General features: G+C 58.8%; 105 protein-coding genes and 4 pseudogenes (2 of these 109 cut by a window edge). 50 read left to right on the forward strand and 59 right to left on the reverse strand.

The genetic code is table 11. The features are described from left to right. The 8 genes and pseudogenes from EDF75_RS14210 to EDF75_RS14250 form a co-directional block, all read right to left on the reverse strand. Nucleotides 1–337, reverse strand: partial view of an amino acid ABC transporter ATP-binding protein gene (locus tag EDF75_RS14210; protein WP_041145377.1) — the beginning only. Its footprint begins 443 nt before the window's first position; only the first 337 of its 780 coding nucleotides appear in the window; its start codon is at nt 335–337; the stop codon falls past the left edge of the window. Continuing rightward, on the reverse strand, nt 321–1247 hold the full coding sequence (locus tag EDF75_RS14215) for an amino acid ABC transporter permease (RefSeq protein ID WP_076947231.1): 927 nt from the start codon (nt 1245–1247) through the stop codon (nt 321–323). The genes EDF75_RS14210 and EDF75_RS14215 overlap by 17 nt, the downstream gene beginning before the upstream one ends. A gap of 9 nt (nt 1248–1256) precedes the next feature. Continuing rightward, nucleotides 1257–1766, reverse strand: a complete 510-nt coding sequence (locus EDF75_RS14220; protein WP_133599882.1) for a GNAT family N-acetyltransferase — start codon at nt 1764–1766, stop codon at nt 1257–1259. Between the two features lie 11 nt (nt 1767–1777). After that, nucleotides 1778–4043: pseudogene (locus tag EDF75_RS27370) on the reverse strand (NtaA/DmoA family FMN-dependent monooxygenase). Between the two features lie 31 nt (nt 4044–4074). Next, on the reverse strand, nt 4075–5196 hold the full coding sequence (locus EDF75_RS14235) for a M20 peptidase aminoacylase family protein (RefSeq protein ID WP_133599885.1): 1122 nt from the start codon (nt 5194–5196) through the stop codon (nt 4075–4077). Beyond that, nucleotides 5193–6194: an MsnO8 family LLM class oxidoreductase gene (locus EDF75_RS14240; protein WP_133599886.1), complete on the reverse strand. Its 1002-nt coding sequence runs from the start codon at nt 6192–6194 to the stop codon at nt 5193–5195. The genes EDF75_RS14235 and EDF75_RS14240 overlap by 4 nt, the downstream gene beginning before the upstream one ends. Nucleotides 6195–6299: 105 nt before the next feature. Continuing rightward, a complete protein-coding gene (locus EDF75_RS14245) occupies nt 6300–6845 on the reverse strand; it encodes a P-loop NTPase family protein (RefSeq protein WP_133599887.1) in 546 nt (181 codons plus the stop codon). A 112-nt stretch (nt 6846–6957) separates the two neighbouring features. Further along, nucleotides 6958–7356, reverse strand: a complete 399-nt coding sequence (locus EDF75_RS14250; protein WP_133599888.1) for a (R)-mandelonitrile lyase — start codon at nt 7354–7356, stop codon at nt 6958–6960. A 109-nt stretch (nt 7357–7465) separates the two neighbouring features. On the opposite strand from EDF75_RS14250, the gene EDF75_RS14255 reads away from it, so the two are divergent. Continuing rightward, a complete protein-coding gene (locus EDF75_RS14255; RefSeq protein WP_133599889.1) occupies nt 7466–8353 on the forward strand; it encodes a LysR family transcriptional regulator in 888 nt (295 codons plus the stop codon). Between the two features lie 189 nt (nt 8354–8542). Further along, entirely contained in the window at nt 8543–10006 is a 1464-nt protein-coding gene (gene ansP, locus EDF75_RS14260) for an L-asparagine permease (protein WP_133599890.1), read from the forward strand. Nucleotides 10007–10063: 57 nt separating this feature from the next. On the opposite strand, the gene EDF75_RS14265 is transcribed toward ansP, so the two are convergent. Both EDF75_RS14265 and yncE read right to left on the reverse strand, forming a co-directional pair. Next, nucleotides 10064–10285, reverse strand: a complete 222-nt coding sequence (locus tag EDF75_RS14265; protein WP_041145366.1) for a YgdI/YgdR family lipoprotein — start codon at nt 10283–10285, stop codon at nt 10064–10066. Between the two features lie 142 nt (nt 10286–10427). Beyond that, nucleotides 10428–11489, reverse strand: coding sequence for a 7-bladed beta-propeller protein YncE (gene yncE, locus EDF75_RS14270; RefSeq protein WP_133599891.1), 1062 nt, complete (start codon nt 11487–11489; stop codon nt 10428–10430). Nucleotides 11490–11749: 260 nt separating this feature from the next. Between yncE and pqqU the strand changes: the two genes are divergently transcribed. Together pqqU and rihA (EDF75_RS14280) are read left to right on the forward strand one after the other, a co-directional pair. Then, the gene (pqqU, locus tag EDF75_RS14275) at nt 11750–13861 is read left to right on the forward strand and encodes a TonB-dependent receptor PqqU (protein ID WP_166646181.1); all 2112 of its coding nucleotides are present in this window, start codon (nt 11750–11752) and stop codon (nt 13859–13861) included. Nucleotides 13862–14121: 260 nt separating this feature from the next. Continuing rightward, a pseudogene (gene rihA / locus EDF75_RS14280) lies at nt 14122–15052 on the forward strand (pyrimidine-specific ribonucleoside hydrolase RihA). A 138-nt stretch (nt 15053–15190) separates the two neighbouring features. Here rihA (EDF75_RS14280) and EDF75_RS14285 read toward each other — a convergent pair. Continuing rightward, complete coding sequence (locus tag EDF75_RS14285) at nt 15191–15691, reverse strand: Imm70 family immunity protein (RefSeq protein ID WP_133599892.1); 501 nt, start codon at nt 15689–15691, stop codon at nt 15191–15193. A 298-nt stretch (nt 15692–15989) separates the two neighbouring features. Between EDF75_RS14285 and rihA (EDF75_RS14290) the strand changes: the two genes are divergently transcribed. Beyond that, nucleotides 15990–16925 carry a pyrimidine-specific ribonucleoside hydrolase RihA gene (rihA, locus tag EDF75_RS14290; RefSeq protein WP_133599893.1) on the forward strand — a complete coding sequence of 312 codons (936 nt, stop codon included), beginning with the start codon at nt 15990–15992 and terminating at the stop codon, nt 16923–16925. A 496-nt stretch (nt 16926–17421) separates the two neighbouring features. Here rihA (EDF75_RS14290) and EDF75_RS14295 read toward each other — a convergent pair whose 3' ends face one another. Further along, a complete protein-coding gene (locus EDF75_RS14295) occupies nt 17422–17757 on the reverse strand; it encodes a hypothetical protein (RefSeq protein WP_133599894.1) in 336 nt (111 codons plus the stop codon). A gap of 849 nt (nt 17758–18606) precedes the next feature. Between EDF75_RS14295 and EDF75_RS27640 the strand changes: the two are divergent. Further along, a pseudogene (locus EDF75_RS27640) lies at nt 18607–18681 on the forward strand (hypothetical protein); the annotation flags it as partial. A gap of 415 nt (nt 18682–19096) precedes the next feature. Here EDF75_RS27640 and EDF75_RS27645 read toward each other — a convergent pair. The 6 genes and pseudogenes from EDF75_RS27645 to EDF75_RS14320 form a co-directional block, all read right to left on the reverse strand. Further along, a pseudogene (locus tag EDF75_RS27645) lies at nt 19097–19159 on the reverse strand (hypothetical protein); the annotation flags it as partial. A 158-nt stretch (nt 19160–19317) separates the two neighbouring features. After that, complete coding sequence (locus EDF75_RS14300; RefSeq protein WP_133599895.1) at nt 19318–19716, reverse strand: hypothetical protein; 399 nt, start codon at nt 19714–19716, stop codon at nt 19318–19320. Beyond that, nucleotides 19713–20030, reverse strand: a complete 318-nt coding sequence (locus tag EDF75_RS14305; protein WP_133599896.1) for a hypothetical protein — start codon at nt 20028–20030, stop codon at nt 19713–19715. The genes EDF75_RS14300 and EDF75_RS14305 overlap by 4 nt, the downstream gene beginning before the upstream one ends. Then, on the reverse strand, nt 20027–20236 hold the full coding sequence (locus EDF75_RS14310; RefSeq protein ID WP_133599897.1) for a hypothetical protein: 210 nt from the start codon (nt 20234–20236) through the stop codon (nt 20027–20029). Before EDF75_RS14310 ends, EDF75_RS14305 begins: the two co-directional genes overlap by 4 nt. 221 nt (nt 20237–20457) lie before the next feature. Further along, entirely contained in the window at nt 20458–21495 is a 1038-nt protein-coding gene (locus tag EDF75_RS14315; RefSeq protein ID WP_095097561.1) for an NADP-dependent oxidoreductase, read from the reverse strand. A gap of 64 nt (nt 21496–21559) precedes the next feature. Then, nucleotides 21560–22135, reverse strand: a complete 576-nt coding sequence (locus EDF75_RS14320) for a helix-turn-helix domain-containing protein (RefSeq protein ID WP_045855240.1) — start codon at nt 22133–22135, stop codon at nt 21560–21562. A gap of 204 nt (nt 22136–22339) precedes the next feature. Here EDF75_RS14320 and EDF75_RS14325 point away from each other — a divergent pair, with 204 nt between their 5' ends. Both EDF75_RS14325 and EDF75_RS14330 read left to right on the forward strand, forming a co-directional pair. After that, entirely contained in the window at nt 22340–22858 is a 519-nt protein-coding gene (locus EDF75_RS14325) for a GNAT family N-acetyltransferase (RefSeq protein WP_133599898.1), read from the forward strand. Next, nucleotides 22855–23304 carry a DMT family transporter gene (locus tag EDF75_RS14330; RefSeq protein ID WP_133599899.1) on the forward strand — a complete coding sequence of 150 codons (450 nt, stop codon included), beginning with the start codon at nt 22855–22857 and terminating at the stop codon, nt 23302–23304. Before EDF75_RS14325 ends, EDF75_RS14330 begins: the two co-directional genes overlap by 4 nt. An 8-nt stretch (nt 23305–23312) precedes the next feature. Here the strand turns inward: EDF75_RS14330 and EDF75_RS14335 are convergent, their stop codons facing one another. Together EDF75_RS14335 and EDF75_RS14340 are read right to left on the reverse strand one after the other, a co-directional pair. Beyond that, entirely contained in the window at nt 23313–23546 is a 234-nt protein-coding gene (locus tag EDF75_RS14335) for a YdcY family protein (RefSeq protein WP_133599900.1), read from the reverse strand. Between the two features lie 17 nt (nt 23547–23563). Then, entirely contained in the window at nt 23564–25165 is a 1602-nt protein-coding gene (locus tag EDF75_RS14340; protein WP_133599901.1) for an ABC transporter substrate-binding protein, read from the reverse strand. Between the two features lie 269 nt (nt 25166–25434). On the opposite strand from EDF75_RS14340, the gene EDF75_RS14345 reads away from it, so the two are divergent. Then, nucleotides 25435–26868, forward strand: a complete 1434-nt coding sequence (locus EDF75_RS14345) for an aldehyde dehydrogenase (RefSeq protein ID WP_133599902.1) — start codon at nt 25435–25437, stop codon at nt 26866–26868. 28 nt (nt 26869–26896) lie between these two features. Here EDF75_RS14345 and EDF75_RS14350 read toward each other — a convergent pair whose 3' ends face one another. Together EDF75_RS14350 and EDF75_RS14355 are read right to left on the reverse strand one after the other, a co-directional pair. After that, a complete protein-coding gene (locus tag EDF75_RS14350; RefSeq protein WP_133599903.1) occupies nt 26897–27646 on the reverse strand; it encodes an alpha/beta fold hydrolase in 750 nt (249 codons plus the stop codon). Between the two features lie 72 nt (nt 27647–27718). After that, on the reverse strand, nt 27719–27892 hold the full coding sequence (locus EDF75_RS14355) for a GhoT/OrtT family toxin (protein WP_071844920.1): 174 nt from the start codon (nt 27890–27892) through the stop codon (nt 27719–27721). A gap of 191 nt (nt 27893–28083) precedes the next feature. On the opposite strand from EDF75_RS14355, the gene yncL reads away from it, so the two are divergent. After that, nucleotides 28084–28179: a stress response membrane protein YncL gene (yncL, locus tag EDF75_RS14360; protein WP_071844919.1), complete on the forward strand. Its 96-nt coding sequence runs from the start codon at nt 28084–28086 to the stop codon at nt 28177–28179. Nucleotides 28180–28230: 51 nt separating this feature from the next. Here yncL and EDF75_RS14365 read toward each other — a convergent pair whose 3' ends face one another. Further along, a complete protein-coding gene (locus tag EDF75_RS14365; RefSeq protein ID WP_438826566.1) occupies nt 28231–28599 on the reverse strand; it encodes a hypothetical protein in 369 nt (122 codons plus the stop codon). A 542-nt stretch (nt 28600–29141) separates the two neighbouring features. Here EDF75_RS14365 and EDF75_RS27100 point away from each other — a divergent pair. Both EDF75_RS27100 and EDF75_RS14370 read left to right on the forward strand, forming a co-directional pair. Continuing rightward, a complete protein-coding gene (locus EDF75_RS27100; protein ID WP_095097533.1) occupies nt 29142–29264 on the forward strand; it encodes a small membrane protein in 123 nt (40 codons plus the stop codon). A gap of 599 nt (nt 29265–29863) precedes the next feature. Next, nucleotides 29864–30538 (forward strand): hypothetical protein, encoded by a 675-nt coding sequence (locus tag EDF75_RS14370; protein WP_133599904.1) that lies wholly within the window; start codon nt 29864–29866, stop codon nt 30536–30538. A 55-nt stretch (nt 30539–30593) separates the two neighbouring features. On the opposite strand, the gene patD is transcribed toward EDF75_RS14370, so the two are convergent. The 6 genes from patD to EDF75_RS14400 all read right to left on the reverse strand — a co-directional run bounded on the left by patD (nt 30594) and on the right by EDF75_RS14400 (nt 37662). Continuing rightward, nucleotides 30594–32018 (reverse strand): aminobutyraldehyde dehydrogenase, encoded by a 1425-nt coding sequence (gene patD, locus EDF75_RS14375; protein ID WP_133599905.1) that lies wholly within the window; start codon nt 32016–32018, stop codon nt 30594–30596. 22 nt (nt 32019–32040) lie between these two features. Continuing rightward, entirely contained in the window at nt 32041–32847 is an 807-nt protein-coding gene (locus tag EDF75_RS14380) for an ABC transporter permease (RefSeq protein ID WP_133599906.1), read from the reverse strand. After that, the gene (locus EDF75_RS14385; protein WP_041145352.1) at nt 32837–33766 is read right to left on the reverse strand and encodes an ABC transporter permease; all 930 of its coding nucleotides are present in this window, start codon (nt 33764–33766) and stop codon (nt 32837–32839) included. Before EDF75_RS14385 ends, EDF75_RS14380 begins: the two co-directional genes overlap by 11 nt. Nucleotide 33767: 1 nt before the next feature. Then, nucleotides 33768–34781 (reverse strand): ABC transporter ATP-binding protein, encoded by a 1014-nt coding sequence (locus tag EDF75_RS14390; RefSeq protein ID WP_133599907.1) that lies wholly within the window; start codon nt 34779–34781, stop codon nt 33768–33770. Between the two features lie 17 nt (nt 34782–34798). Then, on the reverse strand, nt 34799–35944 hold the full coding sequence (ydcS, locus tag EDF75_RS14395) for a putative ABC transporter substrate-binding protein YdcS (protein ID WP_133599908.1): 1146 nt from the start codon (nt 35942–35944) through the stop codon (nt 34799–34801). A 299-nt stretch (nt 35945–36243) separates the two neighbouring features. Then, on the reverse strand, nt 36244–37662 hold the full coding sequence (locus tag EDF75_RS14400) for an aminotransferase-like domain-containing protein (RefSeq protein ID WP_132510554.1): 1419 nt from the start codon (nt 37660–37662) through the stop codon (nt 36244–36246). A 310-nt stretch (nt 37663–37972) separates the two neighbouring features. On the opposite strand from EDF75_RS14400, the gene EDF75_RS14405 reads away from it, so the two are divergent. The 11 genes from EDF75_RS14405 to EDF75_RS14455 all read left to right on the forward strand — a co-directional run bounded on the left by EDF75_RS14405 (nt 37973) and on the right by EDF75_RS14455 (nt 49449). After that, nucleotides 37973–39448: an MFS transporter gene (locus tag EDF75_RS14405; protein WP_133599909.1), complete on the forward strand. Its 1476-nt coding sequence runs from the start codon at nt 37973–37975 to the stop codon at nt 39446–39448. After that, nucleotides 39445–40974, forward strand: coding sequence for an FGGY family carbohydrate kinase (locus EDF75_RS14410; RefSeq protein WP_133599910.1), 1530 nt, complete (start codon nt 39445–39447; stop codon nt 40972–40974). Before EDF75_RS14405 ends, EDF75_RS14410 begins: the two co-directional genes overlap by 4 nt. 8 nt (nt 40975–40982) lie before the next feature. Next, nucleotides 40983–42662 (forward strand): glycerol-3-phosphate dehydrogenase/oxidase, encoded by a 1680-nt coding sequence (locus EDF75_RS14415; protein WP_133599911.1) that lies wholly within the window; start codon nt 40983–40985, stop codon nt 42660–42662. Further along, nucleotides 42659–44221 (forward strand): FAD-binding oxidoreductase, encoded by a 1563-nt coding sequence (locus EDF75_RS14420; protein WP_133599912.1) that lies wholly within the window; start codon nt 42659–42661, stop codon nt 44219–44221. The genes EDF75_RS14415 and EDF75_RS14420 overlap by 4 nt, the downstream gene beginning before the upstream one ends. After that, a complete protein-coding gene (locus tag EDF75_RS14425) occupies nt 44218–44793 on the forward strand; it encodes a glycerol-3-phosphate responsive antiterminator (protein ID WP_133599913.1) in 576 nt (191 codons plus the stop codon). Before EDF75_RS14420 ends, EDF75_RS14425 begins: the two co-directional genes overlap by 4 nt. A gap of 18 nt (nt 44794–44811) precedes the next feature. Next, nucleotides 44812–45126 carry a putative quinol monooxygenase gene (locus EDF75_RS14430; protein WP_133599914.1) on the forward strand — a complete coding sequence of 105 codons (315 nt, stop codon included), beginning with the start codon at nt 44812–44814 and terminating at the stop codon, nt 45124–45126. 9 nt (nt 45127–45135) lie between these two features. Then, nucleotides 45136–46302: an iron-containing alcohol dehydrogenase gene (locus EDF75_RS14435; protein WP_133599915.1), complete on the forward strand. Its 1167-nt coding sequence runs from the start codon at nt 45136–45138 to the stop codon at nt 46300–46302. A gap of 218 nt (nt 46303–46520) precedes the next feature. Then, nucleotides 46521–47918 (forward strand): cytochrome ubiquinol oxidase subunit I, encoded by a 1398-nt coding sequence (locus EDF75_RS14440; RefSeq protein ID WP_133599916.1) that lies wholly within the window; start codon nt 46521–46523, stop codon nt 47916–47918. Next, nucleotides 47918–48928 carry a cytochrome d ubiquinol oxidase subunit II gene (gene cydB, locus EDF75_RS14445; protein ID WP_133599917.1) on the forward strand — a complete coding sequence of 337 codons (1011 nt, stop codon included), beginning with the start codon at nt 47918–47920 and terminating at the stop codon, nt 48926–48928. The genes EDF75_RS14440 and cydB overlap by 1 nt, the downstream gene beginning before the upstream one ends. Next, nucleotides 48928–49053 (forward strand): DUF2474 domain-containing protein, encoded by a 126-nt coding sequence (locus EDF75_RS14450; protein ID WP_072051800.1) that lies wholly within the window; start codon nt 48928–48930, stop codon nt 49051–49053. Before cydB ends, EDF75_RS14450 begins: the two co-directional genes overlap by 1 nt. Before the next feature lie 162 nt (nt 49054–49215). Continuing rightward, on the forward strand, nt 49216–49449 hold the full coding sequence (locus EDF75_RS14455; protein WP_133599918.1) for a DUF2554 family protein: 234 nt from the start codon (nt 49216–49218) through the stop codon (nt 49447–49449). A gap of 12 nt (nt 49450–49461) precedes the next feature. On the opposite strand, the gene EDF75_RS14460 is transcribed toward EDF75_RS14455, so the two are convergent. Then, nucleotides 49462–51426 (reverse strand): peptidase U32 family protein, encoded by a 1965-nt coding sequence (locus tag EDF75_RS14460; protein ID WP_133599919.1) that lies wholly within the window; start codon nt 51424–51426, stop codon nt 49462–49464. 235 nt (nt 51427–51661) lie between these two features. After that, nucleotides 51662–52210, reverse strand: a complete 549-nt coding sequence (locus tag EDF75_RS14465) for a helix-turn-helix domain-containing protein (RefSeq protein ID WP_133599920.1) — start codon at nt 52208–52210, stop codon at nt 51662–51664. A 259-nt stretch (nt 52211–52469) separates the two neighbouring features. Here EDF75_RS14465 and EDF75_RS14470 point away from each other — a divergent pair, with 259 nt between their 5' ends. Beyond that, on the forward strand, nt 52470–53636 hold the full coding sequence (locus EDF75_RS14470; protein ID WP_133599921.1) for a benzoate/H(+) symporter BenE family transporter: 1167 nt from the start codon (nt 52470–52472) through the stop codon (nt 53634–53636). On the opposite strand, the gene EDF75_RS14475 is transcribed toward EDF75_RS14470, so the two are convergent. Continuing rightward, a complete protein-coding gene (locus EDF75_RS14475) occupies nt 53613–54482 on the reverse strand; it encodes a helix-turn-helix domain-containing protein (protein ID WP_133600010.1) in 870 nt (289 codons plus the stop codon). The two genes, EDF75_RS14470 and EDF75_RS14475, sit on opposite strands and share 24 nt — an antisense overlap. 182 nt (nt 54483–54664) lie before the next feature. Between EDF75_RS14475 and EDF75_RS14480 the strand changes: the two genes are divergently transcribed. Further along, a complete protein-coding gene (locus EDF75_RS14480; protein WP_133599922.1) occupies nt 54665–55561 on the forward strand; it encodes a DMT family transporter in 897 nt (298 codons plus the stop codon). A gap of 85 nt (nt 55562–55646) precedes the next feature. Here EDF75_RS14480 and EDF75_RS14485 read toward each other — a convergent pair whose 3' ends face one another. Together EDF75_RS14485 and EDF75_RS14490 are read right to left on the reverse strand one after the other, a co-directional pair. Continuing rightward, nucleotides 55647–56315, reverse strand: a complete 669-nt coding sequence (locus EDF75_RS14485; protein ID WP_133599923.1) for a DUF3313 domain-containing protein — start codon at nt 56313–56315, stop codon at nt 55647–55649. Nucleotides 56316–56449: 134 nt separating this feature from the next. After that, the gene (locus tag EDF75_RS14490; RefSeq protein ID WP_133599924.1) at nt 56450–58042 is read right to left on the reverse strand and encodes an ABC transporter substrate-binding protein; all 1593 of its coding nucleotides are present in this window, start codon (nt 58040–58042) and stop codon (nt 56450–56452) included. Between the two features lie 112 nt (nt 58043–58154). On the opposite strand from EDF75_RS14490, the gene pepT reads away from it, so the two are divergent. After that, nucleotides 58155–59384 (forward strand): peptidase T, encoded by a 1230-nt coding sequence (gene pepT, locus EDF75_RS14495; protein WP_133599925.1) that lies wholly within the window; start codon nt 58155–58157, stop codon nt 59382–59384. On the opposite strand, the gene tehB is transcribed toward pepT, so the two are convergent. Continuing rightward, entirely contained in the window at nt 59381–59977 is a 597-nt protein-coding gene (gene tehB, locus EDF75_RS14500; protein ID WP_133599926.1) for a tellurite resistance methyltransferase TehB, read from the reverse strand. The genes pepT and tehB overlap by 4 nt on opposite strands. Nucleotides 59978–59979: 2 nt before the next feature. After that, nucleotides 59980–60978: a dicarboxylate transporter/tellurite-resistance protein TehA gene (gene tehA, locus EDF75_RS14505; protein ID WP_133599927.1), complete on the reverse strand. Its 999-nt coding sequence runs from the start codon at nt 60976–60978 to the stop codon at nt 59980–59982. 111 nt (nt 60979–61089) lie between these two features. Here tehA and ydcK point away from each other — a divergent pair, with 111 nt between their 5' ends. After that, nucleotides 61090–62076, forward strand: coding sequence for a YdcK family protein (gene ydcK / locus EDF75_RS14510; RefSeq protein WP_133599928.1), 987 nt, complete (start codon nt 61090–61092; stop codon nt 62074–62076). Between the two features lies 1 nt (nt 62077). Here ydcK and rimL read toward each other — a convergent pair whose 3' ends face one another. The 5 genes from rimL to ycaC all read right to left on the reverse strand — a co-directional run bounded on the left by rimL (nt 62078) and on the right by ycaC (nt 67281). Beyond that, the gene (rimL, locus tag EDF75_RS14515) at nt 62078–62650 is read right to left on the reverse strand and encodes a 50S ribosomal protein L7/L12-serine acetyltransferase (protein ID WP_133599929.1); all 573 of its coding nucleotides are present in this window, start codon (nt 62648–62650) and stop codon (nt 62078–62080) included. 63 nt (nt 62651–62713) lie between these two features. Beyond that, nucleotides 62714–64369, reverse strand: coding sequence for a glucan biosynthesis protein D (locus tag EDF75_RS14520; protein ID WP_133599930.1), 1656 nt, complete (start codon nt 64367–64369; stop codon nt 62714–62716). A 189-nt stretch (nt 64370–64558) separates the two neighbouring features. Next, nucleotides 64559–65332 (reverse strand): transporter substrate-binding domain-containing protein, encoded by a 774-nt coding sequence (locus tag EDF75_RS14525; protein ID WP_133599931.1) that lies wholly within the window; start codon nt 65330–65332, stop codon nt 64559–64561. Nucleotides 65333–65343: 11 nt separating this feature from the next. Next, entirely contained in the window at nt 65344–66513 is a 1170-nt protein-coding gene (locus EDF75_RS14530) for a pyridoxal phosphate-dependent aminotransferase (RefSeq protein ID WP_133599932.1), read from the reverse strand. Between the two features lie 144 nt (nt 66514–66657). Continuing rightward, a complete protein-coding gene (gene ycaC, locus EDF75_RS14535; RefSeq protein ID WP_041145330.1) occupies nt 66658–67281 on the reverse strand; it encodes an isochorismate family cysteine hydrolase YcaC in 624 nt (207 codons plus the stop codon). 189 nt (nt 67282–67470) lie between these two features. Between ycaC and EDF75_RS14540 the strand changes: the two genes are divergently transcribed. Further along, the gene (locus tag EDF75_RS14540) at nt 67471–68367 is read left to right on the forward strand and encodes a LysR family transcriptional regulator (RefSeq protein WP_133599933.1); all 897 of its coding nucleotides are present in this window, start codon (nt 67471–67473) and stop codon (nt 68365–68367) included. On the opposite strand, the gene EDF75_RS14545 is transcribed toward EDF75_RS14540, so the two are convergent. Together EDF75_RS14545 and hglS are read right to left on the reverse strand one after the other, a co-directional pair. Then, nucleotides 68306–69814: a carboxylesterase/lipase family protein gene (locus EDF75_RS14545; RefSeq protein WP_133599934.1), complete on the reverse strand. Its 1509-nt coding sequence runs from the start codon at nt 69812–69814 to the stop codon at nt 68306–68308. The two genes, EDF75_RS14540 and EDF75_RS14545, sit on opposite strands and share 62 nt — an antisense overlap. A gap of 42 nt (nt 69815–69856) precedes the next feature. Beyond that, nucleotides 69857–71200 (reverse strand): 2-oxoadipate dioxygenase/decarboxylase HglS, encoded by a 1344-nt coding sequence (hglS, locus tag EDF75_RS14550; protein WP_133599935.1) that lies wholly within the window; start codon nt 71198–71200, stop codon nt 69857–69859. A 242-nt stretch (nt 71201–71442) separates the two neighbouring features. On the opposite strand from hglS, the gene pcaH reads away from it, so the two are divergent. The 4 genes from pcaH (at nt 71443) to EDF75_RS14575 (ending at nt 76630) form a co-directional block, all read left to right on the forward strand. Further along, nucleotides 71443–72183, forward strand: coding sequence for a protocatechuate 3,4-dioxygenase subunit beta (pcaH, locus tag EDF75_RS14555; protein ID WP_133599936.1), 741 nt, complete (start codon nt 71443–71445; stop codon nt 72181–72183). Further along, the gene (pcaG, locus tag EDF75_RS14560) at nt 72180–72800 is read left to right on the forward strand and encodes a protocatechuate 3,4-dioxygenase subunit alpha (protein ID WP_133599937.1); all 621 of its coding nucleotides are present in this window, start codon (nt 72180–72182) and stop codon (nt 72798–72800) included. Before pcaH ends, pcaG begins: the two co-directional genes overlap by 4 nt. Nucleotides 72801–72970: 170 nt before the next feature. Beyond that, entirely contained in the window at nt 72971–73894 is a 924-nt protein-coding gene (locus EDF75_RS14565) for a LysR substrate-binding domain-containing protein (protein ID WP_041145324.1), read from the forward strand. 363 nt (nt 73895–74257) lie between these two features. After that, on the forward strand, nt 74258–76630 hold the full coding sequence (locus EDF75_RS14575) for a membrane-bound PQQ-dependent dehydrogenase, glucose/quinate/shikimate family (RefSeq protein ID WP_133599938.1): 2373 nt from the start codon (nt 74258–74260) through the stop codon (nt 76628–76630). A 76-nt stretch (nt 76631–76706) separates the two neighbouring features. On the opposite strand, the gene EDF75_RS14580 is transcribed toward EDF75_RS14575, so the two are convergent. From EDF75_RS14580 to cybB, 4 genes are all read right to left on the reverse strand, one after another. Beyond that, entirely contained in the window at nt 76707–77825 is a 1119-nt protein-coding gene (locus EDF75_RS14580; protein ID WP_041145321.1) for an S-(hydroxymethyl)glutathione dehydrogenase/class III alcohol dehydrogenase, read from the reverse strand. A gap of 24 nt (nt 77826–77849) precedes the next feature. Beyond that, nucleotides 77850–78125, reverse strand: a complete 276-nt coding sequence (locus EDF75_RS14585) for a metal/formaldehyde-sensitive transcriptional repressor (RefSeq protein WP_041147608.1) — start codon at nt 78123–78125, stop codon at nt 77850–77852. Between the two features lie 104 nt (nt 78126–78229). Further along, complete coding sequence (locus EDF75_RS14590) at nt 78230–78703, reverse strand: GNAT family N-acetyltransferase (protein WP_133599939.1); 474 nt, start codon at nt 78701–78703, stop codon at nt 78230–78232. Nucleotides 78704–78811: 108 nt separating this feature from the next. Beyond that, a complete protein-coding gene (cybB, locus tag EDF75_RS14595) occupies nt 78812–79339 on the reverse strand; it encodes a cytochrome b561 (protein WP_045855179.1) in 528 nt (175 codons plus the stop codon). Nucleotides 79340–79776: 437 nt separating this feature from the next. Here cybB and EDF75_RS14600 point away from each other — a divergent pair, with 437 nt between their 5' ends. Both EDF75_RS14600 and EDF75_RS14605 read left to right on the forward strand, forming a co-directional pair. Further along, entirely contained in the window at nt 79777–80172 is a 396-nt protein-coding gene (locus tag EDF75_RS14600; protein ID WP_133599940.1) for a hypothetical protein, read from the forward strand. A gap of 235 nt (nt 80173–80407) precedes the next feature. After that, complete coding sequence (locus EDF75_RS14605; protein WP_133599941.1) at nt 80408–80839, forward strand: hypothetical protein; 432 nt, start codon at nt 80408–80410, stop codon at nt 80837–80839. Nucleotides 80840–80939: 100 nt separating this feature from the next. Here EDF75_RS14605 and EDF75_RS14610 read toward each other — a convergent pair whose 3' ends face one another. Continuing rightward, entirely contained in the window at nt 80940–81533 is a 594-nt protein-coding gene (locus tag EDF75_RS14610) for a TetR/AcrR family transcriptional regulator (RefSeq protein WP_133599942.1), read from the reverse strand. A 141-nt stretch (nt 81534–81674) separates the two neighbouring features. Here EDF75_RS14610 and EDF75_RS14615 point away from each other — a divergent pair, with 141 nt between their 5' ends. The 3 genes from EDF75_RS14615 to EDF75_RS14625 are packed head-to-tail and all read left to right on the forward strand — an operon-like array spanning nt 81675 to nt 84550. Further along, complete coding sequence (locus tag EDF75_RS14615) at nt 81675–82730, forward strand: sugar phosphate isomerase/epimerase family protein (RefSeq protein ID WP_133599943.1); 1056 nt, start codon at nt 81675–81677, stop codon at nt 82728–82730. A gap of 25 nt (nt 82731–82755) precedes the next feature. Next, on the forward strand, nt 82756–83652 hold the full coding sequence (locus EDF75_RS14620) for an alpha/beta fold hydrolase (RefSeq protein ID WP_133599944.1): 897 nt from the start codon (nt 82756–82758) through the stop codon (nt 83650–83652). Beyond that, nucleotides 83642–84550, forward strand: coding sequence for an alpha/beta hydrolase (locus EDF75_RS14625; RefSeq protein WP_133599945.1), 909 nt, complete (start codon nt 83642–83644; stop codon nt 84548–84550). Before EDF75_RS14620 ends, EDF75_RS14625 begins: the two co-directional genes overlap by 11 nt. Nucleotides 84551–84806: 256 nt before the next feature. Here EDF75_RS14625 and EDF75_RS14630 read toward each other — a convergent pair whose 3' ends face one another. Continuing rightward, nucleotides 84807–85313 carry a GNAT family N-acetyltransferase gene (locus tag EDF75_RS14630; RefSeq protein ID WP_133599946.1) on the reverse strand — a complete coding sequence of 169 codons (507 nt, stop codon included), beginning with the start codon at nt 85311–85313 and terminating at the stop codon, nt 84807–84809. 149 nt (nt 85314–85462) lie between these two features. Beyond that, nucleotides 85463–86008, reverse strand: a complete 546-nt coding sequence (locus EDF75_RS14635) for a cysteine hydrolase family protein (RefSeq protein WP_133599947.1) — start codon at nt 86006–86008, stop codon at nt 85463–85465. 897 nt (nt 86009–86905) lie between these two features. Between EDF75_RS14635 and EDF75_RS14645 the strand changes: the two genes are divergently transcribed. The 6 genes from EDF75_RS14645 (at nt 86906) to gap (ending at nt 94711) form a co-directional block, all read left to right on the forward strand. Beyond that, a complete protein-coding gene (locus EDF75_RS14645) occupies nt 86906–88624 on the forward strand; it encodes a hypothetical protein (protein WP_133599948.1) in 1719 nt (572 codons plus the stop codon). A gap of 5 nt (nt 88625–88629) precedes the next feature. Continuing rightward, complete coding sequence (locus EDF75_RS27105; RefSeq protein ID WP_166646182.1) at nt 88630–88788, forward strand: hypothetical protein; 159 nt, start codon at nt 88630–88632, stop codon at nt 88786–88788. 88 nt (nt 88789–88876) lie between these two features. Continuing rightward, complete coding sequence (locus EDF75_RS14650; protein ID WP_133599949.1) at nt 88877–90757, forward strand: hypothetical protein; 1881 nt, start codon at nt 88877–88879, stop codon at nt 90755–90757. 295 nt (nt 90758–91052) lie between these two features. Beyond that, on the forward strand, nt 91053–91625 hold the full coding sequence (locus EDF75_RS14655; RefSeq protein ID WP_133599950.1) for a hypothetical protein: 573 nt from the start codon (nt 91053–91055) through the stop codon (nt 91623–91625). Nucleotides 91626–91804: 179 nt separating this feature from the next. Continuing rightward, the gene (locus tag EDF75_RS14660) at nt 91805–93376 is read left to right on the forward strand and encodes a sensor domain-containing diguanylate cyclase (protein ID WP_133599951.1); all 1572 of its coding nucleotides are present in this window, start codon (nt 91805–91807) and stop codon (nt 93374–93376) included. 336 nt (nt 93377–93712) lie between these two features. Then, nucleotides 93713–94711 (forward strand): type I glyceraldehyde-3-phosphate dehydrogenase, encoded by a 999-nt coding sequence (gap, locus tag EDF75_RS14665; RefSeq protein WP_045855160.1) that lies wholly within the window; start codon nt 93713–93715, stop codon nt 94709–94711. 51 nt (nt 94712–94762) lie between these two features. Here the strand turns inward: gap and aldA are convergent, their stop codons facing one another. From aldA to EDF75_RS14705, 8 genes are all read right to left on the reverse strand, one after another. Further along, complete coding sequence (gene aldA, locus EDF75_RS14670; RefSeq protein WP_133599952.1) at nt 94763–96202, reverse strand: aldehyde dehydrogenase; 1440 nt, start codon at nt 96200–96202, stop codon at nt 94763–94765. A 201-nt stretch (nt 96203–96403) separates the two neighbouring features. Continuing rightward, nucleotides 96404–97207 carry a YdcF family protein gene (locus tag EDF75_RS14675; RefSeq protein WP_133599953.1) on the reverse strand — a complete coding sequence of 268 codons (804 nt, stop codon included), beginning with the start codon at nt 97205–97207 and terminating at the stop codon, nt 96404–96406. Between the two features lie 77 nt (nt 97208–97284). Then, nucleotides 97285–98721 (reverse strand): amino acid permease, encoded by a 1437-nt coding sequence (locus EDF75_RS14680; protein ID WP_133599954.1) that lies wholly within the window; start codon nt 98719–98721, stop codon nt 97285–97287. A gap of 10 nt (nt 98722–98731) precedes the next feature. Then, nucleotides 98732–99727 carry a succinylglutamate desuccinylase gene (astE, locus tag EDF75_RS14685; protein WP_133600011.1) on the reverse strand — a complete coding sequence of 332 codons (996 nt, stop codon included), beginning with the start codon at nt 99725–99727 and terminating at the stop codon, nt 98732–98734. 10 nt (nt 99728–99737) lie between these two features. After that, a complete protein-coding gene (astB, locus tag EDF75_RS14690) occupies nt 99738–101078 on the reverse strand; it encodes an N-succinylarginine dihydrolase (protein ID WP_133599955.1) in 1341 nt (446 codons plus the stop codon). A gap of 22 nt (nt 101079–101100) precedes the next feature. Further along, the gene (gene astD, locus EDF75_RS14695) at nt 101101–102567 is read right to left on the reverse strand and encodes a succinylglutamate-semialdehyde dehydrogenase (protein ID WP_133599956.1); all 1467 of its coding nucleotides are present in this window, start codon (nt 102565–102567) and stop codon (nt 101101–101103) included. Further along, a complete protein-coding gene (astA, locus tag EDF75_RS14700; protein ID WP_166646191.1) occupies nt 102558–103580 on the reverse strand; it encodes an arginine N-succinyltransferase in 1023 nt (340 codons plus the stop codon). The genes astD and astA overlap by 10 nt, the downstream gene beginning before the upstream one ends. A gap of 18 nt (nt 103581–103598) precedes the next feature. Beyond that, the gene (locus EDF75_RS14705; RefSeq protein WP_133599958.1) at nt 103599–104804 is read right to left on the reverse strand and encodes a bifunctional succinylornithine transaminase/acetylornithine transaminase; all 1206 of its coding nucleotides are present in this window, start codon (nt 104802–104804) and stop codon (nt 103599–103601) included. 234 nt (nt 104805–105038) lie between these two features. Between EDF75_RS14705 and EDF75_RS27505 the strand changes: the two genes are divergently transcribed. From EDF75_RS27505 to EDF75_RS14735, 7 genes are all read left to right on the forward strand, one after another. Next, a complete protein-coding gene (locus EDF75_RS27505; RefSeq protein WP_306463078.1) occupies nt 105039–105125 on the forward strand; it encodes a hypothetical protein in 87 nt (28 codons plus the stop codon). 206 nt (nt 105126–105331) lie between these two features. Further along, nucleotides 105332–106606 (forward strand): Glu/Leu/Phe/Val family dehydrogenase, encoded by a 1275-nt coding sequence (locus EDF75_RS14710; RefSeq protein WP_041145285.1) that lies wholly within the window; start codon nt 105332–105334, stop codon nt 106604–106606. Nucleotides 106607–106781: 175 nt separating this feature from the next. Further along, nucleotides 106782–107213, forward strand: a complete 432-nt coding sequence (locus tag EDF75_RS14715) for a MarR family winged helix-turn-helix transcriptional regulator (RefSeq protein WP_041145284.1) — start codon at nt 106782–106784, stop codon at nt 107211–107213. Further along, a complete protein-coding gene (locus EDF75_RS14720; protein WP_133599959.1) occupies nt 107213–108865 on the forward strand; it encodes an MFS transporter in 1653 nt (550 codons plus the stop codon). The genes EDF75_RS14715 and EDF75_RS14720 overlap by 1 nt, the downstream gene beginning before the upstream one ends. Nucleotides 108866–108893: 28 nt before the next feature. After that, nucleotides 108894–109979: an HlyD family secretion protein gene (locus EDF75_RS14725; RefSeq protein WP_133599960.1), complete on the forward strand. Its 1086-nt coding sequence runs from the start codon at nt 108894–108896 to the stop codon at nt 109977–109979. After that, nucleotides 109976–111361, forward strand: coding sequence for an efflux transporter outer membrane subunit (locus EDF75_RS14730; RefSeq protein WP_133599961.1), 1386 nt, complete (start codon nt 109976–109978; stop codon nt 111359–111361). The genes EDF75_RS14725 and EDF75_RS14730 overlap by 4 nt, the downstream gene beginning before the upstream one ends. A 15-nt stretch (nt 111362–111376) precedes the next feature. Further along, nucleotides 111377–112036 carry an O-methyltransferase gene (locus EDF75_RS14735; protein WP_133599962.1) on the forward strand — a complete coding sequence of 220 codons (660 nt, stop codon included), beginning with the start codon at nt 111377–111379 and terminating at the stop codon, nt 112034–112036. Nucleotides 112037–112707: 671 nt separating this feature from the next. Here EDF75_RS14735 and hrpA read toward each other — a convergent pair. Then, nucleotides 112708–114851, reverse strand: the 3' portion of a protein-coding gene (gene hrpA / locus EDF75_RS14740) for an ATP-dependent RNA helicase HrpA (RefSeq protein WP_133599963.1). 1759 nt of this gene lie beyond the right edge of the window; only the last 2144 of its 3903 coding nucleotides appear in the window; its start codon lies off the right edge, out of view; it ends in the stop codon at nt 112708–112710.

Raw genomic sequence — 114851 nt, forward strand, 5'->3', positions numbered from 1 at the left:
CCAGCACCGTCAGGTGCGGGAACAGGTTGAAGTTTTGAAAAACGTAGCCGACGTTCACGCGCTGGCGGAGGATCTCTTTTTCCTTCAGCTCGTACAGCCTGTCGCCCTGACGGCGATAGCCGATATAGTCGCCATCGATTTGGATAAAGCCCTCGTCAACGCGCTCGAGGTGGTTAATGGCCCGCAGCAGGGTGGATTTCCCCGAGCCGGAAGGCCCGAGGATCACCGTTACCGTGCCGGGCTCTATCTCCAGGGAGACATCGTCCAGCGCCTTATGGCGGCCAAAATATTTGCTGACGCCGGTGATCGAGATATGGCCGTTATGAGAGTTGGGCATGGACGGGCTCCTGCGGCTGCGGTGAACGAGAGGCTTCGGCAACGCGAGTGCGGCGCGGGCTGTTTACCGCCGAGCGGCGCTCGCTGCGCGCCAGCGCGCGTTCAACCAGATATTGGATAAGCGACAGTACGCTGGTGATCGCCAGGTACCACACCGCGCCGACCATCAGCAGGGGGATCACTTCCTGGGTGCGGTTGTAAATCATCTGGATGGTGTAAAACAGCTCCGGCATCGCCAGGACGTAGACCATCGCCGTCCCCTTGGCGAGGCTGATAATTTCATTGAAGCCGGAGGGTAAAATGGTGCGCAGCGCCTGCGGCAGAATAATGCGCAGCGTACGCCGCCACGCCGGCAGGCCGAGCGCCGCCGCCGCTTCATACTGACCGTGATCGACGCCGAGGAAGCCGCCGCGAATAATTTCCGCGGTGTAGGCGCTCTGCACCAGCGTCAGCCCGACTACCGCGGTGGAGAACTGCCCCAGCACGTTGATGGTTTGATAGCTGCCCCAGCTGATGCTGGTAAAGGGAATACCGAGCGACAGCGTGTCGTACAGATAGGAGAAGTTGTAGAGAATAATCAGCACCACGATCAGCGGCAGCGAGCGGAACAGCCAGATATATCCCCAGGAAAGGCTGCTCAGCAGCCACGAGGAGGAGAGTCTGGCCAGCGCCAGCAGGCCGCCAAAGATCACGCTCAGCACGGTGCCAAGCAGGGTCAGCAGCAGCGTTTGCCCAAGCCCTTCGAGGATAACCGGGTCAAAGAACCAGCGCGCGAAGACCGCCCACTCCCAGCGGGGGTTAAAGGCCACCGACTGCACGACGACGGCCAGCACCAGCAGCGCCAGCACCGCGCCGACGGCGCGCAGCGGATAGCGCGCCGGGATAACTTTTATCGTTTCAGATGTTTTCATCGTTGCTCCTCAGGCGCTCTGGCCTAGCGCGCTAACCGCCAGCGCTTTGCTAAACCGCAGTCGTCCATCATAGGGCGGCTGGCTGTACTCTTCCGGGTTGCGTTCGAGGTCAAACTGCGGCTCATAGCCCTGGCTGAGATAGAGCTTCACCGCCTCCGGCTGGCGAAAGCCGGTGGTCAGGTAGATATGGCTGTAGCCCGCCAGCACCGCCCGACGCTCCAGCTCCTGCACCACCTTCGCCGCCAGCCCCTGCTGGCGCAGCGCGTGATGGGTCCAGATGCGCTTAATTTCGGCGGTATTGGCGTCCTTCGGCTTGTAGGCACCTGTCGCGATAATCTCCCCCTCGCGCTCGAGTACGATAAACAGCCCCTGCGGCGCCAGATACCATTCGGTTAGCTCAACTTCGGCATCGCGGGAAAAATAGTCCCCGTAGCGCGAAGCGTACTCGGCAAACAGGCCGTCAATAACCGGCTGCAGCTCGGGGGCTTCGGGTGAAACATCGCGGAATACGTCGCTCATACTGACTCCTGTTAATCGCCCAGTCCGGCCGGATTAATCTCTGACTGTGGGATGCTCTCGACGCCTTCCCCCCAGCGGTTAAGCACTTTGGCGTAGTCGCCGCTGTGGATGGCGCCGTTCAGCGCCGTCTGCACCGGGGTGACCAGGCCGCTGCCCTTTTTCACCGTCACGGCGATATGGGCCGCCTTCGGCCAGCCGCCGTCAACGCTGCCCACCAGCCTGGTTTTGCCGGTAAGCGCCGCTTTCCATGCGCCAATCACGTTGGGGCCAAAGAAGGCGTCGGCGCGGCCGGACTGGATCGCCAGAGTCTGAGCGGCGTCATCTTTGGTATAGACCGGGGTAAAAGGCTTCAGCCCCTTCTTGAGGTTTTCCGCGTTCCACGCCAGCAGAATGGCCTCCTGGTTGGTGCCGGAGCCGACGATAATGCGCAGGCCGGCAATATCCTCCGCCCGGTCAATTTTACTCAGCGGGCTGCTGCTTTTGACGTAGAAACCCAGCGAATCCTTGCGGTAGGTGGCGAAATCAAACTTCTCTTTGCGCTCTTTGGTCACCGTAATATTGCTGATCGCGGCATCATATTTGCCGGAGACCACGCCGAGGGGCCAGTCCTCCCACGAGGTCGGGACCACGTTCAGCTGCAGGCCGAGGCTATCGGCCACCAGGCGGGCGATATCCACCTCGCTGCCGAGCAGGGTTTTGTTATCGTCAGAAAAGACGGTGAGCGGCGGCGAGTTCAGCGCCGCCACCGCGACGGTGAATTTTCCCGGTACCGCGAGGTGCAGATCCTTCGGCAGTTGGGCAATCGCCTGCGGATTTTTTGCCGTATGCACCGGCGCTTTGTTGGCTTCAAGACTGACCCCGGTGCCGTTGATATTGACGCTCTGCGCCCACGACGAAGCGCTTGCGGCCAGGGCGAGCGCGAGAATAAGTGACTTTTTCTGCATAGCGGGTGTTCTCTTATTATTGTTGTTGGAATTGATTGACCGGCTCGGCCAGCCCTAAGCTTGCGCGCAGGGTGGTGCCGGGATACGCCTCGCGGAACAGCCCCCGCTGCTGCAGAACCGGCACGACCTGGTCAACAAAGCGCGGGAAGGTGTCCGGCGTGCCGCCCTGGATAATAAAACCGTCGGCGGCGCGCTGTTCAAACCACTGCTGCAGACCGTCGGCGACCTGCTGCGGCGTTCCGGAAAAGCGCGGACGCGGGCTGGCGGCTTCCAGCGCCACCTGGCGCAGAGTCAGGCCGCGCTCGCGGGCGCTGCGCTTAATCTCATCCGTGGTGCTGCGGAAGCTGTTTTGCCCGAGATCGCCAATATCCGGGAACGGCGCATCAAGCGGATACTGCGCAAAGTCGTGATGCTCGAAATAGCGTCCGAGGTAGTTAAGGGCATCCTCAATCGATACCAGCGCGGCGGTGGTCTGATACTGCTGCTCCACGTCTTCGGCGCTGTCGCCCACGATGACGCTGACGCCCTGGAAAATATGCAATTCGTCTTCCTGACGACCGTACGCCGCGAGCTGGCCTTTAACATCGCGATAAAACGCCTGCGCCTCCTCAAGAGATTCCTGATGGGTAAAAATGGCGTCGGCATGGCTCGCCGCCAGCTTTTTACCATCATCAGAAGCGCCTGCCTGAAATATAATAGGGCGCCCCTGCGGCGTGCGGGCAATATTCAGCGGACCGGCAACCTTAAAAAAGTCGCCATGATGATCGAGGGCATGCAGCTTATTTTTATCAAAGAACTGGCCGCTGGCCTTATTACGCACGAAGGCGTCCTCTTCCCATGAATCCCACAGCCCTTTAACCACCTTTAGATATTCATCCGCGATGCGATAGCGCAGCGCATGGTCGGGGTGTTGAGCGCGGGAGAAGTTTTTTGCCGAGCCCTCCAGCGGCGAGGTGACAACGTTCCAGCCCGCCCGGCCCTGGCTGAGATGGTCGAGGCTGGCGAACTGGCGCGCGGTGGTAAAGGGCTCGCTGTAGGAGGTGGATAGCGTGCCCACCAGGCCGAGGTTGCGGGTCACCGCCGCCAGCGTGGAGAGCACCGTCAGCGGCTCAAAGCGGTTTAAAAAGTGCGGAATGGATTTCTCATTAATATACAGGCCATCGGCGACAAATATAAAGTCGAGCTTACCCTCTTCCGCTTTTAACGCCGTTTGCTTAACAAACTCAAAATTAATGCTGGCATCCGCCTGCGCTAACGGGTGACGCCAGGCGGACATATTTCCCGAGGCGCCGTGTAATATGGTGCCAAGACGCAGCTGTCGTTTTTCAGACATAGTTCACCCTTCCCTTGCCGGTAATTAAAATCTAAATTTGCTGTAAAGCCCGTTCCGCCAGGGTCGCAAAATAGCGCGCCGCCGGGGCGATTAAATTCTCATCCGGATTAAATCCGGGATGGTGAAGACCGAATTCGCTGGCGCTGCCGATGCTGACAAAGGCGCCGGGGATATGCTGCAGGTAGACGGCAAAATCTTCCCCGCCCATATGCAGGTCCGCGTGATGGGTACGGTAGCCGACGTCGTCGGCAACCTCACTGGCAAACGCCGCCCAGCGCTCGTCGTTAACCAGCGCCGTCGGCCCGGAGTACCAAAAAACGTCGATCTGCGCGCCGAAGGCGCTGGCAAAACCGGCGGCGATTTCGCTTACCCGCGCCTTCACCCGCTGCTGCACTTCGCTGCTGTGGGTGCGCAGCGTCCCTTCCAGCTCCACGCTCTCCGGCAGAACGTTCCAGGTGTTGCCGCCCTGGATCCGCGTCACGCTCAGCACCACCGAATCGAGGGTATTAACCTCCCGGCTGGCAACGCTCTGCAGCAGGGTGACCAGCTGGCTGGCAAGCAGGATGGCATCTTTGCCTTCGTGGGGCCGCGCGGCGTGCGCGCCTTTGCCGGTGACCTTAAAGACGAAGCGATCGACGTTGGCATAAAAGGCGCCGCCGCGGGTGGCGAACTCTCCTACCGGCAGCCCCGGTTCATTATGCATCCCGAAAATGGCCGCCACCCCTTCCAGAGCGCCGGCGCGGATCAGCGTTTTGGCACCGCCAAAGCTCTCTTCCGCCGGCTGGAACAGGATCCGCACCCGGCCCGGCAGCTGCGCTTCGCGCTCTTTGAGCAGCAGCGCGGCCCCCAGCATCACGCTGGTATGGATGTCGTGGCCGCAGGCGTGCATCACGCCTTCGTTTTGCGACCGATACGCGAGGCCGGTCGCTTCTTCAATCGGCAGCGCGTCAATATCCGCCCGCAGGGCTATGAGCTTTTCGCCGCTGCCTACCTCAACCACCAGGCCGGTTTTCAGCTCGTAGGGCAGCAGGCGCAGGCCGCCGCTTTGCAGCCAGTCGCGGATGCGCGCGGTGGTGGCCACCTCCTGCAGGGAGAGCTCAGGGTACTGGTGCAGCTCGCGCCGCCAGCGGATCAGCTGTTCAGCAAAGCTCATGGAAGCACCTCCGCGCCCTGATGGGCCTGAGCCAGCAGGCGCAATGAATTCAGCCGGGCCTCACCTTCGGTGACCGGCGTATCGATGATGAATTCGTCGATTCCCCACTCCGCGTGCAGCTCGTCCAGCTGCGCTTTGACCTCATCGGCGGTACCGGCCAGCAGCGACGATTCGCGGCGGGCGATGCGCGTCGGGGCGCTGCCCGCCTGGCGGGCAAAGGCGATGCCCTGGGCCTCGCTGCCGACGGTCACCCGCTGGCCGTTTTCCAGCTCGACGCCCCAGATCTCAACCTGTTTCGCCAGTTCGCTCGCCGCTGCGCTATCCTCGGCGGCGATCGCCTGCACGGCGATAATGGCATCCCGGCGGCTCAGCATGCGCCAGCGGGTCAGCACCTCGCGAAGCAGCGCTTTATCGCCGTTAAGGTGGGCGGCAAAGACAAAGTTCCAGTCAAGCTGGGCGGCGAGACGAGCGCTCTCAAGGCTGGCGCCGAGCAGGAAGCCGTCCGCCCGCCGCGGCGGAATAGGCGTCGCCCGCACGCTCTCTTCACCTTCAGCCTCGGTCAGCGATAGCCAGTTATCAAGCTGGGCCAGCTGGTCGGCAAAGGTGCCTTTATCTTCCTGATTCAGCCCCTGCTGCAACGCGCGGGTGGAGAGCGGCAGGCCGCCGGGGGCTTTACCGACGCCAAGATCCACCCGGCCCGGCGCAATAGAGGCCAGCAGGTTGAAGTTTTCCGCGACTTTATAGGGACTGTAGTGCTGGAGCATCACCCCGCCGGACCCAACGCGAATCTGCCGGGTCTGGCCGAGGATCCAGGCGATCGCCAGCTCCGGCGACGGGCTGGCTAATTGATCGGTATTATGGTGTTCGGCTATCCAGAAGCGATGATATCCCCAGGCCTCCGCCTGTTGCGCAAGGGTTAAAGTTCGGGTCAGCGCCTGAGCGGCCGTTTCCCCAGCCGCAAGCGGACTTTTATCCAGAATACTGATTCGATAAGACATTTCGCAGACTCGTATTAACTAACATGTCTGCATTATTAGAATCTGGGGCGGCGGCTGAGAAACAATTTATTTACATGTACTCTGCCGGAAAATAGATATACAGGCTTAATGCTGAGCAGGCTGCGTGGTCAGCCGGCGGATAAAATCCTCCGTCTGCCGCGGGTTGCGCAGGCGCACAAAGCGAATGTGCCGATACGCCGGGTCGCTCATATCAGACTGATAACGCTGGCGATTTTGTTTCCAGGTTTTGATGGTCCACCAGATAATGGATTCGCGGCTAAAAAAGGAGCGACGGAAGCTCTCACGGTTGCCGGTCCCCGGCCACAGCTCCTGATGGCGGCTGGCGCGGAAGACCGCCCGGCAGACGGCTTGCCTCAGCGTCCGGCAGAAACCGTAGTCCAGCCAGACCACCAGATCGACCTCGCGCCACTTGACCGGGCGACTGCGGTTGTAATTGCCGTCCAGCACCCAGCCGGGGGCGTCGGTGGCAGCGGCAATCTTTACGAAGAACTCCGCGTCCGGCGTGCCCTGCCACTGCGGAAGCCAGTAGAGTCGATCCATTTCGATACAGGGAAGCGCCAGCTGCCGGGCAATCCGCCGGGCGAGGGTCGATTTGCCGACGCCGCTGGTCCCTACTACGTTGATTTTCATCGTCTACGCTCAGCCATGTCTTGTTGTGGGGCTGAGAATAATAGCCGACAAACGGCCGCGTCGGGGATGAAAATTGCGGCTCAGCGCCTGCGCTAACCGGCGGCAGTAGCGTTTAGCAGCCCTTGTACTGCTCGTCGCTGACGTGCTCCTGCCAGGTCACCGCGCTGCCGTTCTCCGCTTCGGCGATGGCAATATGCACCATCGCGGTCGCGCTGCTGGCGCCGTGCCAGTGCTTCACGCCCGGTGGGATCCACGCGATATCGCCCGGATTCAGCGCCTGCGGCTCTTTGCCCCACTCCTGCAGCCAGCCGCGTCCCTGGACCACAATCAGCGTCTGGCCCAGCGGATGCGTATGCCAGGCAGTGCGCGCGCCGGGTTCGAAGGTGACCGTCGCGCCGCCCACTTTCGCCGGCTCGGTGGCCTGAAAAGGCGCATCGATACGCACGTCGCCGGTAAACCAGTCTGCGGGACCTTTTCGTGATGGCTGTGAGCCGCTGTGGCTAATATTCATGATGCTCTCCTCTTATGTGTTGCACTAAAGATAGCGCAAGCGCGGGGCCGCGATTAGACTGCGAAATCAGAAAGGAACTATGAGCTAAATTCATTAATCCGGAAAAACGATGCTTAAAGACAATATTAACGACCTGCTGTCGTTTATGGTGGTGGCCCGCGAGCGCAGCTTTACCCGTGCCGCCGCCCAGCTCGGCGTTTCTCAGTCGGCGTTGAGCCACGCCATGCGTAATCTGGAGGCCCGGCTCGACGTTCGCCTGCTGACCCGCACCACCCGCAGCGTCGCGCCAACCGAAGCTGGCGACAGGCTGCTTCAGCGCCTCGGCCCGCATCTGCAGGAAATTGAGCAGGAGCTCAGCGCCCTGCGCGACACCCGCGAGCATCCGGCCGGCAATATCCGCCTGACCGCGGGCGAGCACGCGGTCAGCGCCGTGCTCTGGCCGACGTTGAAACCCTTTATGCTGCAGTATCCCGACATTAATATCGAAATTACCGTTGATAACGGCCTGACCGATATCGTCGATGGACGCTTTGACGCCGGGATCCGTCTCGGCGAACAGGTTGCCAAGGATATGATTGCGGTGCGGATCGCCCCCGATATGCGCATGGCCGTCGTCGGCTCTGCGGACTACCTCGCGCGCTTCGGCACGCCGCAAACGCCCTATGAGCTCGAACGGCACCGCTGCATTAATATGCGTTTACCGACCCTCGGCGGCATTTATGCCTGGGAGTTTGAGCAGGAGGGGCGCGAAGTGCGGGTACGCGTTGACGGACAAATCACGCTAAACAGCCTTCCTCAGCGTATAGATGCCGCCGAATCCGGCCTCGGGCTGGCCTATGTCCCGGAGGATTCCGTCGCCGAGGCTCTCACCGACGGACGGCTGATAAGGCTTCTTGAGGCGTGGACCCCCTCCTTCACCGGCTACCATCTTTATTACCCCAGCCGCCGCCAGCACACCGCCGCCTTTTCTCTGCTCGTGGACGCGCTGCGGCGTTGAACCCATTGATATATAAGCAAGTGCGGTACAAACATGTTTTACGTGCGTCACTATCACGTTGCGTGTAGGATGCTGCGCCATGCTCTGCTTATCTCCTACGTCAGAATGATGAGAAAGCCAGCATAACGTGCTGCCACTCGGCGGTGCGAGGAACCACTCATGGACATTGACAGGAAAATGGGTACATCAATGAATACAAAACACAACGCCGCGGCCGAGCATCAGGCCGCAAAACGTCACTGGCTCAACTCGCAGGAGTCGGGTTACCACAAGGCAATGGGCAACCGTCAGGTGCAGATGATCGCCATCGGCGGCGCGATTGGTACCGGTCTGTTCCTCGGCGCCGGCGCGCGCCTGCAGATGGCGGGGCCCGCGCTGGCCCTGGTGTATCTGGTCTGCGGCCTGTTCTCCTTCTTTATCCTCCGCGCGCTGGGCGAACTGGTGCTGCACCGGCCCTCCAGCGGCAGCTTCGTCTCCTACGCCCGCGAATTTCTCGGTGAAAAAGCGGCCTACGTTGCCGGCTGGATGTACTTTATCAACTGGGCGATGACCGGCATTGTCGACATCACCGCCGTAGCGCTGTATATGCACTACTGGGGAGCCTTCGGCGACGTTCCGCAGTGGGTGTTCGCCCTCGGCGCGCTGGCGATCGTCGGCACCATGAATATGATCGGCGTGAAGTGGTTTGCCGAAATGGAGTTCTGGTTTGCGCTGATCAAAGTGCTGGCGATTGTGGCATTCCTCGTGGTCGGGACCATTTTTCTCGGCAGCGGAAAACCGCTGGACGGCAACGCCACCGGCTTCCACCTGATTACCGATAACGGCGGCCTGTTTCCGCACGGCCTGATGCCAGCGCTGGTGCTGGTGCAGGGGGTGGTGTTCGCCTTCGCCTCCATCGAACTGGTCGGCACCGCCGCCGGGGAGTGCAAAGAGCCGCAGACCATGGTGCCGCGCGCGATCAACAGCGTGATCTGGCGTATCGGCCTGTTCTACGTCGGCTCCGTGGTGCTGCTGGTGCTGCTGCTGCCGTGGAACGCCTATCAGGCGGGGCAAAGCCCGTTCGTCACCTTCTTCTCGAAGCTCGGCGTGCCGTACATTGGCAGCGTGATGAATATCGTGGTCTTAACCGCGGCGCTCTCCAGCCTCAACTCGGGCCTGTACTGCACCGGGCGCATTCTGCGTTCGATGTCGATGGGCGGTTCCGCACCGCAGTTTATGTCGAAGATGAGCCGCCATCAGGTGCCTTACGCCGGGATTCTGGCGACGCTGGCGGTCTACGTCATCGGCGTATTCCTCAACTATCTGGTGCCGTCGCAGGTCTTTGAGATCGTCCTCAACGTGGCTTCGCTGGGGATTATTGCGTCGTGGGGCTTTATCGTGGTTTGCCAGATGCGGCTGCGTAAAGCGATTAAGGAAGGAAGAGCGGCGGACGTAAGCTTCAAAATGCCGGGCGCGCCGTTTACCTCCTGGCTGACCCTGCTGTTCCTGCTCAGCGTGCTGGTGCTGATGGCCTTCGATTATCCGAACGGCACCTACACCATTGGTTCAATTCCGCTGATTGCGGTGCTGCTGGTCGCCGGCTGGTTTGGCGTTCGTCGCCGGGTGGCTGCGATTCATCGCACCGCGCCGGGTGCTCAGACGGCGCAAAAATAGCGCTACTGCGGTTTGGCCGAAGCCGGTCAAACCGCATTTTTCAACGACGATCCAGACTTAGTTATCTTTAACCAGCTGCGAAACGTCGCTGCTGTTAATTTGACGCTGGTTGCCCGATTCGTCGGTGTAGCTGGTCATGCCGGTATCTTTATCCAGCTGTGGCTTGCCGTGGGTCACGATGGTCTGCCCACTTTTCGTTGTCATCACATAGTTTGAAGTACAGCCCGCCAGTAAAGCCAGCATCGCGCCGGCGCACAGAACCATAAATGGCTTATTCATATCGTCTCCAGAATGATTACCCATCTCCCGCAGCAGGCGGGAAAGCGTTGATTGTAAAGCCATTAGGTTAATACGGCTAACAGGTGTTTGTAACAGAGGGTGATTCAGGCGGGCAGGAGGGGTCTCCCCCTCCTGTAAATCTTTACAGCGCGATGCGGATAACATCATCCGGCTGAGTGGCTTCTTTCTGACGGGTTGATTCCTGCTTCACGCTGACGTACAGCGTTTTACCGTCGGCGGAGAGCGCCAGGCTGTTAGGATAGGTTGGCGTTTTAATGGTTTTGACGACCTTGTAGGTTTTACCGTCGATCACGCTGACTTCGCCGGCCTTACGGTGGGTCACGTAGGCTTCATTGCGGGTCGGGTTGAACAGCACTGCCAGCGATTCCGGGGCGGCGATTTTCTGCAGCACTTTGCCGTCGCGCAGATCGACCACCAGCACTTCCGGCTGTTTGCTGTCGGTGATGAAGGCGCGATGGCCTGCGGTATCGAGGCTCAGGTTCAGATAGAAGTGCTCCTTACCGTCATCCTGCAGCTTTTTACGGCTCAGAATTTTGTTGCTGTCGCTGTCGATAGTCAGCAGCTCACCGTCGGCGTTGGTGGTGTAAATGCGCTTCGCGTCAGCATCAACCGCCAGCCCGGTCGCCATCGCGCCGGTATTGGCAATGGTATCTTTCAGGGTCAGCTTGTCGCCATCAACCACCCAGATAACGCTCTCTTTACCCAGTCCGGTAATATAAACGGTGTTGGTCTTCTCATTCACCGCCAGCTCGCGCGGCGCCAGCGGACGCACGGTTTCGCTGCGCTTGCGGTCGTCAAGCACCAGACGGCCTTTCACGGCGCCGGTTTTGGCGTCAATCGCGGTGACGGTGCTGTCGGTGGTGTTGCCAAACCACAGCGTATGGGTAGCGTTGTTGATCGTCGCGCCGAACGGCTTCAGGTCGTTATGGATAACCTGAGTCACCTCCAGCGTCGTCGGGTCGAGGCGATAGACGATCCCGCCTTTATCCAGCGAACGACTTTGCGAAGTCGCGACCCATAGCGCATTTTCCTGCTGGCTATAAGCCATCTCGTATGCGCCCTTTCCAACCGCCTTGCGCAGCATTTCTTCTGCCGCGTGAGCGCTGAAGCTCCCCGCCAGCAGCAGTGAAGTTAACAACAGTGAACGGCGCAGACGCGGCGTGGACAGATGACGTAATGACATGACGACTCCCTTTGATAAAACAAATATGTGCCTGCTCGACAGTGCTTCCGTGGCGTAAAGTCATGGCTTTACGCTATTTTATAAATGCGAATAGTAATCATTATTTAACGCAAAGTGGAGCGTTAATTGCGCTCGCGGGCGAAAAAAATAGCCAATAGTTGCCATTATTTAACTAAACTTCCGTTAATAATTTTCAAAAAATTACAAAAGAGTTAACATATGGAGATATGTTCCGTTTGGTTCGTTTTGCGAGTGTTTCCATGAAAATCCTTTCCGTGCGCACGGTTGCGCTTCCCGCCCTCCTTTTGCCGCTGGTCGCTATGGCTCAGTCCAGCCCTGAAGGCGAGCAGACAATGGTCGTTACCGCTGCCCCAACGACGGTCTCCGAACTCGATACTCCCGCCGCCGTCAGCGTGGTCAACGGCGACGAAATGCGCCAGGCCGCGCCGCGGGTCAACCTTTCCGAGTCGCTGGGTGCGGTGCCCGGCCTGCAGGTGCAAAACCGGCAGAACTACGCTCAGGACCTGCAGCTCTCGATTCGCGGCTTCGGCTCTCGCTCCACCTACGGCGTGCGCGGGCTGCGGATCTACGTTGACGGCATTCCGGCCACCATGCCCGACGGCCAGGGGCAAACCTCCAATATCGATATCGGCAGCGTAGACTCGCTGGAGGTTCTGCGCGGGCCCTTCTCCGCGCTGTACGGCAACTCCTCCGGCGGGGTGATTAACGTCACCAGCCAGAGCGGCAGCCAGCCGCCGACCATCGAAGCCAGCAGCTATTACGGCAGCTTCGGTACCTGGCACTACGGCATGAAGGCCACCGGCGCCGTCGGCGACGGTACCCACGCCGGGGACGTCGATTACACCGTCTCGACCAACCGCTTCACCACCCACGGCTATCGCGACCACAGCGGGGCGCGGAAAAACCTCGCCAACGCGAAGCTCGGCGTGCGCATCAACGACGTCAGCAAGCTGACGCTGCTGTTCAACAGCGTGGATATCAAAGCCAACGATGCCGGCGGCCTGAGCTACGACGAGTGGCAAAACAACCCGCGCCAGTCGCCGCGCGGCGATCAGTACAACACCCGCAAATCGACCAAGCAGACCCAGGCCGGTTTACGCTACGAGCGCCAGCTGAGCGAGCGCGACGACCTGAGCGTGATGATGTACGCCGGCGAGCGTGAAACCACGCAGTATCAGTCGATTCCGCGCGCGCCGCAGCTTAACCCGAGCCACGCGGGCGGCGTGATTGACCTCACCCGCCACTATCAGGGTATCGATACCCGCTGGACCCACCGCGGCGAGCTGCTGGTGCCGGTGACCTTCACCACCGGGCTTGATTACGAAACCATGAGCGAGCGCCGCAAAGGGTTTGAAAACTTCGTGATGGCCAACGGCGCGCCGCAGTACGGCGAAGAGGGCAACCTGCGCCGCAACGAACGCAACCTGATGTGGAATATCGACCCTTATCTGCAGACCCAGTGGCAGCTGACGGAGAAACTGACTCTCGATGCCGGGGTGCGCTACAGCTCGGTGTGGTTCGATTCAAACGATTACTACATTACCCCGGGCAACGGGGACGATAGCGGCGACGCCAGCTACCACAAATGGCTGCCGGCGGGTTCACTGAAGTATGCGCTGACCGATGCGTGGAACGTCTACGCTTCCGCGGGCCGTGGTTTTGAAACGCCGACCATCAACGAGCTCTCCTATCGCTCCGGCAACCAGGGCGGCCTGAACTTTGGCCTGCAGCCCTCAACCAACGAGACGTTTGAAATCGGCAGCAAAACGCGGATCGGCAACGGCCTGTTCACCGCCGCCCTGTTCCAGACCAATACCGATAACGAGATTGTGGTTGACGCCAGCAGCGGCGGACGCACCAGCTATAAAAACGCCGGCAAAACCCGCCGTCAGGGGATGGAGCTGGGGCTGGATCAGCAGTTCGCTGAGAACTGGCGCCTGAAGGCCGCCTGGACCTGGCTGGACGCCACCTACCGGACCAACGTCTGCGACGACGCCAGCTGCAACGGCAACCGCATCCCGGGGATCGCCCGCAACATGGGCTACGCCTCGTTTGGCTATCAGCCGGATCGCGGCTGGTACGCGGGCAGCGATATTCGCTACATGAGCAATATCATGGCTAACGATGAGAACACCGCTAAGGCGCCGTCGTGGACGGTGGTCGGACTCACCAGCGGCTATAAGTGGAGCTATGGCAACATGGATATGGACGTTTTCGGCCGTATCGACAACCTGTTTGATCGCAGCTACGTCGGGTCGGTGATCGTCAACGAGTCCAACGGCCGCTACTACGAGCCGGCGCCGGGACGTAACTACGGCGTTGGCCTCAACCTCGCCTGGCGATTTGAGTAACACGCCGCAGCCGCCGCCCGGGATAACGCCGGGCGGCGGCGTTAATGTCCCCATTACGGCCACGGCCTCATCGTCCTGCGTCGCCCCGGCAAGCGCGGACCGGGCGGGAAGCCAGCGCCCGCCAGCCCGCAGTCGGGAAAATATTCTTCCCTCCTGCCTTCATAATGCGGCATGCATCACGCTTTGTTTTATCCTCTCTCGTCTGTTGTGCTCCCTGGCGTTACCCTTATCACAAATATCGCCCATAAAAAGGAGCCGCTATGGCACTGCCAATCATCCTTGATTGCGACCCGGGTCATGATGACGCTATCGCTATCGTTCTCGCCCTCGCCTGAACTTGACGTCAAAGCCATCACCTCCTCCGCCGGCAACCAGACGCCGGAGAAAACCCTGCGTAACGTGCTGCGCATGCTGACGCTGCTGCAACGCCAGGATATTCCGGTGGCCGGCGGCGCGCGTAAGCCGCTGATGCGGGAGCTGATCATCGCTGACAACGTTCACGGCGAAAGCGGGCTCGACGGCCCGGCGCTGCCGGAGCCTGATTTTGCCCCGCAGAACTGTACCGCCGTCGAGCTGATGGCGAAAACGCTGCGCGAAAGCCCGCAGCCGGTGACGATTGTCGCCACCGGCCCGCAAACCAACGTCGCCCTGCTGCTGAATAGCCACCCGGAACTGCACGACAAGATCGCGCGCATCGTGATGATGGGCGGCGCAATGGTGCTCGGCAACTGGCAGCCCGCCGCCGAGTTTAATATCTACGTCGACCCGGAAGCGGCGGAGATCGTCTTCCAGTCGGGTATTCCGGTGGTGATGGCCGGGCTGGACGTCACGCATCGGGCGCAGATTCATGATATGGATATCGAACGCTTCCGCCGGGTCAGCAACCCGGTCGCCACCGTTGTTGCCGAGCTGCTCGACTTCTTTATGGAGTATCACAAGGATGCTAAATGGGGATTCACCGGCGCCCCGCTACATGACCCCTGCACCATCGCCTGGCTGCTGAAGCCGGAGCTGTTCACCTGCGCTGAGCGCTGGGTAGGCGTGGAAACCCAGGGGAAATACACCCAGGGCATGACGGTGGTCGATTATTACTTCCTGACCGGCAAGCAGCCGAATACCACGGTGTTGCTGGATGTTGACCGGGAGGGTTTTGTCGACCTGCTAGCCGAGCGGCTGGCGTTTTATGGCTGAATTTAAAACTCGGAGGAATGGACTGACAATACAACTCGTAAGCCGCTGAAAATATTAAATTAAAGGTTAAGTCCGGTCTCTGGATTCCAAAACAACCTTTCCCCGCAACAAACTGCGGGAAAAGGTTACACCGGGTAATCACCTCTTCCAGAAAGGAAGATCGTCATCCGTCAAACAGTCAAACTCCTCAACGGGTCTCTTACTGTCTTCAATTGCATAGGGTATCTCAGCTTGCCCCAATAGCATGGGAACAAATTCGCCAAAATCATCATAAAGAAAAAGAGTCATTTCATAGGCAGTATTGAATCCTTTGAAAAACCCACCAAAAAAAGATGCCAAATCAGTAGATTGGGTTTCCCAGGCCGTTTTATCCTTATCAACGCCAAACATGGAATAAAACGCATTATCCAGGGGAAGTCTGGAAAGTCTTGATTGTATCTCATCCATTTCTAGCTTTGCTGTTTTTATCTCATCAAAATTCAGAGCTTTTTTATATAGCTTTAACATAACCACAGGATAGTTAGCCCCCCAAAGCCCCTGCTCAAGACTTTCAGAGACTGTTGAAAAAAAAAGCTCAACATCATCTGGGGAACCCAGCCCATATATCGTTGCTGCACCTAAAAGACCAATTCTATTCATTTCTCTATAAACCTTATACTTGAGGCTTTAATTATTCCGTTTGATTTACTGTTGATGTCTTTGAGAATTTTACGTCGAATTTCATCTGTCAATATCTGCCCTCTGACATCTATAACAACCTCCTGCACCATTCCCAGGGGTAAGTGCACCTGGCGTGCGATAGCCTGTTCCGAGACTTTGTTAATCAACCCATTAAGATTCGTGGAGATATTATAATTTTTCACCTCTACTGAACTCAGTTCTCCGAGAACATAGTCAGGTCTGACACTACCAGATATCGCCCATAAAAGGAGCTACTATGGCACTGCCAATCATCCTTGATTGCGACCCGGGTCATGATGACGCCATCGCTATCGTTCTCGCCCTCGCCTCACCTGAACTTGACGTCAAAGCCATCGCCTCCTCCGCCGGCAACCAGACGCCGGAGAAAACCCTGCGTAACGTGCTGCGCATGCTGACGCTGCTGCAACGCCAGGATATTCCGGTGGCCGGCGGCGCGCGTAAGCCGCTGATGCGGGAGCTGATCATCGCTGACAACGTTCACGGCGAAAGCGGGCTCGACGGCCCGGCGCTGCCGGAGCCTGATTTTGCCCCGCAGAACTTTACCGCCGTCGAGCTGATGGCGAAAACGCTGCGTGAAAGCCCGCAGCCGGTGACGATTGTCGCCACCGGCCCGCAAACCAACGTCGCCCTGCTGCTGAATAGCCACCCGGAACTGCACAACAAGATCGCGCGCATCGTGATGATGGGCAGCGCGATGGTGCTTGGCAACTGGCAGCCCGCCGCCGAGTTTAATATCTACGTCGACCCGGAAGCGGCGGAGATCGTCTTCCAGTCGGGTATTCCGGTGGTGATGGCCGGGCTGGACGTCACGCATCGGGCGCAGATTCATGATATGGATATCGAACGTTTCCGCCAGGTCGGCAACCCGGTCGCCACCGTTGTTGCCGAGCTGCTCGACTTCTTTATGGAGTATCACAAGGATGCTAAATGGGGATTCACCGGCGCCCCGCTGCACGACCCCTGCACCATCGCCTGGCTGCTGAAGCCGGAGCTGTTCACCTGCGCTGAGCGCTGGGTCGGCGTGGAAACCCAGGGGAAATACACCCAGGGCATGACGGTGGTCGATTATTACTTCCTGACCGGTAATCAGCCGAATACCACGGTGTTGCTGAATGTCGACCGGGAGGGTTTTGTCGACCTGCTAGCCGAGCGGCTGGCGTTTTATGGCTGAATCAGGGTTCTGCAAGACGTTAATAATTGCGATACTGCCTTCTGGATAAAGACGAGCCGACCGGAAACGTCGGCAGTTTGCAGAGTATCAGGCGATGAGTTTGTCAGGCGCAGGTCCTGTCTGTCGTTCGTCAATGACCCTGACTTTGATACCTCTATCAGAGCGTTAATTTCAGTATCGTGACCTATAAACAGCGTTTATGCGGCCTATATTCAAGAATAACGGCTCCGAAGACCCGTTACGACTGACGGTATATCAGGTCCGGTCTTCATAGCCGTTCTCGTGCATCCAGACTATGCCACCAGGGCATTTTTAGGAAAGAATATACTCTGTGAGCACACTACCCCGTCGCATAACCACTCTGAGGTTGTTTTTTATACATATCGATATCAGTTATGTGTAATGACCGCTATTTTCCGGCCACTTGAGAAGTATCACCACACATTTATTTACACTAATGTCAACCCCCCCATGAAATGGGGGCGAAGAATTTACTCTACTTTATCACTGGCCCGAGCCATTCCAGCTTTTCCCTCATGCTTTCAGGAACTAAAGAGAATAAAGTTGAAATTCTCTTCAATTGATGCTCGTATAAGAAACTTTTCTTTTCACTACAGTCCTCATAGTACCAGCGAGCATTTTTATTTAAAAAACAAATATCCAAATCATTAAAATCATCATACTTCAACAGCAAATAAAATTCATGTATAAGCTGAGATTCATAATATACAGACCTATCCATTGCTTTAAAAAAAGCGCCATGAGTGGACACACTTCTTATTTGCAACAAACTCCCCTGAAGGATGCCTAAGTATATATCTTTTTTTCCCATAACATGATCCCTTGTGTAGTTTCCCTTGAGGGATACCTCAAGGGAATTGTTTATTTTATCATTGGGCGTGATTCAGAAGCACCCACATAATTCGCATTATACGTCCACGTTCCATTTTTAATCAATTGTTTTATATACTCTGAATTACCGGTTTCATTATAGTATTCAACAGCAGCAACCATGCGATGATTTCCATCAGATACATAGTATACCTCTTTTTTATCTATATAGCCGCTATTACCCCCTTTTCTGGGACAAGTGGAAATGTATTATTTCGCATCTGATTCTTATAGACATCGACTTCTCTCGTTTTCCTAAACCAACTTGTGTACTTCTTATATACGCTGGAACACCTTTCTGTGAAAGGATACCGACTTCAGTAAGATATTTTCCAATAGCAGGGACAACATACTTAGCTGCCCCCATCCTGTGGCCCGCATTGCGGCATCAGCCAGAGCCTCTTTTCCCCATAATTTTAATCCACAGCCTGTGCCAGCGGTCCATCCACAGGTATCAAATCTGTCAAATACATTTTCCCCCATCTGCCGTTACTGTCCGGTAATATCAAACCCAATCTGAATCCCCAGCTCTCTGTAGCCAGTAGCTCCAGATATTCAGGCCAGCATTTCATTAATACAGTCTCCGTTGTCGGTAACCCTGCAGCTTTCAAATTTTTGCTCATTTTGAGCAGACAACTGTGCCATTTATTTCACAACAGCTGCTTCTTTTACAGTCAGCCAGTTTTTTCTCCATTCTGTCGGGCTCATCATGCATCAGAAAATTATATCGCAGCACATTTTCTGCAGACGCTGCAACTGTCGCTCCTGCTCATTCAGTGGAGCATCGGAGTTTGTTGGCTCGCCATTGCACGATCCCTGTATCATCGCCTGGCTGCTGAAGCCGCAGCTGTTTACCAGCGTTCAGCTGTCAATATTTTTTTGAGAAAAGAGAATGGGTACAAGGAAATATTGAAATTATTCCAACACCTGGACATACAGACGGCAGTGTTTGTTTTTACGCCAAATCCCCGTCTGGAAAAAATCACCTTTTCACGGGCGATACCACCTATATGAAAAATGGGGTCTGGGAGTCACGTATAAACAGCTCAGATGGCGGTTCCCAGGCTGCACTGGTTAAGGGTCTGAAACGCCTTAAGGCGCTGGCTTCGGCCATGGTGATTTCAAGTGCGTCTGTGGGTTCGCAGGCGTTCAGAGAAATCACGGCTCAGGAATGGCGAACTGCCGTGGATGAACCCACCAGGCAATACCGATAAATTTCAATACAAACGATTAATTATGTCATTCTCGTGCGTTTTCGTTCCATTGCCCCTCAACCCCCTGTACCAGCGTACGGCCCACAGGATAATGTCACGCTGAAAATGCCAGCCTTTGAATGGGTTTATGTGCTGCTCCGTCAGCAAAAGGAGATGATAAGTTTATCACCTCCTTTTGCCACAGTGTCCCTAGTATTGCCTTTCTGTTAAATGATGCATTTTACCTATCCCCTCAGACATGTATCATTCTTTTTTAATACATCTTTCAACAGCGGATAAAGTTAATATTAGTTATTAAACAGATCATGCCAATTAGAACCTTTTCCGTTCCTCGGCTCATAATATTTATCTACATCAATTGATATCCATTGCCCGTTATCTTCCACACTCAACTCTTTTACAAGGATACTTACTTCACCTGTTAGATTATCTTTTTCTAATACACCTTTCAACTTTACATGATGAAATAATCGCGTCTTTCCCCCGCCATACAAGCTGACATTAGCTTCCAGATTATCAGACAGGTTTTTATTTTTAACAGCAATGGAAGGACTCGTAGTATAATCATCACCATAATCCAATCCAATAATATAAAGGTCACCATCATCCAGATAAACAATGTAACCCTCAAATGTTATTTCTTGCTCATCAAGCGAAAAAAGAGTTAATTCATTTATATTTTTCATTTCAATGTCACCACATTAAAATTCATCGCTTTTTCAAGAATATCTGCACGTATGCCAGTCGCACCATTAAAAGAATCTCTAATATCACCATTTTTATCAGGTGGAATGATGGTAAAAACCTCTGATTCTTCATGTATATATTCAGATATAGAATCAAGTATATGTTCGACGGAGTCTTGTTTTAAAAGAACAGAAGGTAGCTCCCCCCAACAATTATTAACAAAAACACCAATTTTCCCATTTTTGTCCATGCCAAACCATGTATATACAATACCAAAACCAGGTTTCCATCCAGAATGTAATGTACTAGTCATTTTTTAACTCCATTGGGCCATACTGTTTCACATTTTTTGTAAGCACCAACAATGTACCCTGCTTTAAATCCCTTATTAGCATTATAATTCCAGCGACCATCGTTTATTAAACCTTCCATATACTGTGCACGCCCTGTCTCTTTAATTTGGTAACCGGTACTCCACTGCGCCACCTGATAAGCTTTTTCGTACGACACTTTTATCATTAAGTACATCTCTGATAAAGCCTTCTGCAGCAATAAAAATGTCCATTAAAAATTCAATATTGCGCATTAGCGCTCATCTGAATAGACCAGCATCGCGCCACAAGATGCGTCGCTTAAGCCAGGAATTCACGATCGGGGAAGAGTAGTAAAGCAGGGAGTTAACGAAGGGATGCGCCTTGCCGATCCTCGCCCCGGCGCGCGGCGGCGCCGGGGCATAAGCGTTACTCGTCCGGCGAAACGCGGACCACAACCTTACCGAAGTTCTCGCCCTTCAGCAGGCCGATTAAAGCGCGGGGGGCGCTCTCCAGCCCGTCGATTTGCTGCTCGCGGTACTTAATTTTACCTTCCTGCACCCAGCGCCCCATCTCCTGCTGGAACTCGGCAATGCGGTGGCCGTAATCCTGGCCGATAATAAAGCCCTGCATCCGAATCCGCTTTTTCAGCAGCGTGCCCATCAGCAGCGGCAGACGGTCCGGCCCGTCGGGCAGCGCGGTCGCGTTGTAGCCGCTGACCAGGCCGCACACCGGCACCCGCGCCGAGGTATTGAGCAGCGGCAGCACCGCATCGAACACCTTGCCGCCGACGTTTTCATAATAAACGTCAATGCCCTGCGGGCAGGCCTGCGCCAGCTGTTCGGCAAAATCAGGTGCCCGATGGTCGAGACAGACGTCAAAGCCCAGCGTCTCAACCGCATAGCGACACTTCTCGCTGCCGCCGGCAATCCCGACGGTGCGGCAGCCTTTAAGCTTAGCAATCTGCCCTACCGTTGCGCCCACCGGCCCGGTGGCGGCGGCGACCACCAGCGTCTCGCCGGCCTTCGGCTGGCCAATATCCAGCAGCCCCATATAGGCGGTAAAACCGGGCATGCCCAGCAGGCCGAGCGCCCAGGACGGATGCTCCGGCTGCGCGCCCAGCTTCACCAGCCCGCTGCCGTCAGACAGCTCATAATCCTGCCAGCCGCCGTAGCCCAGCACCCACTCCCCGGGGGTAAAGTCGGCATGATTTGACGCGACAACCCGGCTCACCGTACCGCCCACCATCACCGCGCCGATGGCGACCGGCGGCGAGTAGGACGGCGCATCGCTCATGCGGCCGCGCATGTAGGGATCTAATGAGAGAAACACGGTGCGAAGCAGCACCTGTCCCGGGCCCGGCGAGGGCACATCGCCCTCTTCCAGACGGAAATTTTCCCCGGTCGGCTCGCCGTGTGGACGTGAAGCCAGCACCCAGCGGCGGTGACGTTGCGAATTAAAAGCCATAGCAAACTCCTCTTTTAAAGACCTGTACTGAGGCTAGCCGCAATTATCCCCGCCTGCATTGGCATTATGAGGCAGATTGATTCAGCCTGACGACCAGGTAGATGCAGGAGGTGGCGGATTCATTGATAAAGCGGCAGTCGTTCGGCGGCCCCAGCTCCAGGCAATCTCCCGCCCGCATTTCATGGCGCGTGGTGCCTTCAACAAACACCAGCTCGCCCTGCTGCAGCCAGATCAGCTGGCGCGCCAGGGCATAGGAGGCCGCGGGCATCGGGACATCGCTGCCGGCGGGAAGCTCCACCTGCACCAGATCGATAGGCAGGTCGCTGCGCGGCGAGACGTGACGGCGCAGATAGTGGCTCTGCGGATCGCGCCACACCGGCTGGTTGGCAAAGCGCAGCAGCTTACCTTCCTGCATCTCCGCGCGGGCGATCAGCGTCGACATGCTGATGCCAAAGGCGCCGGACAGACGCCCGAGCATCGAGGCCGTCGGGCTACTCTCACCGCGTTCGATTTTGTGGATCATCGCCCGCGACGCGCCGGCCCGTTCCGCCAGCTCGCTCAGGGACCAGCCTCGGGACTCCCGTTCGATGCGAATGCGGGCGCTAATGCGCTGATTGATGTTGTCTTCGATAGTATTCATAGCGTAGTACTATAGTGTATGAAATGCGGCGTAACAAGGTGGTGAAAGTGAAGCTGTTCTACGGTTCTGGCTCCCATAACTCCGCCTGACGCCGCGCCGGATGGCGTACCTTAGTAAAAAATTTTGCCTAAAACAGATGACAGCGTTGCGTACATTATTGTAATAATGTCGTACTACTATAGTGTACAAAACTTGAGGTTTGCTATGACCATCCGCTATGCCTGTAAAGAGGATTGTGCGGCGATTGCCGGGATCTACAACCATGCGGTGCTGCACACCGCCGCTATCTGGAATGATAAAACCGTCGACACCGATAACCGCATTGCCTGGTTTGAAGCCCGCCAGCTGGCCGGTTTCCCGGTGCTGGTAAGCGAAGAGGACGGCGTGGTGACCGGCTACGCATCGTTTGGCGACTGGCGCACCTTCGACGGCTTTCGCCATACCGTCGAGCATTCGGTCTACGTGCACCCCGATTACCAGGGTAAAGGGCTTGGCCGCACCCTGCTTGTGGCGCTGATTAATGAGGCCCGTCGCCTGAAGAAACACGTGATGGTCGCCGGCATTGAGGCGCAGAACCACGCGTCGCTGCATCTCCATGAAACCCTCGGTTTTGTGACCACCGGCCAGATGCCGCAGGTCGGCACCAAATTCGGCCGCTGGCTGGACCTGACCTTTATGCAGCTCCAGCTCGACGATCGCCGCGATCCGGATCCCGAGGCATGAATCAGTCGCTGACGCTGGCCTGCCTTATCGCCGCTGGGATCGGGCTGGTGGTACAGAATACGCTGATGGTGCGCATTACCCAGTCCGCTTCGACAATCCTGATTGCGATGCTGCTTAATTCGCTGGTCGGGATTGTTATTTTCGTCACCATTTTGCTCCTGCGCCACGGCGCGGCTGGCGTTCATGAGCTGGCGGTTAGCGTGAAGTGGTGGACGCTCATTCCGGGCCTGCTGGGGTCGTTTTTTGTCTTTGCCAGCATCAGCGGGTATCAGAACGTCGGCGCGGCGACCACCATTGCAGTGCTCATCGCCAGCCAGCTGGTCGGCGGCCTGATCATCGATTTAGTGCGCGCCCACGGCGTGCCGTTTCGCGCGCTGGTGGGGCCGTTTTGCGGAGCGGTCATGCTGGTGATAGGCGCCTGGCTGGTCGCCAGACGCCAGTTCTGACGCGGATATCAGAGGATCGAGCCACCTTTGGTCAACTGCTCACGCCGCCCTTCCTGCTCTTCCTGGTGCTGGCGTCCGTGATGCGCAATGGTGGTGCGTAGACGCTGCTGCTGGGTATAGCGATCGTCGCGATCGAGTTCAGCGTCATCGCTCAGTTCGATCAGCAGCTCATTCATATGGGTAATCACCCCTTCGGCAATCGCCGCGTCTACGCGGGCGATAACCTCATCCAGATGTGCCATCCTGCTCTCCTTGTGGCTTAATTCAGTTTTACCTTCGAAAAATCGCTGCCCATCAGGCTTACGCTATAGCCGCTGACGTTGCTGCGCGTGGCGTAGAAGGTTTTGCCGGTTGCCAGGGTGATCCACGGCGCCTGCTGATAAAAAATCTCCTGCGCCTGGCCGTACAGCTTGGCTCGCGCCTGCGGATCGCTGACCAGCAGCGCTTTCTTCACCAGCGCGTCGTAGGACTTGTCGCACCAGCGGGCGACGTTAGAGCCGGTTTTGATGTTATCGCAGCTCAAAAGCGTCCCGGCAAAGTTGTCCGGATCGCCGTTATCCGACATCCAGCCGAACAGGGCGCTATCGTGTTCGCCTTTGCGCATCCCGGCGAGATATTCGCCCCACTCGTAGCTGACGATTTTGGCCTTGACGCCAACTTTGCTCCAGTCGCTCTGAATCATCTCCGCGATGCGGCGGGAGTTCGGGTTATACGGCCGCTGAACCGGCATCGACCACAGGGTGACCTCTGCGCCATTTTCCAGCCCTGCCTGTTTGAGCAGCGCTTTAGCCTTCTGCGGATCGTAGTCGTAGTCCGGGAGATCTTTCTTATAGCCGAGCATATTGGCCGGCAGCGGCGATTTCGCCACGGTGCCGGAATCGAGGAACACCGCTTTAACGATCGCCTGCTTGTCGGTCGCGTAGTTCAGCGCCTGACGCACCAGCAGATTATCGAACGGTTTTTTCTCGGTGTTAAACGCCAGATAGCCAACGTTCAGCGCCTCAACCGAGTGCAGCGCCAGATCCTTATTGCCTTTGATCACCGGGAACTGTACCGGTGAAGGTGCCGGAATAATCTGGCACTCGTTGGTTTGCAGCTTCGCCAGCCGCGTCTCAACGTTTGGCGTGATCGAGAAGATCAGATGCTTTGTCGGCACCTCGCCTTCCCAATAGTGCGGGTTGGCAATATAGCGGATCTGGGAATCCACCTTATACTGCTGCAGCGCGTACGGGCCGGTACCGATAGGCCAGGTATCGACGTACTCCGGGGTGCCCTTTTTCAGCATCGCGTCGCCATACTCCGCGGAGAGAATGGAGGCGAAATCCATCCCCCAGTCGGCGAGGAACGCCGCATTCGGCTCCGCCAGTACGAACTGGACGTGATAATCGTCGAGCTTTTTAACCTCTTTGATCAGCTTATCCAGCCCGACGTCGTGGAAGTACTCGTAGCTGCCCTGGGAAACGTTATGGTACGGATGTTTTGCATCCTGCTGGCGCAGCACCGAGAAAAGCACGTCATCGGCGTTGAAATCGCGGGTTGGCTTAAAGTATTTGTTGCTGTTGAACTGCACGCCTTTACGCAGGGTAAAGGTCCAGGTTTTGCCATCCGGCGAGACGGTCCAGTCGGTAGCCAGCGAAGGAACCGGCGTGTTTTTCTGCGGGTCGAAGGTAATCAGGCGGTTGTAGAGCACCTGCGAGCTGGCCACAAACGAGGGGCCGGAGCTGGCAATTTGCGGGTTGAAGGATTCCGGCGAGGCTTCGGAGCAGTAGACCAGCGTATCGTTGCCGGCCGCCGAGGCCGCAGCGGCCGGCAGCAGCAGCGCGCTCAGCGCCAGAGCAAGGCGTGTTTTCCCTGTAGACATGGTTATAAACCTTATTAATTTGTTATATGCCCTCTAATAACAGCACAGCAGGAATCAACCGGCAAATAATCAATTGGTATCAGGTTATGCTGAAAACGCCGTTTTCGCCGATTTATTCAACACCCGCCGCCTTTTTGCACCGTTTAATCGGCTGAAGTTGTGAACTGCCTAAAAAGCTTGAAAAATAGCGTGCGATAACCGCCCTCTCTGCCCCGCGAAATCTCCCCGCTCGGTACACTCGGAAAAACGCGAAAAGATGAGGTTTCCCGATGAGCTTAACCTGCAGCCTGTACACCAACGGCCGGTGGCACGACGCCGACGACGGCGCTACCTTTACCCGCAGCCATCCGCTGAGCGCAGAGGCGCCCTCCACCGCTGCCGCCGCAAGCCTCGCCGACGCCCGACGCAGCGTTGAGGCCGCGGCCGCGGCATTTCCACAGTGGCGCGATACCTCCCCAGGCGAACGCCGTCGCCTGCTGCTGAACGCCGCCGAACAGATGCTGCTGCGCGAAGCCCGGTTTATTGCCGCTATGGCGGCAGAAACCGGCGCAACGGCGCACTGGTCCGGCTTTAACGTCCATCTGGCCGCCGATATTCTGCGCGAAGCCGCCGCGCTCACGACCCAGATTGAGGGGCAGATAGTGCCGTCAAACGTGGCGGGGAATCTGGCGATGGCCGTGCGTCAGGGCGCCGGCGTCGTCCTCGGAATGGCGCCGTGGAACGCGCCGCTGATTCTGGCGACGCGGGCAATTGCCACTCCTCTGGCCTGTGGCAATACGGTGATCCTCAAGGGCGCCGAGCTGTCGCCCGCCTCTCAGGGATTAATTATTGAGGCCCTCGCCGCTGCCGGCTTCCCCGACGGCGTGATCAACTACCTGACCTGCGCGCCTGAGGATGCGCCGGCGTTGGTCGAGTCGCTGATTGCCCATCCCGCGGTGCGGCGGGTCAATTTTACCGGCTCCACGCCGGTAGGCAGGATCGTTGCCCGCACCTGCGGTCAGCATCTTAAGCCTGCGGTGCTCGAACTAGGCGGGAAAGCCCCGCTGCTGGTGCTCGATGACGCCGATCCTGAACAAGCGGCGGCGGGCGCCATATTTGGCGCTTTCGCCAACGCCGGGCAGATCTGTATGTCAACCGAACGCATTATCGTCGACCGGGCAATTGCCGATGAGTTTGTCGCGCTTATCAGCCGCCGCGCGGCGAACCTGCCCGCCGGTTTGATCGGGCCGGTCGTCGATATGAAGACCGTGACGCGCTGCAATGCGCTGATTGACGATGCGCTGATAAAAGGCGCCAGGCTGCTGTGCGGCGGCAAAGCCACGTCGGTGCAGATGGATGCCACCCTGCTGGACGGCGTCACCCGCGACATGCGCATCTGGAGCGAGGAGTCGTTTGGGCCGGTGAAAGCGATTATCCGCGTCAGCGGTGAAGAGGAAGCCCTGGCCGTCGCAAATGAGAGCGAATACGGGCTTTCATCGGCGGTATACAGCCGGGACAGCGCCCGGGCATGGAACGTCGCGCAGCGCTTGCAAACGGGGATTTGCCACATTAATGGCCCCACCGTTCACGATGAGGCCCAGATGCCGTTCGGCGGCTGTAAATCCTCCGGCTACGGACGCTTCGGCGGGCGCGCGGGCGTTGACGAATTTACCGAACTGCGCTGGATAACCCTGCAAATGCAGCCCCGCGAACTGCCGTTTTAACCCATTCCGCCGGCCGGGGTCGATCGCTTCAGCAGCGGCTGGCGATCGCGGCCGCCAGCGCGGCAGGATTTTCCCAGGCCATCGAGTGCCCGGCGTCGGGCACAACCCGCAGCGTAATCCCTTGCGCGACGGCGTCCTCGGCTTCCTGTGCCGGAAGCGACAGCTCGCCATAGATAAGCGTCTTCGGACAAGAGAGCTGGCAAAAAAGGGTAAACCATGATGGCGTTACGCCGCAGACCAGGCTGGCGGCCCCTCGCCAGACGGCCCAGGAGGCGCTGTTCTGCAGGCACCCGGCCCAGGGCGACGATTCCGCCGCCAGCATCTCGCCATAGCCGGCGGCGACAAACTCCGCTTCGCTCTGCGCGGCAATCGCCCGGCTGTATACCCCACCGCCGGCGTACAGATTGGGTTCGGCCACCAGTAGCGCAAGCACGCGTTCACCCAGGCGTTCAGCCGCCTCGATGGCAATACTGCCGCCCATGCTATGGCCGTACAAATAGCAGCGCGACAGCTGCAGGTGGTCAAGGAGTTCGACCACTACCCGCGCCTGTTCCGTGGTGCTGTAACCAAACTCAGCGGGTTTATCGCTGTAGCCGTAGCCTGGGAGATCGATAAGCACGACCCGCCGCCCGCTCAGCGCGGGATCGGCAGCCACTCGAGGATAATCGTACGAGGAGGCGCACCCCAGACCGTGGATAAACACGATCGGGTCGCCACCGCCGGGCAGATCGAGCCAGCGTACGGTGGCGCCGGCCAGAGAGGAGAAGAAACCGTTCATCGATAAGCTTCCGTTAACTAAGACTGTATTTTTATACAGTTATTATTAACAAATGCCAACGCTTACTTCATCTCAGAATAGCGAAACGAGGAGTGCGGTCGGGAAGCTAAACGGCCAGGTGGCGCCGATCAGCAGCGCGGCCAGCAGGCGAATCAGACGGCTCTCTTTGGTTAAAAACCAGCTGATAACGGCGCAGATAAATCCCATCACCGCATAAAAAATCAGCATCTTTTGATATAGGGTCATTCTTAGTCCTTCCCTGAAAACGCCTTTACGACGCGCCTCTTTCAACAGCGGAAAGCGGATCAGAGATTAATGCATGACAAAGTAAAAATACTGTGGGTAGCCGACAGAAAACGCCCGATTCATCCTTGTCTGATAGCGCATCCTTTGACCTCGTACTATACCTGTAGAGGCTTACTCATAAAGGTGGCGTTATGGATGTTTCCAGCAAAACCGTAATTCTGATTAATGTCGGCGCAGCATTTGCGCTTATTAGCCTGTTATCCGTTCGTTTTGGTTGGTTTTACTGATTTTTTTCTCAGCAAAGAAACCTAAAAAAGCAGCCTTAAAGGGCTGCTTTTTTACGATTTGATAGCGACCGTATGGGCGGCTTGCACCTGTGAGGTAGCCTGCAGCACGGCCATAGCCTTGAGGTTCTCAGGGTTATATGCCGGCAGCGGATTGACCTTCTCGCTATCCCATTCAGCGGAGAGACAGACGGCTTCACTTGCCCCCTGCTTTTCACAACCTAAAACGCGCTGAGCGGGCAGGTTGCCATAGAGAATGGCGCTGGCGCAGGCCACCAGCAGAAAAAATGCTATGTTTTTCAAAACAAAATCAACTTCAAAGTAACAAATTATGACAAATTTTCGCATGGCCGCCCCGTCAAAGTCAAACGCCAAACGGCCGCAAACATTTAATAGATACAAAGTTGAACTAACCATTAACATTAATTAAACATTAACTTTAATTAATAAAGTCATTGCTAAGAAATAAATCTGAAATACATTTAGCCAATACTGCTGATACGCTTAAAAAAAGAGTCCGGAGCGGGGCATGGGCTGGCAAATGGCATTACAAAAAGAATGGATATAGAAAGTCAGGATGCCAGGAAAATAAATTAACCGTACTTTTTCAGAAAAACGATCCTCCACAGCTACAGATCCGCCCTCTGCCGTCAGGAAGTATCAGATTATGCTTAAAAAATCAGCATAAACTCACGTCTAAAGATAACTAACAATAATGTATGACGAAGCGTTCTATTAGCGGAAAATGCGATACTTCTTAAATCTCGTTTTGCTGACGGAGCGGCGACTATGCCGACAACCTCAAGATTGGTGCGGCCTTAAGCCGATCCCTGGCGTCCTGACCCGCCGGCACTTCATTTGAAACAGAACAAATACCATTTGCGTTATCTCAAGGATGAATTTACATTCATAATCATTGGTTATGAATACTTTTCCAGTTGCTCATTTTAAATTTGAGGTGGTATATGTCCGGGATTGCCGTGCTTATTGTGGCGTTAATATTGCTGGTTATCGCAGTCTACAATCTTATTTCTTACGTGCGCGAACGCCGTCAGTCAAGCTTGCCGAGTAAGAAGAATAAACGCTAGGCAAATGGATTCACCTGTCTGAATAGTATCGGCAATAGCGAACACTTTATTTACCCTACCCATTTTGTGCGTATTAGCTCGCGCGCTTAGCTGCGTGAGAGCGTTACAGCGATGTAACCTCTGTCGAAATCGATGGTGTAGATCGCCCCCTTCCCTGCCCCTGCTGCCCGCTGCTGTTATTTCCGCGTTAACGCTGCCGTCTGCTGCATGCGCAAAAAAAAGCCCCTGCACTGTTAATGCAGGGGCGGGGGATATTTGCGAGCCCCATCCGGCGCTTATCTCCGGCACTCATCATGGCTTAGCTCTTGAAGGGGCATAAGAATATTCTCATATCAGCCGCCTTTTGTCTTAGCAATTCCTGCCATTGATGACTATTAGCAAGCTAACATGATTGCAGGGTGATTATCGCGCGCCAACGCCTGCAGTTTGCCGCCGCCGCGCCTGACAGCAAAACCCGGCACAACCGCCCGGCGTTCCTGTTCACTTATCAGATCCTGTGCCATCATTCTAAGGGGCTAATAAATAAAGCGCCATTAACGACTTAAGCGCGACAGACAGCCATTTCCCATCCGTTTGCGTACCACCACAAGGAGTCCTGCATGACGAATAGTCAATATCTCTATGAGCATGTTGCGCCGAATGATCCGCGCCTGCTGCAGTTTGCAGAACAGCTCAACCCCTCCTCTCAGCCTATCCTGGTACCGGTGATAGACGCGCCGGGCCCGGCAGGAAATGCTTACTGGAACGTAGAGGCTGCGATAAAAAAAGTCGGCGGGAAGATGCGCCTCGGCTGGGATATTCATCTGTGGCGGGGATGTTTCATGGTCGCCACGCATCACGCGGTACTGCAGACTGCGGAAGGCGAGTTTTTCGATGTCACCCAAAGGCCGCCGGTTTCCGGCTCCCCCTCGCTGACCACCTTTATTCCCGATGATTCTGTCAGCATCAGCCTGGATAAATCCCCGGCGGTAGCGTCGCGGTTTCTGCTGCTGAACGAAAGCCCGGAAATCGCCGGCTATGTCCGCGCCTATGAGAATCTCAACCAGTTCGAAAAAAGAATGAGCGATGCGCTCTATGAATACGGCTATCGCTGCGAAACCAACCGAACGATGGCGACGGGCGTACCGGGCGCGAAAGCCAATCTCATCAACGTGGATGAAGCGAAAGTCAGCGAAATCAGGGATAAAATTGCCGAGCTGAGCTGGATAATGAAAGATAAGATCATCAAGCTAAAACGCTATTCTGATTCGATTAACGGCCTGACGCGCCACTGATTAGCCATACCGCCGCCGACGGGCCTGAACGGACCCCGTCGGCGGCGTGCTGCCATTAGTGCTTGATCATTACGTGGCGCACGACGGTGTAGTCCTCCAGGCCATACATCGACATATCCTTCCCGTAGCCCGACAGCTTTTGCCCGCCGTGCGGCATTTCGCTCACCAGCATAAAGTGGGTATTCACCCAGGTGCAGCCGTACTGCAGGCGCGCGCTGAGGCGATGCGCTCTGCCGACGTCCCTGGTCCACACCGACGAGGCCAGACCGTACTGCGAATCGTTGGCCCAGGCCAGCGCCTGCTCCTCATCGCTGAAGGCGGTGACGCTGACCACCGGGCCAAACACCTCGCGCTGGACAATATCATCCTCCTGCTTCGCCCCGGCCAGCAGCGTCGGCTGGTAGTAGTAGCCTTTCCCCGGCGCCCTGCTGCCGCCGGTCACCACTTTGATGTGCGCCAGCGCGCGCGCGGCATCAACGGCGGCGCTCACCCGCTCGAGGTGCGCCTGCGAGCTGACCGGCCCCAGCTCCGTCGCGCCATCCTCCGGCGGGCCGATTTTCAGGCTGGCAACGGCGGCACCCAGTTTCTCCACCAGCTGGTCATAAATACCCTGCTGAGCGTAGATGCGGCAGGCGGCGGTACAGTCCTGGCCGGCGTTATAGAAACCGAAGGTCCGCACGCCCTCCACCACCGCGTCAATATCCGCGTCGTCAAAGACGATAACCGGCGCCTTGCCGCCCAGCTCCATATGCGTACGCTTAATCGAGGAAGCCGTATGGCCGATGATGTGCGCCCCGGTGGCTATCGACCCGGTCAGCGAGACCATCCGCACCTTATGATGGCCGGTCAGCGGATCGCCAACGGTTTTGCCCCGGCCAAAAAGCACGTTGAGGACGCCGGCCGGGAAGATGTCTTTTGCCAGCTCGGCCAGCTTGAGCGCAGTTAGCGGCGTGATCTCCGAAGGTTTAATCACCACGCAGTTCCCCGCCGCCAGCGCCGGCGCCAGCTTCCAGGCCGCCATCATCAGCGGATAGTTCCACGGCGCGATGGAGGCCACCACCCCAACCGGATCCCGGCGGATCATCGAGGTATGCCCTTCAAGATACTCACCGGCGGCCATTCCGGGCAGGCAGCGCGCGGCGCCGGCGAAGAAGCGGAACACGTCCGCCACCGCCGGCAGCTCGTCGTTAATCACGCAGTGCAGCGGCTTGCCGCAGTTCAATGACTCCAGTTTGGCGAGGGTCTCCGCATGGGCGGTAATCACGTCCGCCAGCTTGAGCAGGCACTCCGCGCGGGTTTTCGGCGTGGTCTGGCTCCAGCCGACAAAGGCAAGATCCGCCGCCTCAACCGCCGCATCCACCTGGGCCGCCGTCGCCTCCGCAATCTCCAGCAGGACTTCGCCATTAGCAGGATTGAATACCGGCACCAGTTCGCCTTCACCCGCCACTAATTCGCCGTTGATCAAAAGGTTATGTTGCATAGTATGATCCTGTACACGTCAGTTATTTGCCGTTTTCAGCGCTTGTGTCGCCGTCACGGGTTAGCCACCAGGCTCCTAAAATCGGAATGGTCGTCACCAGCATCACCAGCAGCGCGACAACGTTGGTTATCGGCACATCGCGCGGGCGTCCCAGCTGATTCAGCAGCCATAGCGGGAGCGTCCGCTCGTGTCCGGCGGTAAAGGTGGTGACAATAATTTCATCAAACGATAGCGCAAACGCCAGCATTCCTCCGGCCAGCAGCGCCGACCCCAGATTGGGCAACACCACGTAGCGGAAGGTCTGCCAGCTCGTCGCGCCTAAATCCATCGACGCCTCCACCAGGCTCCAGGAGGTCCGGCGAAAGCGGGCGATCACGTTGTTAAAGACCACCACCACGCAGAAGGTGGCGTGCCCGACAACGATGGTAAACAGACCCGGTTCGAGGTTAACCGCCTTAAACGCCGTCAGCAGCGCCAGGCCGGTAATGATCCCCGGCAGCGCGATGGGCAGCAGCAGCAGCAGCGACACCGCGTTCTTACCAAAAAAAGCGCTGCGCCACAGGGCTCCTGCAGCCAGCGTGCCAAGTACCAGCGCGATGGCGGTCGATAGCGCGGCAATTTTCAGTGACAATGTCACCGATTCGATAATATCTCCCCGCCCGGCCGCTTCGCTAAACCAGCGCAGCGTCAGGCCCTGCGGCGGAAAGCTGAAGGCGGCGTCTTCGGTGTTGAAGGCGTACAGGGCGATGATCAGCAGCGGGAAATGGAGGAAGATAACCCCGCCCCAGGTCGCGATTTTCAGGAACAGCGGCGCGCGTTCAGAGTGCATCAAACGCTCCCAGGCGTTTAACAAACGCCAGATAGAGGGCAATCAGGACAATCGGCACGAGGGTAAACGCCGCCGCCATCGGCATATTGCCAATCGCCCCCTGCTGGGAATAGACCATATTGCCGATAAAAAAGCCCGGCGGCCCCACCAGCTGCGGCACGATAAAATCGCCCAGCGTCAGTGAGAAGGTGAAAATTGACCCGGCGGCGATACCGGGAATGGCCAGCGGCAGCACCACGTGGCGAAAAGTTTGCCGCGGCCGGGCGCCGAGGTCGGCTGACGCCTGCAGCAGTGACGCCGGTATGCGCTCCAGCGCCGCCTGTACCGGCAGGATCATAAACGGCAGCCAGATATAGACGAAGACCAGGAAGCGGCCCAGCCCCGAGGTCGACAGCGTATTGCCGCCCACCGCCGGGATCGTCAGCAGCAGATTCAGCGCGCCCTCCAGCCCAAGATGGCGAAGAAACCACTGCGCTACGCCATCTTTTGCCAGCAGCAGCGTCCAGGCGTAGGCCTTAACGATGTAGCTGGCCCACATCGGCAGCATCACCGCGATATAGAAAAATGCCTTCATCTTGCCGCTGGTATAGCGGGCCATATACCACGCCATCGGCAGCGCCAGAACCGCGCTGGCCAGCGTGACCGCCAGCGCCATCACCAGCGTACGGATAATAATGTCGTAGTTGGCCGGGTTAAATAGCGCCTTGAGATTAGCCAGCGTCAGGTCGGTAGTGACCGACATGGTGAAATCGTCGAAGGTATAGAAGCTTTGCCACAGCAGCGTCAGGAGCGATCCCAGATAGACGATGCCAAACCACATCAGCGGCCCAAGCAGCAGTAAAAACAGCCCCAGCGAGGGCCGGCGCCAGAAAAGTCCTGACAGGCGGCCGGAAGGCGCGTTGGCGATGAGCGTTGCCATATCAGCCACCGTTATCCAGAGGGACCATCGCCGCCCGCGACCAGGAGGCCAGCACCCTTTGCCCCGCCTGCGGAGCGCTCAGCGCAGCAGCACCGTCGCTATTGGCCTGGCTCACCAGCAGCCTGCCGCCCTCCGCCAGCTTTAGCTCGATTCGCGTTGCCGCGCCCTGATACTGCACCGCCTGCACCACGCCCTCGACCTGAACCTCTCCGCCGCCGTTGAGCCTGATATGTTCCGGACGCAGCGACCAGCTGCCCGGCATGCCGCACAGCCGGGCCGAGAGCTCGGCGTCAAAGACGTTGGCCGTTCCGACGAACCCGGCGACGAAGGCCGTTTTTGGCCGCAGGTAGAGATCCTGCGGCGCGTCGACCTGCTCGATGCGCCCGTGATTAAACACCGCCACCCGGTCGGACATCGACAGCGCTTCGCCCTGGTCGTGGGTGACAAAAATAAAGGTGATCCCCAGCGCCTGCTGCAGCTTTTTCAGCTCCAGCTGCATCTGCTCGCGCAGCTTTAAATCCAGCGCCCCCAGCGGCTCATCCAGCAGCAGCACCCGCGGCTCGTTAACCAGCGCGCGGGCAATCGCCACCCGCTGGCGCTGGCCGCCGGAGAGCTGGGAGGGTTTGCGCGCGTGGACAAAGCCGAGGGCCACTTTTTCCAGCGCCTCCTGCGCCCGGCGGTGGCGCTCTTTTTTAGCGATCCCCTTCACCATCAGCCCGTAGGCGACGTTATCGAGGATCGACATATGGGGAAACAGCGCGTAGTCCTGGAAGACGGTATTGACGTCGCGCTGCCACGGCGGCAGCTCGCTGGCCTGCTGGCCAAAAATGGAAATCTCCCCGCCGGAGAGCTGTTCAAAACCGGCAATCAGCCGCAGGCAGGTGGTTTTGCCGGAGCCGGACGGCCCCAGCATCGAGAAAAACTCACCGTCGCGGATGGCAATACTGACGCCATCCACCGCGCGCACGTCGCCATACAGCCGCGAGACGTTATGGAACTCTACCGCATACGTCATTTCACGCCTCCGGCCGCTCAACGGCCGCCCATAATTGCGATATAGTCCTGGGTCCAGCGGCTGTAAGGGACGAACTTGCCGCCTTCCGCAATCGGGGTCTTCCAGAAGGCGATTTTGGCGAACTGATTATAGCCGTTGGTTTCGCAGCCTTTGTCTCCCAGCAGCGGGCTGGCTTTACAGCCCTGCGGCACCACCGGCAGCGAGCCGAACCACGCCGCCACGTCGCCCTGAACCTTCGGCGTCAGCGACCAGTTCATCCATTTATAGGCGCACACCGGGTGCTTCGCGTCGCTGTGCAGCATGGTGGTATCCGCCCAGCCGGTCACCCCCTCTTTCGGGAAGACAGTGGCGATAGGCTGGCCTTCAGCCTTGAGGCCGTTGGCCTGATACGGCCACGCGCTGGAGGCGACCACGCCTTCGTTTTTGAAGTCGCTCATCTGCACGGTGGTGTCGTGCCAGTAGCGGTGAATCAGCCCGCGCTGGTCGCGCAGCACCTTGAGCACCGCCTGATACTGCTCCTCAGTGAGCTGATAGGGGTCGGTAATACCGAGCTGCGGCTGGGTGGCCTTGACGAACAGCGCCGCGTCGGCGATATAGATCGGGCCGTCGTAGGCCTGCACCCGGCCCTGGTTGCTTTTACCGTCGCTAAGATTTTGTTTTACAAACACCACGTTCCAGCTGTCCGGCGGGGTCGGGAATACTTTGGTGTTGTACATCAGCAGGTTTGGTCCCCACTGGTAGGGCGTACCGTAGACTTTACCGCCCACGTTAAACCACGCGCCTTTCTCCACCCGCGGGTCGAGCGTCTTCCAGTTGGCGATCAGCGCCGGGTTAATCGGCTGCACGCGCTTGCCCATAATCAGGCGCAGCGACGCGTCGCCGGAGGCGGTCACCAGGTCATAGCCCCCTTTCGCCATCAGGCTGACCATCTCATCAGAGGTGGCGGCGGTTTTTACGTTGACCTGGCATCCGCTCTCTTTTTCAAACTGGGTCACCCAGTCGTAGTTTTTATCCGTCTGGCCGCGTTCGATATATCCCGGCCAGGCGATGATATCGAGCCGGCCTTCGCCTTTATCCAACGACGTCGGCGGCTCGGCGGCCTGGGCGGTCAGGAAGGCCATACCCAGCACACAGAGGCTGCCACGGGCAATTTTTTTGCTCATCGGGTGTTACTCCTGTCACAACAAAATTAGCGGCAGCCGTGCCGTAAAAATATCTCCCTTAATAACAGTAGACGGCGCGCTATGCCCCTCACGGGAAATTTATTCAGGTTGTGACAAGGGGCGCATTCCGTAAAAATCAGCAAAATCTGGACGACAATATGGATTATAGACAAGGAGTTAGGGACAGAGAATGGGTATGCGAATTTCCTATGATCGATACCGGTAAAATAATGACCGGTATCGTCTGATAATAATATTTAGTTATTTTCCGCCCGCCGTTGAACCATAGAAAAATAAGGCTAAGGCTCAGCCAGCAGCTCGCGAATAAGCTCGCCCAGGCGTTTAACCCCCTGCTCTTCTCTCTCCCCCCAGCCCCAGGCGGTATTGAAGCGGAAGAATGAGGTCCAGCTGGCGGTGGTGGAGAACATTTTTCCCGGCGCAATGCTGATGTTGTCGCGCAGGGCGCGCGCGCTCAGCTCCCCGGCATCGGCGCCCGCCGGCAGCTCAAGCCAGAGAAAGTACCCGCTGTCGCTATGGTGGATTTTGACTTCGGCGGGCAGATGGCGCAGCAGCGCTTGCCAGGCCTGCTGCTTGCGCTCGGCCAGCTGGCGGCGCAGGCGCCGCAGATGGGCGTCGTAGCGCCGGGTCGAGAGATAGTCCACCAGCGCCATCTGCATCGGCGAGCTGGTCGACAGCGTGCTCATCAGCTGCAGCTGCTGGATGCGCCTGGCGTGCTTGCCGGCGGCCACCCAGCCGATACGAAAGCCCGGCACCAGGCATTTGGAAAAGGAGCTGCAGTGGAGCGTCATATCCTGGCGGTCCCAGAATTTGGCGGGCAGCGGCTTCTCGCGGCCAAAATAGAGCTCGCTGTAGACGTCATCTTCGATCAGCACCACGCCGTAGCGCGCCAGCAGCTCGACCAGCCGCGCCTTTTTCTCCGCGCTGAGGGTAAAGCCGAGCGGGTTCTGGCCGTTGGTCATCAGCCAGCAGGCCTTCACCGGATAGCTCTGCAGCGCCTGCTCCAGCGCCGCCAGATCGATCCCCTCCTTAACGTCCGTCGCCACCGACAGCGCCTTCAGCCGCAGCCTTTCCAGCGCCTGCAGCGCGCCGTAGAAGCAGGGATTTTCCACCACCACCCAGTCGCCAGGCTCCGTGACCGCCTGCAGGCTAAGGTTGAGCGCCTCCAGCGCGCCGGCGGTGATCACTATCTCATCCGGCGAAATGTTCATTCCCTGCAGCGCGTAGCGGCGGGCGATCGCGTGGCGCAGCTCGTCGTTACCCGGCGGCAGGTTTTCAATCACGCTCATCGCCGTTGCGGTTTTGCTGACCTGCGCCAGGGAGCGGTTTAGCTGCTGGAGCGGAAACAGGCGCGGGTCGGGAAAAGCGGAGGCAAAAGGCAGCATCGAGGCCTGGCGGCTGGCCTGCAGCACCTCAAAAATGTAGGTATTAATGTCCACCGATTCATGGCGGGTCACCTGCGCCGGCGGCGCCGGCTGGCGCGACTTAACCGGCCTGGGCGCAACGTAGTAGCCCGACTGCGGACGAGCGATAATTCGCCCCTGGCTCTCCAGCAGCTGATAGGCGTGGCTGACCGTCATGAAACTCATTCCGCTGCTGACCACCTGCTCACGCAGCGAGGGCAAGCGGTCGCCGGGCTGCCAGACGCCGAGCGCAATCTGTTCGGTCAGCTGCTGTGCCAGCTGTTGGTACTTTTTCATAGATGAGTCCGCGGATGAACGTTGTGGCCCATAGTATAACAGCTGATAAAAAATGGCAGTTTATAAAAACTGTTATGCATGAAGTCATCGCGTTTCCACGTGGCCGCCTTAGATCTAAATATTAACAAATGAGTTACATGTCACAAAACGGGTCTAAAGCATCATCGCGGCTTTGACAGCGCCCTTTCTCCCTTCTAGAGTTCAGCCTACAGATTTTAGATTAGAGACTATCTGTCATTCATTAAGATGGTCTCTCATTGCCTTTTCTGTATGTAGCGGCCCTCTTACGAGTCATGTAAAGGAGACCGCTATGTCTGTCGATATACCCTCAGCTAAAAAGAATATCCGCGGCATTGACGATATTATTCAGTTTATTGATGCTCAGCCGCGCATTGCGGGAAAAGCCGGTGTTATCTGGTGGCTGGCCCTCGGTGGTTTATTTTTAGACGCTTTCTCCAATTCGGCCCTGAGCGCTGGATTAAACCCGATGACCCGCGATTTGCAGTTAAGCGCAACGGATATTGCGCTGCTTACCTCATTCTCATCGTGGGTGGCGATTATTTTTAATCCAGTCGGCGGCTGGATTGCCGACCGCTGGGGTCGGGTGACGCCGCTGATTGCGGCAAAAATATGCGCGGTCGCGGGTGCCCTCCTCGTCACTTTCTCTCCTGATTTCAGCACCATAATCACCGGAAGATTCTTCGTCGGCATTGCCTACGGCATGGATTTCGCGGTGGCAATGGCGATGCTGGCGGAGTTTACGCCCGCCCGTTTAAAAAGCCGCCTCAATACCTGGCAAGGGGTCTGGTACGTTGCCGTTTGTTTAAACCTGGGGCTGGCGCTGCTGTTTTATTCATGGAACGTCGGCGACACCATCTGGCGTTATTCCATTGCCGTCACGGCGATCTGCGGACTTATTATTCTGGTGCTGCAAGTGCGTTACCTGGTAGAAAGTCCGGTATGGTTAGCGCGCAGATCCCGGCTCAGCGATGCCGTCACGGCGATGAGGAAAATATATGGCGATCGCTTTATTCTGGCCCCCGCTGGCGAGCAGCAGGCGATTATCGGTCAGGCGCAGAAAGGCATTAAAAACGTTCTGCTTATTTTTCGCGGAGTTTATTTACCGCGCACGATACTGGCCTCTACGGTGCAAATCTGTCAGTCGATTCAATATTTCGGCGTGGGCTGGTACCTGCCGGTAATCAGCGCCAGTCTGTTCGGTAAAAACTTCGTTTACGCTACTCTTGGTTCACTATTTTTTAACATATTCGGTATTGTCGGCGGCTTCCTTTCGCCGCTTATTGGCCGCCGCATCGGGCTGCGTCGCTCTTCGGCGATAGGTTTTGCCATCGCCTTCCTGGTCCTGCTGACGCTCGGGATGTACAGCGACACGATGCCGCTGTGGGCCTCGCTGATGGTGCCGGCGCTGTTTATCTTATTTCACTCCGGCGGCCCCGGTGCCAACGGCAAAAGCCTCTCCTCCCTGTCGTTTCGCAGCGAACTACGCGCCGGCGCCAACGGCATCGTCGGCGCGCTCGGCGCGATTGGCGCCGCCCTCGGCCTGTTTATCTTCCCTATCTTCCGCGAGCAGTACGGCCTGCAGAGCACCTTTTTGATCATGTCAGCGGTACCGCTATTCGCCAGCATTGTCTGCTTTTGCATCTCCTGGGATCCCACGCGGAGCGCTATCCAGCCGGATAACGAGCCTGGCGCTCCACAGTTCGACCAGTCATCCAGCACCCGCCTGCCGCCGGTGGCGCAGGAAACCGGCAGAGGAACAAAATGAAATATTCGCAGAACGTTATTCTGTCCATTGACGAAGGAACCTCCGGCACCCGTGCCGCGGTCGTTTGTCAGGACGGCCAGGTTCACTGCCTGGAATATCACCCGCTGCGGGTGAGCAGCCCACGCCACGGCGTGGTGGAGCAGGATGCCGACGACATTCTGGCAACGACCCTGGCCGTTTGTCGCCAGACCATCGCCCAGGCCCGCAGCCTGAATATGCAGATTCAGGCCGTCGCCATCGCCACTCAGCGCTCAACCGCCGTGCTTTGGGATAGCGAAAGCGGCAAGGCGCTGGTGCCGGCAATGGTGTGGCAGGATTCACGCTACGCACAGCCGTTGGGGCAGATGGCCGGAGCCTGGGACCGTCAGCTCTTGCAGCACACCGGTCGTCCGGTAGGCATTCGCTCCCCCTATCTGTGGGCCGCGCGCCATCTGGCCGACTCGCCAACGGTCAGCGCGGCGCATAAAGCAGGACGCCTGATGTTCGGCACTATCGACAGCTGGCTGCTGTGGCATCTCACCGAAGAGCGCCGCTGCCTCTCCACGCCAACCAACGCCACCTCGGCCGGAGCCTATCGGATCCGCGAGCATCGCTATTACGCGCCGTGGCTGGAGGCGCTCGGCTTCCCGGAGCGGCTGCTGCCTGAGCTGGTCGACGATGCCGGCGCCCTCGGCACCACCCGCGAAGCGCTGCTCGGCATCGCCGTGCCGGTGCTCGCCTGCATGGGCGACCAGTTTGCCGGCGCCGCCGGGCTGGGCTGCATCACCCGCGGGCAATCGCTCTGTATGCACGGCACCGGCAGCTTTGTCGATCTGCTGGTGGGAGAGCAGGTGCCGACCCTGCATCACGCCGGCGACAGCACGCTGGTGATGACCGCCCGTCGCCAGCACGGCGTGTCGCACTACTCCGTCGAAACCTTCGTCCCGACCACCGGCTCCGCCCTCAACTGGCTATGCGAACAGCTCGTCTGGTTTGACAGCCCGCAGCAGATTAGCGCCCTCGCGGCGCAGGCCGACTGCTCCGGCGGCATCAGCTTTGTTCCGGCATTAACCGGGCTGAGGGTCCCCGACCTGCAGCCTGCGGCGCGCGCGTCGCTGAACGGCATCTCGATTTCCAGCACCCGATCGCAGATTGCCAGAGCCATTCTTGAGGGTATCGCCCACTCGGTGGCCGCCTGTATGCGCGCCAACGAGCAGGCAACCGGGCTCAGCGTGAGCGAACTGGTGGTCGGCGGCGGGATGTCAAACAGCGACGAGCTGATGCAAATCCAGGCCGATCTCAGCGGCATCCCGGTTCTGCGAATGGCCGAAACCGCACGCGCCAGCCTTCGCGGCGCGGCGTTTCTCGCCGGATCCCAGGGGCTGCTCTGGGACTCCCTGGAAGCCGCCTGTCAAACCCTGCGCGTCGCCCGGCGCTTTACGCCCGCTATCGATGGCGAGCGCCGCCGGCAGCAACGCACCCTTTGGGACAGCCGTATTCAGCAAGAGCTGGCGACGGCCGCCCTCTCATCCCCTCACCAGGAGTAAAGGCGCCGATGAAGTTTTTTCCGTCTCGTAAAGCCAGTCAATCGCGCAGCGAAATGTTTGCCACCGCGCCGCTGCGCCTGCAGCGCGATGAACAGCTGGACGCGCTGGGCAGCGACGCGTTCGACATCCTGATCGTCGGCGGCGGCGTCACCGGTGCCTATACCGCGCTGGACGCCAGCCTGCGCGGCTATCGCGTGGCGCTGGTCGAAAAAAGCGATTTTGCCTCCGGCACCTCGTCGAAATCGTCAAAAATGGTTCACGGCGGGCTGCGCTACATTGAACAGGGCAATTTAGGGCTGGTGCGCCACTCCCTGCTCGAGCGCCAGCGGCTGCGGCGCAACGCGCGCCACCTGGTTCAGCGCCTGCCGTTTATGTTTCCGGTGCTGGATAAAAACGGCATTTTCGATAAGCGCATGGCCTCAGCCTTCGAAAGCCTGCTGTGGACCTACGATCTTGCCGGCGGCTGGCGGGAGGGCATCCTGCACCAAAAGCTCACCCCAGCGGAGGTCCTCTCCCACTGCCCGACGCTGAATGAAGAACAGCTGTCCGGCGGCTTCATGTACTTCGACGCCCGGGTCGATGACGCCAGATTAACCCTGGCGCTGATACGCACCGCCGCCTTTCACGGCGCGACGGTAGCCAACCATGCGCAGGTGGTCGCCACCACCCGCGACGGTCATGGCAAGGTGAACGGCGCCATCGTCCACGCCGGCGATCGTGAGATTCAGGTGCAAGCCCGGACGGTAATTATGGCGACCGGCGTATGGCTGCGCGACTGGGATGGCCAGAAAAAGGAGGCCCCGTCAGCGCTGCAAATTCGCCCGGCGAAAGGCGTTCATGTCGCTATTCCGTGGCTGAAAATCCGTAACGACTGCACGGTGACCATTCCCGTCGCCGGACGCAAGCGCCGCGCCACCATCACCCGCTGGGGCAACGTCTCCTATCTCGGCACCACCGATGAAGATTACGACGGCGACCTCGACGATGTCTGCTGCACCCGCCAGGAGCTGGATTTTCTCCTTGATGGTGCGAACTCGGCGCTAAAAACCCAGCTCACGGCCCAGGACGTGGTGGGAAGCATCGCCGGCTGTCGTCCGCTGGTGGGCAGCCCGGGGGGCAAAACCGTCGAGATGAAGCGCAATCACCAGATCGACGTCGCGACGGATGGCCTGATAACCATCGTCGGCGGCAAGCTCACCACCTCGCGTCATATGGCGGAACAGACCGTCGATGTTGCCGCCAGTCTACTTGGCCGCAGGCGGGCGTGCTCAACCAAAAGCGCCTTCCTGCTCGGCGCCGCTGGCTACGATCCGCAGGCGATCCTCGCCTCCGGCGGGCTCTCTGCCCATCTCGGGGAGCGCTACGGCGCCGAAGCGCATTTCGTCAGCGACATCATCCAGCGCGCGCCGGAGCTGCAAACGCCGCTGATTGCCGGTCTGCCCTATACCGAGGCCGAGGTGGTCTACGCCATCCGCCACGAGCTGGCCAGCAGCGTTGACGACATTCTGTCGCGTCGGCTGCGCGCGCGATTGATGGCGCGGGACGCCTCCGCCGACGCCGCCGGGCGAGTGGGCGAATTATTACAGCAGGAACTCAACATGGCTCCGCAGACGGTAGCGCAGCAAATTGCGCGCTATCGGGCGGCCGTTAAACACGAAAAATCCGTTCTTATGGGGACTTCAGAATGATCAGTAAAGAAGCGCTTAAACGTGGCTATAACCGTGGAAACTATCGGGTTGGGGTACACACCCCGCCGGGCTGGGCGGCGCAGCAGATGCCCGCAGGTTCGGGGCCGGGCATGCAACGTGACACTGTCACGGTCAGTGAAGCGGTCGTCGACCAGCTGCGCGCCGTCGCGGATGAGGTGCTCACCGCCCGCCGCGACGTGGTGAACTGGACCCGCGACTGGTGGGCCGCCTCGATGATTGCGGAAACCGCAGGTTCTCCCGCCACGCCGGTTGCCACCATCGTGCGTGTCTCCAGCGTCGAGCAGATCCAGGCGGTAGCGCGGATTGCCAGCCACCAGCGAATCCCGCTGACCGTCTCCGCCGGACGCAGCAACGTCACCGGCGCGGCGCTGCCGGTGCGCGGCGGGATCGTGCTCGACGTCTGCGAGCTGAATCAGCTGGTCTCCTTTGACCCACAGAGCCAGATTGTGGAGGTCGAAGCCGGGATGTTTGGCGACGTCTTTGAGCAGACTATCCAGCAACAGTTCGGAATGACGATGGGGCACTGGCCCTCCTCTTTTGGTATCAGTACGGTTGGCGGCTGGGTCGCCTGCCGCGGCGCGGGCCAGCTTTCAACCCGCTACGGCAAAATTGAGGATATGGTTTACGGCATGGACGTGGTGCTGGCCGACGGGCGCTTAATCACCGTCGGCGGCGCGCCGCGCAGCGCCACCGGGGCGGATCTCCAGCAGCTGTTTGTCGGCTCAGAAGGGACCCTCGGCATCATCGTCCGCGTGCGCCTGAAGCTGCACCGTCTGCCGGAGTATGGCCGCGCCATAGCCTGGGGCTTCGCTACCTTTGCCGAGGGCCTCGAAGCCTGCCGGCAGATCCTGCAGCGCGGAGCAACCCCGGCGGCCCTGCGGCTGTACGATAACCTGGAAAGCGGCGTGCAGTTCTCGCTGGCACAAACCAACGTCCTGCTGATTGCCGATGAGGGCGAGAAGGAGCTGGTCGATGCGGTGATGGCCATCTCCGCGCGCGTCTGCCGGGCGCAAAACGGCCAGCAGCTGGAGAGCGACCCGATATTCGAACGCTGGCTGGATACCCGCTATCTGACCGGTAAAAGCGCCGAGGGCTTTAAGCGCAGCCCGGGGCTGGTCGCCGATACCCTGGAGATGATCGGCCGCTGGCGCGATCTGGCGGTGATTTACGACGAAGTGGTGGCGGCAATCGACGCCGTACCGGGAACGCTGGCCGGCTCCGCCCACCAGTCGCATGCTTACGTCGACGGCGCCTGTCTCTATTTTTCACTGCGCGGCGACGTTGATGTCAGCGAGCGCGCGGCGTGGTATCGCGCCGCATGGGATGCGGCAAACGCTGTGCTGATCCGCCACAACGCCTCTCTCAGCCATCATCATGGCGTGGGTTTATTACGTTCCCCTTATATGCAGGACTCGCTGGGCGAAGCGCTAACCGTTATGGCGGAGATCAAAGCGGCGCTCGATCCGCACAATATTCTCAATCCCGGTAAGCTGGGGCTGAGCGACGAGCTAACCCCGTCAGCGGCAGGTCAACCATGATCAAAAATCTCGGCACGCTTCTGGCGTGCCACCCGATTATTATGGCGATCTACGGCATCGATCGGCTGAAAACCGCCCTCACCAGCCGGGCGCAGGTGTGCATTATTGCCAATATCGACCTGATTAAGCTGCAGCCGGTGATCGCCCTGCTGGCCAAGGCGGATAAATACGTCATCGTCAATATCGACAGCTGCAGCGGGCTGTCACAGGACAAAGGCGGCATCGACTATATTGCGGAAACCGGCGCCATGGGGCTGCTCTCCACGCGGCTGCAAACCGTGCAGCGGGCGAAGAAAAGCGGGCTGGTCACGATGCAAAAAATCTTCGTCACCGACCGCTCCACCTGGCTTCGCAGCCTCAATGCGCTGGAGCAGAGCGAGCCGGACTACGTGCAGCTGATGCCCGCGCCGATGCTGCCGCTGATCCCCCAGGCCGACCGCCAGCGGCTGCCGCCGATCGTCGCCTCCGGCTTTGTCAGCCATGAAGGCGACATTCGCAGCGCGCTCGGCAACGGCGCGACGGCGGTTTCCAGCAGCGACAGCGCGCTGTGGAACCTCCCTCTTTCTCGTTAATCAACGGAGCTAAACATCATGGCAAAACAGCAGCTACAGGTCATCGCCCACTACGTTACCCGCCGGGATGAGGTGGAGAATGTCGCCGACGCGCTGCGGGCGCTGGCGCAGGCCTCCCGCCAGGAGGCGGACAACATCAGCTATGACTTTTTCCAGTCGCGCGAAAACAGCCAGCACTTTGTGATCCTCGAGCGCTACCGCAGCGAAAACGGGCTCGACGCGCACCGGGCGACGCCGCACTTTCAACATCTTGGCATCGAGGTCATCGCCCCGCTGCTCGAAAATAAGCAGGTTGAGAGTTTTTTAGTTCCGGTCGAAGACGACGGCAAATAGGGAGGCATCATGAGCACAACGGGCAACGCATTCTCCTTTTCCACCGTCGGAACCCTGCTCATCGAGTGGCAGGGCGCCGCGCGGCTGGACGAGATCGTCGCGCGCCATTTTACGGCCCAACGCATACTGCTGGTCACCGATCCGGGCCTGGTGGGTTCGGGGGCGCTGGCGCCGGCGGAAGAGGCGCTGCACCGCGGTGGCTACGCAGTTACGCGCTTTGACCGGGTTGTCGCCGATCCCCCGGCCGCGCTGGCCCTGCAGGCGGCGGAAGCGGCCCGGGAAGCGCGTTGCGATCTGGTCATCGGCTTCGGCGGCGGCTCCTCGCTGGACGTCGCCAAAATTGCCGCCGCCCTCGCGCCTTCTCAGCAGCCCCTCGACGCGATGTACGGTATCGATAAGGTGACGGGCTCGCGCCTGCCGCTGATGCAGATCCCGACCACCGCGGGCACGGGTTCTGAAGTGACCAATATCGCTATTCTGACTGCCGGGGAAAACAGCAAAATGGGCGTCGTCGCGCCGCAGCTTTTCTGCGACCTGGTGCTGCTTGATGCGCACCTGACGCTGGGCCTGCCGCCAATCCATACCGCTGCCGCGGCAATTGATGCCATGGTGCATGCCATCGAGGCCTACACCAGCGCGCATAAAAAGAACCCGATCTCTGACGCCCTCGCCCGTGAAGCGCTGCGCCTTATCAGCCGCCATCTGCTTCGCGCCTGCCATCACGGGGCCGATCGCGAGGCCAGGGAGGCGGTGCTGCTCGGGGCCATGCTGGCCGGACAGGCCTTTACCAACGCCCCGGTGGCGGCGGTCCACGCTCTGGCCTATCCGCTGGGTGGGCGTTATCACGTACCGCACGGGCTCTCCAATGCCCTGATGCTGATACCGGTTCTGCACTTCAACGCTCCCGCCGCCGCGCCGCTGTATGCCGAGCTTGCCGCCGCTATCGGCCTGCCGCTCAGCGGTGACGCGCAGCGGGATACGGCGCGATTTATTGCCGAGCTGACGCGTCTCATCGTCGCCAGCGGCGCGCCGCAGAGATTACGCGATGTCGGGGTTGAGGAGACGCAGCTGCCGCTGCTCGCTCGCGACGCGATGCAGCAAACCCGGCTGCTGATAAATAATCCGCTGCCGCTGAGCGAGTCCGACGCGCTCCGGCTTTATCAGCAGGTCTTTTAACCCGCCTCCGCCCCGCTGCGTCGCACGGATACAGCGCCGCAGCGAGGCGGCGTTTACCCCAACGCCGGCTATTCCCGCAGACCATCCGGCAGCGGCGGCTGAGAAAAATCCATAACAGTCACCCGACTGTTATGGGAAAAAAGAGCCTTTCTGCCTCTGCAACCAAAGGCAGGCGACGCCTAAAATTGCGCTGAATCAATTTTGTTGCGGAGCACTGCATGTTTGGTCTTGATGCATTCCACCTGGCGCGAATTCAATTCGCCTTTACCGTGTCGTTTCACATTATCTTTCCCGCCATCACCATCGGGCTTGCCAGCTATCTGGCGGTGCTGGAAGGGCTGTGGTTAAAAACTAAAAATCCCGTCTGGCGATCGCTGTACCACTTCTGGTCGAAAATTTTCGCCGTCAACTTCGGCATGGGCGTCGTCTCAGGGCTGGTGATGGCCTATCAGTTCGGCACCAACTGGAGCGGATTTTCTGAGTTCGCCGGCAGCATTACCGGGCCGCTGCTGACCTATGAGGTGCTGACGGCCTTCTTCCTCGAAGCCGGGTTCCTCGGCGTGATGCTGTTCGGCTGGAACCGCGTCAGCCCCGGTATGCACTTCTTCGCCACCTGCATGGTGGCGACCGGGACCATCATTTCCACCTTCTGGATCCTCGCCTCCAACAGCTGGATGCAGACGCCGCAGGGCTTTGAGGTGGTCAACGGCCAGGTGGTGCCCGTGGACTGGTTTGCGGTGATCTTCAACCCCTCATTCCCCTACCGCCTGCTGCATATGTCGGTGGCGGCCTTCCTCAGCAGCGCGCTGTTCGTCGGCGCCTCGGCGGCATGGCATCTGCTGCGCGGGAATCAAACCCCGGCCATTCGCGCGATGTTTTCGATGGCCCTGTGGATGACGCTGATCGTCGCCCCCATCCAGGCAATGATTGGCGATATGCACGGCCTGAACACCCTCGAGCATCAGCCGGCAAAAATTGCCGCCATTGAGGGACACTGGGAAAACCGCCCGGGGGAACCGACGCCGCTGCTGCTGTTCGGCTGGCCGGATATGCAGCAGGAGCGTACCCGCTACGGACTCGAAATTCCGGCGCTCGGTAGCCTGATCCTCACCCACAGCCTCGATAAACAGGTTCCGGCGCTGAAGGAGTTTGCGCCAGAGGACCGCCCCAATTCGACCATTATATTCTGGTCATTTCGCCTGATGGCCGGCCTCGGCATGCTGATGATCCTGCTCGGCGCGCTGGCGCTGTGGCTGCGCTACCGCCGGCGGCTCTACCACTCGAAGCCCTTCCTGCGCTTTGCGCTTTGGATGGGGCCATCGGGGCTGATCGCCATCCTCGCCGGCTGGGTGACCACCGAGGTTGGCCGCCAGCCGTGGGTCGTCTATGGCGTGCAGCGCACCGCCGACGCCGTTTCCGCCCACGGTGACCTGCATATGACCATCAGCCTGCTGACGTTTTTTGTGGTCTACAGCTCGGTCTTTGGCGTCGGCTATAGCTATATGCTGCGCCTGATCCGCAAAGGCCCGCAGGAGGTCAATCCGCCGGTAAGCGGCACCCCGGCGCGTCCGCTTTCCGCCGCCACCGGCCATATTGAGCATAAGGAGTCCCACTAATGGCTATCGACCTGTCGGTAATCTGGTTTGCCATCATCGTTTTCGCCACCCTGATGTATATCGTCATGGACGGCTTCGATTTAGGGATTGGTATTTTATTCTGCACCATCCGCGACCCCGAGGATCGCAACGTGATGGTGAACAGCGTGGCCCCGGTGTGGGACGGAAATGAGACCTGGCTGGTGCTCGGCGGCGCGGCGCTGTTCGGCGCCTTTCCACTGGCCTACGCGGTCATTATCGACGCGCTGGCGATCCCGCTGACGCTGATGCTGGTTGGCCTGATCTTTCGCGGAGTGGCCTTCGAATTTCGCTTCCAGGCCACGCCGTCGCACCGGCCCTTCTGGGACCTCGCTTTTCTTGGCGGCTCCCTGCTGGCAACCTTTGCCCAGGGCGTGGTGGTCGGCGCGGTCATTAACGGCTTCCCGGTCAGCGGCCGCGCCTTTAGCGGCGGTATGCTCGACTGGCTTACGCCGTTCACCCTGTTTTGCGGCCTGGGGCTGACCATCGCCTACGCGCTGCTGGGCGCCAGCTGGCTGGTGATGAAAAGCGAGGAGCCACTGCAGGAAAAAATGCGCGTCGCGTCGCGGGCCCTGCTGCTGGCGCTGCTGGCGGTGATTGCCGCGATCAGCCTGTGGACTCCGCTGGCGCAGCCCGCTATCGCCGCGCGCTGGTTCAGCTTACCGAACCTCTTTTTCCTGCTGCCGGTTCCGCTACTGGTGCTGGCACTCAGCGTCTGGCTGTGGCGGGCGTTAGGCAGCCGCGACCATCACGCGCGGCCTTTCCTGCTGACGCTTGGGCTGGTGTTCCTCGGCTTTAGCGGGCTGGGGATCAGCATCTGGCCGCATATTATTCCGCCGGCCATCACCCTGTGGCAGGCCGCCGCGCCGCCGCAGAGCCAGGGATTTATGCTGGTAGGCGCAGCGCTGATTATTCCGGTGATCCTTGGCTATACCTTCTGGAGCTACTACGTATTCCGCGGCAAAGTTCAACACGGTGAGGGGTATCATTGATGAATCGATTATGGCTTAAGCAGATGGTCTGGATGGTTGCGCTGTGGGGCGGGAGCGTGCTGGCGCTGGCGGCAGTGAGTATGGGTTTTCGCCTGTTAATGACCGCAGCCGGACTAAAAGTCTAGCGTTTGATCTTAACCGTCCATCAACCGGCAGCGCATCTGCCGGTTTTTTTATCTTCCGTCAGCCGGCGCTGACAGAGCCTTTTCCCTTCTTTGACTGACGCAGAAAAAAGCTCAACAACCGGCAGGCATAGTGGCTGCACTCGCCCCCATACGGAACAGGATATGATCAGGAGATGCGTTTCGACCTTACTGCTGCTGTGCGCGCTCTTTTCCGGCCACCTGCTGGCCCGCCAGCAGGGAAACGACCACTTCCCGCTCCCCAGCCTCGAACAGCGGCTGCTGCACGAGGCCGATTGCGACGAATTACGCAGCCAGTACGACGATGCGGCGTCGAATCTGCGCGAGCAGCACCGCTGGCAGAACGCCCGCCGGGCTAAAACCTATTCCCGCAGCTAGTCCCGGCGTCGATCAGGCGCCTTTGCGTTTGGGCAAGGTTTTCAGCAGCTCGTCCGGGCTGACGGAGGCCACGATGCTTCCCGGAAGCGGCATTTTCAGAATATGGTTCTTCATTTTGCCCACCACGTGCATTTCGCAGGGACGGCAGTCAAACTTCAGCGTCAGCACCTCGTCGCCGTGAATCAGCTGCATCGGCGTGGCTTTCCAGCTCTTAATCGAACCTTTAGCCTGTTTCGGGCACAGGTTAAAGGCAAAGCGCAGGCAGTGCTTGGTGATCATCACCGGCACGTCGCCTTTCTCTTCGTGCGCTTCATAGGCGGCATCAATCAGCTTCACGCCGTAGCGCTGATAAAACTCGCGCGCCTTGTGGTTATAGACGTTCGCCAGGAACGAGAGATGGGTTTCCGGATAGACCGGCGGCGGCACGGACACCGCCTTGCGCTGGCCGCGAGGCGCGGCGTCCAGGCGCGCCCGATCGAGACGCTCTACCGTTTCGCGGCGCAGCTGATTGAGCAGGCCGTTGGGCACAAACAGCGCGCCGGGCAGCGCTATCTCAACGTTGCGGGGGAAATAGATGGTCTGGCCTAATTTCGCCACCCCGTCGCGCAGGTTGGCCAGCGCCTTATCGGTCTGGGTCGCTTCGGCAAACTCGCCGTCGAGGGTGTGGGTCACGCTGACGCCGTCCTCGCAGGTCATCGTCAGCACCAGCTGTTCCTGCCAGCCGCTGAGGGTGATATCTACCGCAATCCGCCGCTCGCTGGAGGTCTTTTGCAGCGCCTGCTGCCAGTTGTGGTCAAGATTGCGGTTCAGCGCCTGATGCGGGCGCGCCTTGTAGAGATCCGCCGGCATTTCGTTTGGCCATACGCGGTAGCGGTTTTCACCGGTTTTCTCTACCGTATTGGCGCGAAAACCGACGATTTCGCGCTTGATCATCACGTTCAGGCCGTCGCCGTTGGTCAGCGCTTCGCTCACCTCGACGTCAAGATGGTCTTTACCCACCTTCAGCACTTCGCCCACCGGCAGGCCGATAAACTTCGGCGAATCGAACGCGCCAATATCCCCTTTACGCGCGTTGACGAAATAGTCGGTGCTGCCGCGATGGAAGGTTTTATCCGTGGACGGCACGAAGAAGTGCTCGGTGCGTCCGGCAGAGGAGCGCGCGAGATCGCCCCGGTCTTCAATGATCGCGTCCAGCATCTGACGATAGTGGGCGGTAATGTTCTTCACGTAGCTCATGTCTTTGTAGCGGCCCTCAATCTTGAAGGAGCGCACGCCGGCGTCGATCAGCTGGGCCAGGTTGGCGGTCTGATCGTTGTCTTTCATCGACAGGAGGTGTTTCTCGTAGGCCACCACCCGGCCCTGGTCATCTTTCAGGGTATACGGCAGGCGGCACGCCTGAGAGCAGTCGCCGCGGTTGGCGCTGCGCCCGGTCTGCGCGTGGGAGATATTGCACTGTCCGGAGTAGGCCACGCACAGCGCGCCGTGAATAAAGAACTCAATCGTCGCGTCGGTGTGTTCGTAGATGGCCTTGATCTGCTGCAGATTCAGCTCGCGCGCCAGCACTATCTGACTGAAGCCGACGTCGGAAAGAAACTTCGCTTTTTCAACGCTACGGATATCGCACTGGGTGCTGGCATGCAGCTCAATCGGCGGGATATCCAGCTGCATCACCCCCATATCCTGCACGATCAGCGCATCAACGCCGGTTTCATACAGGTCGGTAATCAGGCGCTGCGCGGGCTCAAGCTCATCATCATGCAGGATGGTATTCAGCGTCACAAAAATCTTCGCGCCGTAGCGATGGGCGAAAGGCACCAGTTCGGCGATATCGCTGAGGCTGTTGCTGGCGTTGTGGCGCGCGCCAAAGCCCGGTCCGCCGATATAAACCGCGTCCGCACCGTGTAAAATCGCTTCACGGGCGATCCCGGCATCGCGGGCGGGGCTAAGAAGTTCAAGATGATGGTTTTGCAGGCGCATACGATCGTCGTTATCCGTTATAGGGGGCGAAATGGCGGCTATTGTAGTCAGAAGTAGGCAGAGACCAAAACAATTTCCACCGTCGCCGCGGGGCGAATTTTCAGATTCTGGCAAAGCATTGAAGGAAAAGCTATTTCCCAGCGAAAACGGCGCAGGGTAAAGTCACCTCGTATTCCGGATTTTCCTCGTCACGTTGTGGATTGTTTTATCATCAGTCATCTTGATTGGCCGCCGGCTAACCCCCGGCGGCTTTTTCTTTGGGGTAGTGAATTAGCGAATGAAAATGGGCCGTCTGCGCGCCGCCGTTGCGATAGGCGTGCGCCAGGTCGCCGGCAAAGCGCCGCCCTTCCCCCGCCTGCAGGGTGTGCCACTGCCCCTCAAGGCACAGCTCCAGCGCTCCGCTTATTACCACCACGTGCTCGATCACCCCTTTTTCATGCGGCGTTGACTCGCTGAGCGCACCGGGAGCGAGGGTGATAGAAAAATGGTCAAAGCGCAGCTGCGGATCCCACGGAAAAACGGGCGTCACCACCATCGCCTGCTGCTGCGGGTCGAAGGCGGCCGGCGCGTCGGAATCATCGGCGACGATAAACGTCGAGAAGGCTACGTTCAGCCCGGTGGCAATTTTCCACAGCGTCGCCACGGTCGGGCTGGATTCGTTGCGCTCAATCTGCCCGAGCATCGCCTTCGACACCCCGGTCTCCTCCGCCAGGCGCGACAGGCTCCAGCCGCGCTGTTGACGCAGCGTTTTCAGGGTTGCCGCAAGATGTTGCGCAATATTCATTCCACCTCCTGATTTTCTCAGCAGAAATTATACGCGTATTAATATGATTCTACAGGGCGTTTAATTACCGGAAACATATCGCACAATCTTGAGAAGCGGATGAAATTAGCTGCTGGCAACATAGGGCAATCTGCTATCGCCGCCGGGAGTCGATAGCGATCGCCTTTCTGCAGCGGCAGGCGGTGCCGATCGCCCCCCTTGTGCGCTATAGCGCACGGTGATACATTTTACCGGATGTTATAACGCACAAGAGGTGATCATGCGCCCTTTCTCCCTCCCGCTGCCGACGCTGCTCGCCGGCTTTATCGCAGTGCTGGTCGGCTATGCCAGCTCTGCGGCCATTATCTGGCAGGCCGCCGCCGCCGCGGGGGCCGATGCCGGACAAATCGCCGGCTGGATGACGGCGCTGGGTTTGGCTATGGGGGTCAGCACCCTCGCGCTGACACTATGGCGTAAGGTGCCGATCCTCACCGCGTGGTCCACCCCCGGCGCGGCGCTGCTGGTCAGCGGGCTGCAGGGCGTGACGCTGGAGCAGGCGGTCGGGGTGTTTGTTTTCGCCAACGCCCTCATCGTGCTCTGCGGGGTGACCGGTCTGTTTGCCCGCCTGATGAAAATCGTGCCCCACTCGCTGGCGGCGGCGATGCTGGCCGGAATTTTGCTGCGTTTTGGCCTGCAGGCCTTCTCCAGCCTGCAGGGTAATCTGCTCCTCTGCGGCGGCATGCTCGGCGCCTGGCTAATCTGCAAGGCCCTGCTCCCGCGCTTCGCGGTCGTGGCCGCCCTGCTGGTGGGGGGCGCTATCGCCTGGGCCAGCGGCGAGGTGAGCGCTGAACATATCAGCCTCTCGTTCGCAGCGCCGACGTTTATCGCCCCGCAGTTTACCCCGTCCCTGCTGCTCAGCGTCGGGCTGCCGTTTTTCCTCGTCACCATGGCGTCGCAAAACGCCCCCGGCTTCGCCACGCTGCAGGCCTCCGGCTATCCGGTGCCGGTGTCGCCGCTTATCGTGGCGACCGGCGGCCTGGCGCTGCTGCTGTCGCCGTTTGGCGTCTACTCCATCTGTATTGCCGCGATAACCGCCGCTATCTGTCAAAGTCCGGACGCCCATCCCGACCCTCAGCGCCGCTGGCTTGCGGCAGCGGCGGCCGGCGGTTTTTATCTGCTGGCGGGCGTTTTTGGCGGGTCGATCACCGCGCTGATGTCGGCCCTGCCGGCTGCGTGGATCCAGATGCTCGCCGGGCTGGCGCTGCTGGGTACCCTCGGCGGGAGCCTGTTTCAGGCGCTGAATCATGAGAGCGAGCGCGATGCGGCGGTGGTGACCTTTCTGGTCACCGCCAGCGGGGTGACGCTGGCGGGCATTGGTTCCGCCTTCTGGGGGCTGCTGCTGGGCGGAGTGAGCTTCGCACTGCTATCGGCGCTGCGCCGCGCGTAGCTGCGACGGCGTCAGCCCGGTGGCGCTTTTAACGCGGTTGCTGAAATGGCTGGCGGAGCTAAAGCCGCAGGCCAGCGCAATGTCGGTCAGCGAACGGGCGCTGTGGCAGATAAGCTCCTGCGCGCGAACCATACGGCGCTGCATCACGTACTGATGCGGCGCCATTTTCATCGACTGGCGGAACATGCGCGCAAAGTGATATTCGCTGAGCGCCGTCTCCTGCGCCAGATCGGCCAGCGTCAGCGGCTGGTCAAGATTCTCTTCGATCCACGCCAAAAGCGTGCGCAGAACGTGCGGCGCCAGGCCGCCGGTGACCGTCGGTAAGCGCCACTGGACGTTCGAATAGTGCTGGATCAGGTGGGTCAGCAGCAGCGTGCTGGCGGAGCTCAGGGTCAGCTGGTTGGCCTGCTGCTGCCAGTCGTAGTCGAGGAGAAACTGACGATAGACCGCGGTGATTTTATCATCCTGGGAAAAGGTTTGTTCCTGCAGGCTAAACGAGGCCGGGCTGCGGTCCCAGATCTGCTCCCCGACGCGTCGCAGATGCGCATCGGTGCAGTAAAGGTGGACAAAAGAGAGGTCGCCGCGGATATCCCAGGTACTCTCCGCCCCTTTTGGCATCAGGCAGAAGCGATCCGGCCCGCCGCCGTTTTTCCAGCCCTGCGGCGTTTTCTGATAGCTTTCGTAACCGTCGGCAACGTACAGGCTCAGCGTATGGTGGTCGCTACGTACCGTCACCGTATCGAGGTTGTTGTACCACGCCGCCAGCTGAATGCCGGAGTTCAGCTCCACCGTTTCCCGCAGCACGGCTTTTTGTCGACGTAATGTTTCGAAAGTCCCGTAAGCCATAGCCTTCACAAATCAGATTCCGCAAACCCGTAGTCTATGAAGAGTCGACGGTGGATACCAGACCTCCCGCCCTCTTAAAGCAAAATAAGCGCAAGAATTTGCAAGTCCGTAACAAGATGGTGACAGCGGCGCGCGCGATAAGCCGTCACACTGCCCGGGAGTGTTCTTACGGGAGAGATATTTTGAACGCATTACTCTATGGGCTGGTCGTCGTTATCTGGGGCACCACGTGGATTGCCATTTTTCTGCAGCAGGGGCCGGTTGCCGCGCCGGTATCGATTTTTTGGCGCTTCGCCGTTGCCAGCCTCACCATGCTGGCGATTCTGCTGGTTACCCGCCGCCTGCGCCCGCTGGCGTGGCGCGATCATCTGTTCTGCATCCTGCAGGGCTGCTGCGTGTTCTGCTTTAATTTCTGGTGCTTTTACACCGCAGCAGCGCATATCAACACCGGGCTGGAATCGGTGATTTTTTCTATGGCGGTGCTGTTTAACGCCGTTAACGGCTTTATTTTCTTCCGCCAGCAGCCGCCGGGTCGTTTCTGGCTCGCCGCCGCGCTGGGCCTGGCCGGGATCGTGACGCTGTTCTGGGACGATCTGCTGCAAAACGGCCTGAACGCCTCCCTGCTGTGGGGAATTGGCCTTAGCGCGCTGGGGACCTACGGCTTTTCGCTGGGGAATATGCTCAGCATCCGCCACCAGCGCCGGGGTCTGGAAACGCTGACCACCAACAGCTGGGCGATGCTCTACGGAACCCTGGTGATGGGCGCCATCGCCCTGATACGCGGCGACGATTTTTCTCCACAGTGGACGCTGAGCTACATGGGCGCGCTGCTCTATCTGGCCCTCTTCGGTTCCGTTATCGCCTTCGGCGCCTACTTCACGCTGGTCGGGCGAATCGGCGCCAGCAAGGCGGCCTACAGCACCCTGCTGTTCCCGCTGGTTGCGCTGACCATCTCGACCTTTTATGAAGGCTACGTCTGGCACGGCAATGCCGTCGCCGGACTGGCGTTGATTCTGGTGGGTAATCTGGTGATGTTCGCCCGGCCGGAGCAGTTTTTCCTGCGCCGCAGGCTGGCGTAAACGGCGGTCGCTATCCGCGCTTCCCGGCGGCTCAATAGCGCCGGGAAGACGATCGTTCGCGCCGTCGGCGGACGGCGCGGCGGGCTTACCTCTGCGTCGAGTCGAATTTCACCGCGTCGATAGCCATGTCATCGATAACCTGCTTCAGGGTATCCATGGTCATAGGCGTATTTTCGTTGGCCAGGTCTTTCCCCTCACCTTTACGCACCACTTTGATCACCGGCTTGTTGGTGGCGGCATCAATCAGCTCGCCTTCGAAGTAAAGGCTGGTATCCATCGTACGGTGTCCGGTTGCCATTTCGGTCCCCGCAACCACCATCGCCACCGGCACCACTTCATAGAACTGCAGCCCCTCTTTGCTGGAGTCCACGCCGGTGATCGCGCCGCGGAAGATCAGGCTGCGCGGGCCCGCGGTGGTCGCCAGCGGTTTACGCTCGGCAATCGCCTGCTTCATCTGCGTATTGGTGTAGTTAAGAATATCGCTCAGCGCCCTGGCCCCGACCTGGGTAGAGGGTTTCGGGATCGGGTAATAGGTAATTGGGTTGTAGACCACGTTATCGTAGTTCTTCGGATTGTAATCCGGGGAGATCCAGCGCAGTTCCGGTTTACCGGACGCCGAGGTGGTCTCTTTTAAACTGGAATAATCTTTTAAAAAACCTGAATACCGATCCGGTTGGGCAATTTTAGCCGCACAGCCGGTTAAGGCTAACAGACCGGCAATGACGGCAGCTTTAAATATAAAATGAGTACGCATGAGGAATCCCTGTAAATGCAGTTGTCGGCAAGGTTTATAGCAAAATAGCAGGGTAAGTGTTGTGACAAAAAGGGTGAAATGCCAGAGGCTGAGAAAAATAAATCCGCCACGATGGGCGGATTGAGATATGCGCTTTATTTTATATCAACCTGATAAAAAATATGCTTGCCAAAAGGGTCAATCTCGTAGCCGGAAACATCTTTACGCACCGGTTCAAAAATAGTCGAGTGGGCAATCATGACCGCCGGCATTTGATCGTGCATCATCTGCTGGGCCTGTTTGTAAAGCGCCTCGCGCTGCGGACGATCGCTTATCGCTTTCGCCTCGCTAATCAGCTTATCGAACGGCGGATAGCACCACTTCGCCGAGTTGGAGCCGCCGTTGGCCGACTGGCAGGTAAACAGCGGGCCGAAGAAGTTATCCGGATCGCCGGTCGCGGTAGTCCAGCCCATCAGGGCCGCCTGATGCTCGCCGTCTTTGACGCGCTTGAGGTATTCACCCCACTCATAGGTCGTGATTTTGGTCTGTACGCCAATTTTCGCCCAGTCCGCCTGAATCATCTCCGCCATGCGCTTAGCGTTGGGGTTATACGGGCGCTGGACCGGCATCGCCCACAGGTCGATGGTCAGGCCGTTGGCCATCCCCGCTTCCTGCAGCAGCGCCTTCGCCTTCTGCGGGTCATAGTCATAATCTTTCAGCTCGGCGTCCGCGCTCCATACGCCCGGCGGCAGCAGATTTTTCGCCGCCGTCCCGGTGCCGTGGAATACGGCTTCGATAATCGCCGGTTTATTAATCGCCAGCGCCAGCGCCTGGCGCACTTTGACATTATCCAGCGGCGGCTTTTGGGTATTGAACGCCAGGAATCCGGTATTCAGACCCGCCTTACTCAGTAAATTAATATTATTATTTTCCTTCATTCTCGGTAAATCCGCCGGGTTAGGGAACGGCATAACCTGGCACTCGTTCTTTTCCAGTTTGGCATAACGCACCGAGGCATCCGGGGTAATGCTAAATATCAGGCGGTCGAGCTTCGCCTTGCCCTGCCAATATTCCGGGAAGGCGGTATAAAGAATGCGCGAATCTTTTTGGTACTGGGCGAGCTTAAACGGCCCGGTGCCGATTGGGTCATTGTCGACGCGCTCAGGGGTTCCCGCTTTGAGCATCGCATCCGCATACTCCGCCGACAGAATAGAGGCGAAATACCAGCCGAGATCGGCCACAAACGGCGCTTCCGGATGGGCCAAGGTAAAGCGCACCGTATATTCATCAGGCTTATCAATTGCGGTGATCAGCTGACCAAATTCGAGGCTTTCGAAATTAGAATAGTTGCCGTTGGAGACGTTATGGTATGGATGCTTCGCGTCCTTTTGCCGCATAAAGGAGAAGATAACGTCATCGGCATTAAAATCCCGCGTGGGGGTAAAGTACTTGTTGCTTTGAAACTTCACGCCCTTGCGCAAATGGAAGGTGTAGGTTTTGCCGTCTTCGCTGACCTCCCAGCTTTCGGCGAGGCTCGGCTGCAGCTCGGTGGTGCCAACCTTAAAGTCCACCAGCCGGTTATAGACCGGGACCGCGCTGGCATCGACGCTGGTGCCGGAGGTGTAGAGTTGAGGATTGAAGTTCTCCGGCGATCCTTCGGAGCAGTAAACCAGGGTTTTGCCCGCGACGGTGGAACTGACCGTCAGAGCGGCGAATGCCAGGGCAAGCGTTGTGAGTTTGCGTTGCATCGGGTTTCCTTTTTAATTTGTCAGCTAATGAATAGCTTGTTGTTTTCCTATCCATACATAACACTAAAGCCTGATTGCAAACACCTGAAAAAATAATAAATAAGGAACGTCTATGTCATCTCCACTCGCCGAACGGCTCACCCAGCGCTTCTTCCGCTATCTCGCGATTAGCAGCCAAAGCGACCCTCGCGCCACCACGCTGCCCACCACCCCAGGTCAGCACGAGATGGCCCGCGAGCTGGCCCAGGAGCTGCGTCAGCTGGGGCTGGACGATATCGAAATTGACGAGCACGCGACCGTCACCGCGGTGAAGAAAGGCAACGTGCCCGGAGCGCCGCGGATCGGCTTTATCACCCATATCGATACCGTCGACGTCGGGCTATCGCCGGACATCCACCCGCAGATCCTGCGCTTTAACGGTGAAGACCTGTGCCTGAATGCGCAAAAAGAGATCTGGCTGCGGGTTGCCGAACACCCGGAGATCCTCGCCTATCCCGGAGAGGAGATTATTTTCAGCGACGGCACCAGCGTGCTGGGGGCCGATAATAAGTCGGCGGTGACGGTGGTGATGACGGTGCTGGAAAGCCTGACCCCGGAGCATCGCCACGGCGATATCGTGGTGGCGTTTGTCCCGGATGAGGAAGTCGGCCTGCGCGGCGCCAAGGCGCTCGACCTGAGCCGTTTCGCCGTCGATTTCGCGTGGACCATCGACTGCTGCGAGCTGGGGGAGATTGTCTATGAAAACTTCAACGCCGCGGCGGCGGAAATCCGCTTTACCGGCGTCACCGCGCATCCGATGTCGGCGAAGGGCGTGCTGGTCAACCCCCTGCTGATGGCCACCGAGTACATCAGCCACTTCGATCGCCTGCAGACGCCCGAACACACCGCCGGACGCGAAGGCTACGTGTGGTTTAACGGCATTCAGGGGGACCAGAGCAGCACCCTGCTGCAGGCCAGCATTCGCGATTTCGACCTCGACGGCTTTAACCGCCGCAAGCAGCAGATTGGCGAGGTGGCGGCGAAAATCGCCGCGCGCTACCCAACGGCAAAAGTTGACTATCAGGTGAGCGATACCTACAGCAATATCAGCAACGCGCTGGGCGAGGACCGCCGGGCCATCGACCTGCTGTTTACCGCGATGGAGAGCCTTGGGATCGAGCCAAAACCGACGCCAATGCGCGGCGGCACCGACGGCGCGGCGCTGTCGGCCAAAGGCCTCCTGACGCCGAACTTCTTTACCGGCGCGCATAACTTCCACTCAAAGTTCGAGTTTCTGCCGCTGCGCGCCTTTGAGGCCTCGTACCATACCGCGTTCGCGCTCTGCCTGCTGGCGGCGCGCTAGTCCGCTTTACGCGCCAGCATGGTGGCGAAGCGCAGCTTGATACGATTACCGTTGGCGTCGGTGCGGTGCAGCTCACCGACCTCTTCGTTGTACCTGAGGAACGTCCAGCCGGCGTAGTAGCTACGCAGCTCTTCCGGCTTAAAGGCAAACGGGAAGCCAACGGTGCACGGATAATCTTCGGTATCCATCGCCGCCACGATCAGGTTATAGCCGCCCGGCCTGGTGCAGCGCTGCATGTTGGCGATAAGGCCGGGGATGGTTTTCGCTTCGAGAAACATCATCACCACGGTGGAGAGAATAAAATCGTACTCTCCGTCAAAGCTCAGCGTATTGAGGTCCTTGATTGCCGACTGCAGGTTATCAATCCCCTCCTGCGCCCGAATCGACTCCAGATTATCGATACTCGCCGGATTTTTATCCCAGGCGGTGACCTCAAAACCGTTGGCCGCCAGATAGAGGCTGTTGCGCCCGTTTCCGCAGCCGAGATCGAGGGTTTTGCCCGGCTGCATCAGCGACGCGGCGTGGACCACCTCAGAGTGGGTGCGGGTCATGCCATATTTTTCAGTAAAGTAGTTTTCGTCACGGATAGTCATGCTTAATCCTTATTTTTTAACAGAGTGGCGCGCTCGACGCGGATCAGCAGCTTGCCGCGCACCAGCAGCAGGAAAGTGCGAATCAGCAGCAGCCCGATAATCAGATTGGTAAAGACGAACAGCGGGATAGCCAAAAAATGGAAAAAACCGTTTGGCTGGCTATGCCCAAGATGCAGCCCGGTCGTCGCCAGCGCCGAGATGCCGAACGAGAAGCTCCAGAAAGAGGCGTTGAACGGCTGCTGCAGATACCACGGCATCAGCCGCAGCATAAACAGCAGCTGCAGCAGGCCGTAGCCGAACAGCAGCTTAGCGAAGGTGTCCGCCTCCCCGCCGTTGACGCTCAGCCAGGCGCTGCAGGCCACCAGCGCGGGCGCCAGCTGAATGCCCAGCGAGGTGCGCAGCGCGGCAGGCAGCTCGCCGTCGCTGCGCAGCCGCTGCAGAATAACCGGCTCCAGGCTCAGCCAGGAGAAAATCCCGGCGCCAAGGAACACCAGTCCGGCATCGCTAAAGCCCAGCGCGCCGCAGGCCATGGCGCTGATGAAGTTATTGGCGACCGTCGGCAGATAGAGACCCGGCGTCGTCGCATCGCTGGGATGATTGCCGCGCCACAGCCCGGCGCTTTGCCAGGCCGAATAGGCGAGCTGCAGCGCCACGCCGATGATAAACAGGCCCAGCGAGAGCGGGCGGCACCACGGCACGAAGCCGATGGAGACCAGCATGGTGGTTGCCGGAAACAGGCTGACGAAGCTGCTGGCGACCGGGTGGCGCATCTCCTGGCGAACGCTCCACGGAAAGCGGATCGCGCGGGTGATAAACGCGACGGCCAGCAGAGCCCATATCGTGGCCGCCAGCACCACCAGGCCATCGCCAACGCTGCGGCTTACCGGCCAAATGGTGCTGGCATAGCGCCAGGCAAAGCCCATTCCGATAATACCCAGCACCATCCCAAAATAGCCCGCGGGTAGATTCAGCACCCGCTGCCCCGACCGTTGTTTATTCATTTTATTTAATTTTTCAATTTATCTTTAAGATGCATTTTAAAAGAACCTTCAAAAACGCGCTACGGAGATTTTTGCTATGTTTATGTTAACCAAAAGTAAAGGGAGCCGCAGATGAACAAATATTGCCTGGGCGCGCAGGTTCGCCAGTTTCACTATCAGGAGGACGGGGTTAAACATAGCGTAAATCTGCGGCAAATTGTGGCCTTGCGTGATTTCGCCGACGTGAAAGCGGGCAGCGAAGGCGGCTGGCTGGACGACGAGGCGGCCCTGAGCCAGGAGGGAGAGTGCTGGATTGACGATGCCAACAGCGCCGTTTTCGCCGGGGCGCGGGTTGAAGGCAACGCCCGGCTCAGCGGCGCCTGCACCGTCAGCCATTACGCGATTATCGGCGGCAACGCCCGGCTGGAGCGCGTCGACGTCAGCCACCACGCCCATATTAGTGACAACGTCACCGTTACCGATTCACAGGTGCGCGGCCGCTGCCGGCTGGCCGACGAGGCGCGGATCCTCCCCCGCTGCCTGATTATCGCCGCCCAGGGTCTTACCGACGACGGCGAGAAAATCCTGCAAATTTACCAGCGGGCCACCGTCAGCGCCTCGCGGATCGTCCATCAGGCGCAAATCTACGGCGACGCCTTTGTCGAACGGGCCTTCGTTGAGCATCGGGCGGAGATTTTTGACCACGCCCGGCTGGAGGGCAACGAGATTAACGACGTCTGGGTTTGCGATAATGCGCGGGTGTATGACCACGCGCGGCTTATCGCCGGGCGTGAAGAGGATGCCATTCCGACCCTACGCTACAGCTCTCAGGTGGCGGAAAATGCCGTGGTTGAGGGCAACTGCCTGCTTAAACATCGGGTGATGGTCGGCGGTCACGCCCGGCTCTGCGGCGGCCCTATCCTGCTGGATGACGAGGTGCTGATTCAGGGCCACGCCCGCATCAGCGGCGACCTGGTGATCGAACATCAGGTGGAAATTACCGATAACGCGCTGATTGAAGCCCTTAACGGGGAGGCAATTCACCTGCGCGGCCGCAAGCTTATCAACGGCGACGAGCATATTACCCGCACGCCGCTGGCCGGCTTTCTGTCACCGTGAATCACTCCTCGCCGGCGCGATAGTCGATAATCCGCCCGTAGATATTCTGGTCGTCATAGGCGCCGTTGAGATACTCCGCCTGCTGCAGGCAGCCCTCGAGGGTAAAGCCATTGCGCAGCGCCACCTGGTTACTTTTGTGGTTGGCCACCCGGCACTTAATCACGAAGCGGCGAACGATACCGCTGCGCGCGTAGTGGTCGATAAAGGCCTGCAGCGCCTGCGAGAGCAGCCCCTGGCCCTGGTGGCTTTCGTCAATCCAGTAGCCGATATAGGCCGTCTTGTTGATCGGTTCAATCTGGTTAAACGACAGGACGCCGACCATCTCATCCTGCAGGAACAGCAGAAACATTTTGGCGTAGCCGCGCTGATGCAGCATGACGTTGCCCTGCACGTGGCGTCGGGTTTCATCTTCGCCGCTCACCGCCGCCGGCCAGCTCAGGGAGTTCTGCAGCCAGCCTTTATTTTTTTCCACCAGCCGGTGCAGGACGGTGACGTAGCGTTCATCAACGGCGCGCAGCACCAGCCGGTCGTTAACGACGATCTCTTCCGCTGCGGGGGTATTTTCTGTGGTCATAGCACTCTCTCACTGCGCGCAGGCCGACCCGGGCGCATTCGTCCAGGTCGGCCTGCCGGGCGGTTACTTCATCACCCGGTCATCGACGTAGCGACGCTCGTCCGCGGCCGGTGGGAAATACTGGTACAGCCAGGTTTCGCTGATCGCATCGCCCTGGCAGCGCAGGAACATGCGCATCTCTACCGGGTCGGTGGAGTCGTTAGTCGGGTACCAGTCAAAGAGGATCCGGTAGCCGTCAATGGGTTCAACGTAGAGGATCTCAACCTGCTTCGCCTCGCCGTTGGAGAGGGTGATCACCGGCTCGATGCCTCTTGGCGCCGCGGCCTTCAGGTCGCCGCCGACAAAATCAATCGCAAAGCGACGGGCCCACTTGTCCGGATAGTGCTCGCCGGGCGCCCAGCCTTCCGGGAAGCCGCCCATGCCGGTGCGGGTTGCCAGCACGCGGGCCAGCGGTGAACGGACCGGCGGCTGCGCGCTCCAGTAGAGGCGGTAGCTGAAGTCGAGCTCATCCCCCGCCTTGATCGCTTTTTCCGGCTGCCAGAAGCAGACGATATTATCCAGCGTCTCGCCGGTGGTCGGGATCTCCATCAGGCTGACCGCGCCCTTGCCCCACTGGTTACGCGGCTCGACCCACAGGCTTGGGCGCTTGTTGTACCAGCCCATAATATCCTGATAGTGCGAGAAATCGCGGTCGAGCTGCAGCAGGCCAAAACCGCGCGGATTTTTATCCTGGAAGGCGTTGAACTGCAGCTTCTGCGGGTTATTCAGCGGACGACACACCCACTCGCCGTTGCCGCGCCACATGGCGAGACGATCGGAGTCGTGAATTTGCGGGTGGATGGTATCGCAGGTCCGTCGCTCGTTGTTGCCGCAGCTGAACATGCTGGTCATCGGCGCGATGCCGAGCTGCTTGATATCCTTGCGGGCGTAGATGTGGTTCTCCACATCCATGATCACCTGCGTCTCCTGGCAGTTGATGACAAACTTGTAGGCGCCGGTCACGCTCGGGCTGTCGAGCAGCGCGTAGACGGTAAAGACGGTGGCGCCCGGCTTGACGGTTTCAAACCAGAACGAGGTAAAGTCCGGGAACTCTTCCGGCGTATCGGTAAAGGTATCCACCGCCAGGCCGCGGGCGGAGAGCCCGTACTGGTAAGTGCTGTCCACCGCGCGGAAGTAGCTCGCGCCGAGGAACGCCACGATATCGCGACGCGCCAGCTCCGGCGCTTTGAAGGCGCGGAACCCGGCGAAGCCGAGGTCGGTCTGCCCGACCAGCTGTTTGGTGTCTACGCCGGCATCGTTGTAGTTAAACAGCTCCGGACGGAAGTGAATTTCACGCGCCTGCTGGCTCTGCGTATCCAGCGAGAACATGCGCACCCGGCGACGAAAGCCCATGCCGACGTGGAAGAACTGGATGTCCAGCTGGCGATCTTCGATATTGTTCCACAGCGAGTGCCCGGCATCGTACTGAATGCTGTTATAGGCCTGCGGGGTCAGATTCGCCAGCGTCGGCGGCAGGTCGCGCGGAGCGCCGCCCCAGGGCTGACGGGAGAGATCGTGGGCCATCCCTTGTAACACGGAGAAGTCAAAGCGGCGCGTCAGCCCATCGGCAATGCCTGATTCTTCAGCAAGCGCGGCTTTTGAGAAAAGAGAGGCGACTCCTGACGTTCCGCATACGGCGGCAACTGCCATGGAAGATTTAAGAAAACGTCTGCGGTTCATGCCTGAGAAAGCGTCCTTCTGTTGTGCCAATTGGGAGGCAACGCGACAAACAGATGCGTCGTGAATTTCGCTCACTCTAGACAAAAACGATTAATAATCCAATTGTTGGCGACAGAAAAAGCGTGAAAAAAATATGTCCACCGGACCAGACCGAATTCCCCGCCGGAGAAACCGGCGGAGAATGACGCATTATTTGACGCTAACGTCGATGCCCGGGAAGTATTTCGCCGCCAGCCGGGTGATGGTGCCGTCGGCCCGCACTTTATCAATCGCCGCATCAAGCTGCTTTTTCGTCGCCTCATCGCCCTTGCGCAGGCCGTAGCCAATCCCGCTGCCGAGGATGGTATCGTCAGCAACCGATTTGCCGATAAAGCCAAAGCCTTTGCCCTGCGGCTTGCTGAGGAAACCGGCCTGCCCGGCGGCAGACATCACCAGCGAAGCGTCGATCCGCCCGTTGAGCAGATCGGCCCACGCCATATTCTGATCTTTATAGGAGACCACGCTGACTCCGTGCTTCTCCCAGTGCTCTTTGGCGTAGGTTTCCTGAATCGAGCCCTGCAGCACGCCGATGGTTTTCCCCTTCAGCCCTTCAGGAGTGGCCTGCATACCGCTGTCGGATTTCCCTACCAGCTGCGACGGGATGCGATAAATCGGCTGGGTAAAGTCGATGCTCTTGCGCCGCTGTTCGGTAATGTTCATCGCCGAGTTAATGGCGTCGAATTTCTTCGCCACCAGCCCCGGGATCAGCGCATCAAACGAGGTCTCCACCCAGCTGCACTTGAGCTGAGCGGCCTGGCAAATCGCCATCCCCAGATCGATATCGAAGCCTTCGAGCTCCCCGGCCGAATTACGGCTTTCGAACGGCGGGTATTCCGCTTCCACGCCGTAGCGTAATTCGCTGGCGGCAAAGGAGGAGAAGGTGCAAATCATCCCCAAAGCGAGGGTAAGGGCTTTTATTTTCATCGTGTGGCTCCTCAACGCGGCTTAACGTGACACAGCGCCTGTGCGCCGGCCCGTAACGTGGCTTCATCTTTCGCAAAAGAGAGACGTATCAGTTTGTTATCAGTACCATCCGCGTAAAACGCCGACAGTGGAATAGTGGCGACGCCGTAGTCGACGATCAGCCTCTTCACCATTTCGCTGTCGCTTTCGTCGCTGAAATGGCTGTAGTCCGCCAGCATGAAGAAGGAGCCGGCGCTCGGCAACAGGCGGAACGGCGAATCCGCCAGCTGCTGACGCAGCAGATCGCGCTTTTGCTGGTAAAACGGCGCCAGCCCCAGCCAGGATTGCGGGTCGGTCATCTGCTCGGCAAACGCGTACTGCATCGGCGTATCGGCCGAAAACATCAGAAACTGATGCACCTTGCAGATTTCCTCCATCAGCGCCGCCGGCGCAACGCAGTAGCCTACCCGCCAGCCGGTCACGTGGTAGGTTTTACCGAAGGAAGAAACGATTACGCTGCGCTCCGCCAGCTGCGGATGGGTGGCCATCCCGTGGTGCTGCGCCCCGTCGAAGACCACGTGCTCATACACCTCATCCGACAAAATAACGATATCGGTATTGCGGGTCAGCGCCGCCAGGCGGGCTAAATCTTCGGCGGAGAGCACCTGGCCGCTGGGATTGTGCGGCGTGTTGATCACGATCATCCGCGTCCGCGGCGTGATGGCGGCGGCAACTTCGTCCCAGTTGATGGCAAAATCGGGCACCGTCAGCTTGATCGCCACCGGCGTGGCGCCCTGCAGGCGCACGATCGGCCCGTAGCTGTCGAACGCCGGTTCGAAATAGATAACTTCATCGCCGGGATGCACCAGCCCGCCGATGGCGGAGTAGAGCCCCTGGCTGGCGCTGGCGGTAATCAGCACCTCGTCGTCAACGTCGTAGCGGGTGCCGTAGAGCGCGGCGATTTTCTCGGCGATACGCTCTTTCAGCACGCGCAGCCCGGTCATCGGCGCATACTGGTTATGCCCTTCGGCCATCGCCCGCGTCACCCCCTCAACCAGCCGGCTATCGCAGGCAAAGTTGGGCGCGCCCTGAGAAAGGTTGATCGCATTATGCTGCGCGGAGAGCTGGCCGATGACGCTAAAAATGGTCGTGCCGACATCGGGTAGTTTGGAGCGGGTGGTCAGCGGAGAACTGAGGCGCATGGTTAATCCTTTCTCATTATATTTGCATAACCATTCAATCTAAAGGTGCTGACGGCGACAAACGAATTGTTGTCATAGTAGCCATGAGCGCCGATCATGGCTGAGGGTGAAGAACGGCCAGCCGCAGGCCGGCCGCGGCAGGAACTACTTGCTGGTTAAGGTGTTAAAGCTGGTCATCAGATTGCGATAGTCCGGGATGTGGTTAGAAAACAGCGTCCCCAGCCCTTCAACATCATTTCTCCAGTCGCGATGCAGCTCACAGGCGGCGCCAAACCACGACATCAGCTGCACGCCGGCCTGCGACATCCGATCCCATGCCGCATCGCGGGTAATCGGATTAAAGGTCCCCGAGGCGTCGGTTATCACGAAGACGTCGAACCCCTCTTCGATAGCCGACAGCGCCGGAAACGCCACGCACACCTCGGTGACCACCCCGGCGATAATCAGCTGCTTCTTGCCGGTCGCCTTCACTGCCTTAACGAAATCTTCGTTATCCCAGGCGTTAATATTCCCCGGTCGGGCGATATAGGGCGCATCCGGGAACTGCGCCTTCAGCTCGGGCACCAGCGGGCCGTTGGGGCCATTTTCAAAGCTGGTGGTCAGGATGGTTGGCAGGCCGAAATACTTAGCCATATCGCCAAGGGCAAGGACGTTGTTCTTGAACTTATCGGGGTCGATATCGCGCACCAGCGACAGCAGCCCGGCCTGATGATCGACCAGCAGCACGGCTGCATCACTCTTATCCAGACGAACGTAGGGTTTAGCCATGACCTTTTCCTCATATCAACATCGGGTGATCCCACCGGAACGGGCGCTCCGGCAGCTGTTTTCGCAATAAGGCTGATAATAGTTTAAGCGCGGGCCGCTGATTAGACGGTGAAAGTGCAACGCATTGTCCCATTCCCGGAACGAAGCGTGGCATACTGCCTATGATCAAAATGCATAGCTGGAGACGACATGTCGCGGAGCGCCCTGCCTTTTAATACCGTCGAGACCTTTCTGGTGACCGCCAGACACCTCAACCTGACCCACGCCGCGCGGGAGCTGTGCCTGACCCAGGGCGCGGTGAGCCGCCAGATTGCGGCGCTGGAAGGTTGGTTCGGTTTTCCGCTTTTTGAACGCCACGCGCGCGGGCTGCGCCTGTCGCCCCAGGGCAGCGCCCTCTACCCGGAGCTCCAGTCGGCGTTTGGCCGCCTGGTGACCGTCGCCGAGCAGGCGCGTCAGCAGCAAACGGTGGTGCGCCTGAAGGCGCCGACCTGCGCCATCCGCTGGCTGGTGCCCAGGCTGGTGGCGATAGAGCAGCGCCACCCGGAGCTGCAGATTGCCCTGACCACCACCACCGAACACAGCGTTAACTTCAAAACGGAGCCCTACGACGCGGCGATCGTTTTCGGCACCCATCACAGCGCCGGCGATCTGCTGTTCGAAGAGGCGCTGACGCCGGTCATCAGCGGCAGTACGCCCTGCGACGCCCGCCTCGACGGCGCGACGTTTTTACATCCGACGCGGGATAAAACCGACTGGTCGCTGTGGCTGACGCAGTTCTCCCCCGATGCGCCGCTGGCGATGCGCAAAAACCAGCACTTCGATACCATGGATCTGGCGATCACCGCCGCCATGCAGGGGCTGGGGATCGCCATCGCCGATGCGACGCTGGTGGCGGAAGACCTGCGGGTTGGCCGCCTGCTGCGCCCGTTCGCCCTGAGCGTGAAAACCGGCGCCAGCTACCGCCTGCTGGTGCGGGCATCGCAGAGCAAAGCCGATGGCCTGGCGCGGTTTCGCGAGGAGCTGGTTAATCCAGGGTCACGTGATGGCGCATCACCCGGCGGAACAGCGCCAGCCGCGCGCGCATAAAGCGGTTCTCCAGCTTAAACCCCACCCGTTTATGCAGCCCGATACGCAGCAGCCGATCGCGACCGCGCCGGCAGGCCAGCCAGCGCACCGGGCCCGGCAGCTCGCTGCAGCCGCTGCCGGCGAGGCGGGCGAAGCTGGCCCAGTAGTCGGCTATCTGCCCGGCAAAGGCTCTATCGCCCTCATCGGCGTAGCCGCGCACCGGCTCGGCGAGCGCGAGGGTATCAAAGACGTAGGGAACCTCGTCCCCGTGCCACGCGCCGTGCGGATAGGTCTCATCCACGGCCTGCGGAACATAGTCGAACCAGTAGCGCCAGCAGGGCTGTCCGACCCGCTGCTGGGCCTGCATCACCACGTAGCCAAGGGTGGTGAACGCCATGTCCCGGCACACTTCGCGGCCGAGCGCCGCGTCGCCCTTCACGCCGGGATAGAGCAGCTTAATCAGCCCGAGGCCAAAGCGCCGCTCGCGGCGCAGCTTCTGGATCTGCCCGGCGATATCAACGCCGAAGACCGCCATTACGCTGGCCTCGTCGCTGTTCGAGCCGATCATAACCGGCATGGGATGCTGACGACCGGCGAAGAAGGTCTCCAGCATCGGCTGCGGCAGCACCGCATCGCCGACGATGGGCGCCGGGCCGATACTTAGCGGCGCGGTAAGCGGCCAGAAAGCCTCGGCGGGGATCGCCCGCAGCTGCTCGGCGCTGGCGTCCGGCAGCGAAAAATGCTCCGCCAGCCGCCGCCCCTTCTCCAGCGCCCTGGCGCGCGGAAGGTCCGGCAGCGTATAGCCGCTTTGGACGATCGCTTTATGGAATAGCCCTTTGGCCTTCGGCGAGACCATCAGCGACAGCACGCTGCGCGCGCCGGCCGATTCGCCAAACAGAGTGACGTTTGCTGCATCCCCGCCGAAGGCGTGAATGTTTTCCTGCACCCACTGCAGGGCGGCAATCTGATCGAGCAGCGCAAAGTTATATATCCTCTCGCCCTCCTCGCCCTCCAGCGCCGGATGCGCGAAGAAGCCGAGATGCCCCAGCCGGTAGTTCACCGTCACCACCACGACGTCCCGGCCCGCCAGCGCCTGCCCGTCGTACGGCGGCAGGCTGCCGGCGCCGATGGTAAAGCCCCCGCCGTGCAGCCAGACCATCACCGGCAGCGGCTGGGCGCGGGCGGCAGGCGCCCAGACGTTGAGATAGAGGCAGTCTTCCGAGAAGCGCCCGGGATCGCCGCCCCCCAGCTCGCGGCAGTACTCAATGTCCTGCCAGCTGGCGGCGGAGAAGGCGTCGGCCCGGCGGACGCCCTGCCAGCGCGCTGGCGGGCGCGGGGCGCGCCAGCGCAGTTCGCCAACCGGCGGCGCGGCGAAGGGGATGCCGCGCCAGATGTGGATCCCCTGCTCGGCGATCCCGGATAACGTGCCCTGGCGGGTTTTCACCAGCGGCGTAGACGGATTCTGCATGACCTGCTTCCTTTTACGGTTTATGCCAGCAGAGTACCGGTTTCAGAGCAGACCGCAACGCCGTTTACTGCGTTCCTCCGCCTGCTGATAGAGCATAAACTCGTCGAGCACCGGGCAGCCGAGGGCCGTTTCGAAGGCGTCGCGGCTGGCGTTGCCGTGGCTGCGGGCCTGCGTTTCGTTACCCAAATTAGACTGGAAAATCCCCGCCGCGCTCACCGGCAAAAAGTCTTCATAAATAATCGGTTGGGCAATCAGCCAGCCGCGCTCAATCAGCGGCTGCGGATCGTCGCCGGGGCCGAAAGCCTGACGATGGGCTTCTCCCGCCGGCGTCAGCCGATAGCGGAACCACGCCAGCCCCTGCTGGCGCAGCAGAAACTCGCTGTCCGGAAACTGGCTGAACACATCCTGCAGGTGGCGCTGATGATGGAGGTTGTCTTTACCCACCCCGGCCTCGTTGAGCAGGCGATCGTACAGCGCCCGCCCCTTCGGCGTCAGCGCGATCCCGCGCTGCTCGATTTCGCCAAAACGCGCGCTGTGGGTGCCTTTATGCTCCCCGGCGAAGATCACCGGCTCCTCCAGCGCCTTAAAGCTGGTCTGGCGCAGCAGGATCGGCACCTCCCGGCGCGGCGGGCCTTCAATCAGCGCCTTCGGCACGATGCCGCACTCCGGCATCAGGGCCTGAACCCGGTCGATATCCAGCGTGCGCGGCGTCAGGTGATTGATATGGCAGCCCGGGAAGCAGACCACGTCGGCAATCAGCCGGTGCTCGTTCTGCAGGGCGTGATAGGTTTCATCGTCTACCGTCGCGTGGCTGTGCCAGCGGAAGGTCTCCAGCGCCTCGCGCACGAACTCCCGCGCCTCGCCGGGCGTGAAGGCGCCGCTCTCTTCGTGCTGCGCAATCAGCTCCCGACAGCGCGGGGTAAAGATATCGCGCTTAGCCAGAATCTCCGCCGCCCGCTGACGCAGTTCGTCGCTGGCGATCAGCTCGAGGCGCAGCAGCGAGGTAAAAATACGGAACGGGTTACGCGCCAGGGCGGCGTCATCCACGGGGCGAAAGGCGGTGGAATGGACCGGCACCCCGGCCTGGGAGAGATCGTAATAGCTCACGGGGTACATCCCCATGATGGCAAACATACGGCGCAGCGTCGCCAGCTCTTCGGCGGTGCCGACGCGGATCGCGCCGTGGCGCTCAACGTTCAGCCGGGCCAGCTCATCGGCATTCGCCAGCTGCTCATGCAGCCTGGGGTTGTTCTCCAGCACCGCCAGATTGACGTCCGCGACCAGCTCGAGGAGCGTCCCGTACTGCGGAACTTCCTGCTGATACATCGCCGACATAGCCTGTGAAAATTGTTCCCGAATCTCATCAGCCGTGATGGTGTTCGCCATGATGTCTTACCTCCAGTGAATACTTCCTGGAGTGTAGAGAAGGCCTCCCGCGCCAGCAGGAAGAATTTACAAACTGTGATGCGGATAACCTGCCCCCGCCCTTTGTTCCGCGCGGGACATAACCCTGAGTTATGGAATAGACCCTTTAATTTCACTTTAAATTAACAAAACATTTACACACACTGTTTCTGGCGACATTAAAACAACAAGCCCTGTACCGAATAAAACGGAGTACGTACCCTATGAACGATAAATGGTCCCCGCGCGAGGTGGTTCATCGCGACTATAACAGCCATCCTCCCGCTTACGCCCCGGGCTACAAAACCAGCGTTCTGCGCTCGCCGCGCAATGCGCTGATCTCCCTGCAGAACTCGCTTTCTGAAATCACCGGCCCGGTGTTCAGCAGCGATGACCTCGGGCCGCTGGATAACGACCTTATCCTTAACTACGCCAAAGAAGGCCTGCCGATCGGCGAGCGCATTATCGTCCACGGCTACGTTCGCGACGGCTTTGGCCGCCCGATGAAGAACACCCTGGTGGAGGTCTGGCAGGCCAACGCTGGCGGCCGCTACCGGCATAAAAAAGATCGGTATCTGGCGCCCATTGACCCCAACTTTGGCGGCTGCGGTCGGGTACTGACCGACGAAAACGGCTACTACTGTTTTCGCACCATCAAGCCGGGCCCCTACCCGTGGCGCAATCAGGTCAGCGACTGGCGCCCGGCGCATATTCACTTTTCCCTCTCCGGGGACGCGTGGGCGCAGCGCCTGATCACCCAGATGTATTTTGAAGGCGATCCGCTGATTAAGCAGTGCCCGATCGTCAAAACCATCAATAACGACGATGCCGTTCGCACCTTGATTGCCGAGCTGGATACCCATGCCGCCGTGCCGCTGGACTGCCTGGCGTACCGCTTTGACCTGGTACTGCGCGGCCACCGCGCGACGCTGTTTGAAAACCGCACTCAGGGGGCCGCCCGATGAAAGACTATTTACCCGAAACCGCCTCGCAAACTGCCGGCCCCTACGTCCACATCGGGCTGGCGCCGGATGCCGCGGGCTTCCACATTTTCGAGAATAACTTTGGCCCGCAGCTCACCGCTGCGGATACCGAAGGCGAGCGTATTACCATTGAGGGGCGGGTTATTGACGGCTCCGGCACGCCGGTGCGCGACGTGCTGCTGGAGATCTGGCAGGCCAACGCCGCCGGGCGCTACGCGCACCCGGACGATCGGCAGGCCGGCAAACGGCGCGACCCGGCGTTTCGCGGCTGGGGCCGCAGCTGCTCCGACTTCGACACCGGGATCTGGCGCTTTGAAACCATCAAGCCGGGCGCGGTTGTCGGCCGCGACGGCCGGATGATGGCGCCGCACGTCAGCCTGTGGGTGGTGGCGAGGGGGATCAACATCGGCCTGAACACGCGGATGTACTTTGCCGACGAAGAGGAGGCCAACCGGGCCGATCCGGTGCTCAATCTGATCGAGTGGGAGGTTCGCCGTCAGACGCTGATTGCCCGGCGCGAAGTACGCGGCGGCGAAATTGTCTATCGGTTCGATATTCATCTGCAGGGCGAGAACGAAACCGTCTTTTTCGATCTTTGAGACCATTACGCCCCCGCATGCCCCGGTTCAGCCCGGGGCATCGACTTTTGGCGTCAGGTAAAATCATTTGTAATATAACAAGAGTAAATGTTAATAATATTTTGCCATTGGGTTATCAAATTTAAACAATATCGCTTGTCACTCATACCGCTCTGTTTTTAGTATCAATTATGGAAAAAAACGCTCTCTTTAGTCAGCGCATTCGCTTGCGCCATCTACACACCTTCGTGGCCGTCGCTCAACAGGGAACGCTGGGGCGTGCGGCTGAAACACTTAATCTTAGCCAACCCGCTTTATCAAAAACGCTCAACGAGCTGGAGCAGCTGACCGGAACGCGGCTTTTTGAGCGCGGACGGCTGGGCGCGCAGCTGACGCTGGTTGGGGAGCAGTTTCTCACCCACGCGGTAAAGGTCCTCGACGCGCTTAATACCGCGGGCCAGGCGCTCAACCGCAAAGAGGGAATGAATCCCGACGTGGTGCGTATCGGCGCGCTGCCGACCGCCGCGCTCGGCATTCTGCCGACGGTCATCGGCCAGTTTCACCAGCAGCAGAAAGATATCACCCTGCAGGTCGCCACTATGAATAACACCATGCTGCTGGCGGGGCTTAAATCGGGGGAGATTGATATCGGCATCGGGCGCATGTCCGACCCGGAGCTGATGAGCGGTCTCAACTATGAGCTGCTGTTTCTGGAGTCCCTGAAGCTGGTGGTTCGCCCCGGCCACCCGCTGCTGCAGGAGACGGTAACGCTCAGTCGGGTGATGGACTGGCCGGTCGTCGTTTCACCGAAGGGGACCATCCCCCGCCAGAATGCCGAAACCCTGCTGCAAAGCCAGGGATGTAAAATTCCCGCGGGCTGCATAGAAACGCTCTCGGCCTCGCTATCGCGCCAGCTGACCGTCGATTACGACTATATCTGGTTCGTCCCCTCCGGGGCGGTGAAGGACGATCTGCGGCGCGGCCTGCTCAGCTCGCTGCCGGTACCGACCCAGGGCGCCGGGGAACCAATCGGTATTCTGACCCGGGTTGATGCCACCCTCACCTCCGGCGCGCAGACCCTGCTCAGCGCGATTCGAAAATCGATGCCCGCCTGAGCCTCTTTTCCGGACGGAGCGCCGCCTCCCGGCGCCTCTTCCGGGCAAACCTGTTACCCCTTCCGGCATCCTTAGCCTCCCGGCCGCTCCCGGTTTGACTCCGGCCAGGCCGGCGGCGCCCGAGCGCGGATAACGCCGCTTGCTTAGCAGCGTAATCAATTAGTGCGAAATTATTTATTAACAATTGCGCAAACTTCGGTAACAGATTTATCATTGCCACGATTTCACCATATGGTTCACATGAAATCAAAATCAGCAAAAAACCCTCTTTCATGAAGCCATTTATCGCTTCACTCAAAAGACACAGTTTTATTTTTTGATTCATTTGGTTCACACCTGAGAACGGGTGGTTAAGGAGACAACATGACAACGGGTCACGCGCCACGAGGATTCCCCCGGATCCTGAAGTGGCTTCTCGCCGGGCTGATGCTGATAATCGGCCTGGCCATCGGTATTCCTGGCATAAAGCTCGCCACGCTCGGCGGCAGCCTCTATTTCAGCCTGATGGGGCTGGCGATGGTTATCGCCTCCGTACTCATCTTCCGCAACCGTCGCAGCGGCATCCTGCTGTACGCGCTGGCGTTTGTGGCGTCCATTGTTTGGGCCATCAGCGATGCCGGATGGACCTTCTGGCCGCTGTTCTCGCGCCTGTTTGTCTTCGGCGCGCTGGCGCTCCTTTCGGCCCTCGTCTGGCCTTACTTCTCGGCTAAAGCGACCGCCAAAGGCCCGGCCTTTGGCCTCGCGGCGGCGCTGGCCGTGGTGCTGGCCGTCAGCTTCGGCTGGATGTTCAAGGCGCAGCCGCTGGTGAGCGCCACCGAAGAGGTACCGGTTAAGCCGGTTGCCGCCGGCGAACAGCAGAAAAACTGGGAGCACTGGGGCAATACTACCCACGGCGATCGCTTCGCCGCGCTGGATCAGATTAACAAGCACAATGTTAATCAGCTGCAGGTGGCGTGGGTCGCCCATACCGGGGATATTCCGCAGAGCAACGGCTCCGGCGCCGAAGATCAGAATACCCCCCTGCAAATCGGCGATACGCTGTACGTCTGCACCCCTTACAGCAAGGTGCTGGCGCTGGACGTTGATAGCGGCAAGGAAAAATGGCGCTACGATTCAAAAGCCACCGCGCCGAACTGGCAGCGCTGCCGCGGACTCGGCTATTACGCGGACGGCGTGGCCCAATCGTCCCCGGCGGCTGACGTTCAGCCCGCCGCCTGCTCCCGTCGTCTGTTCCTGCCGACCACCGACGCGCGCCTGATCGCCATCGACGCCGATAGCGGCAAACCCTGTGAAGCCTTTGGTGAACACGGCGTCGTCGACCTGAGCGTTGGGATGGGGGAAATTAAAGCAGGCTACTACCAGCAGACCTCGACGCCTCTGGTGGCGGGGAACGTGGTGGTGGTCGGCGGCCGCGTGGCGGATAACTTCTCCACCGGCGAGCCTCCGGGCGTGGTGCGCGCCTACGACGTCCACAGCGGCAAGCTGGCGTGGGCGTGGGATCCGGGTAATCCAAACCTGACCGGTCTGCCGCCGGAGGGCCAAACCTACACGCGCGGTACGCCTAACATCTGGTCAGCCATGTCTTATGACGCGAAGCTGAACCTGATTTATCTGCCGACCGGCAACGCCACGCCGGACTTCTTTGGCGGCGAGCGGACCGCGCTTGACGATAAGTACAGCTCGTCGATCGTGGCCGTCGATGCGACGACCGGCCGGGTACGCTGGCACTACCAGACCACCCATCACGATCTGTGGGACTTCGACCTGCCGTCGCAGCCGCTGCTGTACGACCTTCCGGATGGCAAAGGCGGGACCACCCCGGTGCTGGTACAGACCAGCAAGCAGGGCATGATCTTTATGCTCAACCGCGAAACCGGTGAGCCGGTTGCCAAAGTGGAGGAACGTCCGGTTCCGCAGGGCAACGTGGCGGGCGAGCGCTATTCGCCAACCCAGCCCTACTCCGTCGGCATGCCGATGATCGGTAACGAAACGCTGAAAGAGTCGGATATGTGGGGCGCCACGCCGGTCGATCTGCTGATCTGCCGCATTGCCTTTAAATCCATGCGTCATGAGGGTATTTTCACCCCGCCGGGCGAAGATCGTTCATTGCAGTACCCGGGCTCGCTGGGCGGCATGAACTGGGGCAGCGTGTCGGTCGACCCGAATAACGGCCTGATGTTCGTCAACGATATGCGCCTCGGCCTGGCAAACTATATGGTGCCGCGCGCCAAAGTGGCAAAAGACGCCAGCGGGATTGAGATGGGTATCGTGCCGATGGAAGGTACGCCGTTTGGCGCAATGCGCGAACGCTTCCTGTCGCCGCTGGGCATTCCGTGCCAGAAGCCGCCGTTCGGTACGATGTCGGCGGTGGATCTGAAAAGCGGGAAGCTGGTGTGGCAGGTGCCGGTCGGCACCGTTGAGGATACCGGCCCGCTGGGGATTCGGATGCATATGCCAATTCCCATCGGCATGCCGACCCTCGGCGCATCGCTCTCTACTCAGTCCGGCCTGCTGTTCTTCGCCGGTACCCAGGACTTCTACCTGCGGGCGTTTGATACCGCCAGCGGTAAGGAAATCTGGAAATCCCGTCTGCCGGTCGGCAGCCAGTCCGGTCCGATGACCTACGTTTCGCCGAAAACCGGCAAGCAGTACATCATCATTAACGCGGGGGGCGCACGTCAGTCGCCGGATCGCGGGGACTATATCATCGCCTACGCGCTACCTGACCAGCAGTAAGCGCGGCGTCCTGTAAAAGTCATACCTGCCGGTGAAGCCGCCGGCAGGTATTTTTTTGCCCAGGCGTCGGCCGCGGTTACTGGTCGCCGAAATGAATAACGGTACGAATTGATTTACCTTCGTGCATCAGGTCAAACGCTTCGTTGATCTGATCCAGCGGCAGGCGATGGGTGATAAACGGATCGAGGCGAATTTTGCCCGCCATCGCGTCTTCAACCATGCCCGGCAGCTGGGTGCGCCCCTTCACGCCGCCGAATGCGGAACCGCGCCATACGCGACCGGTTACCAGCTGGAACGGCCGGGTTTTAATCTCCTGGCCCGCACCGGCCACGCCGATAATCACGCTCTCGCCCCAGCCTTTATGGCAGCACTCCAGCGCCGAACGCATAACGTTGACGTTGCCGATACACTCAAAGCTGAAGTCCACGCCGCCGTCGGTCAGCTCAACGATGACGTCCTGTACCGGCTTTTCGTAGTCACGAGGATTGATAAAGTCGGTCGCGCCCATCTCTTTGGCGAGGGTGAACTTATCCGGATTGGTATCGACCGCCAGAATGCGCCCGGCTTTCGCCTGTACCGCGCCCTGAATCACCGCCAGACCGATTCCGCCGAGGCCAAATACCGCCACCGTATCGCCCTCTTTTACCTTCGCGGTGTTGTGAACGGCGCCGATCCCGGTGGTCACGCCGCAGCCCAGCAGGCAGACTTTCTCCAGCGGCGCCTGAGGGTTAACTTTCGCCAGCGAAATCTCCGCACACACGGTGTATTCGCTGAAGGTGCTGGTGCCCATATAGTGATAAATCGGCTCGCCGTTATAGGAGAAACGGGTGGTACCATCCGGCATCAGGCCTTTGCCCTGAGTGGCGCGAACCGCCTGGCAGAGGTTGGTTTTGCCGGATTTACAGAATTTGCACTCGCCGCACTCGGCGGTATACAGCGGAATAACGTGATCGCCCGGCTGCAGGCTGGTCACCCCTTCACCGACTTCAACGACAATGCCGCCGCCTTCATGCCCCAGCACCGCCGGGAACACGCCTTCCGGATCGTCGCCGGAAAGGGTAAAGGCATCGGTATGGCAGACGCCGGTGTGGGTGATTTTGACCAGCACTTCGCCTTTTTTCGGCGGCGCGACGTCAATCTCAACGATCTTCAGCGGCTGGCCCGGGCCAAACGCGACTGCTGCACGTGATTTCATAAGGGTCTCTTCCTTCGTCGTGATTTATTTTAAGTAGGATCGTAGCAGATGGCCGACTTCCGCCATTCTTATCGCTCTCTGGTCGGGGGTGGTTTCGCCGCTTACCAGCTCATCCTGGAGATGAATTTCCACCATCTCCCCCATCAAACCGTTGGTTGCGCCGCGAATTGAGGCGATCTGCTGCAGGATTGTCATACAGGACTCGCCGGACTCCAGCGCGCGCTCAAGCGCCTCGACCTGCCCGCGAATACGGCGCACGCGGCTCAGCGCGCGTTTTTTGTCTTCAGGTGAATGTGGCACGGTGACGCCCTCCATATCATATAGGGGGGTATACTATATTTAATTACGCAAGCTGGCAAATTGAAACGCCGCTTTAACCGTAGCACAGCGGCGCCGTTTTAGGCTCAGTTCAGCTCCAGCGCCATATCCACGCAGCGCAAATCGGCGTTAGCCAGCTTTGATGGCAGCCATTTTTCACCGAGCGCGACAAAACCGTGGCGCAGATAGAAACCGGCGGCGTTGGGCGTGGCTTCCAGCGTGATCCGCGTCAGCCCCCGACGGCGCGCTTCGGCGATTATCGCCGTCACGATTAGCCCGGCGTAGCCCTTACCGAAGCACTCCGGGCGGGTAAAAATCGCCTCCACGCTGCCGGCGCGCAGGTCGAGATAGCCGGTGGCGGCCGTTCGCCCCCCCTCCTCTTCAACCACGTAAAAGGGGTTGTCGCGCACCGCATGACGATAGCCTTCCGGCATCATGTCCGGCGTCCAGGCCCGCAGAACCTCGGCCTCATAGCTTTCACGACAGCCGTGGCGTATCGCCTGATTGCGGATCTCCCATAGCGCCGGCGCTTCGTCCGGCGCGGCAAGTCTGACTCTCATCTTCATTCCCCTTTTCCCGTGGATGCCATCAGATGTATCACAGTCCGCGGCAAAAGAGATAAAAAAACCCCGCACGAGGCGGGGTCTGAAGGTAGAGAGCCAACGGCGCTAGCGCCTGCGCGGCATCATGCGCAGCAGCGTATTGTCTTTCCACAGATAGTGATGCATCAGCGCCGCCAGCGCATGCAGGCCAACGACGAAGTAGCCGGTATTCGCCAGCAGGCTGTGCACGCCCTTCAGCGTGTCCACCAGCTCAAAATTACTTTGCGCCGCATAGGGCATCGTCAGACCAAACGCATACCACGGGTTGCCGCGGTTATACATCATGACCATGCCGACGATCGGCAAGGCGATAAACAGCAGATAGATAACCAGGTGCCCGAGGTGCGCGAAGCCGGTCATCATCGGCGATGGCTTCGGCACAATCGGCGGCGCGGGCGACTTCAGGCGCACCAGCAGGCGCACTACCATCAGTACGCAGATGGAAATGCCGCAGGAGACGTGGATCATATTAATCAACGGCCGGTCGCTGCGGGGGAAAAAGCCCCGCAGCTCCATGGCGGCATAGGCGCCAACCACTAATAAAAATACCAGCCAGTGGATGCCTATCTGCAGGCCGGAGTATTTATCGCGCATGGAAAACCCTTAACAAAACTGTGATGCCGACAACATAACGACCTTTTGTTAAAAATTCATTAACTTTTACGTACTTATAAGAAACAATCGCGGGGAATCATGCGTTTATTGGCAATACAAGGGGTTAGGTTGTGCAGTTAACGGACAATAGCGGACATACGCGGCCTTTTTAATGCCCCCAAAAACGCTCCTGAGGCCCTTTTCGCCCCCCAAAAATGCCCCACCTCCCCTCTAAAATACGACGTATTTTTGCCATCAACTTAACGTGTTTCGGGCAGATTTTTATCTGCGAACGCAGCGTGGTCTCTCGAAGTGAAATCACTCTATTTCCCCACCAGATATGAACATGGCGCGCAACATTTTTTGGAAGACAGGCGCCTCGAAGTTCATAATACGCTTACACGGCTGACATTTTTGACAAAAGGGAATAACTCGCAATGATAAGTAAATGTTTGCTCGGTTTTATCTTACTTCTGCCCGTTTCATCCGCCGATGCCGGATGCTGGGTTATTGGAAACTTACATGGTTTCGGTGCAAATGAGTACAACCAATATGACTTCAAAAAAGATGGTTACACGGGGAAAATATTCGTTGTGAACATCGATAAAAAAGCACCTTCCGTAACCGATAGCAACATGACCTATACGGTGATAAGCCCAACATCAATGGTGGGAGCCTATGCCACAGATTTGGGGCTGACTCTTCAGACGTGGCAGATTTCGACGGATAAGACGAAAGCATTAATGACCATAAACAGGACAAACTCAAATGACATCTCGCAAGATGCGGTGTCGTCTTTTGTCGGTGACGTTAAAGCCCAATGCGACCATTAGAATTTCGTGACATTGCGTGACTTACTGGCGCTTGAACGCCTGAAATAATGTCTCAGCTGTCGCGATCGCTCTCAAACGGCAAAATGCTTCACGTGCTTGCTGGCCCCATCGCCGCACTCTGCCCCAACGCATTGATGTATAAGCTGAGGTAAATCTTAAATCCTTTATCGGGCGGGAGTTTTAATATTTCGGCCATAGCTTAAATGGTAAAATTCGCGCCGGTTGTAGACCCCCTATGACCAAGGTCCGCCCTTGTGCTCTTGCACAGGGATCCCGGGCGGACCACCTCATCACGCCCCAGCATCGAACCGGCATGCCGTGCGAAATGCAACCGGGACGGTCAACGTGCGCTGTCGCATGCGAAGCGCAACAAATAGCGACCTCTGGCCTGTGTCAACCCAACGATCTGGCAGTTGCCCGCCGCGCCTTTAATCCGCATGGTTGGGTTCTGGAAAATCAAAGGATGATGACGGTGTTCAACAATCTAAGCGTTTTAAGAGCCTGGCTCTATTTTTCATCGATTTTTACCTGCCTGGCGCTGGGCGACATCATTGGAGAGCATTTTTTTGACGGCTCCAGAATTCCATGGTTTATCGCGCTGGTAGCATCATGCGTTATCAACTGGAACCTGTCGGCCCATATAAAGAAGCTCAGCCGCCCTGCTTAACCGCATCGTATCAGGCGCGCCATCGGTACTTGTCGAGCAGCGGCAGCGTGAGGGAAACGTTGCCGCAGGCTGGCTTCACGTCGTTGCCAGCGAAAATCCATTAATCCGCATGCGGTAGCGCGGTCAGCGCCACGTTAACCGCCGCCAGCAGCCGCGATTGCGCAACGCCATCGCGAGCCTGAACCGACAGGCCGTGCAAAAAGGCGGCGAAATAATCACCCAGGCCTTCAGCGTCGGTCGTGGCTGGCAGCTCGCCGCTCTGCACCGCCTGCCGCAGCCGGTCGATAATCTGCTGCGTGCGCTGAAGACGATGCTGGGCCAGCCAGGTTTTGATGTCGTCATTGTCCGCGCTGACGCTGGCCGCGGAGGCGACCACCATACACCCCTGCGGCAGATCCGGCTGGCAGTACAGATACACGGCATCCATCAGCAGCGTTTCAATTGCCTGGCGCACGCTGTTCCCGGCGGCAAAGGCGCGATCCGCAAATCCCCCTTCGCGATTTTCATAGTCAGCGATCGCTTGCCGAAAAAGCTGTTCTTTTGAACCGAACGCCTTGTAAATACGCGCGGAGGCGATACCCAGTTCGGCCACCAAATCCGACATTGACGTCCCTTCATAGCCCTGTCGCCAGAATAGATTGCGCGCTTTCAAAAGCGCCAGCTCACGATCGAATTCGCGCGGTCTGCCTGCCATTACGTTGCTCCAGTTTGCCCGATATTGAGTGCGACAGGATCGCTTAAATCATTGAGATTACCAACGCATTTATAATTTTCGCTTGCGGTTATCGGTTTTTACTCCTATTGTTTGTCGATTGACAAACAATAGGAGTTTACGATGAGAACCCTCAAAGGTCCAGCCCTGCACCTCGCTCAGTTCAGCGACGAGGTTGCCCCCTTCAACAGCTTGCCTGCGATTGCCCGCTGGGCCGCAGAAACCGGCTTTAAGGCATTGCAGATCCCGGTATGGGATCGGCGCCTCTTCGACGTGGCCACCGCGGCGGAAAGTCAGACCTACTGCGACGATCTTACCGGTATGCTGGCGGAACACGGCCTGGTGGTCAGCGAACTGACCAGCCATATTTTCGGCCAGCTGATGGCGGTACATCCGGCCTACGACAGCTTATGCGACAGTTTTGCGCCGCCCGAAGTGCACGGCAATCAGCAGGCCCGCGGCGAGTGGGCCCGACAACAGCTGCTGATGGCCGTCAAAGCCTCCGCGCGCCTTGGCCTCAGCGAACTGGGTACGTTTTCCGGCTCGCTGGCCTGGCCTTATCTCTTTCCCTTCCCGCAGCGTCCTGCCGGGCTAATCGAAACCGCTTTCGACGAGCTCGCCAGACGCTGGCTGCCGGTGCTCAACGCCTGCGAGGATTCGGGGATTAATCTGTGCTATGAAATCCACCCCAGCGAGGATCTTCATGATGGCGTGACGTTCGAAATGTTCCACCAGCGGGTGGGCGAACATCCCCGCTGTCGGGTGCTTTTTGACCCTAGCCATATGGTGCTACAGCAGCTCAACTACCTGGAGTTTATTGATATTTATAAGGACGTGATCGGGATGTTCCACGTTAAAGACGCCGAGTTTAATCCCACCGGTCGTCAGGGGATCTACGGCGGCTATCAATCATGGATCGATCGCGCGGGCCGCTTCCGCTCCCTGGGTGACGGTCAGGTTGATTTCAAAGCCATTTTCGCAAAGCTTGCGCAATACGATTACGCCGGCTGGGCAACGCTGGAGTGGGAATGCTGCCTGAAGAATCCGCTGGACGGTGCCCGTGAGGGGGCGGAGTTCATCCGCAGCCACATTATTCACATCACCGATAAGGTCTTCGACGACTTCGCCGGCGCGCCGGTAAATCCTCATCAAATCAAAAAATTACTCGGCATTCTCTAGGCCAGAACATTTCAAGGAACCTCTCATGGAACAACAATATGACGAGATCCTCTACGCGGATCTTGAGGCGCAGCACGTCTATCCGAAGGTCAACGGACAGCGCATTCACTGCGTCGTGGCGGGAAAAGGACAGCCGGTACTGCTGATACCCGGCTGGCCCCAGACCTGGTATACCTGGCGCTACGTCCTCCGCGCGCTTGCCGACGCCGGTTTTCAGGCGATCGCGGTTGACCCTCCCGGCATCGGCGATTCCGATAAGCCCCTCGGCGGTTACGACACCGGCAGCGTTGGCGCCGTGCTGCACGCGGTCATGGCGCAGCTGGGGCATCAGCGCTACAGCCTGGTGGGCCACGATATTGGCATGTGGGTTGGCTACGCCATGGCGAGCGATTTTCCGCAGGCGATTGAGCGACTTGTGCTGACTGAGGCGGTGATCCCGGGGCTGGCCCCTGCCCCGTCGATTTTTGTCGCCCCGGAGGAGAATATTTTTCTTTGGCACTTCATGTTCAATCAGCTGGCTGATTTACCGGAAACCCTGACCTACGGCCGTGAATCACAGTATCTCAGCTATATATTCAACCGCTGGTCTCATCGCCGCGATCGGGTAGCCGCGGAGGTTTATATCGCCGCTTATTCTGCGCCAGGCGGGCTGCGCGCGGGCTTCGATTACTATCGAGCGATCCCGGAGACCATTCGGCAGAACCAGCGCCGGGCGAAAACGGCCTTAACGATGCCGGTGCTGACGGTGGGAGCTGAATATGCAACGGGTGATGCGCCGCTGACGACCCTACGCGGAAATGCCCAGGACCTGCGCGGCGAGACGGTGGCCGACTGCGGCCATTTTATTACCGAAGAGCGTCATGAGGCGTTTATCGCGCTGATCGTCCCCTTTCTGTCAGAGGAAACTCACTATGCCGCTTGATCCGCATATTGCCGACTTTCTCGCCGCGTCGTCGCAAGCGGGCGCCCCGCCGCCCGCCACGCTGGCCGAGATGCGCGCGGCCACGGAAGCCGGCTTGCTCCAGCTCCAGGGGGAGATGGAAACCAGCGATGGCTACAAAGACTATGTCGCTACCGCTGATGATGGTCACGGTATTGTCCTTCGCGTTTATACGCCAGCCGGCTTAAACGCAGAAACCGCGCGGCCGGCGATGCTGTTTGCTCACGGCGGCGGCTGGTGTCTGGGATCGCTGGCGCTGTACGATCGGCCCTGTCAGGCGCTGGCCAATGCTACCGGACGGGTAATCGTGTCCGTGGATTACCGGCTGGCGCCAGAGCATCCGTTTCCACGACCGTTAGAGGATGTTTACCAGGCGCTATGCTGGGTCTACGAACGGGCGCAGCGTTTAGGCATCGACAGCCGCCGCCTGGCGGTGGGCGGCGATAGCGCCGGCGGAAACCTTGCAGCGGCGACCGCGCTGCTGGCGCGGGATCGCGGCGGCCCTCGCATCGAACATCAGCTGCTGCTGTATCCGGCGTTAAGTCGCGATATGGCAACCGGGAGCTATCGCGCATTCGCTGAGGGCTACTATTTAACGCGCGATGCGATGGCGTTTTGCTGGCAAAGCTATCTGGGAGAACGTCGTCATCCTTACGCCGAACCGCTGCACGCGGCTTCACTGCGCGATTTGCCGCCGGCAACCATCCTGAGCTGCGAATACGATCCGCTGCGCGATGAGGCCGAACGATATGCGCTTCGGCTTGAGGAGGCCGGGGTGGCGGTACGCTGCGAACGACTGCCGGGCATGGTGCACGCCTGTATCCATATGTCAGGGTTGACCCCGGCGGCGCGTCGGCTGTTTGAACTGGCACGCAGCTAAGCAAGCCTGGCGGCACGTCCCCGACGCCAGTTATCAACGATGGTCCGGTTCAGCCAGGCTGCTATTGGTGATAAAAATCAGGGACGTGCCGCCTGCCCGCCGCAGCGGCCCGAAGAAGGTTCTCAGATTGAGCCTGTCGCCGCTGCGCGCGGCGTATCGTCAGCACTGCACGATAACTCTCGGTCAAAATAGCGGATCGCGGAGGATCCTTGCGAAACGATTGCCGGCTACGCATTACGGATGAGGATCGTCATCTCTACCGGTTGTTATCGATCGCCCCGCGTGCCTGTGCCTCAGCCTGCGCTCTACTCGTGACCAATACTTTCGAGAAACAGACCGCCTCTTCTCGCCCGATATAGGGGCCGTAGTTCTCAATACGCGCGTAACCATTTTTCTCATAAAAACGTACCGCCTGATGGTTAACTCGCCGGGTCTCAAGCCAAAGCTCACGGTATCCCATACTCTTTGCCGATGTCTCCAGCAAAGCAAGTAAGGCGTGGCCAATACCATGAGCGCTGCGGTCGGAATACATCCTTTTAAGCTCGGCAATATCCTGCGTTAAGGGCCGGATGGCGCCACATCCTACGGCATCACCGCGCGTATTTCTTGCCAGAACCCAGAGCGTTCTCTCCCCGGCCATTGCATCAACGGTGAAATGGCTCTTGCCGCTGTCGCCGGTAATCGCGGCAAGCTCAGCGGACAAAGATTCGATTAAACCATACGATTCGGGGGAAAATGGATCCGCTTTCTCTACTGTTATCATGGGAACAGGTCCTTTATCAAAGCGTTGGTCAGCATAGAGGATGCTGGCGGAAAAGGCATCATCCCGGAGTCGATAATAATAAATCCCATAGGCAGCCTTACCGGATGCCTCGATGGATGGCGTTCGCGATGCCCTGACGCATACGGCACTCACTTGTCAGAATCAAAGTTCCAGCTAGCAGCAGTCGAAAGCGTTACAAACGGGCCCGCCAGCGTTCTGTTATGGTGGCCAATAATTTCGTTTGCCGATAAATGCGGGTTATCCATTGTGGTATGCGCATCTGAAATCAGCACGGCGCTGAAGCCCAGCTCCGGCGCTGCCCGGCAGGTGGTGTCGACGCAAAACTCTGTTTTCATCCCGGCGATAATCAGCTGCTTGACGCCTCTGTGGCTGAGCTGAAGCTGCAGTTCGGTATCGCGAAAACAGCTGGGATGCTTTTTAGTCAAAACGCTATCCCGCTCGGCGTCCACGTCGAGTTCGGGTATCAGCTTTGTTAGCAGGCCGTGCTCTGAGAAGGGGGAATCGTCAGGCCCAATGTGGCGAACAAAAAAGACCGGCACCTGAGAGCGCCTCGCTTTGGCGATGAGCAGACAGATATTTGACAGAACCGCGTCTGCACAATGCGGAGCAGCCGGGCCCCGGAAAAGCCCCTCCTGCATATCGATAATGATTAGCGCTTGTTCAGATGAAATCATGATGTGTCTCCATTCAAAATGTGATGAACGGAGAGCCGTGTCTCCCCGTCCGGACCGGCGGGGAGTGGGTATCTGTTTTGTCAGGAGCCAGCCACAGATACGCCCACGCCGCCGCAGGTTGCGGTGGTGGTGGTAGGCGTCGTTGCTGGCTGAACTGACTGAATCATTTTCCGACCTTTACTTATTCATTGAGCGGTAGTAACCAGAAATAGCAGGCATCACTCAAAAGCACTCTCATCTTATAGCACCGCTTAAATACCAAATTCAAGAGAGGGGTACGGCCCTACCTGCCCTCTTTTTTTCGCACCGGGCTGGCATGCCGGCCACGATTTTTGGCTCTCTGCCCGACCTGCGCCTGACCTGGACTCCAGGCGGATGCTATTCCTTGCTTCGCCTCATGATAGCTGCCGCGATCCGCCCCGTCGACGATGCCGCCGATAGAGGAACAGTTTACGATGATGCCGCTTCCCTGCTTACGCATCTGCTACAGTTCATACTTCATACATCCCCACACGTAACGAGGTTCCCTCCTCCAGGCCAGGACGGGCCTAGCCACGCACCTTATGAACGGTTCACTCCTACAAGGCATTGAAATGCCTTCGCATTACATGGATAGCCGTATAGGTCAGCCGCAGTGAGGTTTTGATCTCCATAGCCTTCCGTTTTTCTCATATGCCACAGGGAGCCCAGATTTTGTCTACTGACAAGCAGGCCACTGGAGCCTTCTCCAGATTAGATAAATCAGTAATACCCCCGTATACCGCTGCCATCTGCGCTGGCGCCTGCTCACATCATCATTCTCATCGCCGAAGAAGCGCAATGGAGAGCAAAAAATAGCCTTGACACTGTATAAATATACAGTATAAATAAAGTGAACAACAACAGCGGAGAATATGAATGGAAATTTCAACAAATGATGATGACCTTCGTGCAGATTTAGCTTCAACAGCGATTGATAAAGGAGCTTCGTTAGTTGCTCTCGAACAAGGGGGTACAGTTCAACAAGCAATAAATTTTGTCATGCCAGAGTGGTTTGGTGCAAAAGGAAATGGCATTGATGATGATTCAATTGCATTTACGCTCGCGGCTAAAACGGGGAAAAACATCTCTCTAAGATCCGATGCAAGGTATTTAATTTCCTCACCTGCGGTATTGGCTTTCGTGCCAGGATTTATTGATGGTTCACGACGAGACATACTTGGTAACGGTGCGACGATTATCACCACCGGCCCCTATGAGCCGTTTCATCAATATTCAGACGAAACCAATACGGCCACTAAGGTCATCAAGTATGGCTGGAATTATTATTCTTTAAACTTTGAAGGTTATACTGATAAAGACGGAGTATGGTCCATTGTTAACAAGTCTATTGGCTTATCCTTTGGATTTGGTCGCGCAGAGAAAATAGCTGGAAAAGGTTTATGCAACGTAATACGGGCGTATGGTAAAACGCTAACACGAGATCTTTACGGGGACAACCTTAGAAATGCCCTCTATAGTTGCTATACCTATCCTGATGATAATGTCACTGGAGAAAATCAACTATTTAATGCTCGCGTTGGATGGTGCTCTGGGGATGGGCTGGTATTAAAAGGACGCAATGTTCAGGTTGATAATTTTTCTTATGAGTATGCAGGTTGCATCACGCCACAGAATGCCGATGAGATATCCAGAAAGGCCGCAGGTAAGGCTGGAGAGCCTCGCGGCGTAGCAATCTCAATTGGAGCTGATGAGATCCAGGGGGGAGATATAGTCATAACTAACGTCACCGGTAAGTACTACGGTGCCGGAGCATTCAGCTTTAATGGTGACAACATCACCTTAGGCGGAGTATTGAATGTTGGCAGCCATTATAAAGAAAACTTTATCGCAAGCTTAAGCGGTGGTGTAGCCTGGTTTAATATTCAGAACTCCTACATTGGTTTTATTCATGCGAAGGATGTTTACTCGGGTTTCGGTATAAATTCCGGAAGCGAAAACTTTCGCTTTGAGGGCATCTCGATAAGAAGCAAGATGGCTATAAATGGTGCTGTATTGTGTTCTGCCACGGATTCCAGCACATCTTCCATCACGCGCGGTTCCGTTGGTCCAGTTTACCTCCATGGTGAAAGCACAGTTAATAATGATATTTATTTAAACACCGCCGGCATTGTTTTTGACGGTTTCTACATTGCGCAAATGAACAACCAGCAGGGCGGAGTTTCAGTAGAATTCGCAAAAGCCTGCCGGGTACATAAACTTGATTTAATCGCTACAACATCAGCCGCCACTAATACATGGGTACGTTTTTCAGCTAACGCGCGGGTCGACCAATACAACTCTGAGCGGGCATTCGGTACGGCTTTATTGGTGCGTGATGGTGCCGTGCCGTCTATTGGTAGCATAAACCTGAGGAATAAATTTGGAAATAGCGCCCCTATAATTATCCAGGGGAATGGTACAGCCATTCATAATTGGTCAACCTGTATCATTACTGGCTCAACAACCGGCCAGCCTGTTATTTCAGGGAACCTGATTATGGAAGGTTATAGCGGGCCAGCCTGGAAATTAGCCGCTTCAGGAATAAATGGCAGCGTATCCTATCCAGATAAAACAACCAAAGTTCTGACGGAGTAATACTGATGACTATCACAGAGAAAGTAGTTAGGCTTTATCTGAAAGGCGTAAGCGTTAATGAAAATGGTACAGAAGCTGAGCACATTGATGTTTTCGAATCACAGCAATATACCCTGTATGCCATGGGATGGCGATTGTTAAATGAAGAAGAGACGCCAACCTAAATAACGCTCCCCTGTCAAATACCAACCAGCGCTGTATTTACACGGTTATAACATTCTATTTGCCAACAATAAATAATGGAGGTTTAATTTGAACACTTGTTCTGATATTACAACACTTCGAGCAACCATACCAGGTTCCAATGATGATGTGATCTATCTTAAATCTTATTATTTAGATCAATTCCCCGCTCAGGGTGGAGGTTTATTTATTGCCAGACAGGATAGCACAAGAGCAGATGATGGCGGCATCGTTATTCGTCCAGCAGCAAGTTGGATATGGATACGTTCTTTAGAAAAATCAGGTACTGTTTCACCATATATGTTTGGGGCCAAAGGGGACGGTATAAACGATGATAGTTTATCCATCCAAAAAGCTCATAACTATGCAAGATCTCAATCAACGCTGAATGGTAATAGATTAATTAAAAACGGAATGCTCTCATTTGGCACTGGCCACTTCAAATGCAACTCATCTTTAAAACTCGATCTTAAAACCATCGATTATGATTTTTCAGGGGCTTTATTGGATTTTACGGAGATTCCAGCTGGAGTCAGTGAAGCAGAAAGAAATGTTGCAATTCAATGGCAAAATGATAGTGGATATACTCAAGGTAATTTAAGCGTTAACAATTTAAGGATGATTGGTCCGGGCATAGATTCCTATGTTGATGGCATGACCTTTTCAACATCATTGTCCGGTATTTACCCACGAAACTCGTTAACATTCTTTGGTGGGGGGATGGACAATTTCGCATATGGCTTAACCGGGACGAAAAACTTTTACTTTCTGCGGATGTATGGGTTTACCTTCAATCATTGTGATGTCTGTTATTACTTCCCTGATGGCACTCAAGATTCAGGCGAGGAGATGAATTTTCATAGTTGTGTTTTCACGCAAAGCAACTGCGCCGTAAAACTACATTCAGGTTTCAGCTATTTCTTCAATTGCTCTTTTGATTATATTTATGGCAACAAGGGGCAGCAAAACCCCACAGGGCACGAAGGGAAGTATATTCATATTGAAGGCGGGCAACACATTTTCCGGGATTGTCACGTTGAAGGATATGGTCCTCAAAACTATATTATCAACATTCCTGATGATAAAATATGCAAAGTGAATTTTTCCGGTGGATTATTTTCGTTTAGGGCTGGCGCAGACCAGGTTAAATATCCTACGACATCCAATCCATTCTACTGTGGAAATAAATCTCGGGTGGTTTTTGAGAAAGTTAATCTTGGAGAAATGCAAGCCTTAGGAGATGCTAATGTTACGGGATGGTTTGATGGGAGCGGTTATGTTTCGTTACGTGATACCCAACTATCTCCCTTTTGGCCAAATTTACTGACGCAAGTTAGAACAGCGCCTACAGTTCAAGACAACTGGCTTGATAGTTCTTGCTACAACGGTGGGCCAGAGAATGTTAAGTGGACAGAGGAAGTTTGGGTTTTACCACCAGGCGGCACTAATAATGTCAGAAAATCCAGATATGGTTGGGGGACAGATGTCAGCACGAATTTTAGTATAAACAGGAGTAACGGCTATATCTCTTTGGGGCGCAATAGCGCCGCAGGTGAAGGGACATTTCAGGCAATTCTTGGCACTATAAAACTTAAAGGTTATGGAAGTGTAATCCATCATATTAAGGCCAGCACCTATGCTGGCACGGGTCAGTCTTGTCAAATAAAAATTATTTGGGCGAAATTAATCGAACACGGACCAAACCAGGATAGAGAGCCTGAAATAACGCTTCAGCAGAACGGTCATGTTTATGAATATAAATTCAGTGGTACTAATTCGACTCTAAAAAAAGTCGTTATGCCCGGCCAAATGCAAGGGGAAATTAACCAACCTCCGAGTATTGACAGAGCACCGGACTGGGCCACTCATGCGTTTATTCTGATAGATACTTCAAAAATTGCATATGAGTTTGATTTACGTATTACTGATGTTTACATGCGGCAAGTTTAAGTCATCAATCAAAATAGCGGCTATTATCATCGATGGCCGCTTTCAATCAATGAAAGTTTCGATGGCTGCAGAGACGAACTCAGTTTAGGGAGTAAGGGGAAAAACAGGCATCAGCTAGCCTACGTTTTATCGAGTTTTTCCTCAAGCGCCCCCACGGCAGGGAGATATACGGATCGCAGCAAACGGCACTCACCGCTTTACGATAGCCCCCTTCGCCCCTGTTCATGCCGCCGATAGCGCGTAATTAGCGGTATTTATATTGCCTCTACTTATTTCATTACCAGACTGTACCAATATGGACATTACCTTAATGCGGCACGGGAAGCCTGAAATCGCAGCCCGCCGCGGCGTGCGCTGGCTTAAAGCTCGCGAAATGCATGCCTGGATAGCGGATTACAATGCGGCCACGGTAGCTGAAATGCCCTGCCCGAGGACAAAATCCGCCTGCGAGGCCGCCGACTATATCGTGTCCAGCCCCCTGCCGCGCGCGCTTACGTCTCTATCTACGCTGGGTGCAAACCCGAACGCTATCCTCCACGAACTCAGCGAAGCGCCGCTGCCGGTTATCCAGGTTCCGCTGATAAAATTCCCCTCCGGCATCTGGCTGATACTGTTTCGCCTGCTCTGGCTTGCCGATCTTGCGCGCGGTTCTGAAGCAAAAGCTGAAGTCCGAATGAGAGCCGCCAGGGTGGTGCGGAAGCTGATCGACGCGGCGGAGCGATACGGACACGTAGTCAGCATGGGTCACGGCATTTTAAACAAATTTATTTCGCTGGAATTAACGCGACTGGGCTGGATAAAAATTGAGAGTACCGGTTCAGGCTACGCAAGCTATGTCACCTGGCGTTCTCCGAATGGGACGCTCTGACCGCCCCTGATATCATACAAGCAGCAGCGATTAACGCCCCGCATAACGATGCATCATAATAGCGGGCGGTCGCCCGATTGTCAGAACCTGCTATTAGCCGACGGAGCGGCAGAAGCGGCTTATGTTCTGCGCTAAAAAACTGATAAAATGCGCAAAATTTTTGAGATACGTGAAAACTTATGCCAGGAAAAAAACTGCATCTGCGCACTCTCATGCTGATGTTGTCCGTCGGAGGGATCCTGCTGACATCAATGCTGCTGCTCAGCGCCCTGACGCTTTTCCAGAAGGGCAATATTGAGAACCGGCTGCTTGAGAACAACCTCGCTTACGCCCGTAAGCTGGCGGATACCACCGACCGCTACCTGGTGACGGCGCAGCGGGAGCTGGCCTACAGCGCCGGGCAGATAAAAGCCCTTAACGATCCCCAGCAGCTGAAGAGCGAAGCGGAAAGGCTGCGCCTGCAGTCCGGTTTTTTCAACTCGGTGGTTATCGTTAATTCCAACGCCGTTATTGCCGCCGCCTCCCCGGAGAGCCTCAAGCTGGTGGGGATAAAGCTGCACTCGAGCGCCAGCCAACAGGCCATTGCCGCTAAAAAGCTCTTTATCTCTGAACCCTTCATCTCGGCGGCGGGTAATTACGTGGTGTTTGTCTCTCAGCCACTATTTAGCCCCGGCGGCGACTATATCGGCTATATCGGCGGCAGCATCTACCTGCAAAAAGAGAGCATGCTCAGCGATATTCTCAGCATGCATTTCTATGAAAATACGACGGACGTCAGCGTTATCGATAATGACGGAAAAATCATCTTTAATCGCAATCCGGCGCGCGTTGGGGGCGAGTTTAACTCCGCACCCGGCCTGCAGGAGCAGATTATTAACGCGCAGAACGGCCACTTTTTTGGCGATGACAAAAGCGCAGACAGCCTGGTGGGCTACGCCAGCCTGAAGCAGGCCGACTGGAAGATTATCATCTCGGGGGCGTCGGAAAGCGTATCGCGTATATTAATGCAGACGGTGGTAAACGCCTTCTGGTTCACGCTCGCGATCATCTTCCTGACGGTGACAACCGTGACGTTTTTTGCCGCCATCATTTCGGCACCGCTAGAAAAGCTCGCCGAATTCACCCGCGCAGAAAACAACGAGTCCACGCGCAAAAAGCTGGCCAACATTAACGTCTGGTACAAGGAAGCCGAGCGCCTTAAAGAGGCGTTCAGCCTGCATCTGCAAATAATGGCCCGGCGGGTCAACGCCCTCAGCGATGAAGCGATGACGGACCCGCTTACCGGACTCTATAACCGCAAAGGGTTTAGCACCCTGCTGCAACAGTCCCCCCATTGCGCCGGGCGCTGCGTCATTGCGATTGATATCGACCATTTCAAAAAGATTAACGATCTGCACGGCCATGACGGCGGGGATGCGGTGCTGGTCACGTTCAGCGATAAGCTGCGCAACCTCTGCGCCGACGGGCAGGTTGCCTGCCGGTTTGGCGGCGAGGAGTTTGTTGTATTCCTCCCGGATACCGGCCTGACCGCGGCGGCAGAAGTCGCGGAACGCATCCGGATGGAGATCGAGAATGCCGATTTCCCCCACGCCGAAAGGGTGACCATCTCCCTCGGCGTTGCCGGGTTCAGCGATAGCGTAAACGACGTTTACGGCGTTCTGCGCAAAGCGGATTTGGCGCTCTATGAAGCCAAACGCTCCGGCCGCAACGCCGTGGTTATCGCCGACGCCGAAGGCTTTTCCCGCATCTGAACGGCCGCGAATTACTGCGCCACGCTGGTGCCATAATGCTGAGAGGCAAAAATGCCTCCCGGCGTCACCCTATCCCGGCGCGCTGCTCTTTGAGATGGCCGCCGCGGTGACGCAGCCTGCTTCGGTTATTTTCCGCGACAGCAGGCTCGTACCGTACCAATCAGCCCCGCCGGGCAGTGTTTCCCAGCCCCACTTCATCGCCGAAAGCATTAATGTTTCTGTCGCGTTTTTTCAAAAGCTTAGCCGCCCGGTCGATTTTGCGGGTTGCCCAAATCGGCCGACTGGAGTATGCCTGTATGAGTTTTACCCTCTAACCGACTCACCAGGAGATTGTCCATGAGCAAGCTTGGAATTAATGGATTTGGTCGTATCGGACGTCTGGTATTACGCCGTTTATTGGAAGTTAACAGCCCGCTGGAGGTGGTGGCCATTAACGACCTCACCTCGCCAAAAGTGCTGGCCTATCTGCTAAAACATGACTCTAACTACGGTCCCTTCCCGTGGAGCGTGGACTTCACCGACGACGCCCTGATCGTTAACGGTAAGAGCATCACCGTCTACGCGGAGAAAGAGGCCCGGAACATTCCGTGGGAAAGCGCGGGCGCGGAGCTTATCGTTGAGTGCACCGGCTTCTATACCTCGACGGAAAAAGCCCAGGCCCACCTCAGCGCCGGGGCGAAAAAGGTCCTCATCTCCGCCCCCGCCGGGGAGATGAAAACCATCGTTTACAACGTCAATGACGACACCCTCACCGCGGACGACACCATTATCTCCGTCGCCTCCTGCACCACCAACTGCCTGGCGCCGATGGCGAAAGTGCTCCACGATGCGTTCGGCATCAGGCTCGGCACGATGACCACCATTCACGCCTACACCGGCACCCAGTCGCTGGTGGACGGCCCGCGCGGCAAGGATTTACGCGCCTCGCGCGCGGCGGCGGAAAATATCATCCCGCACACCACCGGGGCGGCGAAGGCGATTGGTCTGGTCATTCCCGAACTCAGCGGCAGGCTGAAAGGCCATGCCCAGCGCGTGCCGACCAAAACCGGGTCGGTCACCGAACTGGTGTCGATTCTGGAGAAAAAGGTGACCGCCGAAGAGGTCAATCAGGCGATGAAGAACGCGGCGGCGAATAATGAATCCTTCGGCTATACCGAGGAGGAGATCGTTTCATCCGACGTGATTGGCAGCCATTTTGGCTCGATTTACGACGCCACCCAGCTTGAAATCGCCGAGGCCGGCGACGTTCAGCTGGTCAAAACCGTGGCGTGGTACGACAACGAATACGGCTTCGTCACCCAGCTCATCCGCGTGCTGGATAAGTTTGCTAAATAGGTTGTAACCGCAGCGGATAGCCCTCGGCTATCCGCCTTTTCACCCCGCGACTCAGGCCTGCAGATAGACCACCTGGGTCTGCAGGTACTCGTTCAGACCGTGGCGGCCGTCGGCGCCGCCGATGCCCGATTTGCGCCAGCCCGCGTGAAAGCCCTGCATGGCCTCAAAGTTTTCGCGGTTGATGTAGGTTTCGCCAAACTTCAGCCCCTTAATCGCCTTCATCGCCACGTTCAGGTCGCGCGTATAAATGGACGAGGTCAGCCCGTAGTCGCTGTCGTTGGCCATCGCCAGCGCCTCCTCAAGCGTGTCAAATGCCACCACCGGCAGCACCGGGCCAAAGGTTTCTTCGTGGACGATATCCATCTCCTGGCGCACGTCCAGCAGCAGCGTCGGCGGATAAAAATAGCCGCGACCGCCGGTTGCTTTGCCGCCAAGCGCCAGCCGCGCGCCCTGGGCCAGCGCTTTGGCCACCTTCTCCTCGACCCGCTCCAGGGCGGCGGCGTTGATCAGCGGCCCCATGGCAATATCATCCCGCTGCGCCGGGTCGCCGAACTGCACCGCTTTCAGCGCTTCGCCGAGGCGGTTAACGAAGCGATCGTAGATCCCCTTCTGGACGTAAACGCGCTCGACGCAGTTGCATACCTGCCCGCTGTTGATCACCCGCGAATCGACCACCGCCTTGACCGCCAGCTCGAGGTCGGCGTCATCCATCACAATCGCCGGCGCCTTGCCGCCCAGCTCGAGGCACACTTTGGTGATATTTTTCGCCGCGGCGGCCATGATTTTTTCCCCCGCGCCCACGCTGCCGGTCATGCTCACCATCGCCACTTTCGGGTTCGCCGCCAGCTCCTGGCCGACGGTCTCCCCGCGGCCCAGCACGAGGTTAAATACCCCCTTCGGCAGGCCGATATCGTCGACAATCTGCGCGAAGGCGACGGCGTTATTAGGGGTGAACTCGCTCGGTTTGATCACAATCGTGTTGCCGGTCAGCAGCGCCGGGGCGAGCTTGCGGGCAATCAGGAAGAACGGGAAGTTCCACGGCAGAATGCCGGTGGTCACGCCGAGGGCGCGTTTGAACACGAGGATGTTTTCACCGGGACGGTCGCTTTGCACGATTTCACCTTCGTAGCGCCGCGCCCACTCGGCCATATAGTCGAGATAATCGGCGGTAAAAGAGACCTCCACCGCCGCCAGCTGCTGGGTCTTCCCGCCTTCGGCAACGATAAGCGCCGCAATCTCCCCCGCGCGTTCGCGGATCCCAGCGGCGATTTTACGCAGCCAGCCGGCGCGCTCGATGGCCGGCAGCGCCTCCCAGCCCGGCTGCGCGCGTTCGGCGGCATCAATAGCCCGCCGCGCGTCTTCGGCGCTGCCGTCGGGAATGCGGGAAAGCAGCGCTTCGGTGGCAGGATTAAGCACGTCAATCCAGGCGTCGCCGCGCCCGGCAACAAACTGACCATCAATATACATCGGGTGCTGAACGGGTGCTGTCATAGCCTACTCCTGTGGATTTATTGTTTTTAACAAGTGATTTATTTGTTAAAAATCTATCCATAAGAGACGACCGGAGCGGTTCGCAGGCGTGATTATGTGAATTACTTCATAGAATCGGGCCCAAAGCCCGGAGAAAACGTTACATTCAGGCAACACAATCTGCCCGTTTGCGACAAATCCGTCACAAACGGGCAAAACCCATCAGCCTAAGGTGCGATCCCCGAGGGCGTGGGTCAGGAGGCTATCTTCACGCAGCTGGCGCCACGCGCTGACAATCCGGGGAGGCGTATCAACGTGGGCAATAAAATCTTTGCCCAGCGGGCCGTATCCCTGGGGGCTGTCCTGCAGGCGCGGCAGCTCGCCAAGGAGTAGCGCCAGATAGCGCCCCACCGGCCACAGTCCCTGCGCAGTGCCGCTGAACGCGAGGCCCTGCTCCGGCGTGTTGCGCAGCTGCGGCGCGCAGCCCGGATAGCTGTACCAGCGCGGGAGCGGATCTTCTCCCTGCCAGACCCGGGCGAAGGTCGCCATCGTGCGCCGCTGCATGGTCGGGTCCTGGATAACCACCCCAACGCGGTGCGCCAGCCCCTCGGCCTCGAGCACCTCGCGGGTAAAGCGCGCGTTCTCGCCGCAGTTGGTGGAGCGCGCTTCCGCCACGATCCGCTCGCGCGGTATGTGCCAGTGCTGATGGGCGATATCGGCAAGGATATGCGCTTCGGCGCGCCCCTCAACCGGCAGCGAGCCATAGCGCGGGTCGTTGCGTACCGCCTCATAGAGGAACGACGTTGAATGGCCGATCCCGCCGCTTATCAGCAGCGGAACCTCAGCCTCGGCCGCCAGCCGACAGGCGGCATCAATGGTTGGGATCACCGCGTTGCCCGCCAGCACCACCACCTCAAACGGCGGCTTCTGCGCCAGCGTTGTAAAATCGTCCTGCGCCAGCCATGCGCCGACGAGGTTCGCTGCCGCCAGCGTATCGGCGGACAGCGCCGGGAAATTATCTGACATACCCTCTCCTTTTCAATTTGCGCGGCGACAAAGTCGCTCTTTATCGCCGCGCAGCCGATTAGGCCGATTGTATCCCGTCAGGCGTTAAGTTTCTCCAGCCGCGTTTGCCCTTCTCGCTTCTGCTTCATCTTCCAGCACAGCCACAGGGCGATAAACCACAGCGGCGTGGCGATCAGCGCCTTCAGGGTATCGGGGTCGAAGATCATGATAAAAATAGCGAAGGCAAAAAACAGCAGGCTTAGCCAGCTCATCGCCACGCCCGCCGGCATCTTAAAGGTCGAGCTTTCATGCAGGTCCGGGCGCTTTTGCCGATACACCAGGTAGGCCACGAGGATCATTCCCCAGCTGAAGACCACCATAATGGCCGCCAGCGTCGAGACGATGGTGAACAGAGTCATCACGTTCGGCACGAGGAACAGCAGCAGCGTGCCGCTGAGCATGCAGAAGCAGGAGAACAGCAGGCTGCGCACCGGAATGCGGGTATGGCGCGACAGGATGCGAAACTGCCCGTGGGCGTGTTTCTCAACCGACAGGCCGTATAGCATGCGGGTGCTGGAGTAGACCCCGCTGTTGGCCGACGACATCGCCGAGGTCAGGGCCACGAAGTTAATCACCGCCGCGGCGGCGGGCAGGCCGGCTTTGGCGAACAGGGTCACGAACGGGCTGGCGTCGGGCGAGACGCCCGGCCACGAGGCCACGGCAATAATCACCACCATCGACAGCAGATAAAAAATGATGATCCGCAGCGGCAGCGCGTTGATTGCCTTGGGTAAGATCTTCTGAGGATCGCGGGTCTCGGCGGTCATCGTCCCGAGCAGCTCAATCCCGGTAAAGGAGAAAATCGCTATCTGGAAGCCGGCGAGGAAGCCGGTGACGCCGTGGGGCATAAAGACCGCCGGGTCGGTGATATGGTGCAGCGAAGCCTTCACGCCGTCCGGCGAGGTCCAGCCGATGGCGATCATCCACGCGCCGGTCACAATCAGCGCGATAATCGTAATCACCTTGATCAGCGCAAACCAGAACTCAGCTTCGCCAAACATCTTCACCGACAGCAAATTGAACAGGAACAGGATGCCGAGGGTGCTCAGGGCCGGCATCCACGCCGACATCTCGGGAAACCAGTACTGCATATAGCTGCCGCACACCACCACGTCGGCGATACAGGTCACCACCCAGCTCAGCCAGTAGGTCCAGCCGAGGTAAAAGCTCGCCTGCGGCCCCAGATAATCGCCGACGAAATCGGCGAAAGAGCGGTAATCAAGGCGGGTGAGCAGCACTTCGCCCATCGCCCGCATCACCATATAGGTAAAAAAGCCCACCAGCAGGTAGATCAGCAGGATCGAGGTCCCCGCCACCGCAATATTTCGTCCCGCCCCCATAAACAGGCCGGTACCGATAGCGCCGCCCAGCGCAATCATCTGAATGTGCCGGGCGCCAAGGCCGCGTTTGAGCTGCGACGGGCACTCCCCGTCGATGGCAGGCTGCTCCTGCCCCTCACGTTGATGTTGAGTCATGTCGATTCCTTCAGAGAGGCAAAGAAAGGCATGGCGCGGCAGACTTCAGCAGCAAACCGGCGCGTTGCCCGTTTGCCACTCCCGCATTTGGAAACAGGATATAGGGAGCCCGGGCATCGATAACCCACGTCTTCTCCGCCTGGCGGGCAACAACCTGCCCGGCGGCAAGCGCGGTGAAGTTTTCGATTTTGGCATCGAGGTGCAAGGTGAAGCGATCGTCGCCCTTGATGATGCTCTCCTGAACCACAAAATGGTGCATCGGCTCCTTCTGACGCGACGGCAGAGCGCCGCCGCCGATCGTCGCCCGCAGCGCCGCATCGGCGGCGGCAAACAGGCGCAGATCGTTCTCGCCAAAGGGCATCACCTTGCCCAGCTCCAGCGTCGCGCTTTCGGCGGCGAACGCCTCGCCGGTAAAGTGGGTAAAGGTCCCGCCGGGTTCGGTATGCCGCACCACCGCATCCATGCCGCTGGCAGAGAGCAGCCGATAAAACCCGGCGCTGTACTCCCCCTCCCGCGCGGGCAGAAGCGCAAACTGGCGGTAGCGCGAGCCGCGGATGGCGGTATGCAGATCGAGATGCGCTCTGGCGACGGGGCCCTGCGCGTCGGCCGCCGTATAGAACGCCAGGACCGCCGCCTCCAGCTCTGCCGCGCGTCGGGACTCGTTGCCCGGCGCCGCGCGCAGATGACGCCCGCCGAACAGGCGGTTGAGGTCGTTATGCAGGTAGCGACGAGAGGCGCGGATCGCCGGTAGGTTGCCGAAGACGATCAGCAGCGCCTGCGACAGCGGCTGCCGGCCCTGGCTTAGCGCATGCACAATCTCCAGCAGCAGCTCTATCGGCGCGGTTTCGTTGCCGTGGATCCCGGCCGAAACGATCGTCGCCTGCCGCCACGGCCTCTGCGGCAGCAGCTGCAGCACGCCGCCAGCCAGCCAGCGCGCCTCGATTTCCGCGGGAAACGCCCACTTCGCCAGCCGGCAGTGCAGCAAATCATTCACCTTGTCGTCCATTCCCGGCCCCTTAGCGCTGGAAGTCATAGATGCAGCCCAGGCGCAAAATCTGCGTCAGTTCATCAAGGGCCTGATAGACCTCGCTCAGGAGCTGCGGGTCGGCCAGGTCGCGGGCGTGGAGGCGATCGCGGTAGTGCTTCTCGACCCACTGCGTGAGCTGCAGATAACGCGCGTCATCCATCAGGCTGTGCGGATTCACCGCCGCCAGCTCGGCGTGGTTCAGCACCACCCGCAGGCGCAGGCAGGCCGGGCCGCCGCCGTTGCGCATGCTTTCGCGCAGATCGAATACCGCCAGCTCGTCGATCGGCGAGGCGCTGTCGCTCACCATCCCGCTCAGGTAGTGCCAGACGTTCTCCCGCTGGCGGCACTCTTCCGGCACCACGATCAGCATTTTGCCGTCCGGTTTGCTCAGCAGCTGGCTGTTGAACAGGTACGAGGCGACGGCGTCGTTGAGCCCCACCTGCGCCTGCGGAACCTCGACGCTGACAAACGGAATATCCAGGCGGGCCGCTTTTTCCCGCAGGGTCTCCAGCAGCGCCTGCTGCTGCACAAAGGCCTGCTGATGGTGGAACAGCACGTGGCGATTGCTCACCGCAATCACGTCGTTATGGAACACACCGCCGTCGATGGCCGCCGGATCCTGCTGGGCAAAGACGGTATATTCCGGGTTCAGCCGATGCAGCCTCGCCACCGCCTGGCTCGCCTCCAGGGTCTGGCGCGCCGGATATTTTTGCGGGGCCACGCCGCCGCTGGCGCGTCTGCCGTAGACAAACAGCTGCAGCCCCTGACGGCCGTAGTCGTAGCAGAAGCGGTTGTGGTTTGCCGCCCCTTCATCGCCCAGATCGCCGTGCTGAGCGAGGGCATGGTGATGGACGAAATAATTTTCGTCGGCAAAGGTTGCGCGCAAAATCGCCGCGGTGGTGGGCGCTTCCTGGGAGCGGTGCAGCTTATTGGTCAGGTTGGCGACCGTAAAGTGCAGCCTGCCGTCGGCGCTGTCGGCGGATGGCGATACCGTTGCCGCGTTGGCGGTCCACATCGATGACGCGGAGCTGAAGGCCGAGAGCAGATGCGGCGCGTCGGCGGCGGCGCGAGTAATCACCTGCTCATCGCTGCCGTAGAAGCCCAGACCGCGCAGGGCGGCGATATTCGGCCGCGGCTGCGGGGGTAAAATCCCCTGAATAAAGCCCCTGTCGGCGAGGGCCTTCATTTTACATAAGCCCTGCAGCGCCGCCTTCTTCGGGTTGGATACGCCGTCGCGGTTATTTTGCGAGGCTTCGTTACCGACCGACAGCCCGGCGTAGTGGTGCGTTGGCCCAACCAGGCCGTCAAAATTAGCTTCAAAACCAGACATAGTGTCCTCACAGAATCCGTTGTCAGAATGGCAGGCCGGGCGACGTTGCCGCCGGCAGCGTCAGCGTTTCGCTAATCAGCGAGGCCATCGGCCAGGCGCAGTAGTCCGCCGCGTACCAGGCCGACGCCCGGTGGTTGCCGGAGGCGCCCACGCCGCCAAACGGCGCTTTGCTGGAGGCGCCGGTCAGCGGCTTGTTCCAGTTGACGATCCCGGCGCGCGCTTCGTCGCTGAACCTGGCGAACAGCGCCGGGTCGGCAGAAATCAGCCCCGCCGCCAGCCCGTAGCGGGTGTTATTCGCCATGCGGATCGCCTCATCAAACTGCTCGTAGCGCGCCACCGTCAGCAGCGGGCCAAAATACTCTTCGTCCGGTACGTCGATCCCGGTGACGTCGATAATCCCCGGCGTGAGCAGCGTGGAGTTCGGGTCCGGCTGGGTCATGCGCAGCAGCACCTTGCCGCCGAGGCGTTCCAGCTTGTCCTGCGCCGCCAGCATTGCCTGCGCCGCCTGCAGGGAGATAACGCCGCCCATAAACGGCTGCGGTTCGGCATCCCAGCGGCCGGCGCGAATGCTGGCGCTGGCGGCAACCAGCCGCTGCAGCAGCGCGTCGCCCTGCTCCCCGTGTCTGACCAGCAGCCGGCGGGCGCAGGTGCAGCGCTGCCCGGCGGAGATAAACGCCGACTGGATAATCACGTGCAGCGCCGCGTCGGTATCGGCCGCGTCGGCGACGATCAGCGCGTTGTTGCCGCCCATCTCCAGCGCCAGCATCTTCTCCGGCTGGCCGCCGAGATAGCGGTGGAAGTGGGTGCCGACCGCGGCGCTGCCGGTAAACAGCACCCCGTCGATATCGCGGTTTTCCAGCAGCGCCTGGCCGGTCTCTTTGCCGCCCTGAATCAGGTTGATAACCCCTGCCGGGATCCCCGCCTGCTGCCATAGCTGAACGGTCAGCTCGGCGGTTGCCGGGGTCAGCTCGCTGGGCTTAAAGACCACCGTGTTGCCGGCGATCAGCGCCGGAATAATATGGCCGTTGGGCAAATGGCCGGGGAAGTTGTAGGGGCCGAAGACCGCCATCACCCCGTGCGGCCTGTGGCGCAGCAGGGCCTTGCCGTCCGGCATCGCCGATTCGCGATCGCCGGTGCGCTCGGCGTAGGCGTCGATGGAGATCGCCGCTTTACCGATCATCGCCTGCACCTCGGTGCGGGTTTCCCACAGCGGCTTGCTGGTTTCGCGGGAAATCATCTCCGCCAGCGCCTCTTTGTGCGCATCCAGCAGCGCGGCAAAGCGCTGCACGCGGGCAATACGCTCCGCCAGCGCAAGATGGGACCAGGCGTAAAAGGCGCCGCGCGCCGCCGCGCAGGCGGCCTGCACCTCCGCCGCTCCCGCGCTGGCCGCCTGCCACAGCGGGGCCTGGTTTTCCGGCGCCAGCTTGGTTAACGGCGCCCCCGAGCCCTGCAGCCACTCTCCTGCGATAAAATGTGCGTTTATTGCCATGATGTTCTGCTCTCCGGATTGAGTGTTACCGCATGAACCCGGTCAGTCTCGCTAACCTCGAGGGCGTCCAGCGCGGCGTGTTCGCATTGGTGGTTCTCTTCCGGGGTCAGCAGCACCGCGCGGAAGCCTTCAAACTGGTTATTGGCGACGATGATCGGCGCCGCCCGCTGCGCCATGACGTGCATGGCCGGGATAAACTGGCTCTCGCCGATCGCTCTGATGCTGTCGGTCTGCGCTTCAAGCACCGGACCGGCGTCGAAAATGTCGACCGATCCGCGCCAGCTGAAGCCCTCTTTTTCGAGGATCGCCCGCGCCGGTGAGGTATTGGCGTGAACCTCGCCAATCGCCTGGCGGGCGTTTTCCGGCAGCAGCGAGACGTAAATTGGATACGCCGGCATCAGCTCGGCAATGAAGGTTTTCATGCCGGTGCCGGTCAGCCGGTCGGCGTCGGCAAAGGGAATATCGAAGAAGTGGTGGCCCAGGGCGTCCCAGAACGGCGAATTGCCCTGCTCATCGCTGCGCCCGCGCAGCTCGGCGAACAGATGCGGCGAAAACAGCTCCCGGAAGGCGGCGATAAATAAAAACCGCGCTTTGGAGAGGAACAGCCCGTTACGGTTTTTTTGGTACTCCGGGTCGAGAAACAGGGTGCAGAGCTCGCTGTGGCCGGTGTGGTCGTAGCTCAGGTTCAGCAGCTCCTGATTTTTATAGACCCCCAGCTCCTTCGAGGCGCGAACCGTGCGCTGCAGGCGGAAATTGTAAAAGGGTTCGTCGAGCCCCACCGCCACCTCAATGGCGCTGACGCCCACCGCCCGCGACAGGTCGGTATCCTCCAGCACGAACAGGAAGCCCTGCTGGCCGCGGGGAAGCCTGCCGGCGAAGGTGTCAACGCTGCGCTGGATCCGCGCGGCCAGCCGCGCGGGATCGTTGGGGAGCGACGTCATGCCAACCCCCGCCCGTGAGGCGAGGCGGATGATGTCGTCGAGATCGTTTTCCCTGACGGGACGAAATAGCATCATAAACCGTCTCCCAGATTAGCGCGTCAGGCGGGCGACGGCGCGATCGAGACGCACGAAGGCTTCCTCAATGTCCGCCAGCGGAATATTGAGCGCGGGGGCAAAGCGCAGAACGTCAGGTCCGGCGATCAGGGCGATCAGCCCCTCCTGCGCCGCGAGGTTGGTCAGCGTTTTGGCCTGGCCGCGCAGGCGGCTCGCCAGCTCGGCGCCAATCAGCAGCCCGACGCCGCGCACCGCGCTGAAGAGATCGTACTTCGCGTTCAGCGCATTCAGCCCCGCGACGATCGCGTCGTGGCGCTCGCCAACCCCGGCCAGCAGGGCATCATCGAGCTGCGCCAGAACGCCGTTGGCCGCCGTTGCCGCCAGCGGATTGCCGCCGAAGGTGGTGCCGTGGGTTCCCGGCTGGAAAACCTGCGCCCACGCCTCTTTCACCAGCATGGCGCCAATCGGGAAGCCGCCGCCCAGCCCCTTGGCGCTGGTGAGAATGTCCGGGACCACGTTGTAGTGCTGATAGGCGTAGAGCGCGCCGGTCCGCCCGGCTCCGGTCTGAACTTCGTCAAAAATCAGCGTGACCTCATGCCGATCGCACAGCTCGCGCAGCGTGCTGAGAAACGCCGGGTCGGCCGGAACCACCCCGCCCTCGCCGATAATCGGCTCAACGATAACCGCGCAGGTGCGCCCGGAGATGGCGGCGGTGAACGCCGCAATATCGTTATACGGCAGATGGGTAATATCCGGCGGCAGCGGCGCGTAATCGCAGGAGTATTTCGGCTGTCCCCCTACGGATACGGTAAACAGCGTGCGGCCGTGGAAGGCGTTGTTGAAGGCGATAATTTCGCTTTTATCGGCGCCGAACTTGTCGCGCGCATATTTGCGCGCCAGCTTCAGCGCCGCTTCGTTGGCTTCCGCCCCGGAGTTGCAGAAGAAAACCTTATCGGCAAAGGTGGCGTTAACCAGGGTTTTAGCCAGCTGCAGCACCGGCTCGTTGGTATAGCCGTTGCCGATATGCCACAGGCTGTCGAGCTGCGCCTTTAGCGCCTCCACCAGCGCCGGGTTGCAGTGCCCAAGAGCGTTAACGGCGATACCGCCCGCCAGGTCGATATACTCTTTACCCTGCCGATCCCATACTCTCGAACCCGCCGCTTTCAGCGGAATAAACGGGGCCGGAGCGAAGCAGGGAACCATATAAGAATCAAAATCTTCACGAGTAATACTGCCTGACATAACGCTTCTCCGGAACAATGGTTGACAATAATTAAATTTGTCAGTCGTGGATATTTGAAATTAACAATTCCCGGCCGCCGTTTTTATTGCGAGCGAATCCGTTGCGCGGCGGTGAAATTCAGCGCAGGAAATAAAGCCCTTATCAACGCAGGGGTAATTGTTAAGTCATGGTTAACACCTTGTGTGTTGCGTGCTCTCATGCTGGGGCCTGTTGTGCCGTAAAGTCAATACGGCATCACGGCATTTATTCACTTTTTGAAGATCATCAAGGTAATGAAAAATATAGATAATTTATTTTTATATTCACTAATTTGCATATAATGTGAATATAAATGCACTGCATGAGGTGGCTTTTTAGTGCGTAGTTATTCACTTAAAAAATAAAATTTCTAACAAAAATTTAAAATTCGCCATGGCCGTCAAATACTGCTTTATAAAATTGGTGATATTATTCTTCACACAGAGTTTACTGCTGTACCTATTCCACGGTTTCACACGATATAAATAACATTGAGAACAGGACTCTTATGGAAAAGTTATCTTACGCATCTGAAAGTAGTGCATCTCCATGGACCACCTATCTGCGCCAGATCGACCGCGTAGCGCCTTATCTGGGCGACCTCGCCTACTGGGTGGAAACCCTGCGTCACCCGAAGCGCGCGCTGATCGTCGATATCCCGGTGCAGATGGATGACGGCACCATCCGCCATTTTGAAGGCTATCGCGTACAGCACAATCTTTCGCGTGGCCCGGGTAAAGGTGGTGTTCGCTACCATCCGGACGTTGACCTCAACGAGGTGATGGCGCTTTCTGCCTGGATGACCATTAAGTGCGCGGCGGTCAATATTCCTTACGGCGGCGCTAAGGGCGGCGTTCGCGTTGACCCGTTCAGCCTGTCGGAAGGCGAGCTGGAACGCCTGACCCGCCGCTACACCAGCGAAATCGGCCTTATCATCGGGCCGCAAAAGGATATCCCGGCGCCGGACGTCGGCACCAACGGCAAAGTGATGGCGTGGATGATGGATACCTACTCCATGAACCACGGCACCACCATCACCGGCGTGGTCACCGGTAAGCCAATCCACCTCGGCGGTTCTCTCGGTCGTGAAAAGGCCACCGGCCGCGGCGTGTTTATCACCGGTCGCGAAGTGGCTGGCCGCTTCGGAATTGAAATTGAGGGCGCGAAAGTTGCGCTGCAGGGCTTTGGTAACGTGGGTAGCGAAGCGGCCCGCCTGTTCTCCGAAGTTGGCGCTCGGGTGGTGGTGATTCAGGACCACACCGCGACGCTGTTCAACGAGGGCGGGATTGATATGGCCGCCCTGACCGCATGGCAGGCGGAGAAGAAGCAGATTGCCGGCTTCCCTGGCGCCCGCGAAATCGACAAAGAAGCGTTCTGGACCACGCCGATGGATATTCTGATCCCGGCGGCGCTGGAGGGTCAGATCACCCGCGAGCGCGCGGAAAAAATCAGCTGCAAGCTGGTGCTGGAAGGCGCGAACGGCCCGACCTATCCCGAGGCCGATGACGTGCTGGCCGAGCGCGGCGTGATCGTGGTGCCGGACGTTATCTGCAACGCCGGCGGCGTGACCGTCAGCTACTTCGAGTGGGTGCAGGATATGGCGAGCTTCTTCTGGAGCGAGGAGGAGATCAACGCCAAAATGGACCGCATCATGACCGATGCGATCGTCCACGTCTGCGAGAAAGCCTCCGAGAAGGAGTGCTCTCTGCGTACCGCGGCCTACATCGTCGCCTGTGAGCGTATTCTGATGGCGCGTAAAGATCGCGGGATCTATCCGGGCTAAGGCTCGACGACGATCGCCACGACAGCCCGGGCCCTGGCCCGGGCTTTTTTTTTGCCCTTTCACCGCCAACCGTACGCTTTTCGTACAACCCATTAACAATTTTTCTATTTCACCTTGAATTCGCCAATCCGTCGGGCATAAACTCATTAGAGCTCTAATGACTTTGCGGAAGATTATGGATAACCGACAGCTCACCTTTTCCCATTTACTCTACCTCACCGCCCATCACTGGCGGCTGGCGGTCAACCGCCGCCTCAAGGACCTCGGCATGAGCCAGGCCAGCTGGGTCGCGGTCTCGGCGATTGCCCGCAACGAGCAGCCGCTGTCGCAAAGCGAGCTGGCCCAGGAGCTGGGCGTAGAGAGCGCCACCATCGTCCCGCTGATCAACCGCCTGGTGGAGTTAGCGCTGGTGGAGCGCGTAAAAACCGACAGCGACCGGCGCAAGCGCCTGCTGGTTGCCACCGACAAAGGCCTTGAGCTCTATCTGCAGGTCAAAACGGTGGCCGATGATTTACGCGAAGAGATCTTAAGCGCCATTAGCCCGGAGGAGCGGCAGCAAACCCACCTGGTGCTGGAAAAACTGCTGCGCGAGGTGGAGAAAAAGTAATGCCTCGCCGTCCTGAAAACCCCTACGTGCCCCACGACTGGGCGCCGCATGAAAAGCCGGCGATCCTCGGCTCGCCGTCGACGCCGATTCACTCTACGCCAAAGCGTATCGCCTACGGCATCGTCGGGCTGCTGGTCTGCCTGACCGGCGCGCTGGGCAACGCGGTGGTCACCGCCAACCTGCAGAACCTGCAGGGAACCTTCGCCGCCTGGTCGACGGAGATCGCCTGGCTGCCGGCGGTCTACGTTATGACCAACGTCTCGATCAACCTGCTGCTGGTCAAATTTCGCCAGCAGTTCGGCCTGCGCGCCTTTACCGAAGGCTTCCTGGTGCTGTACGTGCTGGTGACCTTTTTCCACCTCTTCGTCAACGATCTCAGCTCGGCCATGATGGTTCGCGCCGCGCACGGCATGGTGGCGGCGGCGCTCAGCTCGCTGGGCATCTATTATCAGGTGCAGGCGTGGCCCGCCCGCCACCGCCTGAAGGCGCTGACCATCGGGATCACCGGATCGTCGCTGGCGATCCCTCTCGCCCGCCTCTTCTCCACGGAGCTGCTGCAGCTTGACGAATGGCGCGGCCTCTACTTTTTTGAACTGGGGCTGGCGCTGGTCTCACTCGCCTGCGTGATGGTGCTCAAGCTGCCCCCCAGCGATCGGAAGAAGGTGTTCGAGAAAAAGGACTTCATTACCTTTATTCTGCTGGCCCCGGGCATGGCGCTGGTCTGCGCCGTCCTCTCGCTGGGCCGTCTTGACTGGTGGTTTGAGGCCCCGTGGATCGGCTGGGCGCTGGCGGGCGCGGTGGTGCTGATTGTGTCGGCCATCGTCTTCGAGCACAACCGCAGCAACCCGCTGCTCAACACCCACTGGCTCTCCAGCGGCAGCATCCTGCGCCTGGGGTTAATTATGCTGCTGATGCGCATCGTGCTGGCGGAGCAGAACACCGGCGTTATCGGCTGGCTGCAGTACGTCGGGCTCCAGAACGAACAGATGACCCAGCTGGCATGGTCGATTTTCGCCGGGATCCTCTGCGGAATTATCGCCAGCTGCCTGACGCTGAACCCGCAGCGGCTCTACTGGCCCACCGCCACCGCGCTGGCGCTGATCATGGTAGCCTCGCTGCTCGACAGCCAGTCGACCATCCTGACGCGTCCCGAGCAGCTGATGTTCAGCCAGTTCCTGCTCGGCTTCGGCAGCGCGTTCTTCCTGGCACCGGCGATGCTGGCCGGGATCGGCGGGGTCATTGCCGACCAGCGCAACCTGGTGAGCTTTTCGGTTCTATTTGGCATGAGCCAGAACGTCGGCGGCCTGCTGGGGTCGGCGATCCTCGGCACCTTTCAGACCTGGCGGGAAAAGTTTCACTCCAGCCAGCTCGCCGACCAGATAACCACGCTGAATCCGCTGATTGCCGAGCGCCTTCAGCAATACAGCCAGATGTATCAAAGCCAGATTGGCGACAGCACGCTGCTGAACGTTCAGGCCAGCACGCTCCTGCAGAACGCCTCAACGCTGCAGGCCAATATTCTTGCCTACAATGACACCTATCTGCTGACGGCGATGATTTCCGCCGGCACGCTGATATGGGTGTTCTGGCGCCTGATAAGGCTGCGTATTACCGCTCGCATTGCGCTTAAACGCGCGACGGGAAACAAATAACAAAGATAATTTTTACTCTGGAGTCGTTATGAGTCAGCAGGATGCCGCCAGGCAACAGGCCAATACCCGCAATAATATCCGCGTGGTCTCTATTTTTACCGCCGCCGCCATTGGCCTCGTTGGAGTGCTGGTGATTTTATACGCGTGGCAGCTGCCGCCGTTTACCCGCCACAGCCAGTTTACCGATAACGCCTACGTGCGCGGGCAGACCACCTTTATCAGTCCGCAGGTCAGCGGCTATATCACCGCCGTCAACGTTCAGGATTTTGCCCAGGTTAAACCCGGGCAGACGCTGTTCCAGATTGACGACCGGATCTACAAGCAGCGCGTCCACCAGGCGCAGGCCACCCTGGCGATGAAGGAGTCGGCGCTGAAAAATAACCAGCAGCAGCGCAGAAGCGCCCAGGCGGTCATTGCGCGCAACGAGGCCGCGCTGCAAAACGCCCGCGCGCAGAATCAGAAAACCCAGGCCGACTTAAAACGCGTGCAGGATTTGACCGCCGACGGCTCGCTGTCGATTCGCGAGCGCGACTCGGCAAGGGCCAGCGCCGCGCAGGGCGCCGCCGATATTGAACAGGCGAAAGCCACGCTGGAAATGTCGCGTCAGGATCTGCAATCCACCATCGTCAACCGCGACGCCCTGGAAGCCGACGTTGCCAGCGCCAGGGCCGCGCTGGAGCTGGCGGATATCGATCTGCAGAATACGCGGATCGTTGCGCCAACCGACGGACAGCTGGGGCAAATTTCCGTCCGGCTCGGCGCCTACGTCAGCGCCGGTACCCACCTGACGTCGCTGGTGCCGCCGCAGCACTGGGTGATCGCCAATATGAAAGAGACCCAGCTGGCGCACATTCGCATCGGCCAGGAGGCAACCTTTAGCGTCGATGCGCTCAGCGGCGAGAAGTTCCGCGGCGTCGTCCAGAGTATCTCCCCGGCGACCGGGGTTGAGTTCAGCGCCATTTCACCGGACAACGCCACCGGCAACTTTGTCAAAATTGCCCAGCGAATTCCGGTGCGCATCGCGGTCGATGAGGGGCAGAAAAATAGCCAGCATCTGCGCCCCGGCATGTCGGTGCAGGTCACCATCGATACCCGTGAGGGAGAGAAGCCATGATGCGCCGGCTCACCCTTGCGCTGGCGCTGAGCGTCGCGCTGGCCGGCTGCCGGTCGGCAGACGTGCCCCCTGCCGCACCGTCGCTGCAGATCCCCGCCGCCTGGCGCGCCGATATCGGTCCCGCCAGCCCGCTTGAGGGCGTGTGGTGGCGCAACTTTCACGACAGCCAGCTCAATCAGTACGTGGAACAGGCGCTGCGCTATAACAGCGATGTGCTGATCGCCCGCGAACGGGTCAATGAATACCAGGCGCGGGCCTACGCCGCCGACGGCAGCTTGTTTCCATCGCTTGACGCCTCGCTGACCGGCAGTCGCGCCCGCGCGCAGTCCGCCGCCACCGGCCTGCCTGCCCACAGTACGGTCTATAAGGGCGGGCTGACCGCCAGCTATGACGTCGATATCTGGGGAGCCAACCGCAGCGCCGCCGACGCCGCCGACGCCACCCTTGAGGCGCAGAAGGCCGCCGCCGCTGCCGCCGATCTGACCGTCGCCACCTCGGTGGCGGCAGGCTACCTGACGCTGCTCTCTCTGGACGAGCAGCTGCGGGTCACCCGGCAGACGCTGAAATCCCGCGAAGACGCCTACAGCATGGCTAAACGCCAGTTTGAGACCGGCTACACCTCGCGCCTCGAGCTGATGCAGGCCGATTCGGAGCTGCGATCTACCCGGGCGCAGATCCCGCCGCTGGAGCACCAAATTGCCCAGCAGGAGAACGCCCTTAGCGTGCTGATCGGCAGCAACCCGCAGGCCATCAGTCGCCAGGACTTTGCCCATTTGACGCCGCTGGCGCTGCCGTCGCAGCTGCCCTCCAGCCTGCTGAACCGCCGACCGGATATCGTGCAGGCCCAGCGCCAGCTGCTCGCCGCCGATGCCACCCTTGCCTCTTCTCAGGCCCGGCTGCTGCCGTCGATCAACTTAACCGCCACCGGCAGCATGCAGGACCGCACGCTGCCGGATCTGCTCGATAATCCGCTGCGGCTGTGGAGCCTCGGCGGCAGTATTCTCGCCCCGCTGCTTAACCGCCAGGCGCTGAACGCCCAGGTGGACGTGTCGATGGCCCAGCGTAACCAGGCGCTGTACGGCTATGAGAAAACGGTGCGCGGCGCGTTTCGCGAGGTCAACGATAGCCTGGACGCCATCACCCGCTACGGCGAGCAGCTGACGGAGCTGCAGGATCAGGAGGCGGTGGCGCAGGAGACGCTGCGGATTGCCGGCAACCGCTATCGCAACGGCTACTCCTCTTATCTCGAGGTTCTGGACGCCCAGCGCACCCTGTTCTCGACGCAAACCAGCGTCGTGCAGGTGAAAAATAACCTGCTGCTGGCGCAGGTTGATTTGTATCGGGCGCTGGGAGGCGGCTGGTCTGATTCATCAGGGACGTAATACAGGAAATTGTGCATGCAACAACAATGGTCTGCTGTAGATAATTATCTTGTTGAATCGCTGATCCCGTCCGACCCGCTCTTGCAGCAGGTGCTGGAGAATAACCAGCGCGCCGGCCTTCCGGCCTACGACGTTGCCGCCAACCAGGGCCAGTTTCTGGCGCTGCTGGTGCGCATCACCCGCGCCCGCCGGGTGCTGGAGATCGGCACGCTCGGCGGCTATAGCACCATCTGGATGGCGCGCGAGCTGCCGCCGGACGGCGAGCTGCTGACCCTGGAAGCCGACCCGCACCACGCGCAGATCGCGCGGCAGAATCTTCAGCTGGCGGGCGTGGACGATCGGGTCACGCTGCGCGAAGGTCCGGCGCTGGCAGCCCTTGAGAGCCTCGGCGATCGCCCCGCGTTTGATCTGATTTTTATCGATGCCGATAAGCCCAACAACCCGCACTATCTGCAGTGGGCGCTGCGCTACTCCCGCCCGGGAACGCTGATTATCGGCGATAACGTGGTGCGGGATGGGGAAGTGACCAATCCGCACAGCGCCGATGAGCGAGTCCAGGGCGTGCGGCGGTTTATTGAGATGATGGGCAGCGACCCGCGCCTGACGGTGACGGCGCTGCAGACGGTGGGCAGCAAGGGCTGGGATGGGTTTACGCTGGCGTGGGTCAACGGGTAGCTCCGCTACCGGCAGCGGCCCCAGCCGATTAACGTGGCTGCTCGCTAAGAGAAACTTCTCTCATTAACCTCCGCGGAATATTTCGTTCATTTCCGTGGAATGTTCCGTTCACGTTGAATCCGACGTTTTTCTCACACCCGCTGCGGGTGAACGGCACGGGGGGCGTTTCGCCCGCCCCACGCTGCCAACCCGTGGCAATTAGGTTGCGATTTCATTGCTGAAAGAATTTTCAGCAATGACCATGCAGGCATGAGGCATCGGGATATGCAGCAGGGGGGTTGGGCCGGCTAAAAATCGCTGAGGCGCAGGCGGCTGGCCGGGGCCGCCAGCATGGACAAAAACGCCCGGAGCGTTTTTGAACGACGTTGACGTCGGCCCCGAAGGGGTGAGTCCCAGGGATGGGACGAATAACCTGGCGGAGGCAAGCCTTACAGGGACGTTACCTCTTGCCGTCCCCGAATAGCCAGACGGCGGAGACGAAGGTATCGCGCAGCGACGATTTTTCTTGCCGGGATGCCGGGTCCCCAGGGCCGGGCGAAACCGGCCCTGGGCCGTTCACCTATGCCGCAGGAAACAGAAGTATGCGGGACCAATGGTGAACGGAACATTCCACCGAACACTTCACAGAGCAAGCTAAGAAAACACGCCTTTACCCTGCCCTAAAACGACCATCAGGCGACTATCTGCTCCATCGCCTGCAGGATCCGCTTATCGGAAATCGGGTACGGGGTACCCAGCTGCTGGGCGAAGAAGCTGACGCGCAGCTCCTCGATCATCCAGCGGATCTCCTGCACGTCCTCATCGTCGCGGCGCGCCGGCGGCAGCTTATTCAACCACTGCTGCCACGCCTGCTGAATGCTCTCAATCTTCAGCATCTGCGCGCGATCGCGATGGGGATCGACGGCCATTTTCTCCAGCCGCTTTTCAATCGCCTGCAGATAGCGCAGCGTATCCCCCAGCCGGCGGAAGCCGTTGCCGGTGACGAATCCGCGATAGACCAGCCCGCTCATCTGCGCCTTGATATCCGACAGCCCCAGTGCCATGCTCATATCCACGCGCCCTTTCAGCCGCTTGTTGACGTTGAACACCGCGGTCAGGATCTGCTCAACCTGTTTGGCAATCTCCACCACCGTATCGTTGAGCTCGGCGCGAACCTTCTCGTGCAGCTTCGCAAAGCCCTCTTCGGTCCATACCGGCCCGCCGGCCTCGTCGATAAGCTTATCGACGCCGCAGGAGATGCAGTCGTCAATCAGATCCAGCACCTTGCCGTAGGGGTTAAAATAGAGCCCCAGCTTGGCTTTATTCGGCAGCTTCTCGTGCAGATATTTAATCGGCGACGGAATGTTCAGCAGCAGCAGACGCCGCAGACCGCGCCACATCGCCTGCTGCTGCTCAAGCGGATTGTCGAACAGCTTAATCGCCACGCTGTCACGTTCGTCCACCAGCGCCGGCCAGGCCTTAACCCGATAGTTGCCGCGCTTTTGCTCATAGCTTTCCGCCAGGGTGCCGAAGCTCCAGATATGCAGCCCGCTCTGCTCGATACCGTCATCGGCCACCGCGGAGAGCGTCTCCTGCACTTTGCCCTTCAGCGCATCCTTTAACTCCTGCAGCGAACGGCCTTCGGCGAGCTTCTTGTTCTTATCATCCACCACCCGGAAGGTGATTTTTAGGTGATCGGGCACCTGATCCCACTGCCAGGCCTCGCGGTCGATGGTCACGCCGCTCATCCGCCGCAGCTCGCGCTCCAGCGAATCCAGCAGCGGCAGCTCCAGCGGCGTCGCCCGGCCTAAAAAGGCTTCGGCGTAGTTCGGTGCCGGGACAAAGTTACGCCGCACCGGTTTCGGCAGCGACTTAATCAGGGCGATAATCAGCTCCCGGCGCAGGCCGGGGATTTGCCATTCAAAGCCGGCCTCCTCCACCTGATTGAGCAGCGGCAGCGGAATATGCACCGTCACCCCGTCGGCGTCGGCGCCCGGTTCAAACTGGTAGGTCAGGCGCAGCTTGAGGCTGCCCTGATGCCAAAAGTTCGGGTAGTCCAGCTTGCTGACCTGCTCCGCGCCCTCTTTAATCAGCATGCTCTTTTCGAAGTTGAGCAGATCCGGAGTCTCGCGGCTGGCCTGCTTCCACCAGTTGTCGAAATGGCGCGCCGAGATGACGTCATGGCCGATGCGCCGATCGTAGAACTCAAACATCGTCTCGTCGTCGACCAGAATGTCGCGGCGGCGCGATTTGTGCTCCAACTCTTCGATTTCCGTGCGCAGCTTGAGATTGTCGCGGAAGAAGGCGTGCCGGGTCTGCCAGTCGCCCTCCACCAGCGCGTGGCGGATAAACAGCTCGCGGCACAGCGCCGGGTCAATCTGGCTGTAGTTCACCTTGCGGGCGGCGACGATCGGCAGGCCGTAGACGGTTACTTTCTCCGTCGCCATCACCGCTCCCTGCGCCCTCTCCCAGTGCGGTTCGCTGTACGAGCGCTTAATCAGATGCTGCGCCACCGGCTCCACCCATTCCGGGTCGATCCGCGCGGCGATGCGCCCCCACAGGCGGCTGGTTTCCACCAACTCGGCCACCATGGTCCACTTCGGCGGCTTCTTAAACAGCCCGGAGCCCGGGAAGATCGAGAAGCGGGCGTTACGCGCGCCGGTAAACTCCTGCTTGTCGGTATCCTTCATGCCGATATGCGACAGCAGCCCGGTCAGCAGCGCGGTGTGAATTTCGCGGTACTCCGCCGGTTCGCTATTGACCGGCAGGCCCAGCTCTTTCACCACCTGGCGCAGCTGGGTATAGATGTCCTGCCACTCGCGCACCCGGAGGTAGT

It is taken from the genome of Klebsiella sp. BIGb0149 (assembly GCF_004362605.1).
In the GTDB taxonomy this organism is placed as follows: Bacteria; Pseudomonadota; Gammaproteobacteria; order Enterobacterales; family Enterobacteriaceae; genus Klebsiella; species Klebsiella terrigena.

Coding starts and splice junctions, on each gene's coding strand:
- astB (WP_133599955.1), bottom strand. CDS start 101,078: ATGTCTGGTTTTGAAGCTAATTTTGACGGCCTGGTTGGGCCAACGCAC.
- EDF75_RS14285 (WP_133599892.1), bottom strand. CDS start 15,691: ATGAATAGAATTGGTCTTTTAGGTGCAGCAACGATATATGGGCTGGGT.
- EDF75_RS14325 (WP_133599898.1), top strand. CDS start 22,340: ATGACCATCCGCTATGCCTGTAAAGAGGATTGTGCGGCGATTGCCGGG.
- EDF75_RS14600 (WP_133599940.1), top strand. CDS start 79,777: ATGATAAGTAAATGTTTGCTCGGTTTTATCTTACTTCTGCCCGTTTCA.
- EDF75_RS14715 (WP_041145284.1), top strand. CDS start 106,782: ATGGATAACCGACAGCTCACCTTTTCCCATTTACTCTACCTCACCGCC.
- EDF75_RS14425 (WP_133599913.1), top strand. CDS start 44,218: ATGATCAAAAATCTCGGCACGCTTCTGGCGTGCCACCCGATTATTATG.
- EDF75_RS14250 (WP_133599888.1), bottom strand. CDS start 7,356: ATGAATATTAGCCACAGCGGCTCACAGCCATCACGAAAAGGTCCCGCA.
- EDF75_RS14705 (WP_133599958.1), bottom strand. CDS start 104,804: ATGTCAGGCAGTATTACTCGTGAAGATTTTGATTCTTATATGGTTCCC.
- EDF75_RS14735 (WP_133599962.1), top strand. CDS start 111,377: ATGCAACAACAATGGTCTGCTGTAGATAATTATCTTGTTGAATCGCTG.
- EDF75_RS14655 (WP_133599950.1), top strand. CDS start 91,053: ATGGACATTACCTTAATGCGGCACGGGAAGCCTGAAATCGCAGCCCGC.
- EDF75_RS14590 (WP_133599939.1), bottom strand. CDS start 78,703: ATGAGAGTCAGACTTGCCGCGCCGGACGAAGCGCCGGCGCTATGGGAG.
- EDF75_RS14545 (WP_133599934.1), bottom strand. CDS start 69,814: ATGCAGAATCCGTCTACGCCGCTGGTGAAAACCCGCCAGGGCACGTTA.
- EDF75_RS14660 (WP_133599951.1), top strand. CDS start 91,805: ATGCCAGGAAAAAAACTGCATCTGCGCACTCTCATGCTGATGTTGTCC.
- EDF75_RS14245 (WP_133599887.1), bottom strand. CDS start 6,845: ATGAAAATCAACGTAGTAGGGACCAGCGGCGTCGGCAAATCGACCCTC.
- EDF75_RS14680 (WP_133599954.1), bottom strand. CDS start 98,721: ATGACTCAACATCAACGTGAGGGGCAGGAGCAGCCTGCCATCGACGGG.
- EDF75_RS14410 (WP_133599910.1), top strand. CDS start 39,445: ATGAAATATTCGCAGAACGTTATTCTGTCCATTGACGAAGGAACCTCC.
- EDF75_RS14390 (WP_133599907.1), bottom strand. CDS start 34,781: ATGACGTATGCGGTAGAGTTCCATAACGTCTCGCGGCTGTATGGCGAC.
- EDF75_RS14215 (WP_076947231.1), bottom strand. CDS start 1,247: ATGAAAACATCTGAAACGATAAAAGTTATCCCGGCGCGCTATCCGCTG.
- EDF75_RS14675 (WP_133599953.1), bottom strand. CDS start 97,207: ATGTCAGATAATTTCCCGGCGCTGTCCGCCGATACGCTGGCGGCAGCG.
- EDF75_RS14520 (WP_133599930.1), bottom strand. CDS start 64,369: ATGAACCGCAGACGTTTTCTTAAATCTTCCATGGCAGTTGCCGCCGTA.
- EDF75_RS14350 (WP_133599903.1), bottom strand. CDS start 27,646: ATGAACGGTTTCTTCTCCTCTCTGGCCGGCGCCACCGTACGCTGGCTC.
- EDF75_RS14405 (WP_133599909.1), top strand. CDS start 37,973: ATGTCTGTCGATATACCCTCAGCTAAAAAGAATATCCGCGGCATTGAC.
- EDF75_RS14525 (WP_133599931.1), bottom strand. CDS start 65,332: ATGAAAATAAAAGCCCTTACCCTCGCTTTGGGGATGATTTGCACCTTC.
- EDF75_RS14255 (WP_133599889.1), top strand. CDS start 7,466: ATGCTTAAAGACAATATTAACGACCTGCTGTCGTTTATGGTGGTGGCC.
- EDF75_RS14490 (WP_133599924.1), bottom strand. CDS start 58,042: ATGCAACGCAAACTCACAACGCTTGCCCTGGCATTCGCCGCTCTGACG.
- EDF75_RS14720 (WP_133599959.1), top strand. CDS start 107,213: ATGCCTCGCCGTCCTGAAAACCCCTACGTGCCCCACGACTGGGCGCCG.
- EDF75_RS14385 (WP_041145352.1), bottom strand. CDS start 33,766: ATGGCAACGCTCATCGCCAACGCGCCTTCCGGCCGCCTGTCAGGACTT.
- EDF75_RS14630 (WP_133599946.1), bottom strand. CDS start 85,313: ATGATAACAGTAGAGAAAGCGGATCCATTTTCCCCCGAATCGTATGGT.
- pcaH (WP_133599936.1), top strand. CDS start 71,443: ATGAACGATAAATGGTCCCCGCGCGAGGTGGTTCATCGCGACTATAAC.
- EDF75_RS14320 (WP_045855240.1), bottom strand. CDS start 22,135: ATGAATACTATCGAAGACAACATCAATCAGCGCATTAGCGCCCGCATT.
- EDF75_RS14730 (WP_133599961.1), top strand. CDS start 109,976: ATGATGCGCCGGCTCACCCTTGCGCTGGCGCTGAGCGTCGCGCTGGCC.
- ydcS (WP_133599908.1), bottom strand. CDS start 35,944: ATGAGCAAAAAAATTGCCCGTGGCAGCCTCTGTGTGCTGGGTATGGCC.
- astA (WP_166646191.1), bottom strand. CDS start 103,580: ATGCTATTTCGTCCCGTCAGGGAAAACGATCTCGACGACATCATCCGC.
- EDF75_RS14310 (WP_133599897.1), bottom strand. CDS start 20,236: ATGATAAAAGTGTCGTACGAAAAAGCTTATCAGGTGGCGCAGTGGAGT.
- EDF75_RS27105 (WP_166646182.1), top strand. CDS start 88,630: ATGACTATCACAGAGAAAGTAGTTAGGCTTTATCTGAAAGGCGTAAGC.
- EDF75_RS14575 (WP_133599938.1), top strand. CDS start 74,258: ATGACAACGGGTCACGCGCCACGAGGATTCCCCCGGATCCTGAAGTGG.
- EDF75_RS14455 (WP_133599918.1), top strand. CDS start 49,216: ATGATCAGGAGATGCGTTTCGACCTTACTGCTGCTGTGCGCGCTCTTT.
- EDF75_RS14610 (WP_133599942.1), bottom strand. CDS start 81,533: ATGGCAGGCAGACCGCGCGAATTCGATCGTGAGCTGGCGCTTTTGAAA.
- EDF75_RS14615 (WP_133599943.1), top strand. CDS start 81,675: ATGAGAACCCTCAAAGGTCCAGCCCTGCACCTCGCTCAGTTCAGCGAC.
- EDF75_RS14345 (WP_133599902.1), top strand. CDS start 25,435: ATGAGCTTAACCTGCAGCCTGTACACCAACGGCCGGTGGCACGACGCC.
- EDF75_RS14265 (WP_041145366.1), bottom strand. CDS start 10,285: ATGAATAAGCCATTTATGGTTCTGTGCGCCGGCGCGATGCTGGCTTTA.
- EDF75_RS14565 (WP_041145324.1), top strand. CDS start 72,971: ATGGAAAAAAACGCTCTCTTTAGTCAGCGCATTCGCTTGCGCCATCTA.
- aldA (WP_133599952.1), bottom strand. CDS start 96,202: ATGACAGCACCCGTTCAGCACCCGATGTATATTGATGGTCAGTTTGTT.
- EDF75_RS14440 (WP_133599916.1), top strand. CDS start 46,521: ATGTTTGGTCTTGATGCATTCCACCTGGCGCGAATTCAATTCGCCTTT.
- cydB (WP_133599917.1), top strand. CDS start 47,918: ATGGCTATCGACCTGTCGGTAATCTGGTTTGCCATCATCGTTTTCGCC.
- EDF75_RS14355 (WP_071844920.1), bottom strand. CDS start 27,892: ATGACCCTATATCAAAAGATGCTGATTTTTTATGCGGTGATGGGATTT.
- EDF75_RS14605 (WP_133599941.1), top strand. CDS start 80,408: ATGACCAAGGTCCGCCCTTGTGCTCTTGCACAGGGATCCCGGGCGGAC.
- tehB (WP_133599926.1), bottom strand. CDS start 59,977: ATGACTATCCGTGACGAAAACTACTTTACTGAAAAATATGGCATGACC.
- rimL (WP_133599929.1), bottom strand. CDS start 62,650: ATGACCACAGAAAATACCCCCGCAGCGGAAGAGATCGTCGTTAACGAC.
- yncL (WP_071844919.1), top strand. CDS start 28,084: ATGGATGTTTCCAGCAAAACCGTAATTCTGATTAATGTCGGCGCAGCA.
- EDF75_RS14330 (WP_133599899.1), top strand. CDS start 22,855: ATGAATCAGTCGCTGACGCTGGCCTGCCTTATCGCCGCTGGGATCGGG.
- ydcK (WP_133599928.1), top strand. CDS start 61,090: ATGAACAAATATTGCCTGGGCGCGCAGGTTCGCCAGTTTCACTATCAG.
- patD (WP_133599905.1), bottom strand. CDS start 32,018: ATGCAACATAACCTTTTGATCAACGGCGAATTAGTGGCGGGTGAAGGC.
- EDF75_RS14625 (WP_133599945.1), top strand. CDS start 83,642: ATGCCGCTTGATCCGCATATTGCCGACTTTCTCGCCGCGTCGTCGCAA.
- yncE (WP_133599891.1), bottom strand. CDS start 11,489: ATGTCATTACGTCATCTGTCCACGCCGCGTCTGCGCCGTTCACTGTTG.
- EDF75_RS14725 (WP_133599960.1), top strand. CDS start 108,894: ATGAGTCAGCAGGATGCCGCCAGGCAACAGGCCAATACCCGCAATAAT.
- EDF75_RS14645 (WP_133599948.1), top strand. CDS start 86,906: ATGGAAATTTCAACAAATGATGATGACCTTCGTGCAGATTTAGCTTCA.
- cybB (WP_045855179.1), bottom strand. CDS start 79,339: ATGCGCGATAAATACTCCGGCCTGCAGATAGGCATCCACTGGCTGGTA.
- EDF75_RS14540 (WP_133599933.1), top strand. CDS start 67,471: ATGTCGCGGAGCGCCCTGCCTTTTAATACCGTCGAGACCTTTCTGGTG.
- pepT (WP_133599925.1), top strand. CDS start 58,155: ATGTCATCTCCACTCGCCGAACGGCTCACCCAGCGCTTCTTCCGCTAT.
- EDF75_RS14430 (WP_133599914.1), top strand. CDS start 44,812: ATGGCAAAACAGCAGCTACAGGTCATCGCCCACTACGTTACCCGCCGG.
- ycaC (WP_041145330.1), bottom strand. CDS start 67,281: ATGGCTAAACCCTACGTTCGTCTGGATAAGAGTGATGCAGCCGTGCTG.
- hglS (WP_133599935.1), bottom strand. CDS start 71,200: ATGGCGAACACCATCACGGCTGATGAGATTCGGGAACAATTTTCACAG.
- EDF75_RS14315 (WP_095097561.1), bottom strand. CDS start 21,495: ATGGCTTTTAATTCGCAACGTCACCGCCGCTGGGTGCTGGCTTCACGT.
- rihA (WP_133599893.1), top strand. CDS start 15,990: ATGGCACTGCCAATCATCCTTGATTGCGACCCGGGTCATGATGACGCC.
- EDF75_RS14530 (WP_133599932.1), bottom strand. CDS start 66,513: ATGCGCCTCAGTTCTCCGCTGACCACCCGCTCCAAACTACCCGATGTC.
- EDF75_RS14475 (WP_133600010.1), bottom strand. CDS start 54,482: ATGGCTTACGGGACTTTCGAAACATTACGTCGACAAAAAGCCGTGCTG.
- EDF75_RS14460 (WP_133599919.1), bottom strand. CDS start 51,426: ATGCGCCTGCAAAACCATCATCTTGAACTTCTTAGCCCCGCCCGCGAT.
- EDF75_RS14220 (WP_133599882.1), bottom strand. CDS start 1,766: ATGAGCGACGTATTCCGCGATGTTTCACCCGAAGCCCCCGAGCTGCAG.
- EDF75_RS14420 (WP_133599912.1), top strand. CDS start 42,659: ATGATCAGTAAAGAAGCGCTTAAACGTGGCTATAACCGTGGAAACTAT.
- EDF75_RS14450 (WP_072051800.1), top strand. CDS start 48,928: ATGAATCGATTATGGCTTAAGCAGATGGTCTGGATGGTTGCGCTGTGG.
- EDF75_RS14435 (WP_133599915.1), top strand. CDS start 45,136: ATGAGCACAACGGGCAACGCATTCTCCTTTTCCACCGTCGGAACCCTG.
- EDF75_RS14300 (WP_133599895.1), bottom strand. CDS start 19,716: ATGAAAAATATAAATGAATTAACTCTTTTTTCGCTTGATGAGCAAGAA.
- EDF75_RS14580 (WP_041145321.1), bottom strand. CDS start 77,825: ATGAAATCACGTGCAGCAGTCGCGTTTGGCCCGGGCCAGCCGCTGAAG.
- EDF75_RS14295 (WP_133599894.1), bottom strand. CDS start 17,757: ATGGGAAAAAAAGATATATACTTAGGCATCCTTCAGGGGAGTTTGTTG.
- tehA (WP_133599927.1), bottom strand. CDS start 60,978: ATGAATAAACAACGGTCGGGGCAGCGGGTGCTGAATCTACCCGCGGGC.
- EDF75_RS14235 (WP_133599885.1), bottom strand. CDS start 5,196: ATGAGCTTTGCTGAACAGCTGATCCGCTGGCGGCGCGAGCTGCACCAG.
- EDF75_RS14620 (WP_133599944.1), top strand. CDS start 82,756: ATGGAACAACAATATGACGAGATCCTCTACGCGGATCTTGAGGCGCAG.
- EDF75_RS14370 (WP_133599904.1), top strand. CDS start 29,864: ATGACGAATAGTCAATATCTCTATGAGCATGTTGCGCCGAATGATCCG.
- EDF75_RS27100 (WP_095097533.1), top strand. CDS start 29,142: ATGTCCGGGATTGCCGTGCTTATTGTGGCGTTAATATTGCTGGTTATC.
- pcaG (WP_133599937.1), top strand. CDS start 72,180: ATGAAAGACTATTTACCCGAAACCGCCTCGCAAACTGCCGGCCCCTAC.
- EDF75_RS14415 (WP_133599911.1), top strand. CDS start 40,983: ATGAAGTTTTTTCCGTCTCGTAAAGCCAGTCAATCGCGCAGCGAAATG.
- EDF75_RS14340 (WP_133599901.1), bottom strand. CDS start 25,165: ATGTCTACAGGGAAAACACGCCTTGCTCTGGCGCTGAGCGCGCTGCTG.
- EDF75_RS14465 (WP_133599920.1), bottom strand. CDS start 52,210: ATGAATATTGCGCAACATCTTGCGGCAACCCTGAAAACGCTGCGTCAA.
- EDF75_RS14380 (WP_133599906.1), bottom strand. CDS start 32,847: ATGCACTCTGAACGCGCGCCGCTGTTCCTGAAAATCGCGACCTGGGGC.
- ansP (WP_133599890.1), top strand. CDS start 8,543: ATGAATACAAAACACAACGCCGCGGCCGAGCATCAGGCCGCAAAACGT.
- astD (WP_133599956.1), bottom strand. CDS start 102,567: ATGGCAATAAACGCACATTTTATCGCAGGAGAGTGGCTGCAGGGCTCG.
- EDF75_RS14240 (WP_133599886.1), bottom strand. CDS start 6,194: ATGTCTTATCGAATCAGTATTCTGGATAAAAGTCCGCTTGCGGCTGGG.
- EDF75_RS14635 (WP_133599947.1), bottom strand. CDS start 86,008: ATGATTTCATCTGAACAAGCGCTAATCATTATCGATATGCAGGAGGGG.
- EDF75_RS14365 (WP_438826566.1), bottom strand. CDS start 28,599: ATGTTAATGGTTAGTTCAACTTTGTATCTATTAAATGTTTGCGGCCGT.
- gap (WP_045855160.1), top strand. CDS start 93,713: ATGAGCAAGCTTGGAATTAATGGATTTGGTCGTATCGGACGTCTGGTA.
- astE (WP_133600011.1), bottom strand. CDS start 99,727: ATGGACGACAAGGTGAATGATTTGCTGCACTGCCGGCTGGCGAAGTGG.
- pqqU (WP_166646181.1), top strand. CDS start 11,750: ATGAAAATCCTTTCCGTGCGCACGGTTGCGCTTCCCGCCCTCCTTTTG.
- EDF75_RS14305 (WP_133599896.1), bottom strand. CDS start 20,030: ATGACTAGTACATTACATTCTGGATGGAAACCTGGTTTTGGTATTGTA.
- EDF75_RS14470 (WP_133599921.1), top strand. CDS start 52,470: ATGCGCCCTTTCTCCCTCCCGCTGCCGACGCTGCTCGCCGGCTTTATC.
- EDF75_RS14400 (WP_132510554.1), bottom strand. CDS start 37,662: ATGAAAAAGTACCAACAGCTGGCACAGCAGCTGACCGAACAGATTGCG.
- EDF75_RS14710 (WP_041145285.1), top strand. CDS start 105,332: ATGGAAAAGTTATCTTACGCATCTGAAAGTAGTGCATCTCCATGGACC.
- EDF75_RS14335 (WP_133599900.1), bottom strand. CDS start 23,546: ATGGCACATCTGGATGAGGTTATCGCCCGCGTAGACGCGGCGATTGCC.
- EDF75_RS14485 (WP_133599923.1), bottom strand. CDS start 56,315: ATGCGTACTCATTTTATATTTAAAGCTGCCGTCATTGCCGGTCTGTTA.